The 93,598-nt window shown below is 72.1% G+C and carries 61 protein-coding genes, 2 pseudogenes and 1 riboswitch; of the genes and pseudogenes, 14 read left to right on the top strand and 49 right to left on the bottom strand.

The window, feature by feature from the left end; all coding sequences use genetic code 11:
- Window positions 1-311 precede the first annotated feature (311 nt).
- From TU30_RS11100 to TU30_RS11085, 5 genes are all read right to left on the bottom strand, one after another.
- A complete protein-coding gene (locus TU30_RS11100; RefSeq protein ID WP_042167956.1) occupies window positions 312-1,400 on the bottom strand; it encodes a branched-chain amino acid aminotransferase in 1,089 nt (362 codons plus the stop codon).
- 250 nt (window positions 1,401-1,650) lie between these two features.
- A complete protein-coding gene (locus tag TU30_RS11095; RefSeq protein ID WP_042167954.1) occupies window positions 1,651-2,694 on the bottom strand; it encodes a 3-isopropylmalate dehydrogenase in 1,044 nt (347 codons plus the stop codon).
- A gap of 122 nt (window positions 2,695-2,816) precedes the next feature.
- Entirely contained in the window at window positions 2,817-2,948 is a 132-nt protein-coding gene (locus tag TU30_RS37985; RefSeq protein WP_107068425.1) for a hypothetical protein, read from the bottom strand.
- 336 nt (window positions 2,949-3,284) lie between these two features.
- Window positions 3,285-4,925 carry an L-glutamate gamma-semialdehyde dehydrogenase gene (pruA, locus tag TU30_RS11090; RefSeq protein ID WP_042167952.1) on the bottom strand — a complete coding sequence of 547 codons (1,641 nt, stop codon included), beginning with the start codon at window positions 4,923-4,925 and terminating at the stop codon, window positions 3,285-3,287.
- 84 nt (window positions 4,926-5,009) lie between these two features.
- On the bottom strand, window positions 5,010-5,936 hold the full coding sequence (locus tag TU30_RS11085; protein WP_042167950.1) for a proline dehydrogenase family protein: 927 nt from the start codon (window positions 5,934-5,936) through the stop codon (window positions 5,010-5,012).
- Between the two features lie 139 nt (window positions 5,937-6,075).
- On the opposite strand from TU30_RS11085, the gene TU30_RS11080 reads away from it, so the two are divergent.
- Window positions 6,076-7,341, top strand: coding sequence for a CdaR family transcriptional regulator (locus tag TU30_RS11080; RefSeq protein ID WP_107068430.1), 1,266 nt, complete (start codon window positions 6,076-6,078; stop codon window positions 7,339-7,341).
- 76 nt (window positions 7,342-7,417) lie between these two features.
- On the opposite strand, the gene serA is transcribed toward TU30_RS11080, so the two are convergent.
- The 6 genes from serA to TU30_RS11050 form a co-directional block, all read right to left on the bottom strand.
- Window positions 7,418-9,007 (bottom strand): phosphoglycerate dehydrogenase, encoded by a 1,590-nt coding sequence (gene serA / locus TU30_RS11075; RefSeq protein WP_042167946.1) that lies wholly within the window; start codon window positions 9,005-9,007, stop codon window positions 7,418-7,420.
- A 262-nt stretch (window positions 9,008-9,269) separates the two neighbouring features.
- On the bottom strand, window positions 9,270-10,268 hold the full coding sequence (ilvC, locus tag TU30_RS11070; RefSeq protein ID WP_042167944.1) for a ketol-acid reductoisomerase: 999 nt from the start codon (window positions 10,266-10,268) through the stop codon (window positions 9,270-9,272).
- 118 nt (window positions 10,269-10,386) lie between these two features.
- Window positions 10,387-10,911, bottom strand: coding sequence for an acetolactate synthase small subunit (ilvN, locus tag TU30_RS11065; RefSeq protein ID WP_042167943.1), 525 nt, complete (start codon window positions 10,909-10,911; stop codon window positions 10,387-10,389).
- A gap of 28 nt (window positions 10,912-10,939) precedes the next feature.
- Entirely contained in the window at window positions 10,940-12,832 is a 1,893-nt protein-coding gene (locus TU30_RS11060; RefSeq protein WP_042167941.1) for an acetolactate synthase large subunit, read from the bottom strand.
- Between the two features lie 228 nt (window positions 12,833-13,060).
- The gene (locus tag TU30_RS11055; RefSeq protein ID WP_042167938.1) at window positions 13,061-16,201 is read right to left on the bottom strand and encodes a bifunctional diguanylate cyclase/phosphodiesterase; all 3,141 of its coding nucleotides are present in this window, start codon (window positions 16,199-16,201) and stop codon (window positions 13,061-13,063) included.
- A 333-nt stretch (window positions 16,202-16,534) separates the two neighbouring features.
- Window positions 16,535-17,485, bottom strand: a complete 951-nt coding sequence (locus TU30_RS11050) for a 2-hydroxyacid dehydrogenase (RefSeq protein WP_107068424.1) — start codon at window positions 17,483-17,485, stop codon at window positions 16,535-16,537.
- 75 nt (window positions 17,486-17,560) lie between these two features.
- Here TU30_RS11050 and TU30_RS11045 point away from each other — a divergent pair, with 75 nt between their 5' ends.
- Entirely contained in the window at window positions 17,561-18,559 is a 999-nt protein-coding gene (locus tag TU30_RS11045; RefSeq protein ID WP_042167936.1) for an aldo/keto reductase, read from the top strand.
- A 410-nt stretch (window positions 18,560-18,969) separates the two neighbouring features.
- On the top strand, window positions 18,970-20,133 hold the full coding sequence (locus TU30_RS11040; RefSeq protein WP_042167934.1) for a sorbosone dehydrogenase family protein: 1,164 nt from the start codon (window positions 18,970-18,972) through the stop codon (window positions 20,131-20,133).
- On the opposite strand, the gene TU30_RS11035 is transcribed toward TU30_RS11040, so the two are convergent.
- The 14 genes and pseudogenes from TU30_RS11035 to TU30_RS10970 all read right to left on the bottom strand — a co-directional run.
- Window positions 20,130-20,324, bottom strand: a complete 195-nt coding sequence (locus tag TU30_RS11035; RefSeq protein WP_042167931.1) for a DUF6191 domain-containing protein — start codon at window positions 20,322-20,324, stop codon at window positions 20,130-20,132. The two genes, TU30_RS11040 and TU30_RS11035, sit on opposite strands and share 4 nt — an antisense overlap.
- Window positions 20,325-20,583: 259 nt before the next feature.
- On the bottom strand, window positions 20,584-21,192 hold the full coding sequence (locus TU30_RS11030) for a hypothetical protein (protein ID WP_042167930.1): 609 nt from the start codon (window positions 21,190-21,192) through the stop codon (window positions 20,584-20,586).
- A gap of 35 nt (window positions 21,193-21,227) precedes the next feature.
- Window positions 21,228-21,797, bottom strand: coding sequence for a GNAT family N-acetyltransferase (locus TU30_RS11025; RefSeq protein WP_042167928.1), 570 nt, complete (start codon window positions 21,795-21,797; stop codon window positions 21,228-21,230).
- Window positions 21,775-24,021 carry an MMPL family transporter gene (locus TU30_RS11020; RefSeq protein ID WP_042167926.1) on the bottom strand — a complete coding sequence of 749 codons (2,247 nt, stop codon included), beginning with the start codon at window positions 24,019-24,021 and terminating at the stop codon, window positions 21,775-21,777. The genes TU30_RS11025 and TU30_RS11020 overlap by 23 nt, the downstream gene beginning before the upstream one ends.
- A 155-nt stretch (window positions 24,022-24,176) precedes the next feature.
- A complete protein-coding gene (locus tag TU30_RS11015; RefSeq protein ID WP_042167924.1) occupies window positions 24,177-24,506 on the bottom strand; it encodes a hypothetical protein in 330 nt (109 codons plus the stop codon).
- A gap of 276 nt (window positions 24,507-24,782) precedes the next feature.
- The gene (gene gatB / locus TU30_RS11010) at window positions 24,783-26,297 is read right to left on the bottom strand and encodes an Asp-tRNA(Asn)/Glu-tRNA(Gln) amidotransferase subunit GatB (protein ID WP_042167921.1); all 1,515 of its coding nucleotides are present in this window, start codon (window positions 26,295-26,297) and stop codon (window positions 24,783-24,785) included.
- 15 nt (window positions 26,298-26,312) lie between these two features.
- A complete protein-coding gene (locus TU30_RS11005; RefSeq protein WP_042167919.1) occupies window positions 26,313-26,552 on the bottom strand; it encodes a hypothetical protein in 240 nt (79 codons plus the stop codon).
- Entirely contained in the window at window positions 26,549-28,042 is a 1,494-nt protein-coding gene (gene gatA / locus TU30_RS11000) for an Asp-tRNA(Asn)/Glu-tRNA(Gln) amidotransferase subunit GatA (protein WP_042167916.1), read from the bottom strand. The genes TU30_RS11005 and gatA overlap by 4 nt, the downstream gene beginning before the upstream one ends.
- A 5-nt stretch (window positions 28,043-28,047) precedes the next feature.
- Window positions 28,048-28,344: an Asp-tRNA(Asn)/Glu-tRNA(Gln) amidotransferase subunit GatC gene (gene gatC, locus TU30_RS10995; RefSeq protein WP_042167914.1), complete on the bottom strand. Its 297-nt coding sequence runs from the start codon at window positions 28,342-28,344 to the stop codon at window positions 28,048-28,050.
- Between the two features lie 285 nt (window positions 28,345-28,629).
- On the bottom strand, window positions 28,630-30,975 hold the full coding sequence (locus tag TU30_RS10990; protein WP_042167911.1) for a bifunctional diguanylate cyclase/phosphodiesterase: 2,346 nt from the start codon (window positions 30,973-30,975) through the stop codon (window positions 28,630-28,632).
- Between the two features lie 304 nt (window positions 30,976-31,279).
- Complete coding sequence (ligA, locus tag TU30_RS10985; protein WP_042167908.1) at window positions 31,280-33,499, bottom strand: NAD-dependent DNA ligase LigA; 2,220 nt, start codon at window positions 33,497-33,499, stop codon at window positions 31,280-31,282.
- Window positions 33,500-33,513: 14 nt separating this feature from the next.
- Window positions 33,514-34,521: a methionine synthase gene (locus TU30_RS10980; protein ID WP_078878224.1), complete on the bottom strand. Its 1,008-nt coding sequence runs from the start codon at window positions 34,519-34,521 to the stop codon at window positions 33,514-33,516.
- 338 nt (window positions 34,522-34,859) lie between these two features.
- Complete coding sequence (locus tag TU30_RS10975; protein ID WP_042167903.1) at window positions 34,860-35,570, bottom strand: SDR family oxidoreductase; 711 nt, start codon at window positions 35,568-35,570, stop codon at window positions 34,860-34,862.
- A gap of 182 nt (window positions 35,571-35,752) precedes the next feature.
- Window positions 35,753-36,289 (bottom strand): annotated as a pseudogene (locus tag TU30_RS10970) (TIGR00730 family Rossman fold protein); the annotation flags it as partial.
- A gap of 146 nt (window positions 36,290-36,435) precedes the next feature.
- On the opposite strand from TU30_RS10970, the gene TU30_RS10965 reads away from it, so the two are divergent.
- Both TU30_RS10965 and TU30_RS10960 read left to right on the top strand, forming a co-directional pair.
- A complete protein-coding gene (locus tag TU30_RS10965) occupies window positions 36,436-36,759 on the top strand; it encodes a DUF427 domain-containing protein (protein ID WP_042167901.1) in 324 nt (107 codons plus the stop codon).
- An 80-nt stretch (window positions 36,760-36,839) separates the two neighbouring features.
- Window positions 36,840-37,619, top strand: a complete 780-nt coding sequence (locus TU30_RS10960; RefSeq protein ID WP_042167898.1) for an alpha/beta fold hydrolase — start codon at window positions 36,840-36,842, stop codon at window positions 37,617-37,619.
- A 256-nt stretch (window positions 37,620-37,875) separates the two neighbouring features.
- Here the strand turns inward: TU30_RS10960 and TU30_RS35970 are convergent, their stop codons facing one another.
- The 4 genes from TU30_RS35970 to TU30_RS10945 all read right to left on the bottom strand — a co-directional run bounded on the left by TU30_RS35970 (window position 37,876) and on the right by TU30_RS10945 (window position 43,231).
- On the bottom strand, window positions 37,876-38,016 hold the full coding sequence (locus TU30_RS35970) for a hypothetical protein (protein WP_158719310.1): 141 nt from the start codon (window positions 38,014-38,016) through the stop codon (window positions 37,876-37,878).
- 70 nt (window positions 38,017-38,086) lie between these two features.
- Window positions 38,087-38,848 (bottom strand): M48 family metallopeptidase, encoded by a 762-nt coding sequence (locus TU30_RS10955; RefSeq protein ID WP_042167897.1) that lies wholly within the window; start codon window positions 38,846-38,848, stop codon window positions 38,087-38,089.
- Between the two features lie 62 nt (window positions 38,849-38,910).
- Window positions 38,911-42,567 carry a type I restriction endonuclease subunit R gene (locus TU30_RS10950; protein WP_042167895.1) on the bottom strand — a complete coding sequence of 1,219 codons (3,657 nt, stop codon included), beginning with the start codon at window positions 42,565-42,567 and terminating at the stop codon, window positions 38,911-38,913.
- A gap of 106 nt (window positions 42,568-42,673) precedes the next feature.
- The gene (locus TU30_RS10945; RefSeq protein WP_234307834.1) at window positions 42,674-43,231 is read right to left on the bottom strand and encodes an ATP-binding protein; all 558 of its coding nucleotides are present in this window, start codon (window positions 43,229-43,231) and stop codon (window positions 42,674-42,676) included.
- Between the two features lie 270 nt (window positions 43,232-43,501).
- Between TU30_RS10945 and TU30_RS10940 the strand changes: the two genes are divergently transcribed.
- The 3 genes from TU30_RS10940 to TU30_RS10930 all read left to right on the top strand — a co-directional run bounded on the left by TU30_RS10940 (window position 43,502) and on the right by TU30_RS10930 (window position 44,958).
- Window positions 43,502-44,350, top strand: a complete 849-nt coding sequence (locus TU30_RS10940; RefSeq protein ID WP_042167893.1) for a helix-turn-helix transcriptional regulator — start codon at window positions 43,502-43,504, stop codon at window positions 44,348-44,350.
- Between the two features lie 8 nt (window positions 44,351-44,358).
- Entirely contained in the window at window positions 44,359-44,556 is a 198-nt protein-coding gene (locus TU30_RS10935) for a DUF397 domain-containing protein (RefSeq protein WP_042167891.1), read from the top strand.
- Between the two features lie 180 nt (window positions 44,557-44,736).
- Window positions 44,737-44,958 (top strand): hypothetical protein, encoded by a 222-nt coding sequence (locus TU30_RS10930; protein ID WP_199816848.1) that lies wholly within the window; start codon window positions 44,737-44,739, stop codon window positions 44,956-44,958.
- A gap of 189 nt (window positions 44,959-45,147) precedes the next feature.
- On the opposite strand, the gene TU30_RS37980 is transcribed toward TU30_RS10930, so the two are convergent.
- The 4 genes from TU30_RS37980 to mnmA form a co-directional block, all read right to left on the bottom strand.
- Window positions 45,148-45,738: a TetR/AcrR family transcriptional regulator gene (locus TU30_RS37980; RefSeq protein ID WP_078878223.1), complete on the bottom strand. Its 591-nt coding sequence runs from the start codon at window positions 45,736-45,738 to the stop codon at window positions 45,148-45,150.
- A 133-nt stretch (window positions 45,739-45,871) separates the two neighbouring features.
- Window positions 45,872-46,339 carry a nuclear transport factor 2 family protein gene (locus tag TU30_RS10920; protein WP_042167882.1) on the bottom strand — a complete coding sequence of 156 codons (468 nt, stop codon included), beginning with the start codon at window positions 46,337-46,339 and terminating at the stop codon, window positions 45,872-45,874.
- 767 nt (window positions 46,340-47,106) lie between these two features.
- Window positions 47,107-48,084, bottom strand: a complete 978-nt coding sequence (locus TU30_RS10915; RefSeq protein WP_107068422.1) for a hypothetical protein — start codon at window positions 48,082-48,084, stop codon at window positions 47,107-47,109.
- A gap of 119 nt (window positions 48,085-48,203) precedes the next feature.
- Complete coding sequence (mnmA, locus tag TU30_RS10910) at window positions 48,204-49,334, bottom strand: tRNA 2-thiouridine(34) synthase MnmA (RefSeq protein ID WP_042167876.1); 1,131 nt, start codon at window positions 49,332-49,334, stop codon at window positions 48,204-48,206.
- Window positions 49,335-49,393: 59 nt separating this feature from the next.
- Between mnmA and TU30_RS10905 the strand changes: the two genes are divergently transcribed.
- On the top strand, window positions 49,394-50,074 hold the full coding sequence (locus TU30_RS10905; RefSeq protein WP_042167875.1) for an N-acetylmuramoyl-L-alanine amidase: 681 nt from the start codon (window positions 49,394-49,396) through the stop codon (window positions 50,072-50,074).
- A gap of 10 nt (window positions 50,075-50,084) precedes the next feature.
- On the opposite strand, the gene TU30_RS10900 is transcribed toward TU30_RS10905, so the two are convergent.
- From TU30_RS10900 to TU30_RS10850, 11 genes are all read right to left on the bottom strand, one after another.
- Window positions 50,085-51,254 carry a cysteine desulfurase family protein gene (locus TU30_RS10900; RefSeq protein WP_042167872.1) on the bottom strand — a complete coding sequence of 390 codons (1,170 nt, stop codon included), beginning with the start codon at window positions 51,252-51,254 and terminating at the stop codon, window positions 50,085-50,087.
- Between the two features lie 351 nt (window positions 51,255-51,605).
- Complete coding sequence (locus tag TU30_RS10895; RefSeq protein WP_042167868.1) at window positions 51,606-52,466, bottom strand: thioesterase family protein; 861 nt, start codon at window positions 52,464-52,466, stop codon at window positions 51,606-51,608.
- Window positions 52,467-52,535: 69 nt separating this feature from the next.
- Window positions 52,536-53,195 (bottom strand): trimeric intracellular cation channel family protein, encoded by a 660-nt coding sequence (locus TU30_RS10890; RefSeq protein WP_042167866.1) that lies wholly within the window; start codon window positions 53,193-53,195, stop codon window positions 52,536-52,538.
- Window positions 53,196-53,437: 242 nt separating this feature from the next.
- Window positions 53,438-54,691: an ABC transporter ATP-binding protein gene (locus tag TU30_RS10885; RefSeq protein ID WP_042167863.1), complete on the bottom strand. Its 1,254-nt coding sequence runs from the start codon at window positions 54,689-54,691 to the stop codon at window positions 53,438-53,440.
- A complete protein-coding gene (locus TU30_RS10880; protein ID WP_042167861.1) occupies window positions 54,688-55,689 on the bottom strand; it encodes an ABC transporter ATP-binding protein in 1,002 nt (333 codons plus the stop codon). The genes TU30_RS10885 and TU30_RS10880 overlap by 4 nt, the downstream gene beginning before the upstream one ends.
- Window positions 55,690-55,695: 6 nt before the next feature.
- Window positions 55,696-56,655 (bottom strand): ABC transporter permease, encoded by a 960-nt coding sequence (locus tag TU30_RS10875; protein WP_042167859.1) that lies wholly within the window; start codon window positions 56,653-56,655, stop codon window positions 55,696-55,698.
- A 1-nt stretch (window position 56,656) separates the two neighbouring features.
- The gene (locus TU30_RS10870) at window positions 56,657-57,661 is read right to left on the bottom strand and encodes an ABC transporter permease (protein WP_042167858.1); all 1,005 of its coding nucleotides are present in this window, start codon (window positions 57,659-57,661) and stop codon (window positions 56,657-56,659) included.
- Between the two features lie 105 nt (window positions 57,662-57,766).
- Window positions 57,767-59,437 carry an ABC transporter substrate-binding protein gene (locus TU30_RS10865; protein WP_042167857.1) on the bottom strand — a complete coding sequence of 557 codons (1,671 nt, stop codon included), beginning with the start codon at window positions 59,435-59,437 and terminating at the stop codon, window positions 57,767-57,769.
- A gap of 704 nt (window positions 59,438-60,141) precedes the next feature.
- Window positions 60,142-60,885, bottom strand: coding sequence for an enhanced serine sensitivity protein SseB C-terminal domain-containing protein (locus TU30_RS10860; protein ID WP_042168303.1), 744 nt, complete (start codon window positions 60,883-60,885; stop codon window positions 60,142-60,144).
- 167 nt (window positions 60,886-61,052) lie between these two features.
- Window positions 61,053-61,859: an enhanced serine sensitivity protein SseB gene (locus TU30_RS10855; protein ID WP_042167855.1), complete on the bottom strand. Its 807-nt coding sequence runs from the start codon at window positions 61,857-61,859 to the stop codon at window positions 61,053-61,055.
- Window positions 61,860-61,971: 112 nt separating this feature from the next.
- Window positions 61,972-62,640, bottom strand: coding sequence for an AAA family ATPase (locus TU30_RS10850; protein WP_042167852.1), 669 nt, complete (start codon window positions 62,638-62,640; stop codon window positions 61,972-61,974).
- Window positions 62,641-62,876: 236 nt separating this feature from the next.
- Window positions 62,877-62,976: riboswitch (glycine riboswitch) on the top strand.
- 159 nt (window positions 62,977-63,135) lie between these two features.
- Here TU30_RS10850 and gcvT point away from each other — a divergent pair.
- The 5 genes from gcvT (at window position 63,136) to TU30_RS10825 (ending at window position 68,131) form a co-directional block, all read left to right on the top strand.
- The gene (gcvT, locus tag TU30_RS10845; protein WP_042167849.1) at window positions 63,136-64,299 is read left to right on the top strand and encodes a glycine cleavage system aminomethyltransferase GcvT; all 1,164 of its coding nucleotides are present in this window, start codon (window positions 63,136-63,138) and stop codon (window positions 64,297-64,299) included.
- Between the two features lie 141 nt (window positions 64,300-64,440).
- A complete protein-coding gene (gene gcvH / locus TU30_RS10840; RefSeq protein ID WP_042167847.1) occupies window positions 64,441-64,818 on the top strand; it encodes a glycine cleavage system protein GcvH in 378 nt (125 codons plus the stop codon).
- Between the two features lie 15 nt (window positions 64,819-64,833).
- Entirely contained in the window at window positions 64,834-66,093 is a 1,260-nt protein-coding gene (gene glyA / locus TU30_RS10835) for a serine hydroxymethyltransferase (protein ID WP_042167845.1), read from the top strand.
- A gap of 171 nt (window positions 66,094-66,264) precedes the next feature.
- The gene (locus TU30_RS10830; RefSeq protein ID WP_042167843.1) at window positions 66,265-67,632 is read left to right on the top strand and encodes an L-serine ammonia-lyase; all 1,368 of its coding nucleotides are present in this window, start codon (window positions 66,265-66,267) and stop codon (window positions 67,630-67,632) included.
- A 91-nt stretch (window positions 67,633-67,723) separates the two neighbouring features.
- A complete protein-coding gene (locus tag TU30_RS10825) occupies window positions 67,724-68,131 on the top strand; it encodes a cold-shock protein (protein ID WP_042167841.1) in 408 nt (135 codons plus the stop codon).
- A 185-nt stretch (window positions 68,132-68,316) separates the two neighbouring features.
- Here TU30_RS10825 and TU30_RS10820 read toward each other — a convergent pair whose 3' ends face one another.
- From TU30_RS10820 to TU30_RS32845, 5 genes and pseudogenes are all read right to left on the bottom strand, one after another.
- Entirely contained in the window at window positions 68,317-68,886 is a 570-nt protein-coding gene (locus TU30_RS10820) for a type VII secretion system-associated protein (RefSeq protein WP_042167840.1), read from the bottom strand.
- Between the two features lie 91 nt (window positions 68,887-68,977).
- The gene (locus tag TU30_RS10815) at window positions 68,978-91,360 is read right to left on the bottom strand and encodes a lonely Cys domain-containing protein (protein WP_042167837.1); all 22,383 of its coding nucleotides are present in this window, start codon (window positions 91,358-91,360) and stop codon (window positions 68,978-68,980) included.
- Window positions 91,361-91,708 carry a hypothetical protein gene (locus tag TU30_RS10810; RefSeq protein WP_042167834.1) on the bottom strand — a complete coding sequence of 116 codons (348 nt, stop codon included), beginning with the start codon at window positions 91,706-91,708 and terminating at the stop codon, window positions 91,361-91,363.
- Window positions 91,709-91,710: 2 nt separating this feature from the next.
- The gene (locus tag TU30_RS10805) at window positions 91,711-92,202 is read right to left on the bottom strand and encodes a YbaB/EbfC family nucleoid-associated protein (RefSeq protein WP_052479775.1); all 492 of its coding nucleotides are present in this window, start codon (window positions 92,200-92,202) and stop codon (window positions 91,711-91,713) included.
- A gap of 28 nt (window positions 92,203-92,230) precedes the next feature.
- Window positions 92,231-93,598: pseudogene (locus tag TU30_RS32845) on the bottom strand (hypothetical protein); the annotation flags it as partial.

The raw sequence follows: 93,598 nt of genomic DNA, 5'->3' as shown, positions 1-93,598 counted from the left end.
CGGGAAAGCGGGGGCGGCGGGCCCGGGACCGGGAAAGCGGGGGCGGCGGGCCCGGGACCGGGAAAGCGGGGGCGGCGGGCCCGGGACCGGTGGGCCGCGCGCCTGCCGGACCGCTGCGGTGCGCGGTCCGGCAGGCGCGTACGGGCTCAGGGGTTCCCTCCCTCTGCCCGCCCGGGTCGCGCGGCCCGGCACCGCGCCTCGCCGCGTTGCCGAAAAGCCCTGGTGGCTCGGCTACGAGAGCTCTCCGGCGCCTTGCGACGCACGGCACCGGACCACGCGGCCCGACCGGACGCCCAGAGGGAAAGGAGCCCTCAGCCCAGCGGGTGCATCCAGCCGTGCCTGTCGTCGGCCGTGCCGCGCTGGATGTCGAGCAGGGCCTGGCGCAGGCGCAGGGTGACCTCGCCGGGTTCGCCGCCGCTCTGCTGCCATTCGCCACCGGCCCGCTTGACAGTGCCGACGGGCGTGATGACGGCCGCGGTGCCGCAGGCGAAGACCTCGGTGAGGGTGCCGTTCTCGGTGTCGCGCTGCCACTGCTCGACCGAGACCCGCTCCTCGACGGCCTGGTAGCCGAGGTCGCGGGCGACGCTCAGCAGCGTGTCACGGGTGACGCCCTCCAGGATGGAGCCGCTGAGCTCGGGGGTGACGATCCTGTCCCCGTAGACGAAGTACAGGTTCATGCCGCCGAGTTCCTCGACCCAGGAGTGCTCCACGGCGTCGAGGTAGCAGACCTGGTCGCAGCCCTTGGCCGCGGCCTCGGCCTGGGCGAGCAGGGAGGCCGCGTAGTTGCCGCCCGTCTTGGCGTCGCCCATGCCGCCGGGGACGGCGCGCACCCGGTCCTCGGAGACCCAGATGGAGACCGGCCGCACACCTCCGGGGAAGTAGGCGCCGGCCGGGGAGGCGATCACCAGGAACAGGTACTCGTTGGCGGGCTTCACGCCCAGCCCGACCTCGGTCGCGATCATGAACGGGCGCAGGTAGAGGGATTCCTCACCGCCGTGCGCCGGCACCCAGGCCTTGTCCTGCCCGACCAGGGCGTCGCACGCCGCGATGAACGTCTCCACCGGCAGCTCGGGCATCGCGAGGCGTCGGGCGGAGCGCTGGAACCGCTCGGCGTTCTTCTCGGGGCGGAAGGTGGCGACGGACCCGTCGGGCCGGCGGTAGGCCTTCAGGCCCTCGAAGATCTCCTGCGCGTAGTGCAGGACGTGGGTCGCCGGGTCGAGGGGGATCGGCGCGTACGGGACGAGCTGCCCGTCGTGCCAGCCCCGGCCCTCGGTCCACTTGATCGTCACCATGTGATCGGTGAAGTGGCGGCCGAACCCCGGGTCCGCCAGGATCGCCTCCCGCTCGGCGTCCGAGAGGGGGTGGGCGGAGGGCTTGAGCTCGATCGTGGGCGTGGTCATGAGTGGGTGTCCTTCACCGGTTGTAGTGACGGGCCGCGCTCACGCCCGTACGGCCGGTGGCCAGTGGTAGGACGTCCGAGCATTCCCTCAATCCGCGGCTCCGTGTTCGATTATCGCCCGGAGGCGGCGGAGGAGGAAATACGGGGTGAATGCGGCCCGGTGGTCGATGGTGGCACCCGGCGGGGACATGCGGAAGCCGCCGGGCGGTCGCGACCGGCGGCTTCGAGTGGTGTCGAGTGTGCGCGCCAGGTCAGCCGGCTACGCGTACGGCGAGCGCGTCGCCGATCTCGGAGGTGCTGCGTGCGGGCAGGCCGCCGCGCTCCGCGAGGTCGGCGGAGACGGCGTCCTCGATACGGGTGGCCTCGGCGTCGTGGCCGAGGTGGCGCAGGAGGAGGGCGACGGACAGGACCGTGGCGCTGGGGTCGGCCTTGCCCTGGCCCGCGATGTCCGGTGCCGAACCGTGCACGGGCTCGAACATGGACGGGAAGGCGCCGGACGGGTTGATGTTCCCGCTGGCGGCGACGCCGATGCCGCCGGAGACGGCCGCGGCGAGGTCGGTGATGATGTCGCCGAAGAGGTTGTCGGTGACGATCACGTCGAAGCGCTCGGGCTGGGTGACGAGGTAGATCGTCGCGGCGTCGACGTGGATGTAGTCGGTGGTGACCTCGGGGTACTCCTGGGCCACCTTGTCGAAGACGTTCGTCCACAGGTGGCCGGCGAAGGTCAGCACGTTGTTCTTGTGGACCAGTGTGAGCTTCTTGCGGGGGCGGGCCTGGGCGCGGGCGAAGGCGTCGCGGACGACGCGCTCGACACCGAAGGCCGTGTTCACGGAGACCTCGGTGGCGACCTCGTGCTCGGTGCCCTTGCGGATGGTGCCGCCGTTGCCGGTGTAGGGGCCCTCGGTGCCCTCGCGGACGACGACGAAGTCGATCTCCGGCTGCCCCGCGAGCGGTGTGACCACGCCCGGCAGGAGCTTCGACGGCCGCAGGTTCACATGGTGGTCGAAGGCGAAGCGGAGCTTCAGCAGGAACCCCCGCTCCAGGACGCCGGAGGGGACGCCGGGGTCACCGATGGCGCCGAGCAGGATGGCGTCGTGCCGCTTCAGCGCGTCGAGATCGGCGTCGGTGAGGGTCTCACCGGTGGCGTGGTAGCGCCGGGCGCCGAAGTCGTACTCCTTGGTCTCCAGCTTCACGTCCTGCGGGAGGACGGCGGAGAGCACCTTCAGGCCTTCGGCCACGACTTCCTGGCCGATGCCGTCACCGGGGATCACTGCGAGATTGATGCTGCGAGACATGCGGGCACCCTACTCCTCGTCCCATGCTCTGACACGGACCGTCCGGGATACGGACACCCGTACGGGAGAGGAGGCCGCGCTCCAATGTGCCCGCGCCCAGTGGCGCGGCTCGGCGGCGCGGCTCAGTGACCGGTGGAGCCGCCGTTGTCGCGGCGGTCGAGGGCGCGCTGGAGGGCGGCGGCGGCGTTCTTGCGGTCGGACTCGCTCGTGGGGGTGGCGTGGCGGACACGGCGGCGGACAGTGGTCTCGGCCATGGGGAATCGACTCCTTCGACAAGCCGGGAATGCGCGCGGGCGCAGCGGGGGAAACGCGTCACCGGAAGGGGCGGGGAGCGGGGGCCGCAGGGGTTGCCTGCACGGGGCCCGGCTCGCTACCGCCGTTCGCCTGGTCGAGCGAGACGTTCGGCTCCTACAAAAATAAGGGGACCCGGCGCATCTGTCTGCACACTTACTCGGACTTCCTACCATCTGAGATGGTGGACCCGGTCACACCGCAGTGACCTGCGAAAACGCCGGACGGGCCAGGTCTGCAGACCTGGCCCGTCCGGCGGGACCGCGGCAACGGTACGGAGGTGTCCCGGTGCCGGGGTGTCAGCCCATGTGCGGGTACGCGTAGTCGGTCGGCGGGACCAGCGTCTCCTTGATGGCGCGGGTCAGCGTCCAGCGCATCAGGTTCTGCGGGGCGCCGGCCTTGTCGTTGGTGCCGGAGGCGCGGCCGCCGCCGAAGGGCTGCTGGCCGACGACGGCGCCGGTCGACTTGTCGTTGATGTAGAAGTTGCCCGCCGCGTAGCGCAGCTTCTCCATCGTGTACGCGGCAGCCGCGCGGTCGCCCGAGACGACCGATCCGGTCAGCGCGTAGTCGGACACCGACTCCATCTGGGTCAGCATCGCGTCGTACGCGTCGGCCGTGCTGTCGTCGTACACGTGGACGGCGAGGAACGGGCCGAAGTACTCGGTGCGGAAGACCTCGTTCTCCGGGTCGGAACACTCGACGACGGTCGGGCGGACGAAGTAGCCGACCGAGTCGTCGTAGGAGCCGCCCGCGACGATGGTGCAGGACGGGTCCTCCTTGGCCCGGTCGATGGCGGCCTTGTTCTTGGCGAAGGACCGCTCGTCGATGACGGCGCCGAGGAAGTTCGACAGGTCGGTGACGTCGCCCATGGTGAGGTGGTCGACCTCGGCGGCGAACTCCTCCTTGAAGCCGTCGTTCCAGATCGACGCCGGGATGTACGCGCGCGAGGTGGCGGAGCACTTCTGGCCCTGGTACTCGAAGGCGCCGCGGGTCAGGGCGGTCTTGAGCACGGCGCGGTCGGCGCTCGGGTGGGCGACCAGGAAGTCCTTGCCGCCGGTCTCGCCGACCAGGCGCGGGTAGGTGCGGTACTTCTCGATGTTGTTGCCGACCGTCTTCCACAGGTGCTGGAAGGTCTTGGTCGAGCCGGTGAAGTGGATGCCCGCGAGGTCGCGGTGCTCGAGGGCGACCTTGGAGACCTCGACGCCGTCACCGGTGACGAGGTTGATGACGCCCTTGGGCAGCCCGGCCTCCTCCAGCAGCCGCATCAGCAGCACCGCGGCGTGGGTCTGGGTCGGGGAGGGCTTCCACAGCACGACGTTGCCCATCAGCGCGGGCGCGGTGGGCAGGTTGGCGGCGATGGCGCTGAAGTTGAACGGCGTGATCGCGTAGACGAAGCCCTCCAGCGGGCGGTGGTCCATGCGGTTCCACACGCCCGGCGAGTTGGCCGGCGGCTGCTCGGCGAGGATGCCGCGCGCGTAGTGGACGTTGAACCGCCAGAAGTCGATCAGCTCGCAGGGGCTGTCGATCTCGGCCTGCTGCGCGGTCTTGGACTGGCCGAGCATGGTGGAGGCGGCGATGGTCTCGCGCCAGGGGCCGGACAGCAGTTCGGCGGCGCGCAGGATGATCGCGGCCCGGTCGTCGAAGGACATCGCGCGCCAGGCCGGGGCGGCGGCCAGGGCGGCGTCGATCGCGTCCTGGGCGTCCTGCTGGGTGGCGTTGGCGTAGGTGCCCAGGCGCGCCTTGTGGTTGTGCGGCTGTACGACGTCGAACCGCTCGCCGCCGCCCATCCGCTTCTCGCCGCCGATGGTGCAGGGCAGGTCGACGGGGTTGTCGGCCAGTTCCTTGAGCTTGGCCTCCAGCCGGGCGCGTTCGGGTGAGCCGGGGGCGTAGCCGTGCACCGGCTCGTTGACGGGCGTGGGGACCTGGGTCACAGCGTCCATGGGTTCCGTACTCCTTGAGTTGAGCTGCGGGTGCTTGAGCGGTGGTGCTCGAGCCGTCGGATGCCCGGGCGTCGGTGCTCGGGCTCAGCCCTTGCTGACCATCGAGCGCAGGAAGAAGCGCAGGTTCGCCGGCTTCTCCGCCAGACGGCGCATGAAGTAGCCGTACCAGTCGGTGCCGTAGGCCGTGTAGACGCGCATGCGGTGGCCTTCGGCGGCCAGCCGCAGGTGCTCCTCGCCGCGGATGCCGTAGAGCATCTGGAACTCGTACTCGTCGGGCTTGCGTCCGGCGGTGCGGGCCAGTTCCTGGGTGATGGAGATCAGGCGCGGGTCGTGGGACCCGATCATCGGGTACCCCTCGCCCTCCATCAGCGTCCGCAGGATGCGCACGTACGCCTTGTCGATCTCGTGCTTGTGCTGGTGGGCGACCTCTGCGGGCTCCTTGTAGGCGCCCTTCACCAACCGTACGCGACTGCCGTTCGCGGCGAGGCGGCGCGCGTCCTCCTGCGTGCGGAAGAGGTAGGCCTGGATGACGCAGCCGGTCTGCGGGAAGTCCCCGCGCAGCTCGTCGTGGATGGCGAACATCGAGTCGAGGGTGGTGTGGTCCTCGGCGTCGAGGGTGACCGTGGTACCGATCGCGGCGGCGGCCTCGACGACCGGGCGGACGTTGGCGAGCGCGAGTTCGTGGCCGCCGGGGAGCGCCTGGCCGAACATCGACAGCTTCACCGACATCTCGGCGCGGGCACCGAGCTCCAGCGGGCCGAGCCGGCCGATGAGCTCCAGGTAGGCGTCGCGCGCGGCGGTGGCCTGCTCGGGAGTGGTGATGTCCTCGCCGACGACGTCCATCGTCAGCTCCAGGCCGTTGCCGGCGAGCTCCTCGATGACGGGCAGGATCTCGTCCACGGTCTCACCGGGGATGAAGCGGTCGACGACCTGCTTGGTCACCGGGGCCGCCGAGACGAGGCGACGCATCCGGTCGCTGCGCGAGGCGGCGAGAATCACGGGACCCAGCACGGGGCACCTCCACAAGCTGCGAAATGGCCGTGCCCCGACGCTTCGGGTACGGCACGGAGAACCACCGTGAAACCTAGGGATCCATCCGATCGTGGGCCATCGACAGCTGTCACGCATCCGTACCGCCGATCTCAGACAGATGTATGAAGGTGGCGCGGTTCTGCGGGACAATGCCGGGGTGACGTCGGAACACAGGGATGACTACCAGGAGCTGGTGGACGAGATCTCGGAGCTGCTCGGCGCTCCGGCGACCCTGGAGAACCGTGACTTCGAGCTGCTCGCCTTCGGCGCGTACGACAGCGAGGGCGAGCTCGATCCGTCCGTCCTCGACCCGGTGCGCACCCGCTCGATCCTCACCCGCCGTTCGACGGCCGCCGTCCGGGCGTGGTTCGAGGGGTTCGGCATCACCCGGGCGACGGGCCCGGTCCGCATCCCGCGCACTCCGGAGGCGGGTGTGCACCGGGGCCGGGTCTGTCTGCCGGTACGTCATCGGGGCGTCGTCCTCGGCTATGTCTGGCTGCTCGACTACGAGCCGGGCCCCTCCGAGGAGCAGCTGGGCGCGGCGATGGGGGTGACCGCCCGGATCGGGGCGCTGCTCGCCGACGAGGCGCAGCACGGTGCCGACCTGACCCGCGAGCTGCGGGCGGTGCTCGGCGCGGAGCGCGACGGGCAGCGCGATCTGGCGGTCGCCGAGCTGCGCGGTGCCCTGGGCGGCCGCGCCGACGGCCCGTACACGCTGGTGTGCGTGGCCCCGTGGTCCTCCGCCGGCCCCGAGGACGCCCCGTCGGTGCGTACGGTGCCGGGCGCCACGGCCCTGTGCACCCTGCCGTGGGGGGCCTCGGACGTGTCGCTGGCCCTGCTGCTGCGGCTGCGCGCCCCGGACGTGCTGACCCCGGCGACGGCGGCCGCCGCCCGGCTGCTCGAGCGGACCCGCGCGAACGGCCCCGGACACCGGCCCGCCGCGCCGGGGACGACTGCCGCGACCGCCCCGGCCGCCCCGGCCGCCGGGATCGCCACGCCCCGCTCCGGCCTCGTCGGCCTGTCCACCGCCTGGGGCGAGGCGTCGGCGGCGGCCCGCGCGGCCCTGGCCGAGCCCCGCCTGGGCCCGGTCGCCCGCTGGTCGTCGATCGGCCCCTACCGGCTCCTGACCGCGCTGCCCCGCCGGGCCGCCCCCGACCCCGCCGTCGGCCCCCTGCTCCTCCCGGTGCACCGGGAACTCGCCCGGACCGCCGAGACCTACCTCGACCAGGCGGGCCAGGCCGGCCGCACGGCCGCCGAGCTGGGCATCCACCGCCAGACCCTCTACTACCGCCTGTCCCGGATCGAACAGGTCACGGGCCTGGACCTGGACGACGGCGAGGACCGGCTGCTGCTGCACATGGCTCTCAAGGGCGCGCGGCTGTAGGGCGGTTCCACGAAAGGCGCCGGGGGACCGAGCAGTCTCGGTCCCCCGGCGCCTTCGAACAGCCGTACCGGACGTGTCAGACGAGCTCCACCGAGCGGGCCGACGTGGCGCCGATCTCCGCCGCGAGCTCGGCCAGGACCGCGGAGGGCACCGTGTCGTCGACGGTCAGGACGGCGAGGGCCTCGCCGCCGGCCGCGGCGCGCGCGACCTGCATGCCGGCGATGTTGATGCCGGCCTCGCCGAAGACCCGGCCCACGGTGCCGACGACACCGGGGCGGTCCTCGTAGCGCAGCACGGCCATGTGGTCCGCGAGCGCGAGGTCCACGTCGTACTCGCCGACCGCGACGATCTTCTGGACGTTCTTGTGACCGGCCAGCGTGCCGGAGACCGCGATCTCCTCGCCGTCGGCCAGGGTGCCGCGCACCGTGACGACGTTGCGGTGGTCGGCGGACTCGGAGCTGGTGGTCAGCCGGACCTCGACACCCCGCTCCTGGGCGAACAGCGGCGCGTTCACGTAGGACACCGTCTCGTCGACGACGTCCTCGAAGACGCCCTTGAGCGCGGAGAGTTCGAGCACCTTCACGTCGTGCTGGGTGATCTCGCCGTACACCTCGACGTCGAGACGGACGGCGACCTCGCCGGCCAGCGCCGTGAAGATCCGGCCGAGGCGCTCGGCGAGCGGCAGGCCCGGCTTGACGTCCTCGGCGATGACGCCGCCCTGCACGTTCACCGCGTCCGGGACCAGCTCGCCGGCGAGCGCGAGGCGCACCGAGCGGGCGACGGCGATGCCGGCCTTCTCCTGGGCCTCGTCGGTGGACGCACCGAGGTGCGGGGTGCAGACGACCTGGTCGAACTCGAAGAGCGGGGAGTCCGTGCAGGGCTCCTTCGCGTACACGTCCAGGCCGGCGCCGGCGACGCGGCCCTCCTTGAGCGCCGCGTACAGCGCCTCCTCGTCGACGATGCCGCCGCGCGCGGCGTTGATGACGCGCACGCTCGGCTTGACCTTGCGCAGCGCCTCGTCACCGATCAGGCCGAGCGTCTCGGGGGTCTTGGGCAGGTGGACGGTGATGAAGTCGGAGACCTCGAGCAGCTCGTCCAGCGACAGCACCTTGACGCCCATCTGCGCGGCCCGGGCGGGCTGCACGTAGGGGTCGTAGGCGACGACCTTCATGCCGAAGGCGGACATGCGCTGCGCGACGAGGGCGCCGATCCGGCCCAGACCCACGACTCCAAGGGTCTTCTCGGCGAGCTCGACGCCCGTGTACTTGCTGCGCTTCCACTCGTGGTTCTTCAGCGCGGCGTTGGCCTGCGGAATGTTGCGCGCGGTGGCGATGACCAGACCGCACGCGAGTTCCGCGGCGGTCACGATGTTCGAGGTGGGCGCGTTGACCACCATCACGCCGGCCTTGGTGGCGGCGGAGACGTCGACGTTGTCCAGGCCGACGCCGGCCCGCGCGACGACCTTGAGCTTCCTCGCGGCGGCGATGGCCTCGGCGTCGACCTTGGTTGCCGAGCGGATCAGGATCGCGTCCACGTCGGCGATGGCCGGCAGCAGTTCGGCGCGGTCCGCTCCGTTGCAGTGGCGGATCTCGAAGTCCGGGCCGAGCGCGTCCACGGTCGCGGGCGACAGTTCTTCGGCGATGAGTACGGCAGGTTTCGAGCTCACGTGAGTCCTCACATGTCCAATGCGGACGGCCGTCCCGACGGCCGCATGCGGTGAAGAAGTGCTAGCCGCGTGGAAGACGCACGACGCTGTGGGCCTGACGCGTATGTAGTGCAGCAGTCTAGTGGCGCCGAGGGCGTCGTCTTACGCCGCTTCGGAAGGATCACCCGTCCGTGGCAGGACGGGACGGACAACGCCGTACCACCGACGTTACCCCGGGTTCGGCCGGGGCCGGAGCGCGTCGCCCCGGCCCCGGCCGTGCGGCTCACGCCTCTTCGTCGACCCAGCTCATGAGCTTGCGCAGCTCCTTGCCGGTGGTCTCCAGCAGGTGCTCGCTGTCCTGCTTCTTGTACTCGTTGTACTTCTTCAGACCGCCGTGGTACTCGTCCATCCACTGCTGGGCGAAGGTGCCGTCCTGGATCTCGGCGAGGACCTTCTTCATCTCGGCCTTGGTGGCGTCGGTGATGATCCGCGGGCCGGTGACGTAGTCGCCCCACTCGGCGGTCTCGGAGATCGACCAGCGCATCTTCTCCAGGCCGCCCTCGTACATGAGGTCGACGATCAGCTTCAGCTCGTGCAGGCACTCGAAGTAGGCGATCTCCGGCTGGTAGCCGGCCTCGGTCAGGGTCTCGAAGCCCGCCTTGACCAGCGCCGCGGTGCCACCGCAGAGGACGGCCTGCTCACCGAACAGGTCGGTCTCGGTCTCCTCGGTGAAGGTCGTCCTGATGACGCCGGCGCGGGTGCCGCCGATGCCCTTCGCGTACGACAGGGCCAGCGCGAAGCCGCCTCCCGTGGCGTCCTGCTCGACGGCGGCGATGCAGGGGACGCCGCGGCCCTCCTCGTACTGACGGCGCACCAGGTGGCCCGGGCCCTTCGGGGCGACCATGCAGACGTCCACGCCGGCCGGGGGCTTGATGAAGCCGTAGCGGATGTTCAGGCCGTGGCCGAAGAACAGGGCGTCGCCGTCCTTCAGGTTGCCCTTGATGTGCTCCTCGTAGACCTGGGCCTGGATCGGGTCCGGGACGAGGATCATGATGACGTCGGCCTCGGCGGCGGCCTCGGACGGGCTCACCACCCGCAGGCCCTGCTCCTCGGCCTTGGCCCTGGACTTCGAGCCCTCGTGCAGACCGACGCGCACGTCGACGCCGGAGTCGCGCAGCGACAGGGCGTGGGCGTGGCCCTGGCTGCCGTAACCGATGACCGCGACCTTGCGGCCCTGGATGATGGACAGGTCGGCGTCGGCGTCGTAGAACAGCTCGGCCACTTTGGGTTCTCTCCTTGTGTGCAGGTGTCGCGTCCCACCGTATGACGGTGAGGGGAGGGGGAGGTTCGGAGTCTCGGAATACGGGCGGCCGGAGTGTCGCCGGCCGCCCGTTTCCGTCTTACGCCGACCGGTCGAGTGCGCGCAGCGATCGGTCGGTGATCGAACGGGCGCCGCGTCCGATCGCGATCGTGCCGGACTGGACCAGTTCCTTGATGCCGAACGGTTCCAGCATCTTCAGCATGGCGGACAGCTTGTCGCTGCTGCCGGTGGCCTCGATGGTCACGGCCTCCGGGGAGACGTCCACGGTCTTGGCCCGGAAGAGCTGGACGATCTCGACGATCTGGGAACGCGTCTCGTTGTCGGCGCGCACCTTCACCAGGACGAGTTCGCGCTGAACGGCCTGCCCGGGTTCGAGCTCGACGATCTTCAGCACGTTGACGAGCTTGTTGAGCTGCTTGGTCACCTGCTCCAGCGGGAACTCGTCGACGCTCACCACGATGGTGATGCGGGAGATGTCGGGGTGCTCGGTGACGCCGACCGCGAGCGAGTCGATGTTGAAGCCGCGGCGGGAGAACAGCGCGGCGATCCGGGCCAGGATGCCGGGGGTGTTCTCCACCAGGACGGAGAGCGTGTGCTTGGACATGTCGGGTTTCCTCTTCGCTCTTCCCGGCTCAGTCGTCTTCGTTGTCGCCGAAGTCGGGACGGACGTCGCGGGCGGCCATGATCTCGTCGTTGGAGGTGCCGGCGGCGACCATCGGCCACACCATGGCGTCCTGGTGGACGATGAAGTCCACGACGACCGGGCGGTCGTTGATCGAGTTCGCCTCCTCGATGACCTTGTCGAGGTCCGCCGGGTCCTCGCAGCGGATCGCGTAGCAGCCCATGGCCTCCGACAGCTTGACGAAGTCGGGGACCCGGGTGCCGGCGCTCCGCTCGGTGCCGGGACCCACCGCCGAGCCGCTGCCCAGGTCGGTGGGGGCACGGCCCGCCTCGATGGGACCGGAGTGCAGCACGGTGTTGGAGTAACGCTGGTTGTAGAACAGGGTCTGCCACTGGCGGACCATCCCGAGGGCGCCGTTGTTGATGATGGCGACCTTGATCGGGATGTTGTTCAGGGCGCAGGTGGTGAGTTCCTGGTTGGTCATCTGGAAGCAGCCGTCGCCGTCGATCGCCCAGACGGCCCGGCCGGGCTGTCCGGCCTTGGCGCCCATGGCCGCCGGGACGGCGTAGCCCATGGTTCCGGCACCGCCGGAGTTCAGCCAGGTGGCGGGCTTCTCGTACTGGACGAAGTGGGCCGCCCACATCTGGTGCTGGCCGACGCCGGCGGCGAAGATCGTGCCCTCGGGGGCCAGCTGTCCGATGCGCTCGATGACCTGCTGCGGGGAGAGCGAACCGTCCTCGGGCTGGTCGTAGCCCAGGGGGTAGGTGTCGCGCCAGCGGCTCAGGTCCTTCCACCAGGCGGTGTAGTCGCCCCGGTGGCCCTCCGCGTGTTCCTTCTGGACGGCCTGGACGAGGTCGGCCAGGACCTCGCGGGCGTCCCCGACGATCGGCACGTCGGCAGCCCGGTTCTTGCCGATCTCGGCCGGGTCGATGTCGGCGTGGACGATCTTGGCGTACGGGGCGAAGCTGTCCAGCTTGCCGGTGACGCGGTCGTCGAAGCGGGCGCCGAGGGCGACGATCAGGTCGGCCTTCTGCAGCGCGGTGACGGCGGTGACCGCACCGTGCATGCCCGGCATTCCCACGTGCAGCGGGTGGCTGTCGGGGAATGCGCCGAGCCCCATCAGGGTGGTGGTGACGGGCGCTCCGGTGAGTTCCGCGAGGACCTTCAGCTCGGCCGTGGCCCGGGCCTTGATGACGCCGCCGCCGACGTAGAGGACCGGCCGCTTCGCGGAGGTGACGAGCTTGGCGGCCTCGCGGATCTGCTTGGCGTGCGGCTTGGTGACGGGCCGGTAGCCGGGCAGGTCCATGGTGGGCGGCCAGGAGAAGGTGGTCCGCGCCTGGAGGGCGTCCTTGGCGATGTCCACGAGCACCGGGCCGGGGCGGCCGGTGGCGGCGATGTGGAAGGCCTCGGCGATCACCCGCGGGATGTCCTTGGCCTTGGTGACCAGGAAGTTGTGCTTGGTGATCGGCATGGTGATGCCGACGATGTCCGCCTCCTGGAAGGCGTCCGTGCCGATCGCCTTGGAGGCGACCTGGCCGGTGATCGCGACCACCGGCACGGAGTCCATGTGCGCGTCGGCGATCGGGGTGACCAGGTTGGTGGCGCCCGGGCCCGAGGTCGCCATGCAGACGCCGACCTTGCCGGTGGCCTGCGCGTACCCGGTGGCCGCGTGGCCCGCGCCCTGCTCGTGCCGGACCAGGACGTGGCGCACCCGCGTGGAGTCCATCAGCGGGTCGTAGGCGGGAAGGATCGCACCGCCGGGAATGCCGAATACCGTGTCGGCGCCGACCTCCTCGAGCGAGCGGATGAGGGATTGCGCGCCCGTCACGCTCTCGGGGGCGGACTGCTGTCCTCCGGATCGGGGCCGCGGCTGCGGGTGGGCCCCGGTGGCCTGCTCGGTCATCGGCTTCTCTTCTCGATGCTGAGGGTTTTTGCGAGGTTCGCGCGGTGTGCGCGGACGGTGCGACGGGTGCTGGTGCAACAAAAAACCCCTCGTGCCATGAGGCAAGCGAGGGGAGCGCGTCGGGCGGGGGCGTTGAGCAGGCGATGCTCAGCGTCGGCCGACGCGCTGTCCAAGTACGAGAATTCGGGTGCGCATGGCACTGACCTTCCCCCCGGCGCGCACCGACTGTCAAGTGGGTGGGACGGGAGTCTCATCATGTGAGCGCAGGACCGCACCGGTGCGGAGCACCGAGGCGACCCCCGACGCGTACCCTCCCGAGCCTCCGGAGCCCCTGCCCGCGTACACGGGTTCGGCCGGTCCGTGCGGCACCGGACAGCGGCCGGTGCCGAGTGCTCTGCGCAGCCGGTACTCGTCCAGCGGTCCGGAGAAGGCCATGCCCTGACCGTGCGTGCATCCCATCGCGCGCAGGGCGACGACCTGCTCGGGCAGGTCCACTCCGTCGGCCACGGACTGCATGCCCAGGTCCCCGGCGATCCGCAGCAGCCCACTGGTGATCTTGTACAGCCGCGCGGACTCGACCACGCCCTCGACCAGGCTGCGGTCGAGTTTCAGTACGTCGACGGGAAGGCGCCTGAGAGCGGGGATCGCCGCACAGCCACCGCCGAAGCCGTCCAGGGCGATCCGGACGCCGACCCGCTTGAGCGCGGCCAGCCGGCGCTCCAGCTCGTCCAGGCAGACCCGCGGGTCGGTCTCGGCCACCTCGACGACCAGTGAGCCGAAGGGCAGTCCGTGCCGGGTGAGCAGGGCCTCGATGGAGCCGAGCGGCAGCGAGCGGTCGAGGAGCCGGCGGGCACCGACCCGGACCGCCACGGGCACCGCCACGCCTGTCGCCTGCCGTTCGGCGGCCTGTTCCACGGCCTCCTCGAGCAGCCAGCGGCCCAGTTCGGCGGTCTTCTCGCTGTCCTCGGCGACGCGCAGGAACTCCCCGGGGGTGAAGAGCGCGCCCTGCGAGGAGCGCCAACGCGCCTGGGCGCAGACCGAGGTGATCCTGCCGTCCTGGAGGGACACCACCGGCTGGTGCAGCAGCGCGAACTCGCCGTCGTGCAGCGCGGCGCGCAGCCGGGTGGCCAGCTCCGCCCGGCGGACGACGTCCTGCTGCATCTGCGGCCGGTAGAGCTCCACCCGGCCCTTGCCGCCGGCCTTGGCCCGGTACATGGCGAGGTCCGCGTTGCGCAGCAACTCGCCCGCGCCGAGGGACGGTTCGGCGAAGGCGACACCGATGGAGGCGTTGACCCGGACATCGTTGCCGTCGATGAGGTAGGGCTGGGAGAGGGTCACCCTGAGACGGTCGGCGAGCTCCAGGATGTGCCGCTCGCGGGCCTCCCGGTCGCGGGCGCCGTCGCCCACGATCAGCGCGGCGAACTCGTCGCCGCCCAGCCGGGAGGCGGTGTCGCCCTTGCGGACCGCGTCCCGGAGTCTGCGGGCGGCGTGGATCAGCAGTTCGTCGCCGGCCTGGTGGCCGATGGTGTCGTTGACGGCCTTGAAGCCGTCGAGGTCGATGAAGAGCACGGCCGTGCCCCTGAGGGCGGCGCCCCGGTCGGAGGCCCGGCGGCCGGAGAGGGCCTGCTGGACGCGCCGGGTGAACAGGGAGCGGTTGGGCAGGTCGGTGAGCGGGTCGTGCTCGGCGTTGTGCTGGAGCTGCGCCTGGAGCCGCACGCGCTCGGTGACGTCCCGGCTGTTGAAGATGAGGCCGCCGTGGTGCCGGTTGACGGTCGATTCCACGTTCAGCCAGCCGTCGTCACCGGAGCGGAACCGGCACTCGATGCGCGTGGTGGGTTCCTCGGCCGGACCGGCGGCGAGGAACCGGCGTACCTCGTGCACGACACAGTCCAGGTCCTCGGGGTGGATGAGCTGCGCCAGTTCCGTCCCCACCAGGTCCTCCGCGGGGCGGCCGTACACGCCGGCGGCGGCCGGGGAGACGTAGCGGAGGATGCCGCTCGGCGCGGCGATCATGATGACGTCGCTGGATCCCTGCACCAGGGAGCGGAAGTGGTTCTCCTTGTGGGCCAGTTCCTGGGTGAGGGTGATGTTGTCCAGCAGCATGATGCCCTGGCGCACGACGAGCGCGAGCACCACGGTGCCGCCGGTGAACAGGACCACGCGGTCGACGCTGCGGCCGTTGAGGACGGTGTAGAGGATCCCCAGGGTGCACACCGCGGCGGCGAGGTACGGCGCGAGCGCGCCGAGGGAGCCCGCGATGGGCCGGGAGACCGGATACCGCCCGCGCTCGCCACCGGGCGCGGCCGGATGCCGGAGGTTCTGGTGGTGGTACGGGTGGCGGGGGTACGGGTGGTGGGCCGGGGGGTGGATCGTGTCGTGAGCCGTGTCATGGGCCGTCCCGTGGACCGCGCGGTGCCCCGGATCGCCCGTGGCCCGGTGTCCGTTCGCCCGGGGATCCGGTCCGCCGCGCGGTCCGGGCAGGTGCCCGCGCACCACGCGCGTGTGCCCCTCGTCCTCGGGCCGGCCGCCCCGGGGACGGGTCCAGGGCGCGTACGCCAGGAGCAGTGAGCCGGCGAACCAGCCCGCGTCGAGCAGTTGTCCCGAGCGGTAGGTGTCGTGCAGCAGCGGGGAGGTGAACAGGGCGTCGCACATCACGGTGAGCGCGAGCGCGCCGATCGCGGTGTTGACCGCGGACCGGTTGACCGCCGACCGCCGGAAGTGCAGTGCCAGCACCATGCTGACCAGGGCGATGTCGAGCAGCGGATACGCCAGGGACAGCGCGGTGTGCGCCACGTCCTCGCCCCCGGCCTGCGCGGTCCGGGCGAGTGCGAGGCTCCACGCGAGCGTGAGCAGGGAGCCGCCGATCAGCCAGGCGTCCAGACCCAGGCAGACCCAGCCGGCCTTGGTCACGGGCCGTTTGGCGAGCACCAGCAGCCCCACGATGGCGGGCGGCGCGAAGCACAGGAAGAACAGGTCGGCGTAGCTGGGGCTGGGCACGGGGAGTCCGAGGACGACCTCGTACCACCCCCAGACGAGATTGCCGAGGGAGGCCATGGCGGAGGAGATGCCGAACAGCAGCCAGGCGGGCCGGAAGCGGACGCGGGGGCCGCGCGCGTACAGGATGCAGGAGACGGCGGCCGCGGCCGCCGCGGCGCTCAGTCCGAAATCACCCATGATCAGCGCGAGTCGGTCCGATCCCCAGCCGAAGGCCGCTCCGATCGCGTAGGCCGCGCAGACGACGGCGAGGACGAGCTGCGGCAGCAGCCCCTGCGGACGGGCCGCGGCCGGCGGGCCGGGCAGCAGCGCTTCCGGGGCGGGGTGGGCCCGCACCCCTCCGTCGAGCGTGGTCGTGGCGGCCGGCGCGCTCACCGGCTCCTCCCGGGGCGGTCGCCGCTGCGGGCGGGGTGAGCGCGGGTGCGGTGACCGCCGTGGTGGCCCCGGCTGCGCGCGGTCGTGCGCCAGGGTCGCCGACGGCGGCTCAATCGCGTCGGATCGCCTGTCCATAGGCCGTACATCGCCCGTCGCCCCCCTCACAGTCTGCAATGCCAATCCCCCGCGCCGATCGGTCAGCGGCGCTGCCCCTGTCGGGACGATACACCAGTATCGTCACTCAGGGACATAGCTTCTCTACGCTCCGTGACGATCACCTGATATATGGGTACCCGCCGCATCCGAAAAAACGCGGACGGTGCTCGAAGTGGACTACAGGTCTGCCGCCCCGGTCACCAGGATCACGTGGCGAAGCTCTTCCCGGTTCAAGAACCGGTTCAACTGGTCCACCAGCAGCCGCTCGGCGCGTGGCCGGAACGCGGAGGTGGGTCCGCCGACGTGCGGGCTGATGAGAACGCCCGGCGCCCGCCACAGGGGATGCTCCGAAGGGAGCGGTTCGGGATCGGTCACGTCGAGGGCCGCGGTGATACGGCCGCTCTCCACCTCGGTGAGCAGGGCCGAGGTGTCGACGACGGGCCCCCGGGCCACGTTGACGAGCAGCGCGCCGTCCCTCATCCGGGCCAGGAAACCGGCGTCCACGAGGTGGCGGGTGGCCTCCGTGAGCGGGGTGGAGAGAACGACGACGTCCGCCTCGGGCAGCAGCGCGGGCAGTTCGGCGAACGGATGCACCGGGCCGCGCGCCGTGGTGCGTGCGGAGCGCGCGACGCGCGCCACCCGCGCGAGCTCGAACGGAACGAGCCGGTCCTCGATGGCCGCGCCGATCGCTCCGTAGCCCACGATGAGCACGTTCCGGTCGGCGAGCGCGGGCCGGAATCCGCCGAGCCACTCCCCCTTGTCCTGCGCCCGTACGAAGTCGGGCAGGCCGCGCAGCGAGGCCAGGACCAGGGCGAGCGCCAGCTCCGCCGTGCTCGCCTCGTGCACGCCGCGCGCGTTGCACAGCCGTACGCCGGGGCCCACGTGGCGCAGGCCCGGCTGGACGTGGTCGACGCCGGCGGACAGGGTCTGTACGACCTCGACCGAGCTCATCAGCGGCAGCGGACGCATCCCGACGTCGCCGGGCTTCATGTACGGCACGACGTAGAACACGCAGTCCGCCGGGTCCGCCGGGTACTCCTGCGCGCCGTCCCAGAAGTGGTACTCCGGCCCCTCGGGAAGGCCCTCGATCTCGTCCGGCGGGATGGGAAGCCATATGTCAGCAGTCATGCAGCGGAGGCTACGTCAGGGGTCCGCGACGCCAGAGGTTAGGTTGGGGTCCGGGAAAGGGAGGGTCACGACCAGGTGGAGCGCAGGACGATCGGCGCGGCGGCGCTCGCGGCGGGGGCGGTCGGACTCGGGTGCATGCCGATGAGCTGGGCCTACAGCACCTCGCGGCAGCGCGGCGAGGACTCGCTCAGGGCGGTGCACCGGGCCCTGGACCTGGGGTCGACGCTGCTGGACACGGCCGACATGTACGGCCCGTTCACCAACGAGCTGTTGCTGGGGCGGGTGTTGAAGGAGCGGCGCGGTGACGCCTTCGTGTCGACGAAGGTGGGTCTGCTGGTGGGCGATCAGCACATCGTGGCCAACGGCCGCCCCGGGTACGTGAGAAGGGCCTGCGACGCCTCGCTGCGCCGGTTGCAGACCGACGTCATCGACCTGTACCAGCTGCACCGGGCGGACCCGGAGATCCCCGTCGAGGAGACCTGGGGCGCGATGGCGGAGCTCGTACGGGCCGGAAAGGTACGGGCGTTGGGGCTCTGCGCGGTCGGTGCGCGGTCCGCGCGGCGGCCGGGGGCGCGGCTGCACGACGCGACGGTCCGGCAGTTGGAGCGGGTGCAGCAGGTCTTCCCGGTGAGCGCCGTGGAGGCGGAGCTGTCGGTGTGGTCGCCGGAGGCGCGTGAGGCGCTGCTGCCGTGGTGCGCGGCGCGCGGTGTGGGTCTCCTGGCCGCGATGCCGCTGGGCAACGGCTTCCTGACCGGCACGCTGACACCCGGCGGAGGGTTCGAGGCGGACGATCTGCGGGCCCGGCATCCCCGTTTCACCGCCGAGATGATGGCCGCGAACCAGCCGATCGTGGTCGGCCTGCGCCGTGTCGCCCGCCGGCACGGCGAGGAGGTCACCCCGGCGCAGGTCGCCCTGGCCTGGGTGCTGGCCCAGGGCCGGCAGGTGATCCCGGTGCCGGGCAGCAAGCAGGAGCGGTGGGTCGCCGAGAACGCGGGGGCGGCGGACCTGCGGCTGACGGAGGCCGACCTGGCGGAGCTCGCGGACCTGCCCGCGGTCCAGGGGTCGTGGGACTGAGACGGTGGCCCGCGGGAGCGGACGTCACGGGCGTTCGGCCCACGGGCGCGGAACCGGGAGGCGGGGGTCGCCGGGCCGAGTCCGTGGCACCGGAACCCGGGGCGCGGCCGGTCGGGTTGATCGTGACGGGTTGATCGTGACGTCCGGGACCCGGAGACGCAGGACCCGGACGCGCAGGACCCGGAGACGCAGGACCCGGACGCGCGGGCCGGCGGCGCGGGCCGGCGGGCCGTGGCCCGTGGAGGCGGGTTCCGGGGCCGGGGCCGTCGGGCCGGGATCGTGGGGCCGGGATCGTGGGGTCCGGGCCGGGATCGGGCGGTGGTCGGCGGTTCGGTCTCCCGTGATCGGGAACTTGTGGGGCGCGGGCGGTGTATGACAGGGAGAACCCGCCGCGTCGAAGGGACGACATCGTGCACCATCGAGCCGTTACGGCCGTGCTGGCCACCGCCACGCTCCTGCTGACGGCCGGCTGTTCCTCCGACGACGGGGGATCGCCGGGCGGAGACGACCGTTCCTCACCGGGCAGTACGGCGGGGCGGTCCGCGTCCCCGGAGAGCAGCGCCGAGGAGACACCGCCCGCGAAGGGCTCGGCGAAGGTGCTCCGTACGGTCGGTACGGACCTGCGCTCCCCCTGGGGGCTCGCGCCCCTGGCCGACGGCGATCTGCTGGTGTCGTCGCGTGACGATGCCACGATCAGCCGGGTCGACGCCGAGACGGGCGAGACCTCCGAGCTGGGTGAGGTGCCCGGGGTGTCGCCGTCCGGCGAGGGCGGTCTGCTCGGCATCGCGCTCTCCCCCGACTACGCCTCGGACCGCATGGTCTACGCCTACTTCACCTCGGCCTCGGACAATCGCATCGTCCGCATGATCCACGACGAGGACAAGCCCGAGGGCGAGCGGCTGGGCGCCCCGGACACGGTGCTGCGCGGCATCCCCAAGGGAGTGGTCCACAACGGCGGCCGGATCGCGTTCGGACCGGACCGGATGCTGTACGTGGGCACGGGCGAGAGCGGCGACACCGGCCTCTCCCAGGACGAGAAGTCGCTGGGCGGCAAGATCCTGCGGCTGACCCCGGAGGGTGAGCCGGCGCCGGGCAACCCGCTCCCCGACTCCGCGGTGTACTCGCTGGGCCACCGCAACGTGCAGGGCCTCGCCTGGGACTCCAGGCAGCGGCTGTTCGCTTCGGAGTTCGGCCAGAACACCTGGGACGAGCTGAACGCGATCGAGCCCGGTGACAACTACGGCTGGCCCGAGGCCGAGGGCACGTCCGACGAAGGCGGCTTCCACGATCCGATCGCCCAGTGGAGCACGGACGAGGCCTCCCCCAGCGGCATCGCGTACGCGGAGGGGTCGATCTGGATGGCGGGCCTGCGCGGGGAACGCCTGTGGCGGATCCCGCTCAGGGGAACGGAGGCCTCGGCGGACCCGCAGGCCTTCCTGGAGGGCGAGTACGGGCGGCTGCGCACGGTTGCGGCGGCGGGCGACGACAAGCTGTGGCTGGTCACCAGCAACACGGACGGCCGCGGCGACCCGGACGGCGAGGACGACCGCATCCTGGAGGTCCAGGTGAGCTAGGAACGGTCGTCCGCTGCCGGTTCGGGGTGGTCCGGTGACGGGCGTACGACGACCTTTCCGGACGCGAGGTCTATCGGCCCGCGTCCGGGACCGGTGTCGCCGACGTCCTCCCGGGTCAGTTCGAGCCGGTTCTGCTCGTCCCGGGTGTGCTTGCGGCCGGGAGCGAACAGTTCCTCGAAGGCGTTGAACATCGCTTTCCTTCCGGGGTCGCGTGGGCGTGCCGCCCATTGTCCCGCCGCGGACCGGTCCCCGGCCATGGCCGCGAACAGCCCCGGGCGGTGGGTGACCGCCACTGCCTCGCCCGCGTCTACGGCGGCCGGACCGGGGCCCCGGACACCGGTGAGGGGCCCCGGTCCGGCCGCAAGGTGCTCGTGGCCGGGCCAGGATCCCTCCGGGAATGCTGCGAGAACTGTTCGAAGTCCCCGGTGCCTGCCGGGGGCCTGCGACGGCTCAACCCGCGGCGGGCAGCCCCAGTAGGACGTCGGTGTACTTGAGTACGGCGGACAGCAGCCCGATGGCGCCGAGTGCGACACCGGCCCAGGCGACCGACTTGATCCAGGGGGCCTGCGCGGCGCCGGGCGTCCCGAACGCGGGCCGGACGAGCACCGCCACGCCGACGATCAGCGCGGTGAGCGCGAACAGGCCGCCCCACAGCGCGCTGGTCTGCCAGGCGTCGCCGTAGACCTCCTTGATCTGGACGGCGACGGTCGAGTCCGCGGCGGTCTCCAGCTGGCCGACCAGGGTCTCGCGGGCGGCGGCCACCGTACCGAGCCAGCTGCCGGTGAGCGAGACGACGCCGAGTCCGGCGGAGACGACGGCCGCGGCGCCCTGCCCGACCCCGGTGGCACCCCGGGCCTCCGGGGTCGAGGCCGGTTCCGGCTCCGCTCCCGGCTCCGTCTCCGTCTCCGTGATGCCGCCGTCGACCGTGTCTGCGTCAGCGACCGCCCCGGTCTCGGTGCCGGTCTCGGTGCCGGCCTCGGTCCCGCTCCTGTCCGCGCTGGTGTCCGCGCTGTCGTCCTCGGCCTTGGCCGCTTTCTCGGTCTCGGTCTCGGTTCCCATGGGGCGCACCGTACGGACGCTCTCTGAGAAGTCCCTTAATGATCGCTGTGCGCCGCGCGCGCCGTCCGCCACTCGGGAGCCAGCACCGACCACACCTCCAGGTCGTGCCGTACGCCGTGGTGGAGGTGGGACGCGCGCCGTACCCCGTCCCGGGTCATGCCGAGCCGGCGGGCGGTGTTGAGGCTGGGCTCGTTGCCGGCGGCGGCGACCCACTCCACGCGGTGGATGCCCCGCTGTTCGATCACCCAGTCGATCAGCACCCGCATGGCGCGCGTGACGAGCCCGCGCCCGGTGGCGGCCGGCTCCAGCCAGCAGCCGACCTCGCAGGTGCCGCCCGCGGCGTCGAAGTTCAGCGTGAGCACCCCGCCCACGAGCGTGCCGTCCAGCCACAGGCCGTGCAGCGCGGCCGTGTCGGCGGCGCGGAAGTCGGCGTACCGCTGGAGCGCCTCCCGCGCGGTGGGCACGTCGACGGCCTTGGAGCCGAAGGGGACGTACCGGTTGATGAATTCCCGGCCCCGCTCCAGGTGGGCGAGGAACTCCTCCGCGTGCCAGGGCTCCAGGGGACGCAGTTCGGCTCCGTCGTCACCCAGTCGTATCGCGTACATCCGTCTGCCGTCCCTCCCTGGCGAACACGTCCTCCACCTCGGCGTCGGTGGCGGCGGCCAGCCTCTCATGGACGGCGCGGCTCTCCGGCGGCTCGATGCTGATGCGCGGCAGGATCCGGTCCAGCCGGGCGGGCAGCCACCAGTTGGCGCCCCCGAGCAGATGCATGAGCGCGGGGACGAGCAGGGTGCGCAGCACGAAGGCGTCGAGGGCGACGGCGGCGGCGAGCGCGATGCCGAACATCGCTATGACGCGGTCGCCGGTCAGGACGAAGGCGAGGAAGACCGAGATCATGATCACCGCCGCGGAGTTGATCACCCGGCCGGTCTCGGCGAGGCCGACGCGTACCGCGCGCCGGTTGTCCCCGGTCTCCAGCCATTCCTCGTACATCCGGCTGACCAGGAAGACCTGGTAGTCCATGGAGAGCCCGAAGAGGACCGACACCATGATCACGGGCAGGAAGGGCTCTATGGGACCCCCGCTGCCGAGGCCCAGCAGTTCGCTGCCCCAGCCCCACTGGAAGATCGCCACGACCACACCGAAGGCGGCGGCGACGGCGGCCACGTTCATCGCGGCGGCCTTGAGCGGTATGACGACGGACCGGAAGGCGAGCAGGAGCAGCAGACAGCCCAGGCCGACGACGACTCCGACGAACAGGGGCAGCTTGTCGACGATGACCTCGGCGAAGTCGTCGTAGCCGGCCGTCATGCCGCCGACCCGCACGTCGAGGGCGGTGCCGGCCTCGGCGCGCGGCAGTACGTCCTCGCGCAGCCGGTCGACGAGGTCGCTGGTCCGCTGCGACTGCGGGGAGGACTCCGGTACGACGGTGAGGTACGCGGTACCGCCGTCGGCGCTGTGGACCACCGGCCCGACGTGCGCGACGCCCTCGGTCTCGCGCAGGGCGGGGCCGAGCGTGTCCAGGGCGAGCCGGTCGGCGGCGCCGTCGACCTCGGTCACGAGGGTGAGGGGGCCGTTGACGCCGGGCCCGAACCCGTCGGCCAGGAGGTCGTAGGCCTGGCGGGTGGTGGAGGTCTTCGGGTCGTTGCCCTGGTCGGAGGTGCCGAGATGGAGGGAGGAGGTGGGCAGCGCCAGCACCGCCATGACGGCCAGGGCGAGCGCCCCGAGCAGCTTGGGCCTGCGTTCCACGAACGCCGCCCAGCGTGCGGCGAAGCCGGTCGGCGGTTCCGGCTGCGGGCCGGCCTCGGCCAGTCGGCGCCGTTCGCGGCGGCTGAGGGCGCGCATGCCGATGAGTGACAGCAGCGCGGGCAGCAGGGTGACCGAGGCGGCGACGGTCAGCAGCACGGTGAGCGAGGCCGCGACGGCGACGCCGTTGAGGAAGTTCAGCCGGAGGATCAGCATGCCCAGCAGGGCGATGCACACGGTGGCCCCCGCGAACACGACCGCGCGTCCGGTGGTGGCGACGGCTTCGGTGGCGGCCTCGGCGACGGACAGTCCGCGCTTCAGTCCGCGCCGGTGCCTGGTCACGATGAACAGCGCGTAGTCGATGCCGACGCCGAGTCCGATCAGCATGCCCAGCATGGGCGCGAAGTCGGCGACGGTCATGACGTGCCCGAGCAGCACGATCGAGGCGTACGCGGTACCGACGCCGACCAGCGCCGTGGCGATGGGCAGCAGCGAGGCGGCGAGCGAGCCGAAGGCGAGGAAGAGGACGACGGCGGCGACGGCCACTCCGACGACCTCCGCGAGGTGTCCCTCCGGTGCCCCGGTCAGCGCGGCGGCGCTGCCGCCCAGTTCCACCTGGAGTCCGTCGGTCCGGGCGGCCTCGGCCGCGTCGAGCACGGCCGCCGCCTCGGCCTCGTCGATGTCCTTGGCCAGGTCGTCGTAGGTGACGGTGGCGTAGGCGGTGCGGCCGTCGGCGCTGATCCCGCCGGTGCCGTCGTCCCCGTAGGGGCCGGCCACGGCGGCGATGCCGGGCAGGTCCGCCATCCGGTCCAGGGTGCGGGTCATGCTCTGTTCGACGCCGGAGTCCCGGACGCTGCCGGACGGTGTGTGCCAGACCACGGTGTCGCTGTCGCCCGACAGGGCCGGGAAGCCCTCGCGCAGCAGTTCGGTGGCGTGCCCGGACTCGGTGCCGGGCACCTTGTAGTCGTTCGAGTACGCGTTTCCGGTCGCGAAGGCTCCCGCCGCGACCCCGCCGAGGGCGAGGAGCCACAACAGAACGGTGATCAGTCGGCGTCGGACACACCAGCGTGCGAGGGCTGCCACGAATCGTGCTCCCAGGGTGACGTTTGGCGGATCTTTGGCCAGGAACAGCCATGGACGACCGAATGGCCCGCAAAGAACGCATGAGCAATGAAGTGCACTATTCCAGCGATAAATGATCCATTGTGGCGTTCGTGTTCTTGTTCACAGTGCGCAGGTCAGTCGAACTGGTCCCCCAGCGCCATCACCATCAGCCCCGCGATCAGCAGCCACAGCGCCCTGCGGGTCCGTCCGCGCGAGCCCAGGACGGCGGCGAGTGCGCAGGCGCCGGCGCCGCAGGCGTAGGCCACCGGCACGAGGACCGGGGTGGAGCCGGTGAGGCGGAGCAGCGCCGCCGCCGTCCCGGCCAGGGCGAGCACGGTCCCGGTACCGACCGCGGTCCACCGGGCCCGCCGGGCGGCCCGAAGGGCGTCGGCGCCCTGCTCCGCGTCCTCGGCCTCCTCGACGTGAGTGTCCGGGGGCGGGTCGGAATCAGTGCGTCCACTCATGGCGCGGGAGCGTAGCGCCCCCGGTCCGGAAACCGGGATGCGGGGGCGTGCGGCCGCCTGTTGGCGTCCGTCGGTCCGCTGCTCCGCGGCAGCCCGCCGCCCCGGCCGAAGCAGGTGCTTTGATGACGGGGTGCTGGGGCGCCGTCCCTGGCCGCGTGGGGCGTGCGGCGCCGACCGCCCGGAGCGCCTGCCCGTGCGGGAGCCGGCCGCACGGAGGAGGGGGACGCGCCGAACCCGGCGCGTCCCCCTCCTCCGTTCCCGTGCGGTGTTCGGGGATCAGCCCCCGGCGACGCCCAGTTTCTCCAGGATCAGCTCCTTGACGCGGGCCGCGTCCGCCTGGCCGCGGGTGGCCTTCATGACCGCGCCGACCAGCGCGCCGGCCGCCGCCACCTTGCCGCCGCGGATCTTGTCCGCGACGCCCGGGTTGCCGGCGATGGCCTCCTCCACGGCCGCGGTGAGCGCGCCGTCGTCGGAGACGACCCTCAGGCCGCGCTTCTCGACGACCTCGTCCGGCGTGCCCTCACCGGCGAGGACGCCCTCGATGACCTGACGGGCCAGCTTGTCGTTCAGGTCGCCGGAGGTCACCAGTGCGGTGACGCGGGCGACCTGCTCCGGCGTGATCGCCAGCTCGTCGAGCGCCTTGCCCGACTCGTTGGCGCTGCGGGCGAGCTCGCCCATCCACCACTTGCGGGCGGAGGCCGCGTCCGCGCCGGCGTCGATCGTGGCGACGATCAGGTCCAGCGCACCGGCGTTGAGGATCGCCTGCATGTCGGTGCCGGAGATCCCCCACTCCTCACGGAGCCGGCTGCGGCGCACCAGCGGCAGCTCGGGCAGCCCGGCGCGCAGTTCCTCGACCCACTCGCGGGACGGGGCGACGGGGACCAGGTCGGGCTCCGGGAAGTACCGGTAGTCCTCCGCCTCCTCCTTCACGCGGCCGGAGGTCGTCGACCCCGTGTCCTCGTGGAAGTGCCGGGTCTCCTGGATGATCGTCCCGCCGTCGTTCAGCACGGCGGCGTGCCGCTGGATCTCGAAGCGGGCCGCGCGCTCCACGGAACGCAGCGAGTTGACGTTCTTCGTCTCCGAGCGGGTGCCGAACTTCTCCCGGCCGTGCGGGCGCAGCGACAGGTTGACGTCGCAGCGCATCTGGCCCATCTCCATCCGGGCCTCGGAGACGCCGAGCGCCCGGATGAGCTCGCGCAGCTCACGGACGTAGGCGCGGGCGACCTCGGGGGCGCGCTCGCCCGCTCCCTCGATCGGCTTGGTGACGATCTCGATCAGCGGGATGCCGGCCCGGTTGTAGTCGAGCAGGGAGTGGGACGCGCCGTGGATACGGCCGGTGGCGCCGCCGACGTGCGTCGACTTGCCGGTGTCCTCCTCCATGTGGGCGCGTTCGATGTCCACGCGGAAGGTCTCGCCGTCCTCCAGCTGCACGTCGAGGTAGCCGTTGAAGGCGATCGGCTCGTCGTACTGGGAGGTCTGGAAGTTCTTCGGCATGTCCGGATAGAAGTAGTTCTTCCGGGCGAAGCGGCACCACTCTGCGATCTCGCAGTTCAGCGCGAGACCGATCTTGACGGCGGACTCGACCCCGGTCGCGTTGACGACCGGGAGCGCGCCCGGCATGCCGAGGCAGGTGGGGCAGGTCTGGGTGTTCGGGTCGGCGCCGAGCGTGGTCGAGCAGCCGCAGAACATCTTGGTCCTGGTGCCGAGTTCGACATGGACCTCGAGGCCCATGACGGGGTCGTACGACGCCAGCGCGTCCTCGTACGACACCAGGTCGGTCGTGGTGGTCACGGTGTAACTTCCCTCTCAGCCCAGCAGGACGTCGTCGTCGCCCAGCCGCTTCAGCTCGCGGTACAGGATGGCGAGGCCGGTGACGATCGCGGCGGCGGACACGGTGGCGTCGATCAGGACCAGGGTGTCCTTCTCGTGCCGCGCCTTCTTGACGCGCTTGGCGACACCGATCGCGCTGAACGCGGTACCGGCCATGGCCAGATACGTGCCGGACCTGGACTTCTTGAAACCCTTGGCCTTGGTCAGTGCACTCACAGCGACGGAGCCTCCTCGATCAGCGGGTGGCCCCACTTTTCCACGAAGGCGGCCTCGACGGCTGCACCCACCTTGTAGAGGCGGTCGTCCTTCATGACCGGGGCGATGATCTGCAGTCCGACCGGCAGGTCGTCCTCGGGCGCGAGGCCGCAGGGCAGCGACATGGCCGCGTTGCCCGCCAGGTTGGTCGGGATGGTGCACAGGTCGGCGAGGTACATCGCCATCGGGTCGTCGGCGCGCTCGCCGATCGCGAAGGCGGTGGTGGGTGTCGTCGGGGAGACGATCACGTCGACCTGTTCGAACGCCGTGTCGAAGTCCTGCTTGATCAGCGTGCGGACCTTCTGGGCGCTGCCGTAGTACGCGTCGTAGTAGCCGGAGCTGAGCGCGTAGGTGCCGAGCATGATGCGGCGCTTGACCTCGGGGCCGAAGCCGGCCTCGCGGGTCAGCGAGGTGACCTCCTCGGCGGAGTGCGTGCCGTCGTCGCCGGTCCGCAGGCCGTAGCGCAGGCCGTCGAAGCGGGCCAGGTTGGAGGAGCACTCGGACGGCGCGATCAGGTAGTACGCCGACAGCGCGAGGTCGAAGGACGGGCAGTCCAGCTCGACGATCTCGGCGCCGAGGTCCTTCAGCAGGGCGACGGTCTCGTCGAACCGCTGGATGACGCCGGCCTGGTAGCCCTCGCCGCGGAACTGCCGGACGACACCGACGCGCATGCCGGCGACCGAGCCGTTGCGGGCGGCCTCGACGACCGGCGGGACCGGGGCGTCGATGGAGGTGGAGTCGAGCGGGTCGTGCCCGGCGATGACCTCGTGCAGCAGGGCCGTGTCCAGGACCGTGCGGGCGCAGGGGCCGCCCTGGTCGAGGGAGGAGGAGAACGCCACCATGCCGTAGCGGGAGACCGCGCCGTAGGTCGGCTTCACGCCGACCGTGCCGGTGACGGAGGCCGGCTGGCGGATGGAGCCGCCGGTGTCGGTGCCGATGGCGAGGGGGGCCTGGAAGGAGGCGAGCGCGGCGCTCGACCCGCCGCCGGAGCCGCCGGGGATCTTGGTGAGGTCCCAGGGGTTGCCGGTCGGTCCGTAGGCGCTGTTCTCGGTCGAGGACCCCATGGCGAACTCGTCCATGTTGGTCTTGCCGAGGATGACGACGTCGGCGGCCTTGAGCCGCTTGGTGAGCGTCGCGTCGTACGGCGGGATCCAGCCCTCGAGGAGCTTGGAGCCGACGGTGGTCGGGATGCCCTCGGTGGTGAAGATGTCCTTGAGCGCGAGGGGGACGCCGGCCAGCGGGCCGAGCTTCTCGCCCCTGGCGCGTTTCTCGTCGACGGCGCGGGCCTGGGCGAGGGCGCCCTCGCGGTCGACGTGCAGGAAGGCGTGCACCTTCTCGTCGACGGCCTCGATCCGGGCCAGGTGTGCCTCGGTGACCTGGACGGCGGTGAGGTCGCCGGAGGCGATCCGCGCGGCGGTCTCGGCGGCCGTGAGCCTGATGATGTCCGTCATGGGATTCAGTCCTCCCCCAGGATCTGCGGCACCTTGAAACGCTGCTGCTCCTGGGCCGGGGCGCCGGAGAGCGCCTGCGCGGGGGTGAGCGAGGGACGGACCTCGTCCGGGCGCATGACGTTCGTCAGCGGGAGCGGGTGCGAGGTCGGCGGTACGTCTTGGTCGGCGACCTCGCTGACGCGGGCCACCGCGCCGATGATGTCGTCGAGCTGGCCTGCGAAGTGGTCGAGCTCTTCGGGCTTCAGCTCCAGACGCGCCAGCCGGGCGAGGTGGGCGACCTCCTCGCGCGTGATGCCAGGCATGCAGCGTTCCTCTGGGGTGAGTGTGCGGTTCGGGCTAGGGCCTGCCGTCGTGTCCCGGGCGGCCGGGCGTGGCGCGGCAGGCGGGAAGGTGACGACTGGCCCCAATCCTATGGGTCGCCGCCCCGTACCCGTGAAACGGTTTCCCCGCGCCTTCCGAAAGCGGTGCCGCCGCCCGGCGCCCGGATCCACGGCATGGCCGGTGCCGGGCCGACGGCCGGCTCCGTCCCGGGGCCGGTTTCGGGGCCGGTTTCGGGGTCGGCGCCCGGGCCCACGACGGACCCGGTGTCAGACCGGGCGGCCGGAGTCGTCGGCGGCTGCCGCGGGGAGGGCGGCGGCCGGGCGCTGCCAGCCGCGGGAGCCGCGGGCGAGGAGCCAGGCCGTGGTTTCGTCGGGTGGCATCGCGGCCGCGACCAGCCAGCCCTGGACGGCGTCGCAGCCGAGGTCGCGCAGGCGTTCCCAGGTCTCGTCGTCCTCGACGCCCTCGGCGACGACGAGCAGCCCGAGCGAGTGGGCGAGGTCGACGGTGCAGCGCACGATCTCGGCGTCCTCGGTGTCGACGGCCAGCCGGGCCACGAACGAGCGGTCGATCTTCAGCTCGCTGACGGGCAGCCGCCGCAGGTGCACGAGGGAGGAGTAGCCGGTGCCGAAGTCGTCGAGGGACATCTTCACGCCGTGCCCGGTCAGTCCGCTGAGGGTGTCGGCGGCGCGCTGCGGGTCCTCCAGGAGGACGTTCTCGGTGATCTCCAGTTGGAGGGATCCCGCCGGGACCCCGTGCCGGGCCAGCCGCGCCGCGACGGAGCCGGCGAAGCCGGGGCTGTGGACGTCGCGCGGGGAGACGTTGACCGCGACCGGCACGAACAGACCCCGGGCACGCCAGCGGGCGACCTGCCCGAGGGCGGTCTCCAGCACGTAGTCGGTGAGCTGCGGCATCAGGCCGGAGGACTCGGCGATGGCTATGAACTCGTCCGGCGGCACCCTGCCGCGCTCCGGGTGCACCCAGCGGACCAGGGCCTCCAGGCCCGCGACCTGTCCGTCGAAGCGGACCTTGGGCTGGTAGTGGAGCTGGACCTCGTGCGCCTCCAGGGACCGGCGCAGGTCGCCCAGGAGTCCGAGCCGGTCGGGGGTGTTGGAGTCCCGCTTGGACTCGTAGACCTCGACGCCCGTGCGGTCCCGTTTGGCCTGGTACATCGCCACGTCCGCGCGCCGCAGCAGGCCCTCGGCGTCGAGGGCGTGGTCGGGGAAGACGGCGACGCCCGCGCTGGCCTCCAGCACGAGGGTGAGGCCGTCGAGGTCGAGCGGCGAGCTGAGGGCGGACACCAGGCCGCGGGCGACCCGGGTCGCCGACGTGATGGAGTCGGCGACCGGCAGTAAGACGGCGAACTCGTCGCCACCGAGCCGCGCGGCCTCCGCCCCGCGCGGCAGGGCCAGCCGCAGCCGGTCGGCGATCTGCAGCAGCAGCCGGTCACCCGCGAGGTGACCGAGCGTGTCGTTGACCGATCGGAACCGGTCGAGGTCGATCAGCATGAGGGTGGTGCGGGCGTCGGCGCGCTCGGCGTCGTCCAGCGCGGTCCAGATGCGCTCGAGGAGCCACTGGCGGTTGGGCAGTCCGGTCAGCGGGTCGCGCAGCTGCTCCTCCGCGCGGGCCCCGGCCATCCACAGCATGGAGTCGAGCGCGATCAGCGGGATGGCGAACAGCGGCAGGACGATCGGCCGGGCGTCGGCGACCACGCAGATCAGCGGTGCTATGCCGAGCAGCGCCACCGCGACCAGGCCCTGTCTGACCAGGGCGGTACGGGCGACCGTGGGCAGTCCGCCCCGCGGGACGTGCAGGTACCAGTAGAGGGTGCGGGTGACCACGAGATACGCGGCGGCGACGAGCACCACCTCGAAGGCGGTGTGCAGTCCCCAGGTGTCGGGGGTCGCGGGGGACTCGACGGACGGCACGGACCCGAGCAGGGCCAGCACCAGCGCGCCGGCGCCGATGCCGAGCAGGTCGACCGCGCCGTGCAGGATGCTCTGCCGCCAGCGGCCCCGCCGGGCCATGCCGACCAGCACGACCACGGTGAGGCTGACCATGCCGGCCGGGACCCAGCCGTGGAGCAGCAGCACGGCGAGGGTGACGGCGGCGCCCGAGCCGGTGCCGCCCCACCAGCGGGAGCGGCCCAGCATCACCAGGTGGCCGACGACGATCCCGGTCAGTACGGCCAGGGACCAGCCGACGCGGCCGGACGGGAAGAGCGCGTGACCGCCGGTGAACGCCCCGAGGACGCCGGCGCCGAGCACGAACACGGCGGCCGAGACGACCGCGGTGGGCAACGCGGGCCAGAACAGGTGCCGTTGCGTGTGCGCTTCGGACAACCCGGGGCCGTCCGCGGACAGTCCGGGGGCGAGCGGGGGCGCTCCGGGGCCCCGCCCGGTGCCCGGCTGCCCGGCCGCCGGCTGCCCCGCGGCGCGCTGTCCGGTGCCGCGCCCCCCGGGGCGCGCGTCCGCGGTGCGCGTCGCGGGGCGTCCCGGCGCGCCCACAGGCCCCGCGGGCCGCCCCGTCCCACGTCCGCGCCGCCGTACGGCCGTCATGCGGCGCAGGCCCAGGCGCAGCCGTGAACCCGGGTAGGCGCTCTCGGTGGGTTCCATTCCCGTCCCTCTCACAGCCGGCGGTGCCCCCGCCACACGGCCCGATGCCTGACAACCCCCGGCGACTCCGTGATAGAAAGCCCTTCCACGGTGTCGTCACGAACACGGGGATGCCCCGGCCGCAGCTGGGCACGGCGGGCGCACCTGCCAACAGTAGGCCGCGGAAGACTTCCCGGGGCACCGGTCACCGACGGTTGCCCGAATGCGCACCAGTCACCCGTATCCATCTGGTATGCACCGATCGGGTGGCCTTTCCCCCGCTGTTTCCTCACTGCTTCCCCGCTGCTCTCCGGCCGCTCCCCCACTACTCCGCCGGCTGTTCCGCGGACTGCTCCTCGACGGGCAGCGCCGCGTCGGCCGCCGCCTGTGGCCCTTCGTCGAGCAGGACGGTGAAGCCGTCCTCGTTCAGGACCGGCACCTTGAGCTGCATCGCCTTGTCGTACTTCGACCCCGGATTGTCGCCGACGACGACGAAGGACGTCTTCTTCGAGACCGAACCGGTCACCTTCGCCCCCCGGGTCTGCAGCGCCTCCTTCGCGCCGTCCCGGGTGAAGCGCTCCAGGGTGCCGGTCACCACGACCGTCAGCCCTTCGAGCGGACGCGGGCCCTCGTCCTCGCCGGCCCCCTCGTCCTCCATGCGGACACCGGCCGCCCGCCACTTGCGGATGATCTCGCGGTGCCACTCCTCGGCGAACCACTGCTTGACGGAGGCGGCGATGATGCCGCCGACGCCCTCGGTGGCGGCCAGTTCCTCCTCGGTGGCCTGCTCGATCCGTTCGATGGACCGGAACTCCCGGGCCAGCGCCTCCGACGCGACCGGGCCGACGTGCCGGATCGACAGGCCGGTGAGGACCCGGGCGAGCGGGCGCTCCTTGGCCGCCGCGATGTTCGCCAGCATCGCGACCGCGTTCTTGCGCGGTTCGCCCTCCTGGTTGGCGAAGACGGTGGCCGTCTTCTCCTCTCCCGTCCTCGGGTCCCGCTTGGGCAGGCCGCTGTCCTGGTCGAGGACGTACGCCCTGATGGGCAGCAGTTGCCCGACGGTGAGGTCGAACAGGTCGCCCTCGTCCTTCAGCGGCGGGTCGGCGGGCTCGAGGGGCCCGGTGAGCGCCGCGGCGGCGACATAGCCGAAGTGCTCGATGTCCAGCGCCTTGCGGCCCGCGAGGTAGAACAGGCGTTCCCGCAACTGGGCCGGGCAGGCACGGGCGTTGGGGCAGCGCAGGTCGACGTCGCCCTCCTTCATCGGCCGCAGCGGCGTACCGCACTCCGGGCACTCGGCCGGCATCACGAAGGCGCGCTCACTGCCGTCCCGCAGGTCGGCGACCGGACCGAGGATCTCCGGGATGACGTCACCCGCCTTGCGCAGCACCACCGTGTCCCCGATGAGAACGCCCTTGGCCTTGACCACGTCCTGGTTGTGCAGCGTGGCGAACTCCACCTCGGATCCGGCCACGGTGACCGGCTCGACCTGCGCGTACGGCGTGACCCTGCCGGTACGGCCCACGCCCACCCGGATGTTGACCAGTGTGGTGTTGACCTCCTCGGGCGCGTACTTGTACGCGATGGCCCAGCGCGGCGCGCGCGAGGTGGAGCCGAGACGGCCCTGGAGCGGGATCTCGTCGAGCTTGATCACCGCGCCGTCGATCTCGTGCGCCACGGAGTGCCGGTTCTCGCCGTAGTGCGCGATGAACTCCCGTACGCCGGCGAGGCCGTCGACCACGCGGTTGTGCGCGGAGGTGGGCAGGCCCCAGGTCTTCAGCAGGCCGTACGCCTCGGAGAGGCGGGCGAAGCCCTCGAAGCCCTCCAGGGCGCCGATGCCGTGGACGACCATGTGCAGCGGGCGGGTGGCGGTGACGCGCGGGTCCTTCTGGCGCAGCGAACCGGCCGCCGCGTTGCGCGGGTTGGCGAAGGGCTTGTCACCGGCCTCCACCAGACGGGCGTTGAGGCCCTGGAACTCCTCCATCGGGAAGAAGACCTCGCCGCGGATCTCCACGAGGTCGGGCACCTCGTCGCCCTTCAGGCGGTCCGGGATCTCGGTGATCGTCCGCACGTTGGGCGTGATGTCCTCGCCGGTGCGGCCGTCACCGCGGGTCGCCGCGCGGACCAGGCGCCCGTGCTCGTAGGTGAGGTTCACCGCGAGACCGTCGACCTTGAGCTCGCACAGGAAGTGGAACTTCTGCTCGCCCAGCTCCCGGTGGATGCGCTCGGCCCAGGCGGCGAGGTCGTCGTCGTTGAAGGTGTTGTCGAGGGAGAACATGCGGGAGCGGTGCCGGACGGACGTGAACTCCGTCGCGTACGCCCCGGCGACCTTCTGGGTCGGGGAGTCGGGGGTGCGCAGCTCGGGGTACCGCTCCTCCAGCGCCTCCAGTTCGCGCAGCAGCCGGTCGAACGCGGCGTCGCTGACGACGGGCGCGTCGTTCACGTAGTACCGGAAGCGGTGCTCCTCGATCTGCTCGGCGAGCCGGGCGTGCTGCTCCCGCGCCTCGGCCGGCACGCTCGTCGTCTCCGCCTGCTGGTCACCCGCCACCGTGGGTCCTTCCGTCACTCTGGGTTGTCCGCGAGGGATCTCGCCGCCCGGACGCAGTGCGCGTAGGCGGTGCGCGCGTACTCCGGGGACGCCCCCGCGAGTCCGCACGCCGGGGTGACCGTGACCGCCTCCGCGAGAAGGCCCGGTCGCAGCCCCAGCCTGCGCCACAGCGTTCTGACCCCCATGACGCTACCGGCAGGGTCCGACAACGGGCCGTCCGTGCCCGGCAGGACACCGGTGAACAGCCGGGTGCCGCTCTCGACCGCCTCCCCGATCGTGTCGTCGTCACGTTCGGTGAGAAGCGAGAAGTCGAAGGAGACCGCCTGCGCGCCCGCCCGCCGCAGCAGGGCGAACGGCACGTCGGGCGCGCACGAGTGGACCACGACCGGGCCGCCGCCGTGCACCGCGAACACGTCCCTCAGTGCGGACTCGACGAGCTGCCGGTCCACCGCGCGGTGGGTGCGGTAGCCGCTGGCGCTGCGTACCCGGCCGCGCAGGACGTCGGTGAGGGAGGGCTCGTCGAGCTGGAGGACGAGCCGCGCGCCGGGCACCCGCCGGCCCACCTCGGCGAGGTGCAGGCGCAGTCCTTCGGTGAGCGAGGCGGCCAGGTCCCGGCAGGCGCCGGGGTCGGAGAGGGCGGCCTCGCCGTTGCGCAGCTCCAGGTGGGCGGCGAGCGTCCAGGGGCCGACGGCCTGCACCTTCAGCGGCCCCTCGTACCCCTGGGTATACTCCTCCAGCGCGTCGAGGTCCTCGCCGAGCCAGGAGCGGGCCCGCCCGGTGTCGCGTCCGGGCCGGTCCCCGAGCCGCCAGCCACTGGGCTCCACGCGCGCGTACAGCTCGACGAGCATCCCGGCGGTCCGTCCGATCATGTCCGCGCCGGGTCCCCGGGCGGGCAGTTCGGGCAGGAAGGGGAAGTCCTCGAAGCTTCCGGTGACGGTCTTGGCGGCCTCGCGGGCGTCTCCGCCCGGCATGGACCCGACCCCGGTCGCGGCCCCGAACCTGAACTGACTGTTATCGCTCACCGGAGAAGCGTACGGAACGGGTGGCGGGGCCGGTGTCCCGGCCGGGCCGCGGGAGCGCGCCGGCGGCCCGGACGGTTTCGCCCCCGGCCGCAGGGCGGGCGGCCGGCATGCCCCCCGACGGCCCCCAAACCCCACGGCCCCCCTACACCCCACGGGACACACACCCTGCGGCCCGCACACCCCACGGGACACACCCCCCCCCACGGGACACACCCCCCACGGCCCCCAAACCCCACGGGACACACCCCGCGGGACACACCCCCGACGGCCCGCACACCCCACGGGACACACCCCCTGCGGGACGGCGTCCCCGAAGCGCCCGGCCGTGCGCCCGTGGGTCAGCGCCCGGTCCCCGGCCCCGGCCGCACGGTCAGGTCGTTGACCTCCGCGTCCCTCGGCAGGTCGAGGGCCATGAGGACGGTCGTGGCGACCGACTCGGGGTCGATCCACCTGCCGGCGTCGTAGTCCTTGCTCTCCTGCTGGTGGACCTTGGCCTGCATGGGGCCGGCGGTGCGGCCCGGGTAGACCGAGGTGACGCGGACGCCGCCCGCGTGCTCCTCCTCGCGCAAGGAGTCGGCGAGAGCCTTCAGTCCGTGCTTGGAGGCCGCGTAGGCACCCCACTGGGCGCGGGCGTTCAGGCCGGCACCGGAGTTGACGAAGACCACGTGTCCGCGGCTCGCGCGCAGCTGGGGCAGGAAGTGCCGGGTGAGTTCGGCGGGGGCGAGGAGGTTGACGTCGAGCTGGTGCCGCCAGGTCTTCGGCGTCAGCTCGCCGACCTCACCGAGGTCGACGACACCGGCGATGTGCAGCAGGGAGTCCACCCGGTCCGGGAGGGACTGGTGGGAGAGGGCCCAGCTGAGCCTGTCGGGGTCGGCCAGGTCGCCGACGAGGGTCCGCGCGCCGGGGAAGTCGGCCGCCAGTTCCTTCGCGCGTCCCGCCGACCGCGCGTGCAGGACGAGGTCGTCGCCGCGCGCGTGCAGCCGGCGGGCGACGGCCGCGCCGATGCCGGAACCGGCTCCGGTGATCACATGTGTAGGCATGCCCGCCATGCTCGCACCATCGCGCGGTCAGGGCCTGGCCCGGGTTCTCCCGTGGAGGAAGGAGCGGCGTCCGGTGCGTGCTCCCGGTGTGCGGGACGGCCTCCGTCGTGGCGGAGTCACGTCGGAGGCCGTCCGGTGCGGCGGGCGTGCGTGCCGGGCGTCGCGACCCGCGGGAGGGCCGGGGCCAGGCCCTGGGTGCCCTGGCTCTCCTCCAGGCAGGCGAGTGCCCCGACGGGCTCCTCGGCGAAGAACACCAGGTCGGTGAGGGCGCGGGGCAGGAAGCCCTCGTCCTCCATCCGCCGGAACTGCGCCTTGAGTCCGTCGTAGAAGCCCGCGGTGTTCAGCAGGACCACGGGCTTGTCCGTGTGCCCGTGTTTCTTCAGTTCCAGGATCTCGGTGGCCTCGTCGAGCGTGCCGGTACCGCCCACCATGATCACCACCGCGTCGGCCTTCTCCAGGAGCAGCCGCTTGCGCTCCGCCAGGTCGGGGGCGATCACCATCTCGTCGCCGCCCCGGCGTGCCTTCGCCGCCAGGAACTCCACGGAGACGCCGAGGAGCCGGCCTCCCGCCTCCTGCACGCCGTCGGCGACGACCTTCATCAGACCGACGTCGGAGCCGCCCCACACCAGGGTGTGGCCGCCCTTGCCGAGCAGCTGCGCGAACTCCCGCGCGGGGCGCGTGCAGCACTCGTCGAGATCGGCGGCGGGGAGGAAGACACAGATGTTCACCGGCCCGGGGTACGGACCCGTCCGGCGCGAGAGGGAAGAATGCGGGTCCGCCGGACGCTGCACCGTCCGGTGTCCGGGCCGGCGGGCGTTCGACCTGCCCCGCCGGCCCGGATGCCCCCGACCCGGCTGACCGAGGAGTGTGGACCATGACCGTAGGACACCGCATCACCGTCGAGCGGAGCGAGCGGCACGTGCGTGTGGTGCACGGCGGGGAGGTTCTGGCCGAGAGCGGCCAGGCGCTGGTGCTGCGCGAGACGGGCCTGCCCGCGCGGTACTACATCCCGCCCGAGGACGTACGGCTCGACCTGCTGACCCCGTCCGACACCCGCACCCACTGCCCCTTCAAGGGCACCGCGTCCTACTGGTCACGGCCGGACACGGCCGACCTCGTGTGGGCGTACCCGGACCCGAAGCCGGACGTCGCCGGCATCAAGGACCACCTGTGTTTCTACGAGGTGGAAGTCCGATGATCGGATAGAAGGGTTGCGATCGTCGGACGCGCGGCCCGCCTCACCGACGATCGGGCCGCGGTGCGGCAGTCTGCGGAGACATGGACAAGAACATCGTTTCGCGTGACGGCACCCGTATCGCCCACGAGAGCGCCGGCCGGGGTTCCGTGGTCGTCCTCGTCAGCGGCGCGATGTCGACGGGCGCCACGGTGGCGCCGCTGGCCGCGCCGCTCTCGGAGCGGTTCCGGGTCGTCGTGTACGACCGCCGGGGCCGCGGCGCGAGCGGGGACACGGCCCCGTACGCGGTGGAACGCGAGGTCGAGGACCTGGCGGCGCTGATCGAGGCGGTGGGCGGACAGGCGTCGCTGTACGGCGTCTCCTCGGGCGGCGCGCTGGCGCTGCGCGCGGCGGCGAGCGGTCTGCCGGTACGGCACGTCGCCGTGTACGAGACGCCGTACGCGATGTCCGAGGAGGATCTGAGGGAACGCGCGCGGTACACCGAGCGCCTGACGGAGGCACTGGGTGAGGGGCGCCGCGGGGACGCGGTGGAACTCTTCCTCCGCCTCACCGGACTGAGCGAGGCGGTGATCGAGAGCGCCCACCAGTCCCCCCTGTGGGCCGGGATGGAGTCGATCGCGCCGAGCCTCGCCCACGACGACGCGGTCATGGGCGACGGCGGCGTCCCGGTGAAACTGCTGGCGTCGGTCCCCGTGCCGGTGCTGTCCATCGCGGGCGACGCGAGCCCGGCCTGGATGCGCGAGGCCGCCCGGACCATCGCGGACACCGTCCCCCACGGCACCTGCCGCACCCTGGCGGGCCAGACCCACATGGTGGAACCGGACGTACTGGCGCCGGTGCTGGCGGAGTTCTTCGCCCGCTGAGGCCCCGGAGGCACGGGCCCGCGCCGTGACGGCCTGCCGTCAGGTCATCGCACCGCGCCCCTCCGCAGGCCCGGTCCCTGCTCAGCGAGACGGCGCTCGCACTCGTCGGCGTCCGGCAGGGCTCCGGTCCGCTCCCGCGGTGCGGCGCCGGACCCACGGGTTGTGCTCGTCGAGACGGGTGCCGCGGCGTGGAGCCCCACGGCGCGGACGCGCTCACGGGGCTCCACGGCACCTGGGAAGACGAAAGGTCGCGGGATCAGCGGTGGGTGCGGAAGCTCGGCCCGAAGCGGTGGAAGGCCCCTTCCTGCTTCCACTGCGCGGCGGCCTCCGGGCTGGCCTCCAGCGGGTTCCGGCAGTCCGCGCCGATGGTGTCCCGTGGAGTGGTGCAGCGGATCACGTTCCGCTGGGAGGCGCTGCCACCGATGGCCGGTGCGCCGGTGTCCGAGGGGCGGGAGATACAAGATCGGCTACACCAAACCGCGGGACGTGGCCGAGACCGCTCCGCGCCACAGTCGCGGCTCCTCCTGCGCGAACCGCCGTTCGCGCACGTCGGCGTCGGGCAGCGCGAGCCGGACGGCCCCTCGGAAAGCCGCTCCGTGGCCGGGGTGCTTGAGGTGGCAGAGCTCATGGATCAGGACGAGGTCCACCAGGGCGACCGGTAGCTGTATCACAGCCCAGTGCACGGTGATCGCGCCCTCGGTGGAGCAGGCACCCCAGCGACGGCCGAGGTCCCGCACCTCGATGCCGGCCGGATCACGCACTCCGGCCAGTGAGGCCAGCGGCGGCAGCCGGGCAGCGAGCCAGCGCTCCCCGCGGCTGCCGTACCACTCCACAAGGGGCCCGGCATCGGCGGCGGCCGACCGCGATCGGGGCAGCTCCAGCCATCCCTGTCGCAGTCGTACGTGACGGCCGGCGCCGTCGGGAGTGAGCTTGAGCCGGTACCGGCGGCCCAGGTAGGCGAAGCCCTCGCCGCCGATCAGGTCCCTGACCGGTTCGGCCGCCCACAGGTCCTGACGGCGGCGGACCTCGGCGGCCAGGCGCGGCATGCGGCCACGCACCGCGTCGGCGATCTCCTGGGGATCCGCGTCTGCGGGAATCGCGAAGAGCACCCGGCCGTCCTCGGCGATCTCGATGCCGAGGGTGCGTCGCCGTGGCCGCACGACGACATCCCACCGCCACCCCCCGGGCACGGGGAGATCGGCGATGGCCTGTTCGACGACGGTGCTCACCCGCTCTTCCTACCATCCGGCAACGGCCTCACCCCGCCCGGCGGCCGGCGGCGGTCACCGGGTCAGGTGTCCCCGCCGTCCGCCTCGTCGCGCGGCCGGTATCCGAGGAAGCACTCGTGCCTCTCCACGGCCAGCTCCGTCAGATGGCTCGCGAGGTCGCCGATGTCGTCCCAGTCCATGGCGAGCCAGGTCTCCAGGTGCTCGCGGAGTTCGTTGCGCATGCGGTTGCGGGCGGCGATCTGCGTGTGTACCTGTGGCCGCCGGACGAGCACCGACATCTCCAGGGTGAGGCCGCGGGCCGCCCGGATCAGATCGGTGCCCGGCGGCCACGGTTCCCGTACGGCGTCTTCGGCGTGCTGCCGGAGCAGTCCGAGGACCAGCCGTTCGGTCCGGGAGTCGAGGCCGTCGTCGTTCTCCGGCTCCCGCTCCGCCGCGGCCACGTCCCCGACCAGACGCGCCAGGTCGGCCGCGGCCTGCTCGAAGTCGTCCCGCATCCGCGCGACGATCTCCTCGAGCCGGAGACTGAACCGCTGGTAGCCCGCCCGGTCGCCGCCGATCCTCGCGGTGATGCGCAGCTTCAGCGAGCCCGTCATGTACGAGCACCGCGCCCGGGGGTCGGCGTTCGCGTCGACCCGTTCCATGAACTCCGGGTCGGTGAGTTCGACGGGTGGGATCCGCTGCCGGATCCCGGTGGTCTCGAGGTGCTGCGAGATGAGCCGGCGCACCTTGGCCCCGTAGCGGCGCGGGCTGAACCGTTCGCGGCCGTCGAGGTAGCGGCGTCTGGCCATGTACTGGAGTGTGCCGAGCTGGCCGGCCAGCTCCCGGTACCTCAGGGCCTCCGGGTCCGGCAGGACCGCGTTGAGCGCGGTCAGGAAGTCGCGGACGCGTTCGTCGAACTCCCCCCGCAGCAACGGATCGCCGAGGCGTTGGCCGAGGAAGTCCTCCCACTGCGACGCGTCGCCGGGGTCGGTGACGTTCTGCCGGGCCAGGAAGCGGGTGACCTTGGCCCCGAGGTCTTCCAGGAGGGCCCTGGCGGCGGCGTCGGACCGCAGCAGCAGTCCGTCCCGGTCGGGGCCGCGGCCGTCGGGCTGCGGTCCCTCGTAGTCCGGCTGGAGGTGGTCCACGGAGACGTTCCGGTAGCCGAGGACGTGCCGCAGGTGCTCCTGGTCGTAGGAGGCGAGCGAGCGGGCCAGTTCGGGACCGATGCCGACGTAGTCGACGACCTGGCCCCACGTCTTGGCCGGGTAGGGCCGGTTGGTGCGGGCCACGGCCTGCAGCAGTCCCGCGCCGGACAGCTTGCAGTCCAGGTAGAGGACCTGCTCGACGGGCGCGTCGAAGCCGGTGAGCAGCATCGACTGGACCACCAGGAAGGCCATGGTCTCCGGCTGCGCGCCGCCCTCCGTGTCCGGCGGCGCGGGCGGTCCGCTGTCCGCGGGCAGGTCGAGATCGACGTTCCACACCTGGCCACCGCTCGCCGGGGTGCCGACGCCGGACGGCTGCGACCCGTGCGTCCTGACGTTCCATGCCGGGTCGGCCGTGATGTCGCGCGGCGGCAGCCCTTTCTTGAAGCGTGCGATGTGCGCGTCCTGGTGGCTCTTGGTGATCCACGGCCGCCACGCCTGCGGATCGCTGCCGCCCTGGCCCGCCGGGGAGATGACGACGGCCGCGTCGAGCGTTCTCAGTACCTCGCGGTCCGGCAGGAGCACGAGGAGCGCCCGCTCCTCGTCGTCGGCTTCGAGCGCGGCCATGGGGTCGGCGATCAGGGCCGGGTCGAGCGCGTCCAGGCGGGCGACCAGCCGGTCGCGGGCGGCGAGCAGCGCGCTGCGGTAGCGGACGGCGGCCAGCCGGGAGACGGTGGCGATCTGCGCCCCGAAGCGGTCGGGCAGCGCGGTGCGGGCCCAGTGGCCGAGCATGTGCTCGGCCTTGGCCTCGATCACCGAAGGGGCTTCCAGGATCTCCTTGCGGCGGCCGAACGTACGCAGCACCTTCGCCCGCAGCTCCGGATCGGACGGCACCTTCTCGTCGAACCGGGCGTCGAGGGCGGCCTGTTCGACGACATCGAGCGGTACGGCGTACGCCTCGTAGCGGACGGGCACGACGGACCGGTCGAGCTCGGCGTCGCGCAGGGTGTACGTGTCGGCGTACGGGCCGAAGATCTCCTCGCTGCGTCTGCGGTTGCTGCTGATCACCGGGGTGCCGGTGAAGCCGACGAAGGCGGCGCGCGGCAGCATGGCCCGCCAGCGGGCGTGCTGCCACTTGTCGTTGCCCCGGTGGGCCTCGTCGATCAGGACGACGACGTGGTGGTGGGGGTTGGCCACCCGGTTCTGTACGTGTCCCGCGTCCTCGCCACCGTCCTCGTCATCGTCGTCGGGAACGGCGTCGGGCAGTGACTCCTCCCGGCCGTCGTACGCCGTGTCGTCGCGCTGCGCCTTCTGCAGGGTGACGAGGACGACGTCCCCGACGTCCACCTCCAGGTACTTCCTGGCCCGCTTGACGCTCGGCGCCCGGTGCACCTTCTCCTCGGTGGCGGCGAGGCTCGTCCGGATCTGCTTCTCCAGGTCGAGGCGGTCGGTGACCACGACCACCTTGTGCGACTTCAGAGCGGGACGGCTGCGCAGGTGCCGGACCAGGAACGCCATGGTCAGGCTCTTGCCGGAGCCCTGGGTGTGCCAGACGACACCGCCCCGGTGGCTGACGGCGACGCCGGCCGCCGCCTTCCGGTCCCGCTCCTCCAGTTTCCGCGTGAGCGCCTTCACCGCCTTGAACTGCTGGTGGCGGCCGACCAGTTTGACCGTGCGGTGACCGCTGCCGAGCCGGGTGGTGAAGTCCCGTACCAGATCGAGGAGATGGGCAGGGCGCAGCATCCCGGCGACCAGGATCTCCTGGTCGGTGAGGGCTGCCGACGCGGACTTGCGCACCTCCTCGCGCACGCGGTCCTCGCTCACGGGCGCGACCGTGCGCCAGGGGGCGAAGTGCCGGGGTTCGGCGGTGACCGTGCCGGTCTCGGCGTGGTCGCGGTCGGTGCCGACCAGGACCTGCGCGAAGCGGACGAACTCGGGCACTGCGGCCGGGGAGTTGACGCCCGCGTACCGAAGGACCTGGTCGACGGCGTCGTCCAGGGCGGCCCGCACGTCTCCCCGAGGGCCGGACACCACGGGCGCCTTGCACTCGATCACCACCCACGGCAGCCCGTTGACGAACAGCACGAGGTCGGGCGTGACGGGAGCGGCGTCCTTGCGCTCGACCCGGAACTGGGAGACGACGAGCAGGTCGTTGCCGCCGCCGGGCGTGTCCGGCCGCTCCCCGAACTCGCCGTCCCAGTCGACGAGCCGTACGTGTTCGGGGTCGCCCTTCGTCCAGCCCGGCAGGGTGCGGGCGTTGCGGCCCTTGCGCAGGAGGTCGGTCACCTCCAGGTTCCCGGCCACACCGCGTTCCTTCGGGCCCTGCCCCGGCGCGGTGCCCCGGACCAGGGCGAGGAGGTGGTCGAGCTGCGCGTCACTCAGCCAGGGTTTCCCGTCCGACGGCCTCGGGTTGATCCTGGCCACGGCGGCCCTGAACCGGTCCGCGTACACGACGGCCTCGAAGCTCGTACGGTCCGAGGCGCCCGGCGCGGTGGCGGGTCCGGCGGTCGGTCCGCCCCGGAGATGGGTCCAGCCCATCTCCGTCAGCTGCTCGGTCAGCGGCCGCTCGGTCCTGACGTACTCCGGCTGCTCCCCCACGCGCCTGCCCTCCCCGGCCACCGGCCCCGCTCCCCGCCCTCCGGTACAGGACAGGAGATCGAAACTCTATCGGCGGCCGGGAGGCGTGGCGCGGGGTGCGCGCGGATCAGGCCGCGAGCACGGGTGAGGGTGGCCGGAAATCATCCCCGAGGGCGAGTTCGAACCAGATGGTCTTGCCGCCCGGCCCGCCGTTCGGCCCGTCGACGGACCCGCAGCCGCCCCACCGGTCGGCGAGACTCTCGATGATCGGCAGCCCGCGTCCGGAGGGAGCGGCGGGATCGGGCATCGCCGCGCCCGGCGCGAACGGAGGCAGATCCGGACTCGCGTCCCACACGCTCACGCGCAGCGCGGGGCACAGCCACTGCATCCGGACGATGACCGGGCCCTTGGTGTGCCGCACCGAGTTGGTGGCGAGCTCGCAGGTCAACAGCTCGGCCCGGTCGGCGAGTTCACCGATCCCGTGCGCGTGGAGCACGGCACGGAGGGTGCCCCGGACGATCCGGGGGCCGCGTGGGTCGCAGGGGAAGTGGATCTCGTACACCCAGGGGGCGGTGAACGGGATCGGGGCGGGGTGGTCGCCGTAGCCGACGTCGTGGTTGACGCCGTAACTGACGGGGCGGGTCAATTCGTTGCTCGGTTCAGTGCTCTGTTCGTTGCTGCTCACGAGGGTCTGCCTCCGTGGTGCGGAACGGGTTCTTTGGGGCGCCGGTCGCGAACTGCCGTACGGCGGTGGCAATGCCGGGGTCCTGCCTTCCGGAGGACAGGGGGCCGGTGCGCTTCCGCTGAGCGGCGGCTCAGCTGATAGCAGTTCACCAAGAGTGGCGCCGAAAGTACAACGGGTGAGACCATTACCACTCCAACGAGTTGAATTGCTGGAATCGATAGACGGGCTACACCTCCGTCGGCACACTGACCGCGAACTCAGGGAGGCCAGATGGCACCACGACCGACGCCGTCCGTCCGGCAGCGCCGGTTCGGTCGAGAACTGCGCCGGCTACGCGAGGCCGCAGGAATGTCCGCCCCGCGAGCGGCCGAACTGCTTGGTACAGACCGGACCACCATCTCCAACGTGGAGGCAGGGCGATTCGGCATCAGCGAGCCTCGACTCCGCCGCCTGGCCAGCATCTACGAATGCGACAACTCCAGTCTCGTCGACGCCCTCGCCGCCATGACCGGCGGGCGTACACGTGGCTGGTGGGACGAGTACCGCGGCAAGATCCCGCCAGACTTTCTCGACGTGTCCGAACTGGAGCACCATGCCTCCAGCCTGCGCACACTCCAGATGGCGCACATCCCTGGCGTGTTTCAGACCGAGGAGCACGCGCGTGCGCTGTTCGACTTGTACGTTCCCGCACTGCCACGCCTGGAGGTGGAACTGCGCGTAGCACACCGCCTGTCACGCCACCGTGTGGTCGAGGAAAGGGCCGTCCCCTACACGGGACTGATCCATGAAGCCGCGCTCCGGTTCCGGATCGGCGGACGCCAGACAGCCAAAGCCCAGCTCAACTGGCTTCTGGCCGAAAGCGAGCGCCCCAACGTAACGCTGCTCGTCATCCCGCTGGCCACAGAGGGGTTTCCGATGGCCGGGGACACCATGATGTACGTGTCGGCCTCCGACTCCCACCTCGACACCGTCGAGGTGGACTCCCCCACCGGCGCGGTGTTCTTCGACAGCCCCACCCAACTGGCCAACTCCCGACGGCGACTGGACTTGGTCGAACAGGTGGCGTTGAATCCGAAGGAGTCGAGGGACCGGATCCTCGAAATCGTCGGAGAACTCTAGAAGGTGCCATGCTGCCCGAACTGAGATGGACCAAGTCCTCCTACTCCGAGGCGGCCGGAAACGCGTGCGTCGAGATCGCCACGTCACGGGACGGGATCGCCGTGCGGGACAGCAAACGCCCGGCGACCGCGTTCGTCACGGGCCGGGCGTCATTCGGTGCGCTGATAGGAAGCCTCAGGTCCGGTTCGCTCGGGACCGGCCACTGAGCAGGTCTTCGACCACGCCCTGCTGGATCGTGCGGAGCTTGACGATCTGATGTCGCGCTGTTCGGACAGCGGCGGGACTCCGATGTCCAGCGCGCTGAGTCGGTTCGTGTCCAGGCGCCCCGTGCCATGGCCGGTCTCCTCGACCAAACTCAAGATCGTCGGCGTCAGTACCCGCATGGCATGCACCATGTAGCACGGATCGATGCCGCCGACACGGTCGTCGACCTCGTCGGGACCATCGGCCGCCGCGTCCTGACCGACCTCATGCCCGACCGACGCATCCGCACCCGGCCCCGCGTCGTCAAACGCGCGATCTCCAAGTACAACGCCAAAGGCACAATCGACCGGACCACCTACAAGGCCACCATCAGCATCGACATCCTGACCGCGCCAGGACCTTGACATGCAGCCCAGCCGCCTATCTACACGGCATTGGTACTAAATCCGGGACGCACTTGTGGCACAACTCCTGGGACGGTCCTGACCTGGGCAGTGTCGATCGACGTCGACACCGTCGGACGGCGTCCCAGTTCCAAGGAAGTGGGACGGCTTGGCCGGCCGCCTACATAGTCGCCTGTTTTTCGGCGGAAGCTACGGCGACTCCCGGTGGGCGAAGCTACCGCTGTCCGAACGAGACCGCTGTCCGCTGAGGGTCCGCGCCCAGGGCTCGTCGACGTCGGCCAGGCCGAGGATCAGCGTGACGTTTTCGAGCATACCGGCGCCGAACCAGTGCCGGACCGCAGCGTCGTCGTGGTTCAGGAGCTCACTGACGAGTTCGACCTGCCTGGCATAGCACGTGCACAACGCCTCAGCCACGAGCGGCTCATCGGCTGCGCAACTGGCCTGCATGAGGAACCGCATGACGTCCCGGTCCTCGATCAGGGTGCTGTAGGCGGACCGGATCGCACGCATCACCGCCTCCGGCTGCCGGTGCGGCCCGGCCTCATCGGCGCCGGCTTCGGCGCCGGCTTCGGCGCCGGCTTCGGCGCCGGCTTCGGCGCCGGTCAGAGCATCCGAGATCAGCTCGGACACGTGGAGGATGGCGCCGGCGAACAACGCCTCCTTGCTGGCGAACAGGCGGTAGACGTAGGGCTGAGAGATTTCGGCCCGTTCGGCGATCTCACCAGTGGTCGTGCCGTAGTAACCCTTGCGCGCAAAGCAGGCCACGGCAGCGTCCAGCACGACTCGACGGCGTTGATCGCTCTTCACTCTGGAGCCAGGGGCGGGCATGTCGCCCAGTCTCTCACTGCGGAGTGGGACAGGGTGCGACGGGGCAAGACGGGTGGGTGACCCGTCCCACCCCGCTGAACCAGGATCAACGCTCCGAGGGCCACGACACGTCCTGGCCGCTGGCCGCCTCGTCGGGGGTCATGGCCTCGATGACCACGAGAGGATTCCAGTAGTCGACGAACTGCTCGACCAGGCCCGCCTCGTCGAGGCGGATCACCGTGATGACTGTCTGCTCGTACGGCTTGCCGGTGCTGAGGGCGATTCCCTCCGAGCGGTATTCGGCGACCGCGGTCCGGGGGTTGGCCGTTTCGATGAACTTCACGTCGACGAACTTCACGTCGAAGGTCTGCGGGAAGCCGCGCATGTGGGCGATCAGCGCCTCGCGTCCCTGCACCTGGGTGGGCACACCGGCGGGGGCGAAGGGGAACTCGACCGTGCCGTCCGCGGCGTACAGCTCGATCCACTCGTCGATCCGGCCGGACGACACCAGCCGAAGGTGCTCTGCCAGGGCGTGCTGTGCGGGGGTGAGCTCGCGGGTCGGGTTGGCGCTCATGAATACTCCTTTGTTAGTGATTGAACAATAACAAATATAACAGGGGGACCTCCGAGGAGCAAGGGCGAGGGCCGTCACGGCCCAGCCAGGACAGACGTCGGTAGTCCGACTCGGGTGTGGGAGGTGCAGCGCAGGAGCGGCACCGTTTGGATGACGGCTGCGTCCCGTGAAGTCACCACACGTCCGCGCACGACCTCGGGCGTACTGCTCTCGCGGCCCATCCCATGGGCGTCGATCACGACTCGGACCTGGTAGGACTTTGCCAGCTGCGGGGACTCTGGTGCGCAATTACGGAGAGTGGCGCCGGCCCGTCGACGGGACTCATGGAACGGACCTCACGAGAAGGCGGTCCGGCCTCGGCCTGCCCCTCTCGGATGCGGTGCGTGACCATCCGTCGAATTGAGCAGCAGAGTCTGCGGGCCCGGCGGGCGGCGCGGGGCTTCGACGGTTCGCGACGCAACGCCGTGACCTGGGAGAACCAGCTCGTCCGGACGACCGTCCCACTGGCCGACGCGTCGCGTTGCCGCAGGTCGGGGCCATCTGACGAAGTCCTACCAGCAGACCGCGAGTTATCGACTCGGCACACTGTGCGCGAGAACAAGGAGAGGCTTCGTGTCACCTCGGCAGACCCCGACCATCCTTCGACGCAGGTTCGGCACCGAGCCGCGACGGCTCCGCGAGGCGGCAGGTATGTCCACCGGCAGCCGCCGGACTGCTCGGCACGGACCGCACGGTCATCTCGAACGTCGAGGCCGGCCGCTTCGGCATCAGCGAAGAACGCCTGCGCCGTCTCGCCAGCATCTACGAGTACGACGACGGGGCTTCCGGCTGGCAGAAACCGCAGCGACCCCCTTCCGCTGCATGTCCTTCGGAACGTCCGGGACCATCAGCTGCCGCACCGCGCTCTGGCCCATATTCTTCATGCCGGCACTCGTACCGGTGGCTCGCGACCGCACCTGACTGCGTACCGAGGGGCTGAGCAGCACGACTTCGATGAACTCCGCTTCGGCCACGCCCGTGTCGGGCACGAGTCGCAACGTCTTGTCGCTCGACATCAGACGTTCGGTGTGCTCCCGAACCACGCAGGCAAGTCCGACGAGTTCCTCAGTGTTGGCACGCGTCATGAGAAGGCCTCCGGCGCGAACCCGGTACCGCGCGTTCAGGGCTCGGACGTCGGCCTGCGACACTTTGTACTGGCCGCTGGTCCCGCGCATGGCCGCCTCCACCTGCCGCCGCACAGCAGCTGAGGGCAGCACAGTTCCCAAGAATCCGGGGTCCAGCAGGGCAGGATCAGCAACCAACCGGAAGAGCAAGTCCGGCAGAAGCCGTCTCGGACGGACCGGATTCACCGTGCAGGCGACACCCACGAGTGCCTTGACCCCGTTGGCCCGGGACAGAGGGAGATCACCGCGCCGTACTTCCTCGACGGAGTCGAGGAAGCCTTCCAGGACCCGCTCGAAGCCGCCCGCCGCGAGGGCCTTCATGTCGTAGCGGTTCTCCGTCCACCAGGCGGCGATGACGCCGGCGGTCGTGAACTCGTCGAGGACCCCGGCGCCGCCGACGGCGGAGGTGAACCCGTCGAGGAGCCCGCTGCGCAGGTCCATCAGCTTCCGGCCACCGTCCTGAGCGATCCCGCTGTCCCGCGCGACGCTGTCGGAACTGTCAGCACCGCCCGCGGCGACAAGTGTCAGCTCGGCCTCGTCCCGGATCGAGCGGTGATTCGCCACTCGAAAGCGCAGAAGCACCGTCCACCTCCCGGAGGGGCGGGGAGGTCCCGCCGCCGGCTCACCCCGCGCGGACCTTCCGCGACGGCCAGCCTGTGCCGGGTGGTCGGACCGTGCCGGCTCCTGCGAGCCCTCGATGATCAGGCGGTGGCGGCTTCCCGGCGAACCGTGGTGGCGATGGTGGCGGAGCCGACCACCCGGGTGCCGTCGTACAGCACGATCGCCTGCCCGGGAGCCACCCCGCGCACGGGCTCCGCGAACGACGCGTGCAGCGTGTCACCGACCAGCTCCGCCGTCACCTCGGTCTCGCCGCCGTGGGCGCGGAGCTGGGCGGTGTAGGTGCCGGGGCCGGCCGGGGCGGTGCCGCACCAGCGGGGCTCGACCGCGGTGAGCGCGCCGACGTCGAGGGAGTCCGCGGGGCCGACGGTGACCGTGTTGGTCACCGGGGAGATGTCCAGGACGTAGCGGGGCTTGCCGTCGGGGGCGGGGGTGCCGATCCGCAGGCCCTTGCGCTGGCCGATGGTGAAGCCGTGGGCGCCCTCGTGCGTGCCGATCCTGGTGCCGGACTCGTCGACGATGTCGCCCTCGGCCCGGCCCAGCCGGTTCGCGAGGAAGCCCTGGGTGTCGCCGTCGGCGATGAAGCAGATGTCGTGCGAGTCGGGCTTCCTGGCCACCGCCAGCCCCCTGCGCCCGGCCTCCGCGCGGATCTCGTCCTTGGTGGTCACCGTGTCGCCCAGCGGGAACATCGCGTGGGCGAGCTGCCGGTCGTCCAGCACCCCGAGGACGTACGACTGGTCCTTGGCCATGTCGGAGGCGCGGTGCAGCTCGCGCGTGCCGTCGGGCAGGGTCACCACGCGCGCGTAGTGGCCGGTGGCCACGGCGTCGAAGCCGAGGGCGAGGGCCTTGTCCAGCAGCGCGGCGAACTTGATCTTCTCGTTGCAGCGCAGGCACGGGTTGGGGGTGCGGCCGGCCTCGTACTCGGCGACGAAGTTCTCCACCACGTCCTCGCGGAAGCGGTCGGCGAGGTCCCACACGTAGAACGGGATGCCGATGACGTCGGCGGCGCGGCGGGCGTCGCGCGAGTCCTCGACGGTGCAGCAGCCCCGCGCGCCCGTGCGGAAGGACTGCGGGTTCGCGGAGAGCGCGAGGTGGACGCCGGTCACGTCGTGTCCCGCTTCGGCGGCACGGGCCGCGGCCACGGCGGAGTCGACGCCGCCGGACATGGCGGCCAGGACACGAAGGGGACGGGAGGGCTGCGGAGTCTCAGTCATAACGTCTCCAGGGTACGGGGCACGGGAACCGGAACCACCGGGTATCCGTTGTAGACCGCATGGGGGAGAGAAGAGCTTCCAGGGACCGGGTCACCAGGGACGGGGACCGTCGCATCGGCCGGCGGGCCCTGATCGTCGGCGGTGTGACCGCCGCCGCGGGTACGGCCGTGCTGGCACGGGACGAACTGGGCCGCCTGTGGTGGAGGGTGCCCGGGGTCGAGAAGCCCCGTGAGGACGGTGTCGTCGACTTCGCGGGCGCGCGCTGGGTGGCGGCCTCGGACGCCAACTGGCGGCGCGCGGACCGGCCCGACGACTTCGGCATAGACATGGTGATCGTGCATGTCACCCAGGGCAGTTTCGACAGCGCGGTGCGGGCCTTCCAGGACCCCGGGCACCAGGCGGCGACGCACTACATCGTCGGCCAGGACGGACGCGTCACGCAGATGATCCGCGAGCTGGACGTGGCCTACCACGCGGGAAACCGCGACTACAACGAGCGCAGTGTCGGCATCGAGCACGAGGGGTTCGTGGACCGGCCGCAGGACCTCACGGACGAGATGTACGAGGCCTCGGCCCGGCTCACGGCCCGGATCTGCGCCCGCTACGACATCCCGGTCGACCGGGAGCACATCATCGGCCACATCGAGGTACCGGGCACCGACCACACCGACCCGGGCCCGCACTGGGACTGGGAGCGCTACATGAAACTGGTCCGCCGGGCGCTCACGGCACGGGCCTGAGAGCCGGCGTTCAGGTCAGGCCTGCCCGGCGGGCACGTTCCACCGCCGGGCCGATGGCCTTCGCCAGGGCCTCGACGTCGGCGCGGGTGGAGGTGTGGCCGAGGGAGAAGCGGAGGGTGCCGCGGGCCAGGTCCGGATCGGTGCCGGTGGCCAGGAGGACGTGGCTGGGCTGGGCGACACCGGCGGTGCAGGCGGAACCGGTGGAGCACTCGATGCCCTGGGCGTCGAGCAGGAGCAGCAGGGAGTCGCCCTCGCAGCCGGGGAACGCGAAGTGGGCGTTGGCCGGAAGCCGTCCCCCGGGCGCGGGGTCGCCGCCGAGGACGGCGTCCGGGACGGCCTCACGGACCGCGGCGACCAGTGCGTCGCGGAGCGCGCCGATCTCCCGGGCGAACCACTCCCGCCGCTGGGCGGCGAGCCGGCCGGCGACGGCGAAGGAGGCGACCGCGGGCACGTCGAGCGTGCCGGAGCGCACGTGCCGCTCCTGACCGCCGCCGTGCAGCACGGGTACGGGGGTGTACTCGCGGCCCAGGACCAGCGCTCCGATGCCGTACGGGCCGCCGATCTTGTGGCCCGAGACGGTCATCGCGGCGAGCCCCGACGAGGCGAAGTCCACCGGCACCTGGCCGAAGGCCTGGACGGCGTCGGAGTGCAGCGGGACACCGGACTCGGCGGCGGCCTCGGCCAGTTCACGGACCGGCAGAACCGTCCCGATCTCGTTGTTGGCCCACATCACGGTGGCCAGGGCCACGTCGTCGGGGTTCCTGGCGATCGCCTCGCGCAGGGCGTCCGGGTGGACCCTGCCGTGCGAGTCGACCGGCAGGTACTCGACGGTGGCGCCCTCGTGCTCGCCGAGCCAGTGGACGGCGTCCAGGACGGCATGGTGCTCGACGGGGCTGGCGAGGACCCGGGTGCGGGCCGGCTCGGCGTCGCGGCGGGCCCAGTACAGCCCCTTCACGGCGAGGTTGTCGGCCTCGGTGCCGCCCGAGGTGAAGACCACCTCGCTGGGGCGTGCGCCGAGGGCGTCGGCAAGGGCTTCACGGGCCTCCTCGACACTCCGGCGGGCACGCCGGCCGGCCGCGTGGAGAGAGGAGGCGTTACCGGTGACGCCGAGGTGCGCGGTGAGTGTCTCGACCGCCTCGGGAAGCATCGGGGTGGTCGCGGCGTGGTCGAGGTAAGCCATGGTGGGGCCGATTCTACGGGCCGTGTCCGGTGGCCCTGGGGCGCGGTCGGCCGAGTACCGCGCCCGCCCAGAAGCTCCGGGAGATCGTGTCGTCCGTCTGCGTCGACGCAGGCAGGACCAGCGGGTCGGCGATGCCCAGGCCGAGGCCCAGGCAGGCGCGTGCGCGCCGGGTCGTGCCCCGCCGCCGGGGCGAGGCCCGCCGGCACGATGGCGGGCCCCGCCCCGGGAACGACGTCGAGGACGAGCAGGCCCAGCACCCCCAGGACGAAGGACGCGACCGCCATGCCGTCGGCGCCCTGGACAGCGGTCCGGTGGGCGACCCCGGAGGTGGGGTGTGGGGGGTCGGGCAGCTCAGCCCAGGCGTACCCGGGCGAGCTGACGGGACTGGGCCGCCAGACGGCCGGTGCTGTCCCAGACCTCGGCGTCCTCCTCGAGGAAGCCGCCGGCGAGGTTGCGGGTGGTGATCGACACCCGCAGCGGGCCGGGCGCCGGGCGGGAGCGGACGTGCACCGTCAGCTCGACCGTGGGGACCCAGCCCTTGAGCCCGAGGTCGAAGGCGGTGGGAGGCAGCGCGTCCACCGCGAGCAGCAGGGAGAGCGGGTCGTGGTCCCGGCCGTCGGCGAGCCCGAACCAGGCACGCGTCTCCCCCTTGCCGGAGGGCTTTCCGAGAGCCCAGCCGAGGGTCGACGGGTCCAGTTTGAGCAGCAGACGGTCCATGATGGCGGAGCTGCCGTCGACGGGGGCCGGGCCGTCCTCGGCACCGAAGCACTGGTCCATGGGCGGTATCACGGGCGGCTCGGCCGACGTACGGACGTCGTCGGGCAGGGCGTCCAGGTCGCCGTAGGAGGCCAGGAGGCGGATGCGCTCGACCTCACGGCCCCGGTCGTCCGTCTGGAAGAGGGACGCCTGCCCGGTCGAGAGGGTGCGTCCGGTGCGGACGGTCTGGGTACGGACGACCGCCGGGCCCGGCTGGGAGGCGGTCAGGTAGTGCGCGGTGAGGGTGAACGGGTCCGGATGCGGCAGGGCGTGGGCGAGGGCGCGGCCCAGGACGGCCAGCAGATAGCCGCCGTTGACGGCGCTGATGATCGTCCAGCCGGCGGAGAGATCGGCGTCGTAGACGCCCGGTTCGCGGGGGACGACCGCGGTGTCGCGATCGAACTCACTGTCGCCGATGGTGGCCCGAACGGCCGCGGCGGAGGCTGCTTCTGGCATGGATGAACAGTACAAGAGCGACCTACTGAGCGGTAGCTTTTCCCCTTGTCCCTCCACCGCTCCCCTCGTCTACTCCTCCTCGCGAACCGTCGTGCGGCGCTGCCAGGCGCGGGGCGCCCGCCAGTGGTACCGCAGCGCCAGCAGCCGCAGCACGAACGCCGTGATCACCGCCACGGTGCTGGTGAACGCGTTCAGCGCGTCGAACCGGATGCACAGCGCGACCATGGTGGCGCCGACGATCGCCGGTACCGCGTACAGGTCGCGGTCCCAGCGCAGCAGCGAGGGCACCTCGTTGGCGAGCACGTCCCGCAGCACGCCGCCGCCCACCGCGGTGGCGAGGCCCATGCAGGCGGAGGCGGTCAGGCCGAGCCCGTAGTCGTACGCCTTGGTGGTGCCGACGACGCAGAACAGGCCGAGCCCGGCGGCGTCGAAGAAGTTGACGGCGTTCTGGATGCGCTCCACGTGCGGGTGGAGGAAGAAGACCAGCACCACGGCGAACAGCGGGGTGACGAAGTACCCCAGGTCCGTGAAGGCGGCGGGCGGCACCGCGCCGATGACCACGTCGCGGAAGAGACCGCCGCCGAGCGCGGTGACCTCCGCGAGTACGGCGATGCCGAAGACGTCGAGGTTCTTGCGCACGGCCAGCAGGGCACCCGAGATCGCGAAGACGAAGATGCCGATCAGGTCGAGCGTGTGCAGGAGGGACGGGCTGAAGAGTTGCTGAAGCACCCCTACATTCTTACCCGGCAAGAACCCCTCGCCTTGCAAAGCAAGGCGAGGGGTGAGACGAACGTGCTGTCCGTGGACCGGTGGGATCAGATCTGCCGTCCAGTCGTCCGACGGCCGCCGGGCTGTCCGCGACGGTGCGAACCGGTCCGGGCGGACACCGGGCGGCGGCCCGGAGGGTTCCCGGAGCGCCGGGAGGTCTTGCTCCGTCCGGCGCTCCGGGAATCCGGGAGTACGGCGGTCCGTCAGTCGGTCCCGGCCGAACCCCTGGCGGACACGTCCGGCCGCGCCACGTCATGGCCCTTCGCGTCGGCATCGGCCGTCGGGTCGCCCGGGACCTCGACCGCTGCGGGCGCCTTCTCCTTGACCACCGCGGCGTCCGGCTTGGTCGTCGAGTCGGCCGGCAGGAGCGCGGCGGGAACCTCCGCCTCGCCCTCGGCCCGCTCCGCCGGCACGTCCTCGGTTTCCGTGACGGCCTCGATGCCCGTCGGCCGGGTCCGCGTCAGCTCTCCCGACGCGATCTCGGCGGTGTAGTGGCAGGCCACCCGGTGACCGCCGCCGACGTCCTGCAGTTCCGGCCGCTCGGTCGCGCACCGCTCCGCCTGGGCCCAGGGGCAGCGGGTGTGGAAGCGGCAGCCGGTGGGCGGGTTGGCCGGGGAGGGCAGGTCACCGGTGAGCAGGATGCGCTCGCGGCGGTCCTCCACCTCCGGGTCCGGCACCGGCACGGCCGACATCAGGGCCTTGGTGTACGGGTGCTTGGGCTCGGCGTAGAGGGTGTCGCTCGGTGCCTCCTCGACCAGCGAGCCCAGGTACATCACGCCGATCACGTCGGAGATGTGCCGGACGACCGCGAGGTCGTGGGCGATCACCAGGTAGGTCAGGCCGAGTTCCTCCTGGAGTTCCTCCAGCAGGTTGACGACCTGGGCCTGGATCGACACGTCGAGCGCGGAGACCGGCTCGTCACAGATGATCACATCCGGCTCGAGGACCAGCGCGCGGGCGATGCCGATGCGCTGGCGCTGGCCGCCGGAGAACTCGTGCGGGTAGCGGGCCAGCGCGTTGGAGGGCAGGCCGACCCGCTCCAGGATCGCCTTGATCTTCTCGCGGCGCTCCTCCTGGTTCTTGCCGATGCCGTGGGCGACCATGCCCTCGGACAGGATCGACTCGATGTTCTGCCGGGGGTTGAGCGAACCCAGCGGGTCCTGGAAGACCATCTGGAGCCGGCGCCGGAAGCGGCGCATCTCCTCGCCGGGCAGCTTCGCCAGGTCGGTGCCGTCGAGGACGACCGACCCCTCGGTGATGTCCACCAGCCGCAGCACCGACCGCCCGAGGGTGGTCTTGCCGCAGCCGGACTCGCCGACCAGGCCGTAGGTCTCGCCGGCCTCGACCTTCAGGGACACCCCGTCCACGGCGTAGACGTGTCCGACCGTACGGTCGAACAGGACGCCCTTCTTGATGGGGAAGTGGACCTTGACGCCGTCCAGTTCGAGCAGGCTCATGCGGGGGCCTCCTCGGCCTTCGCGTCGTCGGGTACGGGGTTGACGCACCGCACCCGGTGATCGGCGGCACGCTCCTCGGCGAGCTGCGGGGTGCCGGTCAGGCAGCCCATCTCGTACCGGTCGCAGCGCGGCGCGAAGGCACAGCCGTCGGCCCAGGCGACGCGGTCGTTGATGGAGCCGCGGATGGGCTTGAGGGACTCGCCCCGGGGGGCGTCCAGGCGCGGGATGGAGCCCAGCAGTCCGTGCGTGTAGGGGTGGGTGGGGTGGGCGAACAGCTCGCGGCGCCCGGCGGACTCCACGGCCTTGCCCGCGTAGAGCACGTTGACCTCGTCGCAGAGGCCGGCGACCACACCGAGGTCGTGGGTGATCATCAGCAGGGCGGTGCCCTCCTGGTCCACGAGTTCCTTGAGCAGTTCCAGGATCTGGGCCTGGATCGTCACGTCGAGGGCCGTGGTCGGCTCGTCGGCGATGAGCAGGCTCGGGGCACAGGCCACCGCCATGGCGATCAGCGCGCGCTGCCGCATGCCGCCGGAGAGCTGGTGCGGGTACTCCTTGAGCCGCCGGACCGGGTCGGGGATGCCGACCCGGTCCAGCAGGTGGGCGGCCTCCTTGCGGGCGGCCTCCCCCTTCATCCCGCGGTGGCGCTCCAGGATCTCGGTGACCTGCACGCCGATCGGCACGACCGGGTTGAGCGAGGACAACGGGTCCTGGAAGATCATCGCCATCCTGCTGCCGCGCAGGTCGCGACGGGCGGACGGGCTCATGGTGAACAGGTCCGTGCCGTCGAATTCGGCGCGGCCGCCGACCGTGACGCCCTTGTGGGGCAACAGGCCCATCAGAGCCAGGGAGGTGACGGACTTTCCGCAGCCGGACTCGCCGACCAGGCCCACGACCTGGCCCTGGTCGACCGCGAAGGAGACGCCGTCGACCGCCCGGGACTCCTTGCGGCCGCGGCCGCCGAAGGTGACGGTCAGTTCGTCGACAGTGAGCAGAGACATGGTGGTTCAGCCCCTCAGCTTCGGGTCGAGGGCTTCCCGCATGGCCTCGCCGAGGAGGGTGAAGCCGAGGGCGGTGATGATGATGCCGACGGCGGGGTAGACCGCCATCATCGGCGCGTTGTCGAAGAAGCGCTGCGCCTGGGCGAGCATGACACCCCACTCGGGGATGGCCGGGTCGGGGTTGCCCAGGCCCAGGTAGGACAGGGCGGCGGCCTCGATGATCGCGGTGGCCAGGGAGAGCGTGGCCTGCACGATCACCGGGCTGAGCGAGTTGGGGACGATCTGCGAGACCACGATGCGCCGCTTGCGCACGCCCAGGGACTTGGCCGCGAGCACGTAGTCCGCGCCGCCCTGCGCCAGCATGGAGCCGCGCAGCAGCCGCGCGAACACCGGGATCTGGACGACACCCACGGCGATCATCACCGTGGTGAGCGACTGCCCCATGACGGCGGCCACGGACACGGCCAGCAGCAGCGAGGGCAGCGCCAGCATCATGTCGATGAAGCGCATGATGACGGAGTCGATCCGCTTCCCGGCATCGCCGCCGAGGGTGGCGGCGGCTCCGGAGACGCCGCCGATCAGGAAGCCGACGGTCAGGCCGATGAACGTGGAGACGACGCCGACGAGCAGCGTCTGGCGGGCGCCGACCAGCATGCGGGAGAACATGTCCCGGCCGAGGTGGTCGAGCCCGAACCAGTTGTCGCCGCGGGGGCCGACGAACTCGCCCCGGTTGGGGAAGACCTCCCCTCTCCAGGCCTGGGCGGTCGGGGAGTACGGGGTGAGGTAGGGCCCGACGACCGCGACGAGGACGAACAGGGCGATGACGACGGCGCCGATGATCGCCATCTTGCTGTGCTTGAGCCGGCGGAAGGCTTCCCGCCACAGGCTGGCGCCGGAGCTGGTCTCCTTGGTCGCGGTCAGTTCCGCGAGGCGCTGGATCTTGTCGGTCTTGGTGGCGACGCTCACGTCAGTGCACCCGCACTCTCGGGTCGATGAGGCTGTACGCCACGTCCACCAGCAGGTTGATCAGGACGTACACCAGCGCGATGAACATGATGAACCCGACGAGCACGGGGTAGTCACGGCCGTCGATCGCGGTGCGGATGAAGGAACCGATGCCGCCGAAGGAGAACACGGACTCGGTCAGGACCGCCCCGGACAGCAGGGAGCCGGTGAGCAGGCCGACCGCGGTCACCACGGGGAGCATCGCGTTGCGCAGCACGTGGCGGCCGCGGACGACGCTCCGCTTGAGGCCCTTGGCCTCGGCGGTGCGGACGTAGTCCTCGTCCTGGACCTCGAGGACGCTGGCGCGGGTCATGCGCACGATGACGGCGAGCGGGATGGAGGCCAGGGCGACGGAGGGCAGCACCAGGTGCATGATCGCGTCCCAGGACGCGTCGAGTTCCCCGGTCAGGACGCCGTCCAGGACGGCGAATCCGGTGACGTTCGTGGCGTTGATGCCGGTGTCCAGGCGTCCGTAGCTGGGGAAGATGCCCAGCTCGACGGCGAAGATCTGCTTGAGGATCAGGGCCAGGAAGAAGACCGGGATGCAGATGCCGACGAGTGATCCGGAGACCGCTGTGACGTCGAGCCAGCCGCCGCGGTTGCGGGCGGCGAAGTAGCCGAGCGGGATGCCGACGGCCACGGCGATGACGATCGCCAGGAGGGACAGCTCCACGGTGGCAGGGAAGCGCAGGACGAACTCGTCCCACACCGGCTGTCCGGTCTGGGTGCTGGTGCCCAGGTCGAGTTCGGCGATGCGCTTGAGGAAGCGCCAGTACTGGACGTAGACGGGCTGGTCCAGTCCGAGCGCGCGGTTGATCCGCGCCACTTCGGCCTCGGTGGCCTTTTCCCCCAGGATCGCTGAGGCGGGTCCGCCGGGCAGCCGGTCGAGCCACAGGAAGAGCAGAACCGACAGGCCGAGCAGCGTGGGTATGAGCTGGAGCAGTCTTCGTACGACGAGACGCAGCACCCCGCATGCCCCTTTCTTGCGTGATGTGTGACATGAACGGACCCGCCCGGCCGCCGAGTTGCGACGGCCGGGCGGACTCCTCGTGCTTGGGCGACTACTGCTCGTCTACTTGAACGAGGCCTCGGCGAAGACTTCCTGCGTCAGCGGGGAGACGTTCGGCGGGTTCACGTTCTTGGCGAAGGCGATGGCCGGCGGGGAGGACGAGACCGGGAGACCGGGCAGGTAGTCCATGATGGCCTCGTTGGCCTTCTCGTACGCGGCCACGCGCTCGTCGTGGTTGCCGAGGGTCGAGCCCTCGTTCACGGCGTCGAAGACCTTCTTGTTCTTGAAGCCCCACTGCTTGTCGTACCCGGAGAACCAGGTGCCGATGAAGTTGAAGCCGTCGTTGAAGTCACCGGTCCAGCCGAGCATGTGCAGGTCGCAGGAGCCCGACTCGGTGGCGTCCAGGTAGTCCGGGGCCCACTTCATCGCCTTCGGCGTGACGGTGATGCCGGACTTCTCCAGGTCGGCCTTCATCAGCTCGAACAGGTCCTGCGGGGCAGGCATGTACGGGCGGGTGACCTCGGTCGGGTAGCAGAAGTCGACCTTCAGCTTCTCCTCGCCGGCCTCCTTGAGGAGGTTCTTCGCCTCGGCGGTGTCGTACGGGTACTGCTTGACGTCCTTGGAGTAGCCCTCGACCGTGTCGGGCATGAACTGGTCGGCGACCTTGCCGCCCTCGGGCAGCTGGGTCTTGACCAGGTTCTCCCGGTCGATCGACTGCGCGATGGCCTGGCGGACCTCCTTCTTCTTGAGCGCGGGGTTGGCCTCCTGGCTCATGCCCACGTAGAAGAGGTTGAAGACGCCACGGGTCGGGACGACGTAGCCCTGGTCCTCGAGGGTCTTGACGTCCGCCGGCGCGACGAGGTCGTAGCCGTCGACGTCACCGGCCTGGAGCGCCTGGCGGCGGCCCTCTTCGGTGTCGATGGTGCGGAAGACCAGGTTCTTGACCTTCGCCTTGTCGCCCCAGTAGCCGTCGAAGCGCTCAAGGGAGACTTCCTTGTTGCCCTTGTTCCACTTCGTGATCTTGTACGGGCCGGTACCGGCGACCGTGCCGGCCTCCTGGCTGTACTTGGGGTACGTGATGGCGTCGCCCTTGGCGGAGGCGTCCTGCTTCTTGTACTCCTCGAGGGCCTTCGGCGAGTGGATCGCCAGAGCCTGGAGGGAGAAGCCGCCGGGGAGGTTGGCGGAGGGCTCCTTGACCTCGATGACGGCGGTGTTGTCGTCCTTCGCGGTGCAGGACTTGTAGTTCGCCTCGGGCGTTTCCTTGTCCTCGTTCTTCGCGAAGCCGCCCATGATGGACTGCCAGTAGTACGAGACCGCGCTGGACTGGTAGGTGCCCGTCCAGTTGAACCAGTGGTCGTAGTTGGCGCAGACGGCCTCGGCGTTGAACGCCTCGCCGTCGTGGAACTCGACGCCCTTGCGGAGGTTGAAGGTCCAGACGGTGCCCTCGTCGTTGCTCGACCACTTCTCGGCGAGGCCGCCGACGAGCTCGCTGCCGCCCGACTCGTGCTCCAGAAGCGCCTCGAAGGCCTGCCGCGTCACGCGGAAGGTTTCACCGTCGCTGGCCAGGGCAGGATCGAGGGAGCCCGGGTCACCGGCACCGGCGAAGACGAAGGTGTCCTTCTCGCCGCCGCTCTCGTTGTCACTGTCCCGTTCGCTGGAGCAGCCCGTGGCGATCAGACCGACCGCCACCGCGGCCGTGATCGCCCGAGCGGCTCGGGACTTGGGTATGCGCATATTGGGGCCACTCCGGGTCCGCTATGTGGATGCATCTTGACCGGCCGAACACTACAGACGTTCACAGCGAGTCGAGAACAGTCCGGATAGCGGTGATACCTAGCTGAGATCTGAACAGTTGACATAAGGGATGCTTCGGGCGTCCCCCTGTCGTGAATTAACCGTTCAGACACATCTGACACTCCGTCAAGAGTCCCGGGAAAAGCGCCGGACGGCGTGAAGAACGGATGAAATCGCAGGTGACAGGCGGTTGACTGGTCATAGCTGAGTGCACATGGCCGAAAATCTGACGTGAAATCAGCGGCCGGGGGCGAAGCGGGCGCTCCCCGCCGGCAGGTGTGTCCATACCGCGGACACCGTCACGCTGAGTCATCCCGGGGGTGCGGCCGGGTCCTTCCGGACCTGCCTCTCACGCATACGCCCCGGTCAGCGCTGGGGCCTGTCCGGCGGATCAGGCCGGAGGTGACTGGCGGTATCTCTCCGACCAGGCCGAGCGGGGGCCGGTGCGTTCAGCCGCAAGGCGGAGGAGGGCGCCGACGCGATGAGGGCCCTCCCTGCCCATGAGGGTTCCCCGATCGAGCGAAGCCGAGAGCTTGGGGAAGTCGGCAACCGACGACAGCGCCGTTGGGGCGCCCCCTTCTCGAAGAGCTCGGGTAGGGCGTGCCCGGCCCCCGGCCTCCGAGGCGCGGTCCGCCGGACAGGCCCTAACGCGCGGGCGGGTAGCCGGACCCCGCGGCGGGAGGCGCGGCGGCGCCGTGCGCCTCGCGGTCGTAGAACGGGCGGGCGTTGGCACGCAGCCACATCGCGACCGGGTCGTGCGCGTCGGACATCGCGACGGTCGACACCGGGAGCCCGTCCGGGACCGCGTCGAGGGACTGCCGCATCATCGCGCGCACCGCGTCCACGGCCGGCGGCGACGTGTCGTACACGTCCAGGCCGACGGCGAGGTACGGAGCGCCGAGCGACGGCTGCACCCAGGCGCGGCGCAGCGAGCGGACGGCGGGGGTGCGGTGCGCGTTCTGCGCGAGCAGGGCGTAGAACTGCGGGATCTCGATGGCGGGTTCGGACAGCCGCAGGGGTCCGGCGGGCTGACGGTCCAGCCCGGTGGCGAGCCGGCGCAGATCGAGCCAGGGGATGCCGAGGCCGCCGCCGGGGGCGTGCGGATTGAGCCAGAGTCCGTAGCGGTCGGGGTAGAGGGCGCGGGCCGCCTCGAGGCCGTCGACGACCTCGTAGGACCGGTTCCAGCCGCTGGCGGACAGCTCCTGGGCGGAGGTCACGCAGGGCGCGTAGCCGAAGCCGTCGACCTCCATGCTCCCGTACTGGGCGTCCGGGGAGCCGGCCTGGCCGTGCCACAGCAGCATCCAGACGTGACCGGAGGAGGGAGTCGCGAGCGCGCGCAGCAACGCCTCGTAGGCGTCGTAACGCCCGGGTGTCACCTGGCGCAGCATGTGCTCGACCTGCCCGGCCGCCGCGGTGCCAGCGCTCACTTTGTATCGCCCCTCCGTACCGCCCGTACAACACCCTCGCCCGAGCCAATGAACCTAGCTTAAGCGCCTGACGGCGCCGGGGAGCTCCGCCGGTGCGCGACAGCTCTCCGGCAACGCTGCGGCGCCCCTCAGCGCTGCCACTGGTAGAAGGGGCGGACGCGGTCGCGCATCCACTGGCCGACCGGGTCCTGGGCCACGTCCAGGAGGACCAGGTTGACGGGCCACCTCACCGGCGCGCGGCCCAGCGCGCGGCCCAGCGCGTCCATCGGCGCAGCCCGCAGGTCGCCCTCCGTCCGGGACAGTTCGGCGGGGGCCAGCTCGACGCCGACGAACAGGACCGGGTCGGCCGTCTCGATCTCGGCGAGGCAGCGGCGGGCGGTGGTGACGAGGCCGAGGGCCTCGAACTCCGCGGCGGCGGCGGCGAGGAAGTCCACCGGGTCGTCCTGCCAGTCGGGTTCGAACAGCTTGACCCGGCCGCCGCTCGCGGGTCCGTCCAGCGGGCCGCGTCCGGCGCGGCACAGGGCGGCGACGGCGGGGGGCGGCAGCGGGACGCCGACCACTCCCCCGGGGTTCACGGCGATCCCGGCCTGCGGCGGCAGACCGCGCGCGAACTCCACCGCGGGCGCGACGGTGAACGACATGTGGGTGCCGACGACCTGACGGAACTGTTCCTCGGAACTGAAGACCGGTACGTACGCCTGGCCGTCGATCTCCGTCGTGGGCAGGTCCAGCGGGCCGCTGTCCGGTCCGCCGCCGTTGGGCAGCGGTATCCACAGGTAACTGCGGCCCAGCACCTCGATGATCCGGCCGTCGGCCGAGGGGACGCCGAGGGACGCGGAGAGCGCCTCCTCCAGCTCGTTGCCGGGCCATCCGCCGTGCGGGTGGGGGTGAGTCCGTGCCGGGAAGTCCGCGGAGAAGCCCGCCGGGAAGTCCATCTGCCTACCGCCTGCCTGAAACCACTGCTGTGGCTGGAAAGGCTAACCGCTGCCGCGCCCCGGCGTACGGCCCGGCCACCGGCCACCGGCCCGGCACGCCACCGGCCCGTGATCAGTCCGTGAACTCGATGCGGTGCAGCGCGTCCGCCGCGTCGCGGTCGGCCAGGACCGCCGAGCCGCAGCCCGCGGGCAGGTCGCCGCGCGCCACGGACGTCAGCAGCCGGCCGACGGCGGTGCGGTGGCGCCGGAAGGCGTACCGGGAGACCCCGCGGCCGCGCTCGCGCTGGCCGTCCAGGGCCTGCTTCGGAGTGACGTCGAGCAGCAGCAGATGCAGGACCGCGCCCCGGCGGCGGGCCTCGCGGGCCAGCCAGCGGCGCACCCAGGCCTGCGTGCCGCAGTCGTGGACGACGACACCCCCGCCGGTGCGCAGGGCGCGCCGCAGCCCGGCGTAGTGGGCGAGGCGGACCAGGGGCCGGTACACCGCGTACGGCAGGAGGCGCGGCATGCCGCGGTCCCAGCGGTCCCGGGTGTCCTGCGAGTCGATGCGGGTGCCGCGCGCCGCGCGCCGCATGAGGGTGGACTTGCCGCTGCCGGGCAGTCCGGTGACCACGACGAGGTCGCGGGGGCCGAAGAACAGGGCGTGCGGGCTGCGGCCACCCTGCCCGCGCAGGTCGCGGACGACCGGCGCGGGCAGGGTGGCGCAGGCGTCCCGGACCGAGGGGGCCTGCTGCTCGGGCAGCGTGACGCCCGTGGTGGCGGCGTACGCCGTGGCCTTGTTCACCGTAAGTCCTCCCCTGGGGGCGGCCCCGTCCTGTGACCAGGTACCGGACCGTCTCCCCGCCGAGTGTAAAGAGACGGTAACGCCGAGGGCTTCCGGATTCCTTCCCTTTCCCGGTACAGGCCTGTCACAGCCGTCCGTGAACACCCGGGCACCCTGCGCTTCCTCTCAGAAGGGTCCCCCTGCCGCGGCCCGGCGATGCGTGCAATGATGTGCGCGCCAACTGCATACCGGCCGTTCGAATCCGCGCGGGAGAGTCTCCGGCACCGTTGCCGCCGGGGCGCCGAAGGAGCAAGTCCCTCCCTTGAATCTCTCAGGCACCGTTACCGCGTGGGCGAGGCACATCTGAAAAGCGGGCCGCCGCGCGTGTTTCCGGCGGCCCCACCCAAGGTGCAAACCGTGGTCGTCCCCTGCGCGGACGGTCATGGCGAACCTCTCAGGTTCCGATGACAGATGGGGAGGAACGACCTCGCCCGTCCTGCCCTGGGAGACCGACCGATGAGCAGTACCGAACCCCGCCGGACCGCACTGGACGCCCTGCACCGTTCGCTCGGCGCCACGATGACCGATTTCGCCGGCTGGGACATGCCCCTGCGCTACGGCTCCGAACGCGACGAGCACAACGCCGTGCGCACGAGGGCCGGCCTCTTCGACCTCTCCCACATGGGCGAGATCACCGTCACCGGCCCGCAGGCGACGCAGCTCCTGGACCACGCGCTGGTCGGCAACATCGGGACCGTCAAGCCCGGCCGCGCCCGCTACACCATGATCTGCCGCGAGGACGGCGGCATCCTGGACGACCTGATCGTCTACCGGCTCGAGGACACCGGGGCCGGATCCCCTCACGCCGGGACCCCTCACGCCGGATCCCCTCACTACATGGTGGTCGCGAACGCCTCCAACGCCCAGGTGGTGCTGGACGCGCTGGTGGAGCGGTCGGCCGGCTTCGACGCCGAGGTCCGTGACGACCGCGACGCGTACGCGCTGCTCGCGGTGCAGGGCCCCGAGTCCCCCGGCATCCTGCGGTCCCTGACCGACGCCGACCTCGACAACCTGAAGTACTACGCCGGGCTGCCCGGCACGGTCGCGGGCGTCCCCGCGCTGATCGCCCGTACCGGCTACACCGGCGAGGACGGCTTCGAGCTGTTCGTGAAGCCGGAGCACGCGGTCGGGCTGTGGCAGGCGCTGACCGGGGCGGGCGAGGGCGCCGGACTGGTCCCGTGCGGGCTGTCCTGCCGGGACACGCTGCGCCTGGAGGCGGGCATGCCGCTGTACGGCAACGAGCTGAGCACCTCCCTGACGCCGTTCGACGCCGGGTTCGGGCGGGTGGTGAAGTTCGAGAAGGAGGGCGACTTCGTGGGCCGCGCCGCCCTGGCCGAGGCCGCCGCCCGCGCCGAGCGGACCCCGCCCCGCGCCCTGGTCGGCCTGGTCGCCGAGGGCCGCCGGGTGCCGCGCGCCGGGTACGCGGTGGTCGCCGGCGGCGAGGTGATCGGCGAGGTCACCTCCGGCGCGCCCTCCCCGACGCTGGGCCGGCCGATCGCGATGGCGTACGTCGACGTGGCGCACGCGGCGCCGGGCACGGAGGGTGTCGGCGTGGACGTCCGCGGCAGCCACGAGCCGTACGAGGTCGTGGCGCTGCCGTTCTACAAGCGGCAGAAGTGACACCGTCGTAGACGGCCCCGGCGCGGCCTTCCGGGCTTTCGCACGTCGGGGTACGGCGGTGCGCGGTGCCGTGCGACGGCGCAGGCCGGCGTAGTTTCCGACTCATCAAGCACATCCCCCGCTTACAGGAGAATCCAGACCATGAGCAACCCCCAGCAGCTGCGTTACAGCAAGGAGCACGAGTGGCTGTCGGCCGCCGAGGACGGCGTGTCGACGGTCGGCATCACCGAGCACGCGGCCAACGCGCTCGGCGACGTCGTGTTCGTCCAGCTTCCCGAGGTCGGTGACACCGTGACCGCGGGCGAGACCTGCGGCGAACTGGAGTCGACCAAGTCGGTCAGCGACCTGTACTGCCCGGTCACCGGCGAGGTCACCGAGATCAACGAGGACGTGGTGAACGACCCGTCGCTGGTGAACTCGGCCCCCTTCGAGGGCGGCTGGCTGTTCCGGGTGCGGACCGGCGAGGAGCCGGCCGACCTGCTCTCCGCCGCCGAGTACGACGCCTTCGTCCAGGGCTGAGGAGGCCGTAGCCGCATGTCGCTTCTGAACACCCCGCTGCACGAGCTCGACCCCGACGTCGCCGCCGCGGTCGACGCCGAGCTGCACCGCCAGCAGTCCACCCTCGAGATGATCGCCTCGGAGAACTTCGCCCCGGTCGCGGTCATGGAGGCCCAGGGCACGGTCCTCACCAACAAGTACGCCGAGGGCTACCCCGGCCGCCGCTACTACGGCGGCTGCGAGCACGTCGACGTGATCGAGCAGATCGCCATCGACCGGGTCAAGGAGCTGTTCGGCGCCGAGCACGCCAACGTGCAGCCGCACTCGGGCGCGCAGGCCAACGCCGCCGCGATGTTCGCGCTGCTCAAGCCCGGTGACACGATCATGGGCCTGAACCTCGCGCACGGCGGGCACCTGACCCACGGCATGAAGATCAACTTCTCCGGCAAGCTCTACGACGTCGTCGCCTACCACGTCGGTGACGACGGCCGGGTCGACATGGCCGAGGTCGAGCGGCTGGCCAAGGAGAGCAGGCCGAAGCTGATCGTCGCCGGCTGGTCGGCGTACCCGCGGCAGCTGGACTTCGCCGAGTTCCGCCGGATCGCGGACGAGGTCGGCGCGTACCTGATGGTCGACATGGCGCACTTCGCCGGTCTGGTCGCGGCGGGCCTGCACCCGAACCCGGTCCCGCACGCCCACGTCGTCACCACGACCACGCACAAGACGCTCGGCGGCCCGCGCGGCGGCGTGATCCTCTCCACCGCCGAGCTGGCCAAGAAGATCAACTCCGCGGTCTTCCCCGGCCAGCAGGGCGGACCGCTGGAGCACGTGGTCGCGGCCAAGGCGGTCGCCTTCAAGGTCGCGGCGTCCGAGGAGTTCAGGGACCGCCAGCGCCGCACCCTGGAGGGCGCCCGCATCCTGGCCGAGCGCCTGGTCGGGGACGACGTCAGGGCGGTGGGCGTGGACGTGCTGTCCGGCGGTACGGACGTGCACCTGGTCCTGGTCGACCTGCGCGACTCCGAGCTGGACGGGCAGCAGGCCGAGGACCGGCTCCACGAGGTCGGCATCACCGTCAACCGCAACGCGGTCCCGAACGACCCGCGGCCGCCCATGGTCACCTCGGGCCTGCGGATCGGCACGCCCGCCCTGGCCACCCGCGGTTTCGGCGCCGAGGACTTCGCGGAGGTCGCGGACGTGATCGCCGAGGCGCTGAAGCCGTCCCACGACACCGAGGCGCTCCGGGCGCGGGTCACGGCACTCGCCGAGAAGCACCCGCTGTATCCCGGTCTGCAGTAGTTCCGTACGCTTTCGTTCGTACGGACGTCCGGGGCATCGCGCACACTGGGTCGGTGAGCGCGGTGCCCCGCACCATGCACCGCGCACGTGACATCCCCCCTCCGACCTCACCTCCGGTCCACCCCCTGCCCGGCGGACAGCGCCGTCCGCCGAACCCCTAGGAGTCCTTCCGTGGCCCTCTCGGTCTTCGACCTGTTCTCGATCGGCATCGGGCCGTCCAGCTCGCACACGGTCGGCCCGATGCGGGCTGCCCGCATGTTCGCGCGGCGGCTGCGCAACGAGGAGCTGCTGGCCTCGGTCGCCTCGGTCCGCGCGGAGCTGTACGGCTCGCTCGGCGCGACCGGCCACGGGCACGGCACGCCCAAGGCGGTGCTGCTCGGCCTGGAGGGCGCCTCGCCCCGCACGGTGGACGTGGAGACGGCCGACGAGCGGGTGGCGAAGATCAGGGAATCGGGCCGCCTGCGCCTGCTCGACGACCACGAGATCGCGTTCTCCTTCGACGACGACCTGGTCCTGCACCGCCGCAAGGCGCTCCCGTACCACGCGAACGGCATGACCCTGTGGGCGTACGACGTCTCCGGTGCCGAGGTGCTGGCGAAGACGTACTACTCGGTGGGCGGCGGCTTCGTCGTCGACGAGGAGGCGGTGGGCGCGGACCGCATCAAGCTCAACGACACGGTTCTGAAGTACCCGTTCCGCACGGGCGACGAGCTGCTGCGCCTGACCCGGGAGACGGGCCTGTCCATCTCCGCGCTGATGCTGGAGAACGAGCGCGCCTGGCGGACCGAGGAGGAGATCCGCGAGGGGCTGCTGGAGATCTGGCGGGTGATGCAGGCGTGCGTGGCGCGCGGCATGTCCCGCGAGGGCATCCTGCCGGGCGGCCTGAAGGTGCGCCGGCGTTCCGCGAACACGGCACGCAAGCTGCGCGCGGAGGGCGACCCGAAGGCCCTCGCCATGGAGTGGATCACGCTCTACGCGATGGCCGTGAACGAGGAGAACGCCGGCGGCGGCCGGGTCGTCACCGCCCCGACCAACGGCGCGGCCGGCATCATCCCCGCCGTCCTGCACTACTACGTCAACTTCGTCCCCGGTGCCGACGAGGAGGGCGTGGTCCGCTTCCTGCTGGCGGCCGGTGCGATCGGCATGCTGTTCAAGGAGAACGCGTCCATCTCCGGCGCCGAGGTCGGCTGCCAGGGCGAGGTCGGCTCCGCCTGCTCGATGGCGGCGGGGGCACTGGCCGAGGTGATGGGCGGCTCGCCGGAGCAGGTGGAGAACGCCGCCGAGATCGGCATGGAGCACAACCTCGGCCTGACCTGCGACCCGGTCGGCGGCCTGGTCCAGATCCCGTGCATCGAACGCAACGGCATGGCCGCGGTGAAGGCGGTCACCGCGGCACGGATGGCGATGCGCGGCGACGGGTCGCACAAGGTGTCCCTGGACAAGGTCATCAAGACCATGAAGGACACCGGTGCGGACATGTCGGTCAAGTACAAGGAGACGGCGCGGGGCGGGCTCGCGGTGAACATCATCGAGTGCTGAGGACGGGACGCCGCGGACGGCGTATGTTGTCCTCGCTGGTCAGGTTCTGGTCCGGACACGGGGTCCGGTGTTCTGTTGGGGGTTGGTACACATGGTTGCCGGTCGTGTGGTGCGGTTCGACGCCGTACGGGGTTACGGGTTCATCGCTCCGGAGCACGGCGGGGAGGACGTTTTCCTCCACGTCAACGACGTGCGGATTCCGGAGCATCAGCTGCGTCCCGGGGTCACCGTGGAGTTCGAGATCGAGGAGGGCGACCGGGGGCTGAAGGCCTCGGGCGTGCGGCTGGCCCAGGGGTCCGGTCCGGTGTCCTCCGCCGGGGTGGGCCGGCATCCGGACGGCGACGACTCGCTGTGCGACGTGCTCACCGCCGAGGAGTACCTCCAGGAGGTCACGGAGGTCCTGCTGTCCGCCGTGCCCACGCTGACCGGCGAACAGATCCTCCAGGCGCGCCGCGGGCTGCTGCAGTTCGGCAAGACCCACGGCTGGTGCGACGGGTGAGACGGGCGCGGTAGACCGGGCCCCGGTGCGGTCGGGCGGGGTCCGGGAGGCCGTCGTGCAGGAGGCGGGTGCGCCCGACGGACACGGGACGGGAGTGCGTCGGGCCCTGCCGGGCATCGGCGTCGGGCTCGGTCCGTGCCGGCCGGACCGGGCTCCGCCCCTCCGGCCCCTCCGGTCCTGTCCGGTCAGTCGGCGGCGTCCGTCCGTCTCCTGCTCGCGATCGTCTCCGCGAGCGGACCGGGCTCCAGTACGGTGCCCGCGGGGCCGGCCGGGTTGACGTACAGCGCGTGGCCGTGGGGCAGGCGGTCCAGGAGGTCCGAAGCGGTGACGTGTTCGAAGGCGAAGCCGCCCACGGCGTCGAGGTGGGGCGCGGCGGTGAGGACCGGGACCACGAGCCTGCCGCCCTCCACGGCGGCGGTCACCGGTGTTCCGTCCGGCAGGGTCAGCACCGCCACCTCGGCAGTGGCCAGGGCGCGCAGTACGTCCTCGGCCGGTCCGTAACCGGTGACGGCGAGCTGGAGGGCCTCGTCGACGCCGTCGGTGGCCTCGGGCCAGCCGAGCGATTCCGGGGAGGGGCGGTGGGCCTCGTTGTCCTCCCACTCCTCGATCTCGCCGGTGGCCCCCGTGCGCCAACGGCCGATCACGGCCCAGTCGGGCGGCACTCCCTCGCCCGGCCAGCCGGGGTCGATCATGCTGATCCAGTGCTCCGGCGCGAGCCGTGCGGCCTCGACGACGTCCTCGGGAGGCGTGGGCATCGCTGCCGTGCTCCGCTCACTTCGCTCACTCGCCTCATTCACCCGCACGCGCTCTCCCGACACACATGGCTGCCATCCGCCGTTCCACTCGTCACTCGTCCGCCTGCTTCGCCCACCGGGCACTCGGACCACCTGTCCCGAGGGGCGGCAGTCCCAGAGCGTGCCGGAGCCGGGCGGCGAGGTGCGTCGCCGCCCGGAGGTCCGCCCTCCCCGCCGCCAGGAGGTCGGCGACCTGCCGCACCGCGTCGCGGAACTTCTCCCCGGCGTACCGGGAATCCGCCAGCACGGAGTGCGCCTCGCGCGGCAGTACCAGCCCGGCGGCCGTGTCCCACGCCCGGGCGGCGCTCATCTCCGGGTCCTCGGCGGACAACGCGGTCGCGAAGTCCGTGAACGCCGACCGCCAGATCCGCCGCGACACCGTGGCCGCGACGGCGTCGAGCGCGTCCGGCCACGGACCGGGCCGCAGCATCAGCAGCCGTACCTGGTCGAGCGGTGCCAGTCCACTGCCGCGCAGGCCTCCACCGAGTTGCGCCTCGACGTCCATTCCGGGGGTCACCGGGAGGCCCGCGGCCCTCAGGTCGCTCAGGCCCACGATGTCGGCATCGCCGAACGCCGGCGGATTCCCGGGCAGGTCCTCGGCCGTCACCTGCCCGGCAACCCACTGGCGCTGGGCGGTGTCGCGAGGCACGACGGGCACGTACCCCACGTCGGCGTCAGGGTCGGTGCCGGCCTCGGGGAGGACCTCGGGGGTGGTCTCCTCGAGTGGGGGCGCGGTCCCCTCCGCGGACACCGGCACCGGGTGTGCCGGTGCGTCACTGCCGCGGTGGTGCTCACTTCCCGCCTTCGTGGTCCCGTCCCGGTCCTGGCCGGTCCAGGCCTGCCCGGGGGTGGCGAGGGCCGGGGGCACGGGGGTGGATCCGCCGAGCGTGATGACGGTGGCGGAAGCGGATCCGGCGGACTGGCCGGCCAACTCGGGCGGACGTGTCTCCGACCAGCGCGCCGCGCTGTCCTGGGGCGAGGTCATCACGAGAAGGCTCTCGTTCACCGCCGGCCGCCGGTCGAGGAGCCGCAGGGGCCGCGTCGGCAGCCACACGCTCCGGGCGGCACCCGTCCGGGCGGCGACCGCCTCGGCCAGCTCGGGAGCCCCTGCACCCACCCCGACGGGAACGACCACGACGTCCCGGTCCAGCTGCGCCAGGACGGGATCGTGGGAAAGCAGTACGGCGATCTCCTCGTGGGGCACCGAACGGGTGCTGTTGTCCGACCAGGGCATGTCCACCTGTCCCGGGGTGGTGCCGCTCATGTCCAGCACGTACCCGCCGGGATGGGCGCTCCTTCCGGCGCCCTGCCTGTGCCAGGGCGCCAAGGCCCCCCGGCTGTTGCCCAGCCCGCCACCGGGTGAGATCACGTAGCGGTCCGCCCACAGGCGGCTCGGGACGGGGCTCCCCGTCCAACTGCGTCCGGCCTTCGCACCGTTCGCGGCGGTGATGAGAGTCCGGTCGTCCAGCGCGCCGTTGCGTTCGAGGTCGTACGCGGCGAGTGCCGTGGGATCGTAGGTGTCGCGGCCGAGGGCCGCCGCCGTGGCCGCCATCCGGAGCAGGTCCGCCCGCAGGGCCTCGTCCCGCGGGTCCTCTCCGGTGCCGCCCAGATGGAGCACCTTCGTCGTCAGGGTGTCGGGGTCGGGATGGTTCTCCACGCTCTCCACCGCCTTGACCGTGGCCCACAGCGCGTTCTGCCGGTGGACCTCGGTGACCTGCGCCGTCGTGTGCAGCCCCAGCACCAGACGGGCCCACTGGTCCGGATCGTGCCGTCCGATCAGTTCGCGGGCGCGGTCGACGGAGCGCAGGGAGACGAAGTCGGACAGCGCGGACCGGGGATCGGTGGACAGCCGTACCGACGCGGCCTCCAGCATCGTCCGTACGTCGGCGGGGTCCGGCGGCGTGGGCCGGGTGCCGGGGGCGGTCGTCAGGCCGTGGTGCGCGCGGGTGACCCGGTCGAGCAGATCGAGCGTCAGTTCCCCGTGTCCCCGCAGGTTCCCGTCCCCGCGGCGCATGACCTCCAGGGCGCCGACGCCGCGCAGCAGCCGACGGTACGTGCCGGCCGGGTCGTCCCTGTCGTGCTCCACATCGGCGCCGAACGTCGCCCGCAGGGCGCGGACCAGTCGCAGTGCCGTGTCCCGGGCCACGGCCGGAGTGAAGTCGGGGGACGTCCCCAGACCGGCCAGACCGGCCAGACCGGCCAGGGCGTCGAGTTCGTCCGGTGTCGGTTCGGGTCGCAGCTTCACCATGTCCACCGGGTCGTTCGCCGGCGTGGTGGGGATCCCGTGGTGGTGCAGCCTCCCGTTCGCGTGGCGGCTCCAGTGCTCCCTCTCGGGGGCGTAGACGTCGCGCCGCGTCACGTTGGAGACGCCCTGGGCCGCCGACGAGACGGAGAGCGGGTCGGGGACGAACGGGCGGCTCCGCTTCAGGGCTGCGGCGGTGTGTCCCTCCGGTCCGCTCCCCCAGCAGGACAGGAAGACGATGGGGCTGTTCCGGTCCAGTCGTGCCACGCTTCGGCGCCGCCGGAGGAAGCCACCGGTTTCGGAACCCCGGACCGGAACGTTGCTCTGGAACTCATTGACCATGAGGGTCTGGCCCGGCAGGCCGTGGGCCAGGAAGAAGTAGGGCTTTCGGCCCTTCCAGGGAACCGGCCGGGGGTCTCCGACCGGCTCACTGGTGAGCGGGTCGTAGACGGACCACTCCGTCGACCGGATCATGGTCTGCAGCAACGGCTCGAACTGGAGCAGGTCGGTGCCGTTGAGCACCGCACGGCCGACGGGCCGGCCCTCGTCGGTGAGGGTGAAGGACATGACCTTCCCGTCCTCGAGGGTCCTCCCCCCGGTCGTGTGCAGGACGCCCTCCCCGGGCTCCGGCCGTCCCTCGTCCGGGCCCAGGTCCTCGGGCCCGCTGCCGATCCACTCGCCCAGCGGCCCGCTTTCGAAGGCCCGGTCGTCGATGACCTCGATGCGGTGGCGGCCGGTGTCGGGGTGCGGTTTCAGACCGACCTCGCCGCTGTGCGACCACAGTGTCCTGCGCGCCCGGGCCGCGGCCCGGCGCGGCAGGTCCAGCCCCATGGCGCCGGCGTTCTGCGAGACGAGCACCACCTCGGCGGCGTCCTCGCGGCTCGCCAGTTCCTCGTCCAGCGCCAGCAGCTCGGCGAACTCCTCCGACGACAGCTTCCACCGCTTGCTGCCGTCCGGCAGGGACAGCCCGACCTTCGTGTGGTCACCGTCCTTCGTCCCGATCACGTACGGGAGGGGAGCACCGGGCCGGCGTGCCCACGGCGAGGGCTGGGAGTCCCGGCTCCCTCCGTCCACCACGTCGTACGAGGAGACGTCCACGTCCCGGGCGGGCCGGCCCGTCCAGTTCCGGCCCAGCGGGGCGCCGTCCGGTGCGGTCAGGCGGGTGGCGTCGGACAGCATGCCCTGTTTGCCCAGGTGATACGCGGTCAGCGACGCCCGACCGGTCGCCCGGCCGGCCGCCGTCGCCTCGTCCACCAGCTCGTACAGCCTGCGCACGCGGTTCGACAGGTCGTCGGCGTCGAAACGCACCGCTGCCGGAGCGGCGGAGTCCGCGGACCCGTCGTCCGACTCGGCCTCGTCCGGATCGACGGAGCTGTCGGAGTCGCTGTCCGTGTCGGGGTCGCTGTCCGTGTCGGGGTCGTCCCCGGGGTTGTCGTCCAGGTGCAGGATGTCCCCGGCGAGCCTGTCCGGGTCGGCGAAGTAGTCCTCGGGGTCGAAAATCTCCGGACTCAGCTCTCCGAGCCGGGCGGCTGCCGCAGACAGGGGGGACCGGTCGACCGTGACGACCGCCTGGCGTCGTGCCGCCCGCCCGGTGGCGCCGTCGATCGGGCCGACGGCGCCGATGTCCCGGCCGCCGCTCTCCGTGGTGATCGGGAAGTCCTCGGCCCGGACCGTGCCGCCCCGTACTTCCGCGACGTTGCGCACGGCCCGCTCGTTGAGTTCCAGCTGACGCCGGATCTCCTCGAGGAGGAGGTCCCGCACGGCGTCCGCCCGCTGCCGGCCGACCGTCCCGGCGTGCTCGACGGCACCGCCGGACAGCGCGAAGCGGGGGCCGTTGCTGTAACCGGTGACCGTGGTCCTGGGGATCCGGAGACCGGCCCCGAGGTCCCGCAGGCCGGACACCACGATCTCCTCGGCCAGTTCGGCGAGTTGCCGGCGCTGGACCGGATCGGTGATGTCCCGGTGGCGATGCTCGAAGGCGACCCGGGACCGGGCCGGGGGAAGCTCCGGGGCGGGCTCGGCGGGTCCGGCGTCAGCGGGGCCGACGGCGTCGTCCGGGTCGGACTGCGCGCCGTCGGAGACGGTCCCGCCCCCGTCGGTGCCCCACAACGCTCCCCGACCGGTCGGCCGCGACACCGTGTCCGTCGGGGCCGGGGTGTCGGGGGAGGCCGGCGGCGCGGCGGGGGCGGTGGGTCCTGCGGCGTCGGAGGGCAGCAGTCGGCCGGCGTGTGCCGCACGCAGCAGGTGGGCCAGGGAACCGGCGGTCAACGACCGGTTCCAGCCCTGCCGGGCGGTGTACCGGCCGACGATGTGCTGGATCCCGCCCCAGGTGAGCAGGCCCGGGTCGGCGTTGCCGGCCGCCTGGAACCGCAGCCTTTCGAGGGCGCCGAAGCCCTCGATCAGCTCGTGGAACTCCGCCTCGCGGGCCGGGTCGGAGTCGATGCGCACACCGTGGGTCCGGCGCAGGGCCCGCACCCAGTGGAGGGCGCGGTCGGTGCGGTCCGGCAGCCGGTCGGGCAGTCCGCCCAGATCGGCGAGCGCGTCGAGGGCGGTGGTCCCGGGCTCGGGAAGGAACTCCTCGATGTGGCCCACGGGGTCGTCGGGGTCGTCGTACACGATCAGGCGCGGTGGCAGGCTGCCCTCGGCCTCGCTCGGCGAGATCTGCCGGTCCACGGTGAAGACGGTGCGGCGGGTCTCGTTGGCGACGTACTGGGCGGAGGAGGGATGGGCGAGCAGGTCCTGGTCGGCGCGCGTCATGGACAGCTCGCAGATCAGCAACCACACCGGCGTCTCGGGAGACAGCTCCCGCATGCTCCTGCGCCGCGCCAGCATCCGGCCCAGCTGCCGGGGGTGGACCGCCTGGTTGGCGCGGGTGCTGCGGCGGGGCACGGTGGTGCGTCCGCTGTCGCCGTGGCCGACGACGACGTAGGAGTCGGCCAGGCCCTGCGGCAGGGGCAGCGCGCCGCTCTGCCGCCCGGCATACACACCGGGCAGCCCTTCCACGGCGTTGGTGTAGTGCTGGATGGCGGACACCACCCGCAGGGCCTCCTCCCGCATCGCCATGTCGTGCGCGTTGAGGAACACCCGCCCGGTCAGCCTCTGCCCGTCGACCGTGACCAGCGGGTACGAGTGGACGTCGGCGTCGGGGAAGACGGTGCCGTTCGCGGCCCTGACGGTGGCCGCCGGGTCGTCCGGGACCAGTCCCGGGTCGGCGGGGATCCAGGTACCCGCCGGGTCGCTCCCGGAGGCCGGCGCGGCCAGGACCGGCACCCGGCGGCCGTCCGGAGCCCTCTCGAGTCGCAGGTCGCCGTAGGTGAACCAGACGCGGGTGCCGGTGCGGTCGGCGATCACCCGTGCGAGGGCCTCGTTGCGGCCGTCCTCCTCGCCGGTCAGGAGCACCACGGGCACGTCCGGCTGCCGCTCGGGGTCGTGCAGCACCAGTTCGGCGAACTCCTCGTCCGACACCGGTCGTCCGTCCGCCAGCACCGCTCCCCCGGCGTTCCTCTCGGCCACCAACGCGTGGGCGGCGGGCCCCCAGGGCGCGGGGTGGACGCCCCGGGGATCGGCGACCACGTCCAGGTGCAGGTGGACACCGGGACGTCCGGTCCAGTTCCGGCCGTGCGGCGCGCCGTCGTCCCCGCTGAGCACGGACTGCTCCGGGTGGCCCTGCCGGGTCAGCCCGTAAGCGGCGACGGCGTCCAGGCTGCCGCTCCGGCCCCGGCGATGGGCACTGCTCACGAGGGTGAGGGCGTCGTAGTGCCGGGCCGCGTCCACCGGTTCGTCCGGCGCCAGGTGCAACAGCATCCGGGTGATGCCGTCGAGGTCCAGGCCGGCGCCGAAGCGGGGGTGCCCGGCGCGCACCGCCTCGATCACGCGCAGCGAGTTGAACAGCCCGTCGCGCAGCTCCGGCGGGAGCGGCTGGGAGCCGAAGGTGGCGTCGACGAGTGCCCACAGTTCCCGGAGACGCTGCTGGACCGTGCTGTCGGTGGGCGGCGGTGCGGCGGCGGACCGTGTCTCCGGCACCGGAGTGGGCAGCGGCAACGGCAACGGGGCGGGAGTGTGCGGCTGCGGCGCGTGCGCGCCGGTGGTGCCGTCCCACAGGGCGCGGACGGCCACGTAGGAGTCACTGCCGTCCCCCGGGTCGCCCTCGGCGACGTCCCACAGCGCACGGGCACGGGCCAGTGCCTCGTTCTCCACGTCGGTGGCCTCGACGGGGTTGACGTCCGCGGGGCGCGACCCGCGGGGACGGGCCGGTTCGACGCTGCGCGGGTGGCGGGGCGCCGTCCGGGGGCCCTCGCCGTACAACCGGCGCAACAGGGGGTACAGGGCGGGCTGGCGGGTGCGCACCCACTCCGGGCCGGCGTTGTTGCGGGGCAGCCCGGTGTAGGGGTCGCTGCCGCCGTTGGCCATGAGGTAGACGTTGGTGAGCTGGGCGAAGAACTCGAGCTCGTCACGGCTGCTGTAGTTGGGGGCGCTGCGGCGGCCGTCGGCGTCGTAGCCGTGGAGGGGGCCGTCGGGCCAGTTGCCCGCCTCGCCGGCCCGTGTGGTGGTGCGGAAGGTGTTGGTGATGCGCTGCCGGTCCACGGCGTCCAGACCGTGCAGGTGAAGGGTGTGGGCGAATTCGTGCAGGGTGGTCGAGTAGCCGTCGGGATAGGCGGACATGCCGGTGCTGACGGTGGTGCGCTCGCCGAGCAGGTTCTCCTCGGTGACGGCCGCGGTGCGCGTGCCGGCACCGCGGACGTCGTCCCAGGGGCGGCCGTCGCCGGTGACGGCGCCCCGCAGGAAACGGAAGGCGTCCAGGGAGGTCATGGCCTCGCTCCTGGGCACCACCACGACCCGCGAACCGCCCTTGAGCAGCCGCGCCGCGACGTCGGGGTCCCGCAGCAGTCGGGCGACCTGGGCACGGGCCCGGTCACCGGCGGAGACGGGCTGTTCGACCCCGTCGGGCACCTGCGTCATGAGGCGCGCCGCGACCGAGGCGAACTCGGCCGGGGCGAGCCCGGCACGCAAGGCATCGACGAGCACGGGATCACCGGCCAACCGCTCACGGTCCGCGGGCGGCAGCGACGCCGGCGTCGCGTCGCGGTCGGCGGTGGACAGGCCGGGCAGCCGCGCGGCGAGCGCCCGGACCGGGTCCGCGGCCACCTCCGGACGGACCCGCAGCCCGTCGGCCAGCGCGGTCAGCTCGGCGCGCAGCGCGGGCAGGTCGGCGTCGGGGACGCCGAGGGCGCGCCACGTCTGTTCGTGGCGGGCGAGGGCATCGGGGTCCAGGGCGGCGGAGTCGAGCAGTTCGCTGAGCCGTACGACGAGGGAGGGGGCGGCACCGACGGGCCGCGCGAGGCGGTAGGCGTCCTCGCGCGCGAGCACCGGCGTGACCGTACGAGGGCCGTCGGCGGGGGTGCGGTGAAACGCCCACAGCAGGTCGAGGAGGTCGCGTCCGCGCAGTTCGGGGTCGGTCCCGGTGGCCAGGGCGAGGGCGGCGTCGGCCAGGGAGTCCGCGGGCGCCGGCACGGTGAAACCGTCGACCGTGACCGTGCCGGAGGCCGGCCGGTCCACCGCCGTGACCGTGATGTCGACGCCGTTCACCGACAGGTCGAGAACACGGCCGCCGCCCGTGACGGGCCAAACCCGCACCGACGCTCCGGGCATCTCCCGCTCCAGCGCCCCGCGGATCCCGGCGACGGCGGGCAGGGCGGCCGCGGACAGCTGGAACTCCACGGCACCCAGCGGCCGGGACCGGCCGAACTGCACCCGGCCGCGGGCGGCTCCGGCCAGCACCACCGGGTGGCCGAGGCCGTGCAGCACGGCACCGACCCGGCGCGCGACGTCCAGCTCGCCGGTGCCGTCACCGGACGGCGTGCCCGCCCCAGCCCCCTCCAGGGGGCCCGGGACACCGCGGCCGGCCGGGGTGGCGGTGGGGGCCGACGGCGGGGGCGGGGCGGTCGTGGCGGTCTTGACCTGGTCGGTCCGGACGACGACACCCAGCCGGTCGCTGAACAGGGCCGCCACGTTGGCCAGCCAGGCGGCGGCTTCCTCGGCGACCAGGCCCGGCCTGACCTGGTCGCTCATGTAGCGGCCCGACTTGTCGTTCACCACCCAGGAACGCAGCTTCTCGCTCCAGCGGAACTCGCCGGACACCCGGCTGCGCCCCGGCATCGTCCGTCCGGCCCCGGCCCCGGTCTCGTCCTCGGCGACGAACCCGGCGGCGATGCCGGTGTGGCCCAGCCCGTCCAGCGCCTCGCGCAGCGCCTGGGCCGTCAGACCGGGGTCCCGCTCCCGCATGCCCGCCAGCAGCGCGTCGAACTGCTCCTGGGTGACGATCCCGCTCGGACTCTCCGTGCCCAGGATCACCCGCCCGTCATCGGTGACCGTGTACAGCCACACCGCGTCCCGGTTCCCGGTGATCACCAGGTTCGGATCCACCTCGTCCAGCGGCACCCACAGGGGGTTCAGCCGTACGTCGCCGTCCTGGTCGCGTTCCTCGTCCTTGACCCGCTTCGGCAGGACCGGGGCGCCGAACCGGTCGCGGGGTACGGCGTCGCTGCCCTCGTAGTGGTTGGTGCCGTTGTAGTAGACCTCCGTCTGCCGCAGGGCGTCGTCGGGTCCCACGTCGCTGACCCGCCGGACACCGGACGGGAACGACCGCACCACGTCGACCCGCAGGTCGAACGCGTGCGCCAGGAGGGGCAGGAAGATCTCTCCCTCCGGTGTCCCCCAGCGCTGCTCCCAGTTGACGACGGCGTCCAGGAGCAGGGGCAGTTCCCGGTCGTCCAGCGGCGCGGCGCTCTGCGAATAGACCGTGGGGAGCAGGCGGCGCAGTGCGTCGTCGTCGAGGTCGTCGGGCGCCGGCAGCAGACCGTGCTGCTCGAGATGCTCGAACATCCGGCGCGGGCTCAGGTTCTCGGCGTCCGCCTCCTGGACGGCCCGGGCGTCCTGCGGGGAGACGCCCGGGGCGGCGGGTTGCGACGCCATGCGGGCGTCGACGTACCGCCTCAGCAGTTCGGCGGGATCGAGGGCCTCCGCTACGGGGACGTGCCGGACGCCGTGGTGGGCGAGCCGGGCGAGCATCTCTGCCCGGTTCATTCCCCGGACGCGTGCCGCGAACGCGTCGGCGACCGTCTGCCGGAACTGTCCGACGATCTGCGGATGCAGCCGCCCCTCGCTGCGGATCACGTGGTCCTCCACGAGGGACCGCATGGCCTGGAGCACGGCCTGTGACGGGCCGGCCGGGTCCATGCCGGTCGTGGAGTGGATCGCGGCCTGGCGACGCAGTTCATCATGTACCGCGTCGGTCTGCCCGAGCCAGTCGTACGCGGCGCGGTCGGTGGAGGCGAGGCCGTGCAGACGGCTCCGGATGTGCACGGGGTCGCCGGCCATGAAGGAGTAGAGGAGGCACTCGCCCGTGGCGGGCACCCGTACGCGGCGGCCCCTCGCACCGAGGCTGTCGGTCGTCGTCGGCCCGGAGCCCTTCTTGCCGTCCTCCTGATCCTGAACGTCCGACGGCGGGACCTTCGATCCCTCGCCTTCCGTCTTCGTGCCTTCCGTCTTCGGGGTTTCGGGCGGAACGGGCCGAGTGACGGTGTCCGCGGGGGGCGCGGGCGGCGCCACGATGTCCACGGGGGGCGCGGGCGGCGCGGGCTGCGCGGGCTGCGCGGGCTGCGCGGGCTGCGCGGGCTGCGCCACGGTGTCCACGGGGGGCGCGGGCTGCGCGGGCGGCGCCACGGTGTCCACGGGCGGCACAGGCTGCCGGGTGTCCGGGGACGGCGTGTCCGCCGGCGGTGTCCGTGCGGTCGGCAGTGCCAGTTGGTAGTGGCGGTCGTCGAGGCTCAGCACCACGTGTGCGCCCGGGTGTCCGGATGTCTCGACGAGTCCCCGGAGGTTCCCCTCTCCCGTCGGGTCTTCGGGAGCGAAGTCCTGGAAGCCGCCGTCGCTCCGGACCACCGTGACGCGCACGCCGAAGGTCCGTGCGGCGAGCAGCGGGAGCAGGTCCGCCGCGGCGTGGTTCCAGCCGGTCTCGGACGCGGCGTCGCCCGGTCGCAGGAGCTGGGCGACCGCCAGTTCGGCACGTGTCCCGGGACTCAGGTCGACGGCGTGCGGGACGAGACCGCCGAGGGCGTCGAACTCACGGCGGGCAGGGGTGTCCGCCGCGAGGTCCAGGCCCGCCGCGGCGATCTCGTCCGCGCTGAAGGAGTCGGTGGCGTCCGGGGCCACGGCGGCCAGCAGGTCCTCGTCGGCGTGGTCGGTGAGCCAGGTGGCCATCCTCCGGCGCAGTTCGGCCGTCGCCCGCGGATCGGCGGGGTCGATGCCCTGCGCGGACAGCAGTCCCGGGGCGGCGCGTTCGAGGCCGTGGGCGAGCGCGCGGAAGAAGGCCTCGCCGTCCCCCGGCACGTCGTGGAGCGTGTACGTCTCCTGCGCGGGAGACGTGAGGACGGTGTCCGCTCCCGTACCGGTCCTGGTGTAACGGGGCGGGGCCGGGGGCGACGCCTTGGACGCCTTGGGCGGGGCCTGGTGGGTCACCGCGGGCGGCTCGGCGAGACCGTCCAGCTCCTTGCGGCCCTCCTCGGTGGCCGCGAGGCGGTGCCAGCGGGTGAGCTGGTCCGCCCCGGCCCGTACCCGGTGGTACTCCGCCGCGGCCTTCTCCGCCGCGTCCCTGAGCGCGTCCAGCTCGTCGCGCCGGGCGTCGAAGGCGTCGCTTGCCGTGTCCCGGCGCGCGGTGGCGTCGTGGAGGCTCCGGCCGGGCGCTGCCGCGGACAGCAGAGCCGTGTCCAGCCGCTCGTCGGCCGCGGCCTTCGCGGTACGCGCGGCTTCGAGCCGCAGACCGGCCGCCTCCCGCAGTCTCCCGGCGGCGGCTGTCGCGTCGGCCAGGCGGTCCAGGGCGGCGTCCTGTTCGTCCCGCAGGAGGTCCGCCCAGCCGTCGTGCTCGGGTGCGGCGCCGTACTCGTTCTCGGCGAGGGCGTCGACTTCGGCCTGCGCGGCGGCCACGGTCGCGTCCGCGGTGCCGTGGTCCCGGCGCGCGTCGTCCCCGGCCTGCCGCAGGGCGGTGTCCGCCGTATCGACGTCGGCCCGGGCGAGGTCGACCGGGCGCGCTGCCGCGCGGGCGATCCCGGCGGCTCTGTCGAGGGCGGTCTGCGCGGCGTCGAGGTCCGCGCGCAGGCCGGCTGAGGCGCGCCGCTTCTTCCAGTAGGCCTTGTCGGCGTCGACCCACGCCTTGCTCGCACTGCCGACCGCGTCCCATGCCTTTTTGACCTGTTCGGGGAAGTTCGCGTCGGTGACGAGCTTCAGCTCACGGGCGATGTCCTCCCGGACCCAGGTGACGACGTACGTCTCGGACTCCATCGCCTGCGGACCCGACCGGGCCTTGCTGCCGAAGGTCCCGCCCCGGATCCTGTTCGCGAGCCTGGAGTCCACGACGCTCCGGTGCACGTCGCCGACGCCGAGCCAAGTGGCCGGGACGGCGAACAGGAAGGACCGGTCCGTCTTGGGCTTGAGGTTGCGCGAGGTCAGGTGGTCGTCTCCGACCGGCATCCCGTCGCCGTCGAGGTCGTTGGGGCCGGGGCCGAAGAGTCCGATCTGGTTGAGACCCGCGTTGTTGGGCGAGTCGTACAGGAAGCCGCCGCCGAGGGCCCCGGTCTGGCTGTGTTCGCCGGCCGAGGACGTGCCGGCGTTCTCCCCGTACCGCCTGAGCACCTCCAGCTTCTTGCCGTCGGCGACCGTCAGCAGCAGCGCGCGGCTGAAGTCGGGTGTCGAGCGCAGGGTCAGCCGGCCGGTGTCGGTGCCCACGAGGGACTTCTCGGTCAGCCCCGCCACCTGGTAGCCGTCCGGCTCGGTGGTGCGCGGGTAGAACGCGGTGAGCGCCGTGGAGCTGGTGCCGTCCTCCAGCGCCTGCGCGGAGCCGGTGCCCAGCCGGGTCAGGCCGGTCTCCCTGGTTTTGCGCAGGAGTCCGGTGAGGGCGTCGGCGCCGGGGCCCTCCTCGGCCTCGAGGGCGCGGAGGGAGAAGCCGACGTCGTACGCCTTCGTGAGGAGGAGGTCGCCCGCGATGCGGATGTTCTCGATGCCGATGATCCCGCGGGGGTGCATGCCGTTCTCGGGGAAGGTGAACGACCGCATGACGCCTTCCCCGTCCCGGACCAGTACGTCCTCTCCCGCCTTGGGAAGGGAGGCCGGCCGGGGCGCCTCGGCCAGGGCGGGGTCGGCCGTCGGGTCGGGTGCGGGCAGCAGCCGGGGGGCTGTGGAGGTGCCGGACGGGGTGGCCCCGGTCCCGTCCGTCCCGGGTGTCTTCGTCGGGGGCGTCACCGGCTCCATCAGGCTGAGCGGCACGTGTTCGCGCAGCTCGCCGACGGCGTCCTCCTCAATGATCTGCAGGTGGCCCCGGAAACGGTCGAGGGCCGTGGTCTTTCTCTCCGGCCGTCCCACCTCGGCCGGGGCGCCGGTGTTGGGGGTGTCGTCGGCCTCCAGGGTGATCCGCATGCGGTACGGGGTGACGATCTCCGCATGCGGTTCGGTGGACGCCGCCCGGTAGATCGTGACGGTGGTGACCGCGTGACTCGACGCGACCGCCTTCCGATGGGAGCCGCCCTCGGTGTACGTCGGTCCGGCTGCCACGACCTGTGCGTTGCCGGTGTACACCGGCTGGCTGGTCAGAAGGCCCACGTCCGCCCCGGAAGAGGCCTCCGAGTTCTCCTGGGCGGTCTCGATGGCCCGCCGGTTCTCCTCCAGCTCCGCGCTGTGGTCGAGCCCGTCGAACACGGGTGTCCCGGGGATCAGCTCGACCCGTGCCCGCACCCGCCGGCTGCCGATCCGCACACTGCCCCAGCCCCAGCCTCCGGCGGTGACCAGCGTCGACGGGCCGGTGGTCGTCATCTCACCCTTCAGGGCCCGCGTGGCACGGGCCGTCACCAGCTGCCGGACCCTCTCCCGGTCCTCGTCGTCGAGCCCCAGCTCCCGGATCCGCTTGTCGAACGCGAGCAGCACGTCGGTGGGATCCAGCGCGTTCACCGCGTACGTGCCGAAGGCGGCGCCGCGCAGCCAGGGCTGCGGTGCCCAGAGCTGCCGCGTGTAGCGGGGGACCTCGCCCATGCCGTCGTCGAGCAGCCCCATCCGGTGCGCGCTCTTCTCCGGCAGGTGCCCCAGCAGGCCGCCCGGGCTCGTCAGCTCCGTCCCCGCCGCTCCGGCCAGTGAGCGGGGTACGAGGGCACTGGCCGCCGCGGCCGTCCCGATCCGGCCCGCCCCCAGCCGGCTGGAGACCAGCGCGAACCAGTGGTGTACGTCACCGGCCACCAGCACCTGGTGGGTGAAGCCCTTGCGGTTCATGTCCGCGACGACCGTCCGGACGACGCTGACACTGTGCGCGCGGGACGTCGAGACGGGGTTGGCGACGATTCCGTACGCGCCCATGAGGCCGTGCCCCGGATTCTGGGCGACGGAGTAGACCAGCTGGCCGCCGAAGACGAAGCTCGTGCTGTTGCTGGTCTTGCCGGCCGCCTGCCGGGTGCCGCCGAGCGTCATCTCGGTGTCCATGGACATCGACGGCGTGAGGGCGTGCAGGTCCCCGACCGTCGTCGCGTACCGATAGGTCCCCCACAGCTCACCGTACGGCCCCTTGCCCAGCAGGCCGCTGCCCACCAGGCCCAGCGGCCCCGAACTCTGGTCGAAGCTCGCCGCGAGGTACTGGGGGGTGAAGGTGCGGACGATCGCCTCCCGGGTGGGGGCGCCCTCCTTCACCAGTTGCCAGGCGCTGCCCGACGCCTCCTTCAGGACCCGGTTCACCTCCGCGACCAGCGTGGGTGACAGCACCATGTTCACGATCACGAACGGGTGCTGCTGGAACTCCCTGAACCGCTCCGCCCCGCGGCCGGCGAGCCGTCCGGCGGGCTGCCCTTCGCCGGTGCCGGCGGGCAGCACGAGGTCGCCCCTCGCCAGGGCGTGAGCCCGCTCGGTGGCCATGGGGGCGGGGGCGGGCTCGTCGGACAGATAGGGGTTGAGCGCCCCGTCCGCGTACGGGTCCGCGTCGGGGGTGTGCTGGACGGGGACACCGATGAGCACCTGACCGGTCATCGGACCGCCGCCCCTCAGGTGGCCCAGCGCCGTCCGGCCGAAGAGCACGTTGACCGGCTCGTCCAGGACCAGCAGTCCCGGCAGCCCGAGGCCGAGGCCGCGGATCAGGCCGCGGGGCCGCCAGTAGCCGCCCAGGGTCGCGGTGAGGGACATGTCGTAGCGGTACAGGTGGGTGGGCTGGTTGCTCACCGACATCGGCTCGTTGGTGACCGTCGAGCCGAAGGCGGTCTCCGCCTCCCACTGCCATCCCCTGCGCGCGCCCAGGGTCAGCCCGAGCGTGTTCCGGGGGAGCCCCGCGTCGTCGGCGTTGTTGTCGCGTCCCGAGAAGGTGCCTTCGAAGCCCAGGTCCACGCCTCGTTTCGCGCTTGCCTGGCCGTCGAGCCGGTCGATGCCCTGTGCGCTGAAGCGCATTCCCTCGTTGACGTCCTTGCCCTCGTACCGTCGCCCGGTCAGCGTCCCGTGCACCCGGAGGGTGTAGTAGGTCTGTCCGACGGAGTCGGGGTCCGTGAGTCTGACCGGCAGGCCGACCGTGGTCAGCGCCTCCAGGTTCGCGGTGATGTTCTGCTGGGACAGCACACCGAGGACCTGCAGGGTGTTCTGGAGCGCGATCCGGTACGTGACGGGATCGGTCCACTGAGGCGGCACGGGCAGGCGCCGGGCCTCGTCGAGCACCTGGTCCGGCCTGTGCGTGAGCAGGTCGTCCAAGCGGGCGCGCCAGCCCTTCGGCAGGTTCGGCGGCAGCAGCTGGTCGAGGGGCACCACCAGCCCTTGGCGCAGATGCGCGATGGCGTCCACCACGCCGTCGGCGAACGCGTCCAGCAGGGTGCGGCCGACGCCGTCCGCCGTGTCCGGTGCGACACGGGTGCGCAGGCCGTCGTCGAAGGTGAACTCCTTCACCCGGTGCATGCCCAGGGTGCGCGGGCGGTCCACGGTCAGATAGGCCGGGACGAACGGCGGGGCGCCGCCGTGGCGCAGGGCGAGTGAGGTCCCGTCGTCCCATCCGGCCAGCCGCCGTGCCTCGGAGCTGGTCATCCGGTCCAGGCTCCAGGTGAGGAAGCGCGTCGGCGGTCCGTTGTCGCCGGCCCGCCGCACGCGCACGGACTTCACGACCAGGTAGAGGGCGGTTTTGGGGCCTTTCACCTGTCCGGCCGACTTGAGGGTGCCTGCCCCGCCGAGTCCGGCCGACCAGGTCCTCGCGTACGAGTACTGGGCACTCGGCCCGAACTGGAGCCGCAAGTCGAAGGGGGCCGTACCGGGGTTGAAGAAGTTGAAGGCGGGCCCGGCGACGGCTTGCAGCAGCAGGCTTCTGCCCGTGGCCCGGCTCCGCTCGCTGCGGACCGTCGAGGTGTTGATGTCCCGCATCTCGGCCTGGTCGGTCTCCCCGACGAGCACCGCCGACCGGGGGACCAGTTCCTCCACCACGAAGACGCCCAGCGGTGACTTCTTCTTGTCGTCGGCGAACAGCGGCGGGGTGGTGATGCGGCCGCGCGCCATCGTGCCGCCGTGCCGTTGGAAGCTGTCGCCCGAGAAGAAGACGTCCAACTCGGTGTAGGCCGAGCTGCCGGGCAGGGCTCCGATCTGTCCGGCAGCCCAGTCGCGGATCGCCGCGACGGGGCCGAACCCCTCGATCCGCACGAAGCGGTACTGGGAGTTGCGGTCCAGGTCGATCGACCGGGGGATCCGGCCCGGTTTCGGCATCTTCGTCACGCTGTCGGGCAGGCGGACCGCGAGCCCCTTGCGGATGCCGAAGGCGAACCGGGCCGGGTCGGCCGGGTCGGTGTCGGTGCCCGTGACGACCCGTCCGGTGGCGTCGGTGACGCGGAGCTCGTAGTACACGTCGTCCAGGAACGACCGTGACGTGTCCAGCGTCCGGGTCTCCATCTGGTTCATGCGCTGGTCGGCCAGCGTGTAGCCGACCTTGTTGATGAAGCCGAACCGCAGGGCGAGACGGCCGAAGCCGCCGAACTCCTCGGCGCCCGCCGGGCCGATCGGACCGCCGAGGCCGTACTGGGAGTTGGCCTGCATGTTCTTGGTGAACCCGAACGTCGCGGCGCCCCGGTGCATGCTGTCGATCTTCGAGGCGCCACCGATGCCGTCGTCGAACGGGGCCCAGTTGCCGTAGTGACGCGCCCCGACGTACAGGACCCGGACCTTTCCGTCCGCGTTGAGGTAGGGGAACGGACGCCCGTCTCCGTCCGCCAGCGTTTTCGGCTTGTCCCGGAGCGTCTGACGGATGTCGGTCAGCAGCTGCGCGCCGCCCTTGCCGGGCCGGGCGTCCGGCCTGCGCCGCAGCTCGCCGTCGATCGCGTCCAGTGCCTGTTCGAAGCCCCGCAGGGCGACCGTGCTCTGGCCGAACGTACTCGGGTTGGCGAGGAGTTGTCCGAGCTCGGCGGCGGTCAGCCCCGGTGGCAGCAGCGCCTGGAGGTCGTCGACGTACTCGGGCATCCGCCTGCCGTCCTCGAACCGGACCGGGGCGCGGCGCTTGGGCGGGGGGGCCGGGGCACGGTCGAGGCTCGGGGTGTCCGCAGGGGTCGGGGCCGGCTCGGTGGGCTTCGGGACGAGGGCCACCGTCAGGTCCGGCTCCGTGGACGAGGGCGGCTCGCCCTGAGCCTTGGTCTCGTCCTCGGCCGCGAACGTGATGTCGTCCGCTCCGGTGCCGCCGGGGCGGACGGCCGCCCAGTCGGCTGCCGCGGGACGCCCCGGCGCGCTGGGCAGGAGGGAGGGGATGTACGGCCGTGACGGCCCGGCCGGGGCCAGGCTCACACTGCCCTGCGAGGCCCATACGGCACGACCGGTGCCGGCGCTGACGACGGCCCGGGGGTCGGTGTCCGGGGTGCCGCTGCCGGCCGGCCCGGCGGGTGTCGCCGGACCCGCCTGTGCCGCAGGGGCGGCCTTCGGTACGGCCAGGACGACGTCCGTGTCCTGCGGGCGGGTGTTGAGCACCGGGTCGCGTGCCAGCAGCTCGGCGACCTCGTCGTAGGGCACCCTGCCGCGGAAGCCGCCGGGCAGGTTCATGAGGAGGTGGTCCCGGCCGCCTCCGGCCCACACCAGGTAGGCCGGCGACCTGTCGGGGGTGCTCCACGGCGGGCGTTCCTGGCCCACGGCCTGGTAACCGCCGCCCTGCTTGGGGGCGGCGACGACGACGCGGTCGGTGGCCGTGGTCGTAGCCGTGGTCGCGTCGGGCGCGGACGGGGACCAGCGTCGTCCGGTCGGCACGCCGTTGAGGTCGAGCAGTTGCGTCCGGGGCGCGAGGGCACCCAGCGTCTCCAGGTGGAACGCGCCCAGTTCGGTCGGGTTGTCCATGTCGACGCCGACGGCCGCCGCCTGCGCGACCAGGCCGAGCAGCTCGGGCCGCCGGGCCGGGTCCGGCCGGTCCAGATGCAGGACCCTGCCGGTCAGGGCGTCCGGGTCGGGGGTCCGGCTCTCCCACTCCAGGGCCTTCACGCTCGCCCAGAACAGCCGGGCCCGCTCGGGCTGTCCGACGGCCGCCGGGCCGTCGCCGAGACGCAGGACGCGGGCGGCCTCGGTGTCCAGCTCCGGGTCGGACAGTCCGCCCAGCCGCCGCGCCGCGGCCGTCACGTGGGGCAGGGAGACGAAGCCGGTGAGCGTGATGTCCGGTCGGCGGCTCACGGCGTCGGCTGCCCGGGTGAGCAGGTCCCGGTAGGCGTCGGGGGCAGGGGCACCCGCCACGTCGCCCTGCTGGTCCGCGTGGGCCGCGCGTTCGAACAGGTCCATGGAGAACGGGCCGAGGTCGCGCAGCGCCGGGTCGGCTGCGCGCATGCTCTCCAGCGCGCCGATGCCGGCGAGGAGTTCCCCGTACCGGCTGTCGTCCTCGATCGCCGCGCCGAAGGTCAGGCGCAGCGCGCGGACCAGCCGCAGCGTCCGTTCACGGGTCGCGTCGGACACCGGCTGTGAGGGGTCCGTGTGCAGGCCCGCCGCGCGGGCACGGTCGTCGAGGACGGCTCCGGCGGGTTCGGGGCGGTGCTCCACCCACGCGCCGCGCCGGCCCCGCGAGTCCGTGTAGAGGCGGTGCACGAACGTCCGGTCCGGCAGCATTGCGAAGCTGACCGTGTGGGTGCCGCCGTAGGTGGTGCGCCCGGTCTCGTTGGCGACGTGCTGGCTCTCGCTGACGACCGCCAGCGGGTCGGGGACGAAGGTGTCGTCGATGCCCCTGCGGGTTCGGACCACACCGGGCGGCTTCGCGCTGGAGCACGCCTCCATCAGGACGGCGTGGTCCTTGGGGAGCTGCGCCAGGCTCGGACGCCGCTTGAGCATCCCGCCGGTCTCCCGCTGCCGGGTGTGGTGGCGCGGGTCCGTCATGGTCGGTACCCGGGTCGCGCCGGGCCGGCCGTGTGCGCCGAAGACGTACACCGGCTTGCCGGCGAACGGTACGGGCGCGTCGTCCTTGGCGGACTCCCCGGTGACCGGGTTGTAGTGCCACAGCTCCGTCGACTCCGTCGCGAGCCGCAGCGCCTCGATCCGGCGCGGAGCCTCGGAGTCCTCGAACACGCCTCTGCCGATGGTGGTGCCCCGGTCGGTGACGACGCTGTGGGACCGCACCTCGCGCTCCCAGGCCGGCGCGTTCCCGTACTCCGCCGGGTCGAGCACCTGGCCGGGGGTACTGCGGATCCAGTGGGCGCGCGGCAGCCCTTCCCCGAACTGCAGGGAGACGACGTGCGGCAGGGCCGGGTCCTGCTGGGGCGACACCTTCACCGTGCCGTTGGCCGACCAGACCTCCCTGCCGGTACGGTCCGCCGCCCTGCGGGGCAGATCCAGACCCCGCGCACCGGCGTCGGGGACGAGCAGCACCACGGGGACGTCCGGGGGGAGCCCGCTCAACGCGGGGTCGAGGGCGAGCAGTTCGGCGAACACGTCGATGGGTACCTGGCGCGGGGCGCCGTCGAAGCCGCGTACGACGACCCGTCGGTGGTCGCCCTCCGTCATCACGACGTACGGTTCCGGCTCACCGGGGCGGTGCCATGGCGCGGTGCCCACGTCGCCGCGCGCCAGGCTGCCGTCGGCCTGGCGGACCACCTTGCCGACATGGGCGAGATCCAGGTCGGGGATCGCGCCGTTCGTCCAGTTGCGGCCCCGGACGACCCCGCCCGGGGCGGTCATCGTACGGGTGGGTGACAGCACCCCCCGGAGCTGGAGGTGGAACGCCGCCAGGGCGGCCAGGCCGCCCGCCGACTCCACCGCCGGGTCCATCGCCACCCGGAACAGCTCGCTGCGCTGCGCGTCGGTCACCGCAGCGGCGGTGTCCAGGATCAGCACCCGGCGGGCCAGGGCGTCCAGGTCGAGCGGTCCGTCGCGCAGCGCGGGGTCGGCCTGCCGGAGCCGGTCGAGGTGCGTGAGGGTGTCGCGGAGGGCGGGGTAGATCCGGTTGCTCTCGACGCCGGGGCCGAACACCCCCGTCAGCAGCCGGTGGTCGAGGTCGTCGGTGGCCGGGGACGGCTCGGGCGAGTCGGTCGTGGACGCGTCGCCGTCCTCCCAGTCCATGATCATGTCGATCGAGTCCGGGGAGTCGGGCGAGCCCGGCGGGGAGGAGGGCCCGGCCGGGATCTCGGCCGGTGCCCGGGAGCTGAGCGGCGTCTCGTCGGCGACGACGGGTGGTACGGGGGGCACCTCGCGGGCGACGGCCGGGGCCGGTTCCACCAGGGAGGCGGCGGCCGGCAGTTCCCCGGACCCGGTCCGTACGGGCCGGTAGGGCGGCGGGACGTCGGACGCGGCCCCGGTCTCCGGCGCCGTGGGGGGCGGGCCGGACCGCTCGGCCTCCTCGGGCGAGGGGGCACGGGTGCCGTCCGGGGTGACGGTGGCCGCCGGGTCGTCGGTGGTGGTGGTGACGCCGTCGGTGTCCGTGGAGGTGGTGCCGTGCTCACCGGACGGGGTGGTCTGGGGCCGTTGCTGCGGGGTGGCGTTCGGCGGGGCGGGGGCCGGGGAGGCGGTGGTCGAGGGGGTGGGTGTCGCGGCGGCCGGCGAACCGCCGGGAACCGGGGCGACCGGGGGTGCGAGGGGACCCGTCAGCGGGTCCGGCTGCGGGGTGGCCCGGTCCTGCTGGTCGGACGTGACCCGGGTGTCGGGGGTCCGGGACGTCTCCGGGTTCCTGGAGACGTCCGCGGAGTTCTCGGTGTCGTCGGCGAGCGGTGTGCTCGTGTCGTCGTCCGCCGTCCGTTGGCGTTCCGGAGTGGACCGGGTTTCGGGAGTCCCTGGCGTGTCGGGGGTCCTGGAGACGTCCCGGGTGCCGCCGGTACCGCCGGTGCTGTCGGTGTCGCCTGTGGTGCGGGGGTTAGGGGTGTCAGCCGTGTCCGTGTCGTCGGCGAGCGGTGTCGTCGTGTCGTCGTCCGCCGGCTGCCGGCGCTCGGTGCCGTCCGATACGGAGGTGTTGCCGCCCGTCTGGGTCGACGGCAGCCCCGGGGCGGAGGAGCCGACGGTGGACGGGATGTTCCCCGGCCCGTTGTTCGTGCCGGTGGCCCCGTCTGCCCCCGGGCCGGTGGCCACCGGGGGGCTGAGGGTGGAGAAGACGGTGTCGGTGTCCAGGTTCACCGGCGTCGGCGGGAGGTCCCGGCCGAGGGCGGAGTCCGGGACCGTGGTGTCCAGGTCGTCCGCGGCGAAGTCGTCGTAGGCGTTCGTGTACGCGTCCGAGGGGGTGTTGGTGTACGACGGTTTGCCCGCACCCAGTGCTCCCGGTCCGGCCTGCGTGCCGTTCCCACCGGTCGCCGCGGGCTGTACGTGGGGGTTCCCGTCGAGGGCGCTGTCGGCGTCGTGGTCCGGGCCGTGGTCCGTGAGGGAGGAGACCGTCGAGAGGCCACTGGCGTCGCTGAAGACCGACGCGCGGTCACTGATGTCGCCGACGGAGGAGGAGTCGTCGTCGTGGGTGCCGGAGCGGGGCGGCGGAGTGTACGGGGTGTTCCAGGTGCCGGTGGTGGAGACCGTCTCGGGGCGGGGCAGAGGGGCGGGGTTCGGGCCGGGGCCGGACACCGGGGGCCCGTAGGGGGTTTCCGTGAGGTCCTGCACCCCGTTCCCGTAGGTGTCCTGGTACGCGTTGCCGTTGCCGTATGTGTCCCTGTACGTGCTCTGGTACGTGTCCGTGTACGCGTCCTTGTAGGTGTCCCCGTACCGGTCTCGGTCCCGGTAGCCGTTCCTGTCCCCGCCCCCGCCCCCGCCGTTCGTCAGGTGGTTGATGTCGTCGGGGCCGAAGTCGGGCTTGTGGAAGAACTTGTCGTACATCCACTTGCCGCCGTACTCGGCGCCGGTGGAGGCGGCTTCGAAGAGAAGCCCGCTGAGGCCCGCGCTCACGAACGTCGCGGGGTTGAGGGTGAACGTGCCCAGGAATATGAGGCCGGTGAAGGCCTCCGCGAAGGTTTCCGCCTGGCCTTCGTTGACGAAGCTGAGCGGGAGGTCGAACACTTCCTTCCACGTGTGGTTGTTCTTGAAGATGTTGCGCACGATCGGCGCGCTGAACTGGGAGAACAGGCCCCCGAAGAGTCCCGCGAACGCGCCGGCGACCGCCGACTGCCCGATCTCCGTCCAGTCGAACCCCTTGCGCCGGCGGTCCGGGTCGTCCGGCGCGGTCATGGAGATCAGCTGCGCGGCGAACGTGACGAACGCCTCCTGGATCGCCTCGAGCAGGACCGACAGCGGCGTGGGGACGGCGCGTCCCAGCCGCTGGAGGAGCAGCAGGACGGTGAGCGCGGTGCGCGCCTTCGCGATGGCGATCTCGGTGAGCGAGGTCCCACCGGTGAAGACGGACAGCGCGGCGATCAGGGCCAGCTCGATGTTCATCAGGATGAACTCGAGGAGGATCTGGTACTTGGCCTCGGAGAGCTTCATCGAGCGGTCCACCTGCCGCGAGCCGATGTCCCGGAGCTCGTCGGAGAACTTCTGCAGGTGGTTCTGGCCGTTGTCGTCGACGAACAGCTTCATCGCGGCGACGAACTCGTCGGCGATCCGCGGCGGCAGCGAGTTCCCGGCGGTGGAGATCGCTCCCTTCATCGCGTCGGACAGGTCACGGACGTCGTCCGCCAGCCGCCGGTAGGGATTGCGGCTGGCGAAGCCCAGGTCCTCGTTGCCGGTCGCGACGTTCGCGCCCACCCAGACCTCGATGAACTCCCGCAGACCGGGCGGGAACATGATCGCCATTCAGCGCCTGGTTTCGCTCTCCGAGCCCTGCGCCCCGATGTCGTCCAGCGCCTGGGTCTGGGGCCGCTGCACGTGCTCGGCCTCCGCGGCGACCGCGTCGACCAGGGCCAGGAACCCGCTGGTGATGGCCGTGACCGTGGCTGCCACCTGCTCCTGTTCCTGCCGGACCTGTTCACCGACCACGTTGGCGAACTCGTCGTCGCCGCCCTCCTCGCCCCACCAGCCCGAGTACGCGGCGTAGCCGGTCTCGAAGCGGGGCAGCATCTCGTCGCCGTAGCGGACGGCGTCGGCCAGGTGCTGGGAACCTGCCAGGATCGCCTGGATGTCGGCGGAGTAGTTACCGGCCATGACTACCTCCCCTCCTGCCGTCGGTCGTCCGTGCCGCGGGTCCCGGGCGGGGCCGCGGGTTCCTCCTCGTCCTCGACGATCTCGTCGCGGAGCCGGCTCATCGCGGTCGGCCGGCCCTTCGTCACGGAGGTCTCGCTGAGCAGCGAGCCGAAGACCGACTCCCAGTCGACGCCCATCCGCTCGGGTGCGGCGCCCCGCGAGGTCATCCGGGTGAGTGGGTCGAGCGTCTCGACGACCCGGCGGGCCATCTCGGCCCGCGCCGCGTTGGCGGCCTCCAGCACCGCCGCGGACAGCTGCGGGGCGGCCATGGTGCGGTACTTGCCGTCGAGGAACTCCAGGCTGGTCAGTTCGCCCTTCGCCCCGACACAGACCCGGACCGACCGGTCCGCCGAACGCGCGGTGACCGACGCGGCGTCCAGTTCCGCGCGCGCCGAAGCCGCGGCTTCCTCCGCCGCCTTGAGGTGGGCCATCGCCTGGGCCACACGGTTTTCCATCGACTGACTCAACTCGGTCTCCTCCCCGTCAGCGCCCCAGTGCCTGGGGCGCTCCCCCTTCGTCGGTGCCCCAGACGTCCTCGTCCTCGGCGAGCCAGGTGGTGCGTTCCCTGTCGCCGCTCTCCGTCTGCGGCCTGCCTTCGCCCGCCCCGCCCATGCCTCCCATGGGCGGCATGAAGGGCATGCTGCTGCTGGTCTGCGTGCCCTTGGACACGACGCGGTGTTCCTCGTCGTCGACGGTCGGCGTGCCGGCCGCCACCCTGCCGGACCGGGCGACGCCCGGCTCGATGACGTTCCTGACGCGCTCGCCGGAGTTTCCACCGGCCTCGCCGCCACCGGCACCCCGCGTCATCGGGGGGTACATCCCGGGTGATCCCGCTCCCGTGCCGGTGCCGTCCGCGGAGGCGGCCGCCGGACCGCCGCCGCTCTGCGGGCGTCCCAGCGCCGAGGAGAGGTCGTCCTGGTTGTAGAGGTTGTCGCTGAAGACGGAGGAGTACGCCGATCCGGCCGGGCCCGCCTGTGGGCCACCGGAGTTGTAGGCGGAAAGGTCGGGAGGCTCGGGAAGGTCCGCGAGGCGTTGGCGGATCAGCTCGTCGATGTTCTTGTCGTCGGCGTTGATCCGGTCGTACTCGGCCTGGATGTCGCCCATGCGCTCGTCGTACTCGGCCCTGGCGTCCTTCCGCGCCTGCTCCGCCTCGGTGCGCGCCTGGTCCCGTTCCTCCTGGGCGGCGGCCTTCTCCCGCTGGTACTCGCTCCTGGCATCGGCCTCGGCGGCGTCGGCCCGCTCGACGGCTTCCCGTTCGGCGGCGTCGATCTCCGCGATCCGGTCGTCGTACTCCTGCCGGGCGCGGGCCTCGTCGGCGCCGGCGGCCATCTCGCGCTCGTACTCCTGGCGCGCCTGCGCCCGCTCCTGCTCGGCCTCTTCCCGCGCCTGGTCCCGCTGCTCCCCGGCGGCGGCCTTCTCCCGCTCGTACTCCTGCCTGGCCGCCTCCTCCTGTCGGTCGGCCTCCCGTACGGCGGCCTCGCGCTCGGCGCGGGCCTCGGCCTTCTGCTCCTCGTAGTCGGCCTGTGCCTCGGCCTTGGCCTGTTCGGCCTCCAGCCTGGCCTGCTGCTTCTCGACCACGGCCTCGCGTCGGGCCTGCTCCTGCTGGGCCTCGGCGTCGGCCCTGGCGTCGGTCTGCTCCCGCCGGGCGGCTTCCCTGTCCTGCTCGTACTCGGATCTGGCCGCTTCCTGTTCGGCCCGGGCCGCTGCCTTCTCCCTCGCGGCCTCGGCCTTGGCGGCCTCCTGTTCCTTCTCGGCCTCCGTCCTGGCCGCTTCCTGTTCGGCCTTGGCCGCCGCCTTCTCCTGCTCCGCCTGGGCCTTGGCGGCTTCCTGCTCCTTGTCCGCCTCGGCCTT

The organism is Streptomyces sp. NBRC 110035 (assembly GCF_000829695.1).
Lineage (GTDB): Bacteria > Actinomycetota > Actinomycetes > Streptomycetales > Streptomycetaceae > Streptomyces.
This window is presented reverse-complemented; position numbering and strand designations above follow the sequence as displayed.

Bases quoted from the DNA above. Each gene is read 5' to 3' on its own strand.
- gatA (WP_042167916.1), bottom strand. From the start codon at position 28,042: ATGACGGACATCATCAGGCTCACGGCCGCCGAGACCGCCGCGCGGATC.
- pruA (WP_042167952.1), bottom strand. From the start codon at position 4,925: ATGGACGCTGTGACCCAGGTCCCCACGCCCGTCAACGAGCCGGTGCAC.
- TU30_RS10960 (WP_042167898.1), top strand. From the start codon at position 36,840: ATGGACAAGAACATCGTTTCGCGTGACGGCACCCGTATCGCCCACGAG.
- gcvH (WP_042167847.1), top strand. From the start codon at position 64,441: ATGAGCAACCCCCAGCAGCTGCGTTACAGCAAGGAGCACGAGTGGCTG.
- TU30_RS10895 (WP_042167868.1), bottom strand. From the start codon at position 52,466: ATGCCAGAAGCAGCCTCCGCCGCGGCCGTTCGGGCCACCATCGGCGAC.
- TU30_RS10940 (WP_042167893.1), top strand. From the start codon at position 43,502: ATGGCACCACGACCGACGCCGTCCGTCCGGCAGCGCCGGTTCGGTCGA.
- TU30_RS10820 (WP_042167840.1), bottom strand. From the start codon at position 68,886: ATGCCCACGCCTCCCGAGGACGTCGTCGAGGCCGCACGGCTCGCGCCG.
- gatC (WP_042167914.1), bottom strand. From the start codon at position 28,344: ATGCCTGGCATCACGCGCGAGGAGGTCGCCCACCTCGCCCGGCTGGCG.
- TU30_RS11030 (WP_042167930.1), bottom strand. From the start codon at position 21,192: ATGGGAACCGAGACCGAGACCGAGAAAGCGGCCAAGGCCGAGGACGAC.
- TU30_RS10865 (WP_042167857.1), bottom strand. From the start codon at position 59,437: ATGCGCATACCCAAGTCCCGAGCCGCTCGGGCGATCACGGCCGCGGTG.
- TU30_RS10920 (WP_042167882.1), bottom strand. From the start codon at position 46,339: ATGAGCGCCAACCCGACCCGCGAGCTCACCCCCGCACAGCACGCCCTG.
- TU30_RS10885 (WP_042167863.1), bottom strand. From the start codon at position 54,691: ATGAGCCTGCTCGAACTGGACGGCGTCAAGGTCCACTTCCCCATCAAG.
- TU30_RS11035 (WP_042167931.1), bottom strand. From the start codon at position 20,324: ATGTTCAACGCCTTCGAGGAACTGTTCGCTCCCGGCCGCAAGCACACC.
- mnmA (WP_042167876.1), bottom strand. From the start codon at position 49,334: ATGACTGAGACTCCGCAGCCCTCCCGTCCCCTTCGTGTCCTGGCCGCC.
- TU30_RS11095 (WP_042167954.1), bottom strand. From the start codon at position 2,694: ATGTCTCGCAGCATCAATCTCGCAGTGATCCCCGGTGACGGCATCGGC.
- TU30_RS11080 (WP_107068430.1), top strand. From the start codon at position 6,076: ATGTATGAAGGTGGCGCGGTTCTGCGGGACAATGCCGGGGTGACGTCG.
- TU30_RS10810 (WP_042167834.1), bottom strand. From the start codon at position 91,708: ATGGCCGGTAACTACTCCGCCGACATCCAGGCGATCCTGGCAGGTTCC.
- ilvN (WP_042167943.1), bottom strand. From the start codon at position 10,911: ATGTCCAAGCACACGCTCTCCGTCCTGGTGGAGAACACCCCCGGCATC.
- TU30_RS37985 (WP_107068425.1), bottom strand. From the start codon at position 2,948: ATGGCCGAGACCACTGTCCGCCGCCGTGTCCGCCACGCCACCCCCACG.
- TU30_RS10935 (WP_042167891.1), top strand. From the start codon at position 44,359: ATGCTGCCCGAACTGAGATGGACCAAGTCCTCCTACTCCGAGGCGGCC.
- TU30_RS11050 (WP_107068424.1), bottom strand. From the start codon at position 17,485: ATGACTGCTGACATATGGCTTCCCATCCCGCCGGACGAGATCGAGGGC.
- TU30_RS11060 (WP_042167941.1), bottom strand. From the start codon at position 12,832: ATGACCGAGCAGGCCACCGGGGCCCACCCGCAGCCGCGGCCCCGATCC.
- TU30_RS10805 (WP_052479775.1), bottom strand. From the start codon at position 92,202: ATGGAAAACCGTGTGGCCCAGGCGATGGCCCACCTCAAGGCGGCGGAG.
- TU30_RS11100 (WP_042167956.1), bottom strand. From the start codon at position 1,400: ATGACCACGCCCACGATCGAGCTCAAGCCCTCCGCCCACCCCCTCTCG.
- TU30_RS10880 (WP_042167861.1), bottom strand. From the start codon at position 55,689: ATGTCTCTGCTCACTGTCGACGAACTGACCGTCACCTTCGGCGGCCGC.
- glyA (WP_042167845.1), top strand. From the start codon at position 64,834: ATGTCGCTTCTGAACACCCCGCTGCACGAGCTCGACCCCGACGTCGCC.
- TU30_RS10975 (WP_042167903.1), bottom strand. From the start codon at position 35,570: ATGGCGGGCATGCCTACACATGTGATCACCGGAGCCGGTTCCGGCATC.
- TU30_RS10965 (WP_042167901.1), top strand. From the start codon at position 36,436: ATGACCGTAGGACACCGCATCACCGTCGAGCGGAGCGAGCGGCACGTG.
- TU30_RS10855 (WP_042167855.1), bottom strand. From the start codon at position 61,859: ATGGACTTCCCGGCGGGCTTCTCCGCGGACTTCCCGGCACGGACTCAC.
- TU30_RS10825 (WP_042167841.1), top strand. From the start codon at position 67,724: ATGGTTGCCGGTCGTGTGGTGCGGTTCGACGCCGTACGGGGTTACGGG.
- TU30_RS11025 (WP_042167928.1), bottom strand. From the start codon at position 21,797: ATGTACGCGATACGACTGGGTGACGACGGAGCCGAACTGCGTCCCCTG.
- TU30_RS10930 (WP_199816848.1), top strand. From the start codon at position 44,737: ATGCACCATGTAGCACGGATCGATGCCGCCGACACGGTCGTCGACCTC.
- TU30_RS10815 (WP_042167837.1), bottom strand. From the start codon at position 91,360: ATGGCGATCATGTTCCCGCCCGGTCTGCGGGAGTTCATCGAGGTCTGG.
- TU30_RS10900 (WP_042167872.1), bottom strand. From the start codon at position 51,254: ATGGCTTACCTCGACCACGCCGCGACCACCCCGATGCTTCCCGAGGCG.
- TU30_RS11015 (WP_042167924.1), bottom strand. From the start codon at position 24,506: ATGAGTGGACGCACTGATTCCGACCCGCCCCCGGACACTCACGTCGAG.
- TU30_RS10860 (WP_042168303.1), bottom strand. From the start codon at position 60,885: ATGCTGCGCCAGGTGACACCCGGGCGTTACGACGCCTACGAGGCGTTG.
- gcvT (WP_042167849.1), top strand. From the start codon at position 63,136: ATGAGCAGTACCGAACCCCGCCGGACCGCACTGGACGCCCTGCACCGT.
- TU30_RS10905 (WP_042167875.1), top strand. From the start codon at position 49,394: ATGGGGGAGAGAAGAGCTTCCAGGGACCGGGTCACCAGGGACGGGGAC.
- TU30_RS10990 (WP_042167911.1), bottom strand. From the start codon at position 30,975: ATGGAACCCACCGAGAGCGCCTACCCGGGTTCACGGCTGCGCCTGGGC.